The organism is Streptomyces sp. NPDC042346 (genome assembly GCF_055581845.1).
In genome coordinates, this window is record NZ_JBVJEH010000008.1 from 286,793 (window position 1) to 400,645 (window position 113,853).

The 113,853-nt window shown below is 72.7% G+C and carries 96 protein-coding genes, 1 pseudogene and 1 riboswitch (2 of these 98 only partly in view); of the genes and pseudogenes, 39 read left to right on the forward strand and 58 right to left on the reverse strand.

The genetic code is table 11. From position 1 onward, the window contains the following. On the forward strand, positions 1-979 hold the 3' portion of the coding sequence (locus ACZ6K0_RS29320; RefSeq protein ID WP_469232796.1) for a saccharopine dehydrogenase NADP-binding domain-containing protein. 59 nt of this gene lie to the left of the window's left edge; the window shows 979 of its 1,038 coding nt (coding positions 60-1,038); its start codon lies beyond the left edge, outside the window; it ends in the stop codon at positions 977-979. Positions 980-987: 8 nt separating this feature from the next. Here ACZ6K0_RS29320 and ACZ6K0_RS29325 read toward each other — a convergent pair whose 3' ends face one another. From ACZ6K0_RS29325 to ACZ6K0_RS29340, 4 genes are read right to left on the reverse strand one after another with little or no spacing between them, the layout of a single operon-like run. Next, positions 988-1,638 carry a thymidine kinase gene (locus tag ACZ6K0_RS29325; RefSeq protein ID WP_469232794.1) on the reverse strand — a complete coding sequence of 217 codons (651 nt, stop codon included), beginning with the start codon at positions 1,636-1,638 and terminating at the stop codon, positions 988-990. 52 nt (positions 1,639-1,690) lie between these two features. Continuing rightward, entirely contained in the window at positions 1,691-2,896 is a 1,206-nt protein-coding gene (locus ACZ6K0_RS29330; RefSeq protein ID WP_469232792.1) for an alkaline phosphatase family protein, read from the reverse strand. Next, positions 2,896-3,492: a DUF5998 family protein gene (locus ACZ6K0_RS29335; protein WP_024758334.1), complete on the reverse strand. Its 597-nt coding sequence runs from the start codon at positions 3,490-3,492 to the stop codon at positions 2,896-2,898. The genes ACZ6K0_RS29330 and ACZ6K0_RS29335 overlap by 1 nt, the downstream gene beginning before the upstream one ends. A gap of 38 nt (positions 3,493-3,530) precedes the next feature. After that, positions 3,531-6,596, reverse strand: coding sequence for a bifunctional acetate--CoA ligase family protein/GNAT family N-acetyltransferase (locus ACZ6K0_RS29340; RefSeq protein WP_469232791.1), 3,066 nt, complete (start codon positions 6,594-6,596; stop codon positions 3,531-3,533). A gap of 175 nt (positions 6,597-6,771) precedes the next feature. Between ACZ6K0_RS29340 and ACZ6K0_RS29345 the strand changes: the two genes are divergently transcribed. After that, complete coding sequence (locus ACZ6K0_RS29345) at positions 6,772-7,053, forward strand: HPr family phosphocarrier protein (RefSeq protein WP_376401154.1); 282 nt, start codon at positions 6,772-6,774, stop codon at positions 7,051-7,053. 185 nt (positions 7,054-7,238) lie between these two features. On the opposite strand, the gene ACZ6K0_RS29350 is transcribed toward ACZ6K0_RS29345, so the two are convergent. The 4 genes from ACZ6K0_RS29350 to ACZ6K0_RS29365 all read right to left on the reverse strand — a co-directional run bounded on the left by ACZ6K0_RS29350 (position 7,239) and on the right by ACZ6K0_RS29365 (position 12,017). After that, positions 7,239-7,922 carry a GntR family transcriptional regulator gene (locus ACZ6K0_RS29350; protein ID WP_376401157.1) on the reverse strand — a complete coding sequence of 228 codons (684 nt, stop codon included), beginning with the start codon at positions 7,920-7,922 and terminating at the stop codon, positions 7,239-7,241. 195 nt (positions 7,923-8,117) lie between these two features. Then, positions 8,118-8,900: a M23 family metallopeptidase gene (locus ACZ6K0_RS29355; protein ID WP_469232788.1), complete on the reverse strand. Its 783-nt coding sequence runs from the start codon at positions 8,898-8,900 to the stop codon at positions 8,118-8,120. Between the two features lie 13 nt (positions 8,901-8,913). Then, positions 8,914-9,076, reverse strand: a riboswitch (cyclic di-AMP (ydaO/yuaA leader). 200 nt (positions 9,077-9,276) lie between these two features. Continuing rightward, on the reverse strand, positions 9,277-10,644 hold the full coding sequence (locus ACZ6K0_RS29360; protein ID WP_469233025.1) for a M16 family metallopeptidase: 1,368 nt from the start codon (positions 10,642-10,644) through the stop codon (positions 9,277-9,279). Positions 10,645-10,670: 26 nt separating this feature from the next. Continuing rightward, on the reverse strand, positions 10,671-12,017 hold the full coding sequence (locus ACZ6K0_RS29365; protein ID WP_376401473.1) for a M16 family metallopeptidase: 1,347 nt from the start codon (positions 12,015-12,017) through the stop codon (positions 10,671-10,673). A 187-nt stretch (positions 12,018-12,204) separates the two neighbouring features. Here ACZ6K0_RS29365 and ACZ6K0_RS29370 point away from each other — a divergent pair, with 187 nt between their 5' ends. Further along, positions 12,205-14,664, forward strand: a complete 2,460-nt coding sequence (locus ACZ6K0_RS29370) for a DNA gyrase/topoisomerase IV subunit A (RefSeq protein ID WP_469232786.1) — start codon at positions 12,205-12,207, stop codon at positions 14,662-14,664. 97 nt (positions 14,665-14,761) lie between these two features. Here the strand turns inward: ACZ6K0_RS29370 and ACZ6K0_RS29375 are convergent, their stop codons facing one another. Further along, positions 14,762-15,814: a CobW family GTP-binding protein gene (locus ACZ6K0_RS29375; RefSeq protein WP_469232784.1), complete on the reverse strand. Its 1,053-nt coding sequence runs from the start codon at positions 15,812-15,814 to the stop codon at positions 14,762-14,764. A gap of 156 nt (positions 15,815-15,970) precedes the next feature. Here ACZ6K0_RS29375 and ACZ6K0_RS29380 point away from each other — a divergent pair, with 156 nt between their 5' ends. Then, the gene (locus ACZ6K0_RS29380; RefSeq protein ID WP_376401169.1) at positions 15,971-17,647 is read left to right on the forward strand and encodes a sensor histidine kinase; all 1,677 of its coding nucleotides are present in this window, start codon (positions 15,971-15,973) and stop codon (positions 17,645-17,647) included. Continuing rightward, positions 17,644-18,333, forward strand: coding sequence for a DUF7342 family protein (locus ACZ6K0_RS29385; protein ID WP_469232781.1), 690 nt, complete (start codon positions 17,644-17,646; stop codon positions 18,331-18,333). Before ACZ6K0_RS29380 ends, ACZ6K0_RS29385 begins: the two co-directional genes overlap by 4 nt. 84 nt (positions 18,334-18,417) lie before the next feature. Here the strand turns inward: ACZ6K0_RS29385 and ACZ6K0_RS29390 are convergent, their stop codons facing one another. From ACZ6K0_RS29390 to ACZ6K0_RS29400, 3 genes are all read right to left on the reverse strand, one after another. Then, complete coding sequence (locus ACZ6K0_RS29390) at positions 18,418-20,013, reverse strand: solute symporter family protein (protein WP_376401175.1); 1,596 nt, start codon at positions 20,011-20,013, stop codon at positions 18,418-18,420. Further along, complete coding sequence (locus tag ACZ6K0_RS29395) at positions 20,010-20,447, reverse strand: DUF485 domain-containing protein (protein ID WP_376401476.1); 438 nt, start codon at positions 20,445-20,447, stop codon at positions 20,010-20,012. Before ACZ6K0_RS29395 ends, ACZ6K0_RS29390 begins: the two co-directional genes overlap by 4 nt. Positions 20,448-20,573: 126 nt before the next feature. Beyond that, positions 20,574-22,691, reverse strand: coding sequence for a DNA gyrase/topoisomerase IV subunit B (locus tag ACZ6K0_RS29400; protein ID WP_376401178.1), 2,118 nt, complete (start codon positions 22,689-22,691; stop codon positions 20,574-20,576). A gap of 433 nt (positions 22,692-23,124) precedes the next feature. On the opposite strand from ACZ6K0_RS29400, the gene ACZ6K0_RS29405 reads away from it, so the two are divergent. Further along, positions 23,125-23,355: a DUF7455 domain-containing protein gene (locus ACZ6K0_RS29405; RefSeq protein WP_024754955.1), complete on the forward strand. Its 231-nt coding sequence runs from the start codon at positions 23,125-23,127 to the stop codon at positions 23,353-23,355. Positions 23,356-23,487: 132 nt separating this feature from the next. On the opposite strand, the gene ACZ6K0_RS29410 is transcribed toward ACZ6K0_RS29405, so the two are convergent. From ACZ6K0_RS29410 to ACZ6K0_RS29445, 8 genes are all read right to left on the reverse strand, one after another. Next, positions 23,488-24,306 carry a serine protease gene (locus ACZ6K0_RS29410; RefSeq protein ID WP_376401182.1) on the reverse strand — a complete coding sequence of 273 codons (819 nt, stop codon included), beginning with the start codon at positions 24,304-24,306 and terminating at the stop codon, positions 23,488-23,490. Between the two features lie 143 nt (positions 24,307-24,449). Further along, positions 24,450-25,997, reverse strand: a complete 1,548-nt coding sequence (locus ACZ6K0_RS29415; RefSeq protein WP_376401479.1) for an RNA polymerase sigma factor — start codon at positions 25,995-25,997, stop codon at positions 24,450-24,452. 377 nt (positions 25,998-26,374) lie between these two features. After that, on the reverse strand, positions 26,375-27,262 hold the full coding sequence (locus ACZ6K0_RS29420) for a FadR/GntR family transcriptional regulator (protein ID WP_376401185.1): 888 nt from the start codon (positions 27,260-27,262) through the stop codon (positions 26,375-26,377). A 160-nt stretch (positions 27,263-27,422) separates the two neighbouring features. Then, the gene (locus ACZ6K0_RS29425) at positions 27,423-29,303 is read right to left on the reverse strand and encodes an ATP-binding cassette domain-containing protein (protein WP_469232778.1); all 1,881 of its coding nucleotides are present in this window, start codon (positions 29,301-29,303) and stop codon (positions 27,423-27,425) included. Between the two features lie 122 nt (positions 29,304-29,425). Then, a complete protein-coding gene (locus ACZ6K0_RS29430; RefSeq protein WP_376401191.1) occupies positions 29,426-30,187 on the reverse strand; it encodes an NUDIX hydrolase in 762 nt (253 codons plus the stop codon). A 109-nt stretch (positions 30,188-30,296) separates the two neighbouring features. Further along, positions 30,297-32,372: a glycogen debranching N-terminal domain-containing protein gene (locus ACZ6K0_RS29435; RefSeq protein WP_469232776.1), complete on the reverse strand. Its 2,076-nt coding sequence runs from the start codon at positions 32,370-32,372 to the stop codon at positions 30,297-30,299. Positions 32,373-32,487: 115 nt separating this feature from the next. Then, positions 32,488-33,861 (reverse strand): DUF4192 domain-containing protein, encoded by a 1,374-nt coding sequence (locus ACZ6K0_RS29440; RefSeq protein WP_376401197.1) that lies wholly within the window; start codon positions 33,859-33,861, stop codon positions 32,488-32,490. 162 nt (positions 33,862-34,023) lie between these two features. Continuing rightward, the gene (locus ACZ6K0_RS29445; RefSeq protein WP_469232774.1) at positions 34,024-36,183 is read right to left on the reverse strand and encodes a RecQ family ATP-dependent DNA helicase; all 2,160 of its coding nucleotides are present in this window, start codon (positions 36,181-36,183) and stop codon (positions 34,024-34,026) included. 398 nt (positions 36,184-36,581) lie between these two features. Here ACZ6K0_RS29445 and ACZ6K0_RS29450 point away from each other — a divergent pair, with 398 nt between their 5' ends. After that, a complete protein-coding gene (locus ACZ6K0_RS29450) occupies positions 36,582-37,211 on the forward strand; it encodes a hypothetical protein (protein WP_376401203.1) in 630 nt (209 codons plus the stop codon). Between the two features lie 273 nt (positions 37,212-37,484). Here ACZ6K0_RS29450 and ACZ6K0_RS29455 read toward each other — a convergent pair whose 3' ends face one another. The 3 genes from ACZ6K0_RS29455 to ACZ6K0_RS29465 form a co-directional block, all read right to left on the reverse strand. Next, positions 37,485-38,117 (reverse strand): hypothetical protein, encoded by a 633-nt coding sequence (locus ACZ6K0_RS29455; RefSeq protein WP_469232771.1) that lies wholly within the window; start codon positions 38,115-38,117, stop codon positions 37,485-37,487. A gap of 106 nt (positions 38,118-38,223) precedes the next feature. Beyond that, positions 38,224-38,934, reverse strand: a complete 711-nt coding sequence (locus ACZ6K0_RS29460) for a ribonuclease HII (protein ID WP_469232770.1) — start codon at positions 38,932-38,934, stop codon at positions 38,224-38,226. A gap of 107 nt (positions 38,935-39,041) precedes the next feature. Then, positions 39,042-39,668, reverse strand: coding sequence for a TetR/AcrR family transcriptional regulator (locus ACZ6K0_RS29465; RefSeq protein ID WP_376401212.1), 627 nt, complete (start codon positions 39,666-39,668; stop codon positions 39,042-39,044). 168 nt (positions 39,669-39,836) lie between these two features. Here ACZ6K0_RS29465 and ACZ6K0_RS29470 point away from each other — a divergent pair, with 168 nt between their 5' ends. Next, positions 39,837-41,390, forward strand: coding sequence for an MFS transporter (locus ACZ6K0_RS29470; RefSeq protein WP_469232767.1), 1,554 nt, complete (start codon positions 39,837-39,839; stop codon positions 41,388-41,390). 133 nt (positions 41,391-41,523) lie between these two features. Here ACZ6K0_RS29470 and ACZ6K0_RS29475 read toward each other — a convergent pair whose 3' ends face one another. The 4 genes from ACZ6K0_RS29475 to ACZ6K0_RS29490 all read right to left on the reverse strand — a co-directional run bounded on the left by ACZ6K0_RS29475 (position 41,524) and on the right by ACZ6K0_RS29490 (position 44,574). Continuing rightward, complete coding sequence (locus tag ACZ6K0_RS29475) at positions 41,524-42,435, reverse strand: ADP-ribosylglycohydrolase family protein (RefSeq protein WP_376401218.1); 912 nt, start codon at positions 42,433-42,435, stop codon at positions 41,524-41,526. A 12-nt stretch (positions 42,436-42,447) separates the two neighbouring features. Further along, positions 42,448-43,107: a histidine phosphatase family protein gene (locus tag ACZ6K0_RS29480; RefSeq protein ID WP_329620810.1), complete on the reverse strand. Its 660-nt coding sequence runs from the start codon at positions 43,105-43,107 to the stop codon at positions 42,448-42,450. An 84-nt stretch (positions 43,108-43,191) separates the two neighbouring features. Next, the gene (locus tag ACZ6K0_RS29485; protein WP_376401222.1) at positions 43,192-43,797 is read right to left on the reverse strand and encodes a YdbC family protein; all 606 of its coding nucleotides are present in this window, start codon (positions 43,795-43,797) and stop codon (positions 43,192-43,194) included. Positions 43,798-43,839: 42 nt separating this feature from the next. Continuing rightward, the gene (locus tag ACZ6K0_RS29490; RefSeq protein ID WP_469232764.1) at positions 43,840-44,574 is read right to left on the reverse strand and encodes an arylamine N-acetyltransferase family protein; all 735 of its coding nucleotides are present in this window, start codon (positions 44,572-44,574) and stop codon (positions 43,840-43,842) included. Positions 44,575-44,818: 244 nt separating this feature from the next. Between ACZ6K0_RS29490 and ACZ6K0_RS29495 the strand changes: the two genes are divergently transcribed. After that, a complete protein-coding gene (locus ACZ6K0_RS29495; protein WP_376401228.1) occupies positions 44,819-45,349 on the forward strand; it encodes a TerD family protein in 531 nt (176 codons plus the stop codon). 139 nt (positions 45,350-45,488) lie between these two features. Here ACZ6K0_RS29495 and ACZ6K0_RS29500 read toward each other — a convergent pair whose 3' ends face one another. Together ACZ6K0_RS29500 and nrdR are read right to left on the reverse strand one after the other, a co-directional pair. Beyond that, complete coding sequence (locus ACZ6K0_RS29500) at positions 45,489-48,395, reverse strand: vitamin B12-dependent ribonucleotide reductase (RefSeq protein ID WP_469232763.1); 2,907 nt, start codon at positions 48,393-48,395, stop codon at positions 45,489-45,491. Between the two features lie 173 nt (positions 48,396-48,568). Further along, positions 48,569-49,078 (reverse strand): transcriptional regulator NrdR, encoded by a 510-nt coding sequence (gene nrdR / locus ACZ6K0_RS29505; RefSeq protein WP_055640973.1) that lies wholly within the window; start codon positions 49,076-49,078, stop codon positions 48,569-48,571. A 450-nt stretch (positions 49,079-49,528) separates the two neighbouring features. Here nrdR and lexA point away from each other — a divergent pair, with 450 nt between their 5' ends. Continuing rightward, positions 49,529-50,317, forward strand: a complete 789-nt coding sequence (lexA, locus tag ACZ6K0_RS29510; protein WP_376401234.1) for a transcriptional repressor LexA — start codon at positions 49,529-49,531, stop codon at positions 50,315-50,317. A gap of 86 nt (positions 50,318-50,403) precedes the next feature. On the opposite strand, the gene ACZ6K0_RS29515 is transcribed toward lexA, so the two are convergent. From ACZ6K0_RS29515 to ACZ6K0_RS29535, 5 genes are all read right to left on the reverse strand, one after another. Further along, positions 50,404-52,380 (reverse strand): ATP-dependent DNA helicase, encoded by a 1,977-nt coding sequence (locus ACZ6K0_RS29515; protein WP_469232760.1) that lies wholly within the window; start codon positions 52,378-52,380, stop codon positions 50,404-50,406. Positions 52,381-52,430: 50 nt separating this feature from the next. Continuing rightward, on the reverse strand, positions 52,431-54,260 hold the full coding sequence (locus ACZ6K0_RS29520) for an IucA/IucC family protein (RefSeq protein ID WP_469232758.1): 1,830 nt from the start codon (positions 54,258-54,260) through the stop codon (positions 52,431-52,433). 61 nt (positions 54,261-54,321) lie between these two features. Next, positions 54,322-55,020 (reverse strand): GNAT family N-acetyltransferase, encoded by a 699-nt coding sequence (locus ACZ6K0_RS29525; RefSeq protein ID WP_376401243.1) that lies wholly within the window; start codon positions 55,018-55,020, stop codon positions 54,322-54,324. 55 nt (positions 55,021-55,075) lie between these two features. After that, positions 55,076-56,926: an IucA/IucC family protein gene (locus ACZ6K0_RS29530; RefSeq protein WP_469232756.1), complete on the reverse strand. Its 1,851-nt coding sequence runs from the start codon at positions 56,924-56,926 to the stop codon at positions 55,076-55,078. A 38-nt stretch (positions 56,927-56,964) separates the two neighbouring features. Beyond that, on the reverse strand, positions 56,965-58,401 hold the full coding sequence (locus ACZ6K0_RS29535) for a diaminobutyrate--2-oxoglutarate transaminase family protein (RefSeq protein ID WP_469232754.1): 1,437 nt from the start codon (positions 58,399-58,401) through the stop codon (positions 56,965-56,967). A 322-nt stretch (positions 58,402-58,723) separates the two neighbouring features. Here ACZ6K0_RS29535 and ACZ6K0_RS29540 point away from each other — a divergent pair, with 322 nt between their 5' ends. Beyond that, complete coding sequence (locus tag ACZ6K0_RS29540) at positions 58,724-59,899, forward strand: trypsin-like serine peptidase (RefSeq protein ID WP_376401252.1); 1,176 nt, start codon at positions 58,724-58,726, stop codon at positions 59,897-59,899. Positions 59,900-60,041: 142 nt separating this feature from the next. Continuing rightward, positions 60,042-61,208 (forward strand): trypsin-like serine peptidase, encoded by a 1,167-nt coding sequence (locus ACZ6K0_RS29545; protein ID WP_469232752.1) that lies wholly within the window; start codon positions 60,042-60,044, stop codon positions 61,206-61,208. Between the two features lie 137 nt (positions 61,209-61,345). On the opposite strand, the gene hflX is transcribed toward ACZ6K0_RS29545, so the two are convergent. The 6 genes from hflX to miaA all read right to left on the reverse strand — a co-directional run bounded on the left by hflX (position 61,346) and on the right by miaA (position 69,519). Then, entirely contained in the window at positions 61,346-62,839 is a 1,494-nt protein-coding gene (gene hflX / locus ACZ6K0_RS29550; protein ID WP_469232750.1) for a GTPase HflX, read from the reverse strand. Positions 62,840-62,979: 140 nt separating this feature from the next. Continuing rightward, complete coding sequence (locus ACZ6K0_RS29555) at positions 62,980-64,470, reverse strand: M1 family metallopeptidase (RefSeq protein WP_376401260.1); 1,491 nt, start codon at positions 64,468-64,470, stop codon at positions 62,980-62,982. 95 nt (positions 64,471-64,565) lie between these two features. Then, positions 64,566-66,815 (reverse strand): RelA/SpoT family protein, encoded by a 2,250-nt coding sequence (locus ACZ6K0_RS29560; RefSeq protein ID WP_469232748.1) that lies wholly within the window; start codon positions 66,813-66,815, stop codon positions 64,566-64,568. Between the two features lie 232 nt (positions 66,816-67,047). Next, positions 67,048-67,929 carry a diaminopimelate epimerase gene (dapF, locus tag ACZ6K0_RS29565; RefSeq protein ID WP_469232746.1) on the reverse strand — a complete coding sequence of 294 codons (882 nt, stop codon included), beginning with the start codon at positions 67,927-67,929 and terminating at the stop codon, positions 67,048-67,050. A 66-nt stretch (positions 67,930-67,995) separates the two neighbouring features. After that, positions 67,996-68,472, reverse strand: a complete 477-nt coding sequence (locus tag ACZ6K0_RS29570; protein ID WP_469233023.1) for a hypothetical protein — start codon at positions 68,470-68,472, stop codon at positions 67,996-67,998. Positions 68,473-68,580: 108 nt separating this feature from the next. After that, the gene (gene miaA, locus ACZ6K0_RS29575) at positions 68,581-69,519 is read right to left on the reverse strand and encodes a tRNA (adenosine(37)-N6)-dimethylallyltransferase MiaA (RefSeq protein ID WP_024754921.1); all 939 of its coding nucleotides are present in this window, start codon (positions 69,517-69,519) and stop codon (positions 68,581-68,583) included. A gap of 139 nt (positions 69,520-69,658) precedes the next feature. Between miaA and ACZ6K0_RS29580 the strand changes: the two genes are divergently transcribed. Together ACZ6K0_RS29580 and ACZ6K0_RS29585 are read left to right on the forward strand one after the other, a co-directional pair. Further along, positions 69,659-70,009, forward strand: coding sequence for a hypothetical protein (locus ACZ6K0_RS29580; RefSeq protein ID WP_469232744.1), 351 nt, complete (start codon positions 69,659-69,661; stop codon positions 70,007-70,009). A 70-nt stretch (positions 70,010-70,079) separates the two neighbouring features. Continuing rightward, positions 70,080-70,337, forward strand: a complete 258-nt coding sequence (locus tag ACZ6K0_RS29585; protein ID WP_376401272.1) for an antitoxin — start codon at positions 70,080-70,082, stop codon at positions 70,335-70,337. A gap of 305 nt (positions 70,338-70,642) precedes the next feature. Here ACZ6K0_RS29585 and ACZ6K0_RS29590 read toward each other — a convergent pair whose 3' ends face one another. Together ACZ6K0_RS29590 and miaB are read right to left on the reverse strand one after the other, a co-directional pair. Continuing rightward, a complete protein-coding gene (locus tag ACZ6K0_RS29590; protein WP_469232741.1) occupies positions 70,643-71,350 on the reverse strand; it encodes a class III extradiol dioxygenase subunit B-like domain-containing protein in 708 nt (235 codons plus the stop codon). Positions 71,351-71,429: 79 nt separating this feature from the next. Next, a complete protein-coding gene (gene miaB / locus ACZ6K0_RS29595) occupies positions 71,430-72,959 on the reverse strand; it encodes a tRNA (N6-isopentenyl adenosine(37)-C2)-methylthiotransferase MiaB (RefSeq protein ID WP_376401278.1) in 1,530 nt (509 codons plus the stop codon). A gap of 125 nt (positions 72,960-73,084) precedes the next feature. On the opposite strand from miaB, the gene ACZ6K0_RS29600 reads away from it, so the two are divergent. The 6 genes and pseudogenes from ACZ6K0_RS29600 to ACZ6K0_RS29625 all read left to right on the forward strand — a co-directional run bounded on the left by ACZ6K0_RS29600 (position 73,085) and on the right by ACZ6K0_RS29625 (position 77,807). Then, on the forward strand, positions 73,085-73,870 hold the full coding sequence (locus ACZ6K0_RS29600; RefSeq protein ID WP_376401281.1) for a DeoR/GlpR family DNA-binding transcription regulator: 786 nt from the start codon (positions 73,085-73,087) through the stop codon (positions 73,868-73,870). 97 nt (positions 73,871-73,967) lie between these two features. Then, positions 73,968-74,312, forward strand: a pseudogene (locus tag ACZ6K0_RS29605) (DUF4406 domain-containing protein); the annotation flags it as partial. Positions 74,313-74,428: 116 nt separating this feature from the next. Beyond that, the gene (locus ACZ6K0_RS29610) at positions 74,429-75,106 is read left to right on the forward strand and encodes an NUDIX domain-containing protein (protein WP_469232738.1); all 678 of its coding nucleotides are present in this window, start codon (positions 74,429-74,431) and stop codon (positions 75,104-75,106) included. Positions 75,107-75,235: 129 nt separating this feature from the next. Then, positions 75,236-75,913: a DedA family protein gene (locus tag ACZ6K0_RS29615; protein ID WP_376401287.1), complete on the forward strand. Its 678-nt coding sequence runs from the start codon at positions 75,236-75,238 to the stop codon at positions 75,911-75,913. A 110-nt stretch (positions 75,914-76,023) separates the two neighbouring features. Continuing rightward, complete coding sequence (locus ACZ6K0_RS29620; protein WP_376401290.1) at positions 76,024-77,172, forward strand: sensor histidine kinase; 1,149 nt, start codon at positions 76,024-76,026, stop codon at positions 77,170-77,172. After that, positions 77,163-77,807, forward strand: a complete 645-nt coding sequence (locus tag ACZ6K0_RS29625) for a response regulator transcription factor (protein ID WP_376401293.1) — start codon at positions 77,163-77,165, stop codon at positions 77,805-77,807. The genes ACZ6K0_RS29620 and ACZ6K0_RS29625 overlap by 10 nt, the downstream gene beginning before the upstream one ends. A 104-nt stretch (positions 77,808-77,911) precedes the next feature. On the opposite strand, the gene ACZ6K0_RS29630 is transcribed toward ACZ6K0_RS29625, so the two are convergent. The 7 genes from ACZ6K0_RS29630 to ACZ6K0_RS29660 all read right to left on the reverse strand — a co-directional run bounded on the left by ACZ6K0_RS29630 (position 77,912) and on the right by ACZ6K0_RS29660 (position 84,528). Continuing rightward, positions 77,912-78,433 (reverse strand): LuxR C-terminal-related transcriptional regulator, encoded by a 522-nt coding sequence (locus ACZ6K0_RS29630; protein ID WP_376401296.1) that lies wholly within the window; start codon positions 78,431-78,433, stop codon positions 77,912-77,914. After that, positions 78,381-79,367, reverse strand: a complete 987-nt coding sequence (locus tag ACZ6K0_RS29635; protein ID WP_469232735.1) for a DMT family transporter — start codon at positions 79,365-79,367, stop codon at positions 78,381-78,383. The genes ACZ6K0_RS29630 and ACZ6K0_RS29635 overlap by 53 nt, the downstream gene beginning before the upstream one ends. Positions 79,368-79,535: 168 nt before the next feature. Next, positions 79,536-80,468 carry a LysR family transcriptional regulator gene (locus ACZ6K0_RS29640; protein ID WP_469232733.1) on the reverse strand — a complete coding sequence of 311 codons (933 nt, stop codon included), beginning with the start codon at positions 80,466-80,468 and terminating at the stop codon, positions 79,536-79,538. 37 nt (positions 80,469-80,505) lie between these two features. Continuing rightward, positions 80,506-81,423 carry a TIGR03619 family F420-dependent LLM class oxidoreductase gene (locus ACZ6K0_RS29645; protein ID WP_376401304.1) on the reverse strand — a complete coding sequence of 306 codons (918 nt, stop codon included), beginning with the start codon at positions 81,421-81,423 and terminating at the stop codon, positions 80,506-80,508. A gap of 165 nt (positions 81,424-81,588) precedes the next feature. Continuing rightward, positions 81,589-82,980 carry a hypothetical protein gene (locus ACZ6K0_RS29650; RefSeq protein WP_469232732.1) on the reverse strand — a complete coding sequence of 464 codons (1,392 nt, stop codon included), beginning with the start codon at positions 82,978-82,980 and terminating at the stop codon, positions 81,589-81,591. A 20-nt stretch (positions 82,981-83,000) separates the two neighbouring features. Beyond that, positions 83,001-83,969 (reverse strand): hypothetical protein, encoded by a 969-nt coding sequence (locus ACZ6K0_RS29655; RefSeq protein ID WP_376401310.1) that lies wholly within the window; start codon positions 83,967-83,969, stop codon positions 83,001-83,003. A gap of 49 nt (positions 83,970-84,018) precedes the next feature. Further along, positions 84,019-84,528: a hypothetical protein gene (locus ACZ6K0_RS29660; RefSeq protein ID WP_376401312.1), complete on the reverse strand. Its 510-nt coding sequence runs from the start codon at positions 84,526-84,528 to the stop codon at positions 84,019-84,021. A 670-nt stretch (positions 84,529-85,198) separates the two neighbouring features. Here ACZ6K0_RS29660 and ACZ6K0_RS29665 point away from each other — a divergent pair. From ACZ6K0_RS29665 to ACZ6K0_RS29680, 4 genes are all read left to right on the forward strand, one after another. After that, the gene (locus ACZ6K0_RS29665; protein WP_469232730.1) at positions 85,199-86,458 is read left to right on the forward strand and encodes an RCC1-like domain-containing protein; all 1,260 of its coding nucleotides are present in this window, start codon (positions 85,199-85,201) and stop codon (positions 86,456-86,458) included. Between the two features lie 15 nt (positions 86,459-86,473). Continuing rightward, positions 86,474-87,634: an RCC1 domain-containing protein gene (locus tag ACZ6K0_RS29670; RefSeq protein ID WP_469232728.1), complete on the forward strand. Its 1,161-nt coding sequence runs from the start codon at positions 86,474-86,476 to the stop codon at positions 87,632-87,634. Between the two features lie 14 nt (positions 87,635-87,648). Beyond that, positions 87,649-88,839: an RCC1 domain-containing protein gene (locus ACZ6K0_RS29675; protein WP_469232726.1), complete on the forward strand. Its 1,191-nt coding sequence runs from the start codon at positions 87,649-87,651 to the stop codon at positions 88,837-88,839. Between the two features lie 113 nt (positions 88,840-88,952). Then, positions 88,953-89,951 (forward strand): TAXI family TRAP transporter solute-binding subunit, encoded by a 999-nt coding sequence (locus ACZ6K0_RS29680; RefSeq protein ID WP_376401324.1) that lies wholly within the window; start codon positions 88,953-88,955, stop codon positions 89,949-89,951. Between the two features lie 18 nt (positions 89,952-89,969). Here the strand turns inward: ACZ6K0_RS29680 and ACZ6K0_RS29685 are convergent, their stop codons facing one another. After that, the gene (locus ACZ6K0_RS29685; RefSeq protein ID WP_376401327.1) at positions 89,970-91,409 is read right to left on the reverse strand and encodes a sensor histidine kinase; all 1,440 of its coding nucleotides are present in this window, start codon (positions 91,407-91,409) and stop codon (positions 89,970-89,972) included. A gap of 18 nt (positions 91,410-91,427) precedes the next feature. Further along, positions 91,428-92,144 (reverse strand): response regulator transcription factor, encoded by a 717-nt coding sequence (locus ACZ6K0_RS29690; protein ID WP_376401330.1) that lies wholly within the window; start codon positions 92,142-92,144, stop codon positions 91,428-91,430. A gap of 344 nt (positions 92,145-92,488) precedes the next feature. On the opposite strand from ACZ6K0_RS29690, the gene ACZ6K0_RS29695 reads away from it, so the two are divergent. The 8 genes from ACZ6K0_RS29695 to ACZ6K0_RS29730 all read left to right on the forward strand — a co-directional run bounded on the left by ACZ6K0_RS29695 (position 92,489) and on the right by ACZ6K0_RS29730 (position 98,984). Further along, entirely contained in the window at positions 92,489-93,274 is a 786-nt protein-coding gene (locus ACZ6K0_RS29695) for an amino acid ABC transporter ATP-binding protein (protein ID WP_376401333.1), read from the forward strand. Between the two features lie 53 nt (positions 93,275-93,327). Next, entirely contained in the window at positions 93,328-94,149 is an 822-nt protein-coding gene (locus tag ACZ6K0_RS29700) for a glutamate ABC transporter substrate-binding protein (RefSeq protein WP_376401336.1), read from the forward strand. A 120-nt stretch (positions 94,150-94,269) separates the two neighbouring features. Beyond that, positions 94,270-94,944: an amino acid ABC transporter permease gene (locus tag ACZ6K0_RS29705; protein ID WP_376401339.1), complete on the forward strand. Its 675-nt coding sequence runs from the start codon at positions 94,270-94,272 to the stop codon at positions 94,942-94,944. Then, positions 94,941-95,831: an amino acid ABC transporter permease gene (locus ACZ6K0_RS29710; protein WP_469232723.1), complete on the forward strand. Its 891-nt coding sequence runs from the start codon at positions 94,941-94,943 to the stop codon at positions 95,829-95,831. The genes ACZ6K0_RS29705 and ACZ6K0_RS29710 overlap by 4 nt, the downstream gene beginning before the upstream one ends. A gap of 192 nt (positions 95,832-96,023) precedes the next feature. After that, positions 96,024-97,760 carry an FAD-dependent monooxygenase gene (locus tag ACZ6K0_RS29715; RefSeq protein WP_469232721.1) on the forward strand — a complete coding sequence of 579 codons (1,737 nt, stop codon included), beginning with the start codon at positions 96,024-96,026 and terminating at the stop codon, positions 97,758-97,760. A gap of 48 nt (positions 97,761-97,808) precedes the next feature. Next, positions 97,809-97,880, forward strand: a complete 72-nt coding sequence (locus ACZ6K0_RS29720) for a putative leader peptide (RefSeq protein WP_312846745.1) — start codon at positions 97,809-97,811, stop codon at positions 97,878-97,880. 94 nt (positions 97,881-97,974) lie between these two features. Beyond that, the gene (locus ACZ6K0_RS29725) at positions 97,975-98,520 is read left to right on the forward strand and encodes a cupin domain-containing protein (RefSeq protein ID WP_376401348.1); all 546 of its coding nucleotides are present in this window, start codon (positions 97,975-97,977) and stop codon (positions 98,518-98,520) included. Positions 98,521-98,576: 56 nt separating this feature from the next. Continuing rightward, a complete protein-coding gene (locus ACZ6K0_RS29730; protein WP_376401488.1) occupies positions 98,577-98,984 on the forward strand; it encodes a rhodanese-like domain-containing protein in 408 nt (135 codons plus the stop codon). Positions 98,985-99,022: 38 nt separating this feature from the next. On the opposite strand, the gene recX is transcribed toward ACZ6K0_RS29730, so the two are convergent. The 4 genes from recX to ACZ6K0_RS29750 form a co-directional block, all read right to left on the reverse strand. Then, positions 99,023-99,589, reverse strand: a complete 567-nt coding sequence (gene recX / locus ACZ6K0_RS29735; protein WP_469232719.1) for a recombination regulator RecX — start codon at positions 99,587-99,589, stop codon at positions 99,023-99,025. Positions 99,590-99,593: 4 nt separating this feature from the next. Continuing rightward, the gene (recA, locus tag ACZ6K0_RS29740; protein ID WP_376401351.1) at positions 99,594-100,730 is read right to left on the reverse strand and encodes a recombinase RecA; all 1,137 of its coding nucleotides are present in this window, start codon (positions 100,728-100,730) and stop codon (positions 99,594-99,596) included. A 191-nt stretch (positions 100,731-100,921) separates the two neighbouring features. Beyond that, positions 100,922-101,731 carry a hypothetical protein gene (locus tag ACZ6K0_RS29745; RefSeq protein ID WP_469232717.1) on the reverse strand — a complete coding sequence of 270 codons (810 nt, stop codon included), beginning with the start codon at positions 101,729-101,731 and terminating at the stop codon, positions 100,922-100,924. A gap of 10 nt (positions 101,732-101,741) precedes the next feature. Beyond that, entirely contained in the window at positions 101,742-102,563 is an 822-nt protein-coding gene (locus ACZ6K0_RS29750) for an SGNH/GDSL hydrolase family protein (protein ID WP_469233021.1), read from the reverse strand. A 133-nt stretch (positions 102,564-102,696) separates the two neighbouring features. Between ACZ6K0_RS29750 and ACZ6K0_RS29755 the strand changes: the two genes are divergently transcribed. The 4 genes from ACZ6K0_RS29755 (at position 102,697) to ACZ6K0_RS29770 (ending at position 107,046) form a co-directional block, all read left to right on the forward strand. Next, positions 102,697-104,022: a sensor histidine kinase gene (locus tag ACZ6K0_RS29755; RefSeq protein ID WP_469232715.1), complete on the forward strand. Its 1,326-nt coding sequence runs from the start codon at positions 102,697-102,699 to the stop codon at positions 104,020-104,022. Continuing rightward, a complete protein-coding gene (locus ACZ6K0_RS29760; protein WP_376401360.1) occupies positions 104,019-104,696 on the forward strand; it encodes a response regulator in 678 nt (225 codons plus the stop codon). Before ACZ6K0_RS29755 ends, ACZ6K0_RS29760 begins: the two co-directional genes overlap by 4 nt. Positions 104,697-104,837: 141 nt before the next feature. Continuing rightward, positions 104,838-106,214 carry a cytochrome ubiquinol oxidase subunit I gene (locus ACZ6K0_RS29765; protein ID WP_469232713.1) on the forward strand — a complete coding sequence of 459 codons (1,377 nt, stop codon included), beginning with the start codon at positions 104,838-104,840 and terminating at the stop codon, positions 106,212-106,214. Between the two features lie 52 nt (positions 106,215-106,266). Continuing rightward, positions 106,267-107,046: a cytochrome d ubiquinol oxidase subunit II gene (locus ACZ6K0_RS29770; protein WP_469232711.1), complete on the forward strand. Its 780-nt coding sequence runs from the start codon at positions 106,267-106,269 to the stop codon at positions 107,044-107,046. Between the two features lie 25 nt (positions 107,047-107,071). Here the strand turns inward: ACZ6K0_RS29770 and ACZ6K0_RS29775 are convergent, their stop codons facing one another. Both ACZ6K0_RS29775 and ACZ6K0_RS29780 read right to left on the reverse strand, forming a co-directional pair. Further along, positions 107,072-108,202, reverse strand: coding sequence for an AI-2E family transporter (locus tag ACZ6K0_RS29775; protein ID WP_376401494.1), 1,131 nt, complete (start codon positions 108,200-108,202; stop codon positions 107,072-107,074). A gap of 240 nt (positions 108,203-108,442) precedes the next feature. After that, the gene (locus tag ACZ6K0_RS29780; RefSeq protein WP_055641015.1) at positions 108,443-108,637 is read right to left on the reverse strand and encodes a DUF3046 domain-containing protein; all 195 of its coding nucleotides are present in this window, start codon (positions 108,635-108,637) and stop codon (positions 108,443-108,445) included. A gap of 79 nt (positions 108,638-108,716) precedes the next feature. Between ACZ6K0_RS29780 and ACZ6K0_RS29785 the strand changes: the two genes are divergently transcribed. Continuing rightward, complete coding sequence (locus ACZ6K0_RS29785; protein WP_469232709.1) at positions 108,717-109,646, forward strand: hypothetical protein; 930 nt, start codon at positions 108,717-108,719, stop codon at positions 109,644-109,646. A gap of 100 nt (positions 109,647-109,746) precedes the next feature. Here the strand turns inward: ACZ6K0_RS29785 and ACZ6K0_RS29790 are convergent, their stop codons facing one another. Further along, on the reverse strand, positions 109,747-110,973 hold the full coding sequence (locus tag ACZ6K0_RS29790) for a PucR family transcriptional regulator (protein WP_469232707.1): 1,227 nt from the start codon (positions 110,971-110,973) through the stop codon (positions 109,747-109,749). A gap of 175 nt (positions 110,974-111,148) precedes the next feature. Here ACZ6K0_RS29790 and ACZ6K0_RS29795 point away from each other — a divergent pair, with 175 nt between their 5' ends. Both ACZ6K0_RS29795 and ACZ6K0_RS29800 read left to right on the forward strand, forming a co-directional pair. Further along, positions 111,149-112,513 carry an alkyl sulfatase dimerization domain-containing protein gene (locus ACZ6K0_RS29795; protein ID WP_469232705.1) on the forward strand — a complete coding sequence of 455 codons (1,365 nt, stop codon included), beginning with the start codon at positions 111,149-111,151 and terminating at the stop codon, positions 112,511-112,513. After that, a protein-coding gene (locus tag ACZ6K0_RS29800) for an MFS transporter (protein WP_469232703.1) crosses the window boundary here: on the forward strand, positions 112,510-113,853 show its 5' portion. 12 nt of this gene lie beyond the right edge of the window; only the first 1,344 of its 1,356 coding nucleotides appear in the window; its start codon is at positions 112,510-112,512; the stop codon falls past the right edge of the window. The genes ACZ6K0_RS29795 and ACZ6K0_RS29800 overlap by 4 nt, the downstream gene beginning before the upstream one ends.

A 113,853-nucleotide genomic window follows, 5' to 3' on the forward strand; every position in this document is an offset into this window, starting at 1 on the left:
GGTGGCGGAGTTGCTGAACCGGGGGTTCGCCCCGGTCCTGACCGGACGCGACGCGGACAAGCTGGCGGCGCTCGCCGCCTCCCACCCGGGCCTCGCCGTCCGGCCGGCCACGGTCGACGACCCGGCCTCGCTGGACCGCGCCCTGGCCGGCACGGACGCCGTGATCAACGTCGCCGGGCCCTTCGCCTCGACCGCGGCCCCGGTGATCGAGGCGGCGCTGCGCGCCGGGATCCCGTACGTGGACGTGGCCGCCGAGCTGGAGGCCAACGCCGACACGTTCGCCCAGTTCGCGGACCGCGCCGCCGAAGCCGGCACGGTCGTGATCCCGGCGATGGCCTTCTTCGGCGGCCTCGGCGACCTGCTGGTCACCGCGGCGATGGGCGACTGGACCTCGGCCGACGAGGCGCACGTCGCGTACGCGCTGAGCAGCTGGCACCCCACCGCCGGAACCCGCAGCGCGGGCACCGTCTCCCGGGAGCGCAGGGAGGGCCGGCGCGTCGTGTTCAGCGAAGGCCGGATGCAGTACCGCGACGACGCCCCGCCGACGCTGAAGTGGTCCTTCCCCGACCCGACGGGCGTCCGGTCCGTCATCGGCGAGTTCACCATGGCCGACGTCGTCACCGTCCCGAGCCACCTCGCCATCCCCGAGGTGCGCACGTACATGAACGTGGAGGCGGCCAAGGACGTGGTGGCTCCGGAGACGCCGGCACCCACCGCGGTCGACGCGAGCGGGCGCTCGGACCAGACCTTCGTCGTCGACGTCGTCGTGCGCTCCGGCGACGAGGAGCGGCGCGCCACGGCGAGCGGCCAGGACATCTACGCCTTCAGCGCGCCGCTCGCGGTGGAAGCGGTCCACCGCGTCCTCACGGGACGGATCAGGACGGTCGGCGTCGCCTCGGCCGGTGCGATCTTCGACGCGCCCGACTTCCTCCGCGCGCTGTCCGAGCAGACGTCGCTGTCCCTCGAACCGCGTGGGTGATGCGCCGGTCAGGCGTTGTTGACGGGGAGGACGTCCGGCGAGAGGGCGCCCGCGTGGGCCGTGGCCGAGGTCATGAGACGGCGGTGGTGGCGACGGCAGAGGACCTCGTAACCGACCTCCCCCGCCGGTCGGTTCACGTCCCCGACCACCACCTGGGCACCCTCGACGACCATCTGGCCGCCCACCGTACGGGCGTTGTGCGTCGCCCTGGCCCCGCACCAGCAGAGCGCCTCGACCTGGAGCTGCTCCAAGCGGTCCGCGAGCTCGATCAGGCGCTGGGAGCCGGGGAAGAGCTTGGTCCGGAAGTCGGTGGTGATGCCGAAGGCGAAGACGTCCAGGCCGAGGTCGTCGACGATACGGGCGAGCTGGTCGATCTGCTCGGGCGCGAGGAACTGCGCCTCGTCCACGATGACGTAGTCCGCCTTGCCGCCCTGGGACAGTTGGGCGACGAGGTACGCGTACAGGTCCATGCCCTGCGGAGCCTCGACCGCCTCCGTCACCAGGCCGAGCCGCGAGGACAGCTTGCCCTCGCCCGCCCGGTCGTCACGGGTGAAGATCACGCCCTGGAGCCCGCGCGCGTCCCGGTTGTGGGCGATCTGGAGGGCCAGGGTGCTCTTCCCGCAGTCCATGGTTCCGGAGAAGAAGACCAGCTCGGGCATGACAGGCCGGGGACCTTTCGGGTCGTGGGGGGAAAGTGGGGGCGTCGGGGGGTCAGGAACGGACTTCGAGCAGCGGGACGAGCTGCTCCGCGGGGGTCATGGACCCGTGCATGCCGACCATCGCCGACTCGTGGGGCTCGTTGACGGACGCGGTGATCGCGACGTCGTCGTGGGCCGCGGCGACCACGTCGCCGATCCTGCCGTACACCCGCTCGTCGATCTCGTCGCCGAACCAGCCGAGGGCGATGGCCTCGTCCCGGCTCGCCACCCAGAACTGCTCGCCGATCACCTCGCGCCAGCAGGTGAGGACGTCCGCCTCCGCGCCGGGCACGGCGTACACATGGCGGGCACGGCCCTCGCCGCCGAGCAGGGCCACGCCCGCGCGCAGCTCCCAGTCCTCGTCGAAGTCGATGCGGTGCTGCTCGTCGAAGGGGATGTCGACCATGCCGTGGTCGGCCGTGACGTACAGCGCGGAGCGGGGCGGCAGCTGCTCGGCGAGGCGCTGCACGAGCCGGTCGACGAACATGAGCTGTCCGCGCCAGGCGTCGGAGTCGATGCCGAAGCGGTGTCCCGCGCCGTCGAGTTCGCTGTAGTACGTGTAGACGAGCGAGCGGTCGCCGGCGGCGAGCTGCTCGGCCGCGAAGTCCATGCGCTCCTCGCCGGAGAGCCGCCCGTGAAACGTTCCGCCGCTGAGCGCGACCTGCGTGAGCGGGGTCTGCTCGAAGATCGGGGAGGACACCTGCGCGGTGTGGATCCCGGCCTCGTGCGCCAGCTGGAAGACGGTGGGGTACGGCTGCCAGACGCGCGGCTCGGTCCACGGCCGCCAGCGCAGCTGGTTCATCAGCTGGCCGGTGTCGGGGTTGCGCACGGTGTAGCCGGGCAGCCCGTGCGTGCCGGGGTAGCGGCCGGTGCCGACCGAGGCGAGCGAGGTCGCGGTGGTGGCGGGGAAGCCGGCGGTGACCGGGCGGCCCGTGCCGCCGCGCGAGGACCCGAGGAGCGAGGTCAGGTAGGGGGCCTCGTCCGGATGGGCCGCGATCTGCTCCCAGCCGAGTCCGTCGATCAGGAAGACGCAGTTCCGGTCGGCCGGGGCCAGCTCGGCGATCCTCGGGGCGAAGCCGGGGACGCCCTGCGCCGCGACGAGCGTCGGGAGCAGGTCGCCGAGGGAGCCGAAGGTGTACTCGGGCACCGGCGCGGTGTCCGGGGACAGCGGGACCGGATCGTCGGGCCAGCCGTGGGCGACGGCGGTGGGCTGGACCATCAGCGAGTGGTCGCGGCGGTGGCCGCGATGGCTTCGGAGAGCGCCTGGGCGAAGGCGAGGGTCTGCCGGACGGTGTCCGGGCCGTCGCCGGCGTCGCTCACCCGCAGACTGAGGTCGTCGGCGGTGGCGTTGCCCGTGTAGCCGTGGTCGGCGTCGCAGTTGGGGTCGCCGCAGGCGGCGGGCTCCAGGTCGATGCGGGAGACGGCGCCCCAGCCGATGGTGAGCACGACCTCGCGGGGCAGCGTGCCCGGGGTGTACGACTCGGGGTTGGCGACGACACGGCTGACGACGACCGAGGAGATCCGGTCGAGCTTCACGGACTCGGTGGACGTCGTGGCGTACGGCGTCGGGGAGCTGGTGTCGGCGGCCTGCTCGTCGGTGTGGCTCACGATGAAGCGGTGCGGCGTCAGGACGAGGACGGTGACGTGGCGCCGGACCTCGTTCGCGTCGAAGGTGGTCTCCTGGTGCACCACGTACGACGCCACGGCCTCGCCGCCGACGGCGGCCTCCACCGCCTCGGCCACGAGGGCCGGGTAGTAGCCGCTGCGCTCGATCGCCGCGCGCAGCCCCTGGGTCGTCGTACCGCTCTTCGCCATGGACTCCATCCTACGGGGCCCTGGGCCCCCTCAGATCCTCAGTAACTCGGCAGGCGGCGCGGGCCGAGGTCCGTCCGGGGCGGGGGCGGGGCCAGCCGGACGGTGGCCCCGAGGACGGAGAGTCCGCCCGGGGCCACGACGACCGGCTCCAGGGAGACCGCCACCACCTCCGGGTGGTCGTCGACGAGCCGGGAGACCCTGAGGAGGAGTTCCTCCAGGGCGGGGGTGTCGACGGGGGCGGATCCACGCCAGCCGAAGAGCAGCGGAGCGGTGCGGATCGAACGGACGAGCTCGGCGACGTCCCGGTCGGTGGCCGGGACCAGCCGGTGGGCCGTGTCGCCGAGGAGCTCGGAGGCCGCGCCGGAGAGCCCGAAGGAGAGGACGGCTCCGACGGCGGGGTCGATGGCGGAGCGGACCAGGGTGTCGACGCCCCGGGGCACCATCGCCTGGACGACGGGCTGGAGCTCCTCGGGCTTGCCGAGGACCTCGGTCACCTCGGCGTAGGCGGTACGGAGCTGCTCCTCGGTGGCCAGGTCCAGCCGGACGCCGCCGAGGTCGGGGCGGTGGCGCAGGTGGGGCGCGGTCGTCTTGAGCGCGACGGGGTAGCCGAGGCGGCGGGCGGCGGCGACGGCCTCGTCGGGGGTGGGTGCGGGGAGCGTGGGCAGGACGGTGATCCCGTACCGCGAGAGCAGCTCCCCCGCGTCCGCGGTGTCGAGGGTCACACCCCGCGCGTCCGCGTCGCCGCCGGCGCCGAGCACGCGCTCGATGAGCGCGGCGGCCCCGCCCTCGTCGATGTCCTCGTACTCGGGCACGCGCCCGGGCTCGGCGGCCTGCCGCCGCCACTGCCCGTACCGCACGGCCTCGGCCAACGCCCGCACGGCCCGCTCGGCGGCGGGATAGGCGGGAATGGTCGCCTGCGGGTCGGTGGCCGGGGGGACGGCGGAGCCGGGGGCGGTCGGGTCGGCGGAGCCGGGGGCGGCCCCCTCGGTGGCCTGTTGGACGGGCGCGGCATGCACCGGGGCCGGCGTGGCCCTGTCGGTTCCGGCATCGCCGGTCGCCGTGCCGGTCGCCGGGCCGGTCGTGCGGGCGTTGGGCGCGCCGTCCGCCGCTCCGGTCACCGCTCCGTCCGCCGCCGGACGGGCCGGAGTCGACACCGTACGGCTCCCCGTCGGCGCCGGCCGGGTGCTCGTCGGCGCCGGCCGGGTGCTCGTCGCGACCGCGAGGGCCTCCGCGAGGCCGCCCATCTCGACGTGGACGACGACGACGGGCTTCGCCGGGGCGGGGACGGACGCGACGGCCTCGCGCAGGGAGGCCGCGAGGACCTCCCCGTCGCCGGACTCGGTGGCACCGTTCTCCCCGACCCACGGGATCGCGGTCACCACGACCGCGTCGGACGTCTCGTCCGCGAGCGCCGCCGCCAGCGCGTCCCGGAAGTCCGTCGGGCCCGCCGCGGTCGTCAGGTCGAGCGGCCGCAGCGGACGCAGCCCCTCGGTCAGGCACGCGTCGTACGTGAGGAGGCCGAGCGACTCGGAGTTGCCGAGGATCGCGACCCTGGGCCCGGCCGGCAGCGGCTGGGCGGCGAGGAGCAGTCCGGCGTCCACGAGTTCGGTGACCGTGTCGACGCGGATCACCCCGGCCTGGCGCAGCAGCGCGGAGACCGTGGCGTGCGGGATGCGGGTGACGGGCACCCGGTGGCCGGGCGGCGCGCTGCCGCTGTGCCGGGCGCCCTTGACGACCACGACGGGTTTGACCGCGGCGGTGCGGCGGGCCAGCCGGGTGAACTTCCGGGGATTGCCGATCGACTCCAGATAGAGGAGGACGACGTCCGTCCCCGGGTCGTCGTACCAGTGCTGGAGGAAGTCGTTGCCGGAGACGTCGGCGCGGTTGCCGGCCGAGATGAAGGAGGAGAGCCCCGCGCCGTGCCGGTGGAGCCCGGCGAGGAGCGCGATCCCGATCGCGCCGGACTGGGTGAAGAGCCCGATCCGCCCGGCGGCCGGCATGTGGGGGGCGAGCGAGGCGTTGAGCCGGACGTCCTCGGAGGTGTTGATGATCCCGAAGGCGTTGGGCCCGATGATCCGCATCCCGTACGAGCGGGCCTGCCGTACGAGCTGGCGCTGCCGCTCCCGGCCGGCCGGGCCGCTCTCCGCGTACCCGGCGGAGAGGACGACGAGGCCCCGCACCCCGTGCTCGCCGCAGTCGGCGACGACCTCCGGCACCCGCTCGGCGGGGACCGCGACGATCGCCAGGTCCACCGGTTCGCCGATGGCGCCGACGGAGGGGTGGGCGGGAATGCCGTCGAGCTCGGCGGGCCCGTCGGTGAGCGCGGCGTTCACCGCGTGGACGCGGCCGGTGAAACCGGCGCCGAGGAGGTTGCGGAGGACGGTCCGGCCGACGCCGCCGGGTGCGCGCCCGGCGCCGACGACGACGACGGACCGGGGGGTGAGGAGCCGCTGGACTGATCGCGCCTCCGCCCGCTGCTCCCGCGCGCGCTGGACGGCGAGGGAGCGGACGGTCGGTTCGAGGTCGAGGTGGAGCCGTACGGAGCCGTCCTCGAAGCTCCGCTTCTGGGTGTAGCCCGCGTCGGTGAAGACCTTGATCATCTTGTTGTTGGCGGGGAGCACCTCCGCGGCGAAGCGCCGGATGTCCCGCTCGCGCGCGACCGCCGCGATGTGTTCGAGGAGGGCGGAGGCGACTCCGCGCCCCTGGTGCGCGTCCTGGACGAGGAAGGCGACCTCGGCCTCGTCGGCCGGTCCCGAGGCGGGCATGCCCCGGTCGTCGATGCGGTCGTAGCGGACGGTGGCGATGAACTCCCCGCCCACGGTCGCGGCGAGGCCCACCCGGTCGACGAAGTCGTGATGGGTGAACCGGTGGACGTCCTTGGCGGAGAGCCGGGGGTAGGGCGCGAAGAAGCGGTAGTACTTCGACTCGTCCGACACCTGCTCGTAGAAGCTGACCAGCCGGTCGGCGTCATCGGCGGTGATGGGCCTGATGCGCGCGGTGCCGCCGTCCCGGAGCACCACGTCGGCCTCCCAGTGATCGGGATAGGCGTGCTCCGGTGATGCCGGTCGATCCGCCGCTTCCGACTGCTCCGACGCGCTCTGCATGGGGCCAGCCTACGGCCGGTGTACGACACCGGCACCGGTCGCGCGGCAGGGGCGTGCCGTGCAAGGTGGGGAGGACCGAAAGGCGGTCCGATCCGGGCCGAAGGTCGGCACGAGCACCGCGCGTCCCGTGAGAGACTGGTCTAGACAACCCGCTTGAGACTTGAAGGGCAACACCATGGCTGAGCGCCGCGTCAACGTCGGCTGGGCCGAGGGCCTCCACGCCCGCCCCGCGTCCATCTTCGTCCGTGCCGCCACGGCTTCCGGCGTTCCGGTGACGATCGCCAAGTCCGACGGCAACCCCGTGAACGCCGCCTCGATGCTCGCGGTGCTCGGCCTGGGCGCGCAGGGCGGCGAGGAGATCACCCTCGCTTCGGACGCCGACGGCGCCGAGGCCGCGCTGGACCGTCTCGCGAAGCTGGTCGCCGAGGGGCTCGACGAGCTCCCCGAGACCGTCTGACCCCGCCTTTCCCGTACGACGAGACCGCGGCCGCCGGAATTCCGGCAGCCGCGGTTTTCGCTTTTCCGAAACTTACGGAAACTCACGGAACCTTCCGGAATCCTCTGGAGCCTTCCGATGCCGATGTTTTCAGGCAGCACAATTCGGCTCCAGCGAATTTCTCTTCTTTGTATACGGTGCGCATGTTAATTCCGGCCGCTCGCCGTGTTGACGACATGTTGCGAAACCCTCACGCGCCCGCGCTCCGGCTTTTTGAGCCGGTGCAGCCCCAGCGAGCGCTCCGCGTGCAGCGCGGTCAGCGCCCTGGCCCGCTCGGCGTCGCCCCGCGCGACCGCGTCCACGATGGCGCCGTGCTCGGACCAGGCCTCCACGGCGTGGGCGGGCTGGTCGACCGCGTACATCCAGGCGATCTTGTGCCGCAGCTGGGTGAGCAGCGCCGTCAGGGCCGGACTGCCCGAGGCCTGCGCGAGCGTCTCGTGGAACCAGCCGCCGAGTGAGCGCAGGTCCTCGCCCTGGCCGCGCCTGGCCCGCTCCTGACCCAGTCTGACCAGGCCGCGCAACACCTTCAGGTGCGCCTCGGTGCGGCGCTGCGCGGCGCGGGCGGCGCCCAGGGGTTCGAGCAGGGCCCGCATGTCGAGCAGATCGGCCGCCTCCTGCTCCGTGGGCTCGGCGACATGGGCGCCGGCGTGGCGGCGGGTGACGACGAAGCCCTCGGACTCCAGGGTGCGCAGGGCCTCGCGGACCGGGACGCGGGAGACCCCGTAGCGTCGCGCGAGCTGCTCCTCGGTCAGCCGCGCGCCCCGCTCGAAGACACCGGAGACGATGTCGTCCCGGATCGCCGTGCATACCGATTGCGCGGGAACGCGCATGTCCGACCTCCGCCTTGATCCGCGAGAGACAATTCGAGCGACGCCTGTTCTGCGTCTGTTCCGCAAGTGTCCTGCGACTCTATTGCAGCAGGCCGGAATTTCCGATGGCCCCATGGAATCCGGCGATATGTTTCGGGCAGCGAAAAGCCCCGGCTCAGTACGAGCCGGGGCTTTTGCGACGCGATCCGCCGGGTGTCAGAGGCTGACGCCGCGGGCGCGGAGGTACGAGATGGGGTTCAGGTCGGAGCCGTACTCGGAGCTCGTCCGCGCCTCGAAGTGGAGGTGCGGGCCGGTCGAGTTGCCGGACGAGCCCGAGACGCCTATCTGCTGGCCCGGCTCGACGGTCTGGCCGACGTAGACCCCGATGGACGAGAGGTGACCGTACTGGGTGTACGTGCCGTCGTTCATCTGGATGACGATGTTGTTGCCGTACGCGCCGCCCCAGCCGGCCTCGACGACGGTGCCGGAGCCGACGGAGACGACCGAGCTGCCGTAGGAGGCGTGGAAGTCGATGCCGGAGTGGCTGCCGGAGGACCAGAGCGAGCCGCCGGTCTTGTACCCGGTGGTCACGTACGAGCCGGCCACGGGGAGCTGGAAGGAGTTGAGGCGGCGGCGCTCGGCCTCGCGGGCGGCGCGCTCGCGGTCCTCGCGGACCTCCTTGGCGCGGGCCTCGGCCTTGCGCTTCGCCTCGGCACGAGCCTCGGCCTGGGCCTTCGCCTTGGCGATGGCCTCGAAGGCCTCCTGCTCCTGGGCGGCGGCCTGGGCGTCGATCCGGTCCGCGAGCGAGTCCTCGGTGATCACCTGCGTGAGGCCGGTGTCCTCGACGGAGCGGTTGTCCGTGTCGGCGGCGAGCGCCGGGGAGGCGAAGGTTCCGATGACGCCGGTGGTGGCGAGCGTCGCTACGCCGGCGATGCCCACGCTGCGGCGTGCCATCCGGCTCGGACCACGATGCTTCCCGGTGGCACGGGTGAACGCCATGTAGGGGCTGATCCTTTCCTTCCTTCTCGCCTACCGGGTTAGCTGACGGGTTCGGAGCAGGAAGGTCTCCTACGAGCCCCTCCGCACATGGCGAAGGCGCCCGATTCACCCCAGGGACTGTGTGGGTCCCCGGCTCCCCAGGCTCGCGCCTGACGGGGACTCGGCGATGACTGTCCGCTGCCGCGACTGCGGCACGTGCACTGACGAACAGCCGGACCGACGCTATGCGGATCATCTTTCAATCACCAAACAGACACGCCTGTTTGTAAGACATGCCACAGGGCAGACGGTCACCCTTGCTCCCAATCCGGACAAAGCGGAAGGCCTCGACGAAAGCGGGACGTCGAGGCCTTCCGCCGGTGATCGGCGCGGGCGATCAGCCGGTCACGACGGTGACTTCACCGATGCCGAGCGCACGCACCGGCTCCGCGATCTCCGTCGCGTCGCCCACGAGCACGGTGACGAGCCGGTCCACCGGGAAGGCGTTGACCACGGCGGCGGTCGCCTCGACCGTGCCCGTCTCGGCGAGCCGCGCGTACAACTGGGCCTGGTAGCCGTCCGGGAGGTGCTGCTCGACCTGGTCGGCGAGCGTCGCGGCGACCGAGGCGGCCGTCTCGTACTTGAGCGGCGCCACGCCCACCAGGTTCTGCACGGCCGTCTCGCGCTCGGCGTCGGTGAGGCCCTCCGCCGCGAGGGTCCGGAGCACCTTCCACAGGTCGTCAAGTGCCGGGCCGGTGTTGGGGGTGTCCACCGAGCCGCTGATGGCGAGCATCGAGGCGCCGTTCCCCTCGGCGTCCGAGCGGAGCACCTGGCCGAAGGCCCGCACGCCGTACGTGTAGCCCTTCTCCTCGCGCAGGACCCGGTCGAGCCGCGAGGTCAGCGTGCCGCCGAGGCAGTACGTGCCGAGGACCTGGGCCGCCCAGACGCTGTCGTGGCGGTCCGGACCGATCCGGCCGATCAGCAACTGGGTCTGGACCGCGCCCGGACGGTCGACGATGACGACCCGTCCGGTGTCGTCGGCGGTGATCGGCGGCATCGGCAGCGCCTCGGCCGGCTCGCCCGTCCAGGCGCCCAGCGTCTCGGCGAGGACCTTCTCCAGGTCGACGCCCGTCAGGTCGCCCACCACCACGGCGGTGGCCGTGCCGGGGCGGACGTACGCCTCGTAGAAGGCGCGGACCGCGGCGGCGTCGATCGCGGCGACCGTCTCCTCCGTGCCCTGACGCGGCCGGGACATCCGGGCCGCGGCCGGGAAGAGCTCCTTGGAGAGCTGCTTGGCGGCGCGGCGGCTCGGGTTGGCCGTCTCGTGCGGGATCTCGTCGAGGCGGTTGCGCACGAGGCGCTCGATCTCGGTGTCCAGGAAGGCCGGGGCGATCAGCGCCTCGGAGAGCAGCCCGAGCGCCTTGGGCAGCCGGGAGACCGGCACCTCCAGGGAGACCCGTACGCCCGGGTGGTCCGCGTGCGCGTCGAGCGTGGCGCCGCAGCGCTCCAGCTCGGCCGCGAACTCCTCGGCGCCACGCTGGTCCGTGCCCTCGGAGAGCGCGCGGGCCATGATCGTGGCGACGCCGTCGAGACCGGCCGGCTCGGCGTCCAGCGGGGCCGGCAGGAAGATCTCCACGGCCACGACCTGCTGGCCGGGGCGGTGGCTGGTCAGCACCGTCAGACCGTTGGCCAGGGAGCCGCGGTCCGGGGCCGGGAAGGCCCAGGGCCGGGCGACGCCCGGCTCGGGCTGCGGGTGGAAGTCCATGCTCGTCAAAGACACGGCAGCGTCGGTCACTGGTCCGCTCCCTCTTCCTCGTCGCTGTCGCTCTCGCTCTGTTCGGTGGCCACCGGCTCGTAGACGAGCACCGCGCGGTTGTCGGGGCGCAGCCGGGCCTTGGCGGCCGCCTGCACCTCCTCCGCGGTGATGTCGAGGACCCGGTCGACGGCGGTGAGGGCGAGCTGCGGGTCGCCGAACAGCACGGCGAACCGGCACAGTTCGTCGGCGCGGCCCGCGACGGTGCCGAGCCGGTCGAGCCACTCGCGCTCCAACTGGGCCTGCGCGCGCTCCATCTCCTCGGCCGTGGGGCCCTCGGCGGCGAACCGGGCGAGCTCCTCGTCGACGGCCGCCTCGATCTGCGGGACCTCGACGCCGCCGGAGGTCTTGACGTCCAGCCAGCCCAGCGAGGGGGCCCCGGCGAGCCGCAGCAGGCCGAAGCCGGCGGCGACGGCCGTCCGGTCCCGGCGGACCAGGCGGTTGTGCAGGCGGGAGGACTCGCCGCCGCCGAGGACCGTCAGGGCCAGGTCGGCGGCGTCGCACTCGCGCGTGCCGTCGTGCGGCAGCCGGTAGGCGGCCATGAGCGCGCGGGCCGGGACCTCCTCGACGAGGACCACGCGCTGCTCCCCGCCCATGACGTCGGGCAGCGAGCCGTCACGCGGGGGCAGCTTGCCGTCGTGGGAGGGGATCGAGCCGAAGTACTTCTCGACCCAGGCGAGGGTCTGCTCCGGGTCGATGTCGCCGACGACCGAAAGCACCGCGTTGTTCGGCGCGTAGTACGTGCGGAAGAAGGCCCGCGCGTCCTCCAGCGTCGCCGCGTCCAGGTCGGCCATGGAGCCGATCGGCGTGTGGTGGTACGGGTGGCCCTCCGGGTAGGCCAGCGCGGTCAGCTTCTCGAAGGCCGTGCCGTACGGCACGTTGTCGTACCGCTGGCGGCGCTCGTTCTTGACGACGTCCCGCTGGTTCTCCATGGACTCGTCGTCCAGGGCGGCGAGCAGCGAGCCCATGCGGTCGGCCTCCAGCCAGAGCGCGAGCTCCAGCTGGTGGGTGGGCATGGTCTCGAAGTAGTTGGTGCGCTCGAAGCTCGTCGTGCCGTTGAGCGAGCCGCCCGCGCCCTGCACCAGCTCGAAGTGCCCGTTCCCCTGGACCTGCTTCGAGCCCTGGAACATCAGGTGCTCGAAGAGGTGGGCGAGGCCCGTGCGGCCCTCGACCTCGTGGCGCGAACCGACGTCGTACCAGAGGCAGACCGCGGCGACCGGGGTCAGGTGGTCCTCCGAGAGCACCACGCGCAGGCCGTTCGCCAACCGGTGCTCGGTCGCTGTCAGGCCGCCGGAGCCGGCCTCGGCCGTGGCCGTGTGACCCATGGGCATGTACGTCCCTTCGATCGCGATGTGAAAAAGTCCTGCCACTGTATGCAAGCGCGCCGACACCTGGCGAAGTTCCCGCCCCTTCCAGATGTCCCTCTTCCGGGTCGCGGTCGGCGTTGTCGGTGGCACGGTCCACAATGGTCCGCGTCAGATCAACCTTGTTGGTGAAGGAGCCGCAGCCGCGATGGCCCGCCGCAGCACGAAGACACCGCCGCCGGACGACGCGTACGAGGAGAGGATCCTCGACATCGACGTCGTCGACGAGATGCAGGGCTCCTTCCTCGAGTACGCGTACTCGGTGATCTACTCGCGCGCTCTCCCCGACGCCCGCGACGGCATGAAGCCCGTCCAGCGCCGCATCGTCTACCAGATGGGCGAGATGGGGCTCCGGCCCGACCGCGGGTTCGTGAAGTGCGCCCGCGTCGTCGGCGAGGTGATGGGCAAGCTCCACCCGCACGGCGACGCGTCCATCTACGACGCCATGGTCCGCATGGCGCAGCCCTTCTCCATGCGGCTGCCCCTCGTCGACGGCCACGGCAACTTCGGCTCCCTCGGCAACGACGACCCGCCCGCCGCCATGCGGTACACGGAGTCGCGGATGGCTCCGGCCGCGCTGATGATGACCGAGTCCATCGACGAGGACACGGTCGACTTCACGCCGAACTACGACGGCCAGGAGCAGGAGCCGGTGGCACTGCCCGCCGCCTATCCGAACCTGCTGGTCAACGGCGCGTCCGGGATCGCGGTCGGCATGGCGACGAACATGCCGCCGCACAACCTCGGCGAGGTGATCGCGGCGGCCCGCCATCTGATCCGCCACCCGGGCGCCGACCTCGAGACGCTGATGCGCTTCGTGCCCGGCCCCGACCTGCCGACCGGCGGCCGGATCGTCGGCCTGTCCGGCATCAAGGACGCGTACGAGAACGGCCGCGGCACGTTCAAGATCCGCGCCACGGCCACCGTGGACAACGTGACGGCGCGCCGCAAGGGCATCGTCGTGACCGAGCTGCCCTTCACGGTCGGCCCCGAGAAGGTCATCTCCAAGATCAAGGACCTCGTCGGCTCCAAGAAGCTCCAGGGCATCGCCGACGTCAAGGACCTCACGGACCGCAACCACGGCCTGCGTCTCGTCATCGAGATCAAGAACGGCTTCGTGCCGGAGGCGGTCCTGGAGCAGCTCTACAAGCTGACGCCGATGGAGGAGTCCTTCGGCATCAACAACGTGGCGCTGGTGGACGGTCAGCCGCTCACGCTCGGCCTCAAGGAGCTCCTGGAGGTCTACCTCGACCACCGCTTCGAGGTCGTCCGGCGCCGCTCCGAGTTCCGCCGGACCAAGAAGCGCGACCGGCTGCACCTGGTGGAGGGCCTGCTCGTCGCGCTCCTCGACATCGACGAGGTCATCCGGCTCATCCGGGAGAGCGACAACTCCGCCCAGGCCAAGGAGCGCCTGAAGGAGCGCTTCTCCCTGAGCGAGATCCAGACGCAGTACATCCTGGACACCCCGCTGCGCCGCCTCACCAAGTTCGACCGCATCGAGCTGGAGACCGAGCGCGACCGGCTCAACGGCGAGATCGACGAGCTGACCGGCATCCTGGACTCCGACGCGGAGCTGCGGAAGCTGGTCTCGGCGGAACTGGCCGCGGTCGGCAAGAAGTTCGCCACCGACCGGCGGACCGTCCTGCTCGAATCGGCGGGCGCGCCCGTCGCGTCCGTCCCCCTGGAGGTCGCGGACGACCCGTGCCGGGTGCTGCTCTCCTCGACGGGTCTGCTGGCCCGTACGGCGACGGCGGAGCTGCCGCCGGCCGACCCGGACGCGCCGCGCACCAAGCACGACCTGATCGTGTCGGCGGTGGCCGCCACCCAGCGCGGTGACGTCGGCGCGGTGACCTCGTCCGGCCGGCTGCTGCGGGTCGCGGTGATCGACCTGCCGCAGCTCCCGGACACCGCGGCCGCCCCCAGCCTCGCGGGCGGCGCCCAGCTCTCGGAGTTCCTGTCCCTGGAGGCGGACGAGTCGGTGGTCTGCCTGACCACGCTCGACGAGTCCTCGCCGGGTCTCGCGCTCGGCACGCTGCAGGGCGTGGTGAAGCGCGTGGTGCCGGACTACCCGGCGAACAAGGACGAGCTGGAGGTCATCACCCTCAAGGACGGCGACCGGATCGTCGGCGGGACCGAGCTGCGGACGGGCGAGGAGGACCTGGTCTTCATCACCTCCGACGCCCAGCTGCTGCGCTACCCGGCCGCGCAGGTACGGCCCCAGGGCCGGCCGGCCGGCGGCATGGCGGGCGTCAAGCTGACCCAGGGCGCCGAGGTGCTCTCGTTCACGGCCGTGGACCCGGCGGTGGACGCCGTGGTCTTCACCGTCGCGGGCTCCACCGGCACGCTGGACGCCTCGGCGGGTACGTCGGCGAAGCTGACCCCCTTCGACCAGTACCCGCGCAAGGGCCGCGCGACGGGCGGTGTGCGCTGCCAGCGGTTCCTGAAGGGCGAGGACGTCCTGATCCTGGCCTGGGCGGGCGCCACTCCGGCGCGGGCCGCGCAGAAGAACGGGACCCCGGTGCCGCTGCCGGAGGTGGACCCGCGCCGTGACGGCTCGGGCGTCCCGCTGCCCCAGCCGGTCGAGGTGCTGGCGGGCCCGGCGAGCTAGCGCTCCGTCGGACGGAAAGCCGGACGGAAAGCCGGACGGGAAGCCGGACGGGAAGCCGGACGAGGAAGCCGAGGAGGAACCGGACGGGAGCGGGAGCCTAGCTCTCGTCCGGTTCCTCGTCCGCCTGTCGTACGTACCGCAGGACGCCCCACATGCTGTGCTCGTCGGGGGCGTCCTGCGGGCCGTTCTGCTCGCATCCGGCGAGCTCCTTGCGCAGGCCGGCGGCGTCGATGCCGGAGCCGATCAGGACGAGCTGGGTGAGCCGCTCCTCCCCCGCGGGCCACGGCTCGGGGTAGAAGCGCAGGAAACGGCCGACGGCGTGCACCGTGTAGCGGTTGACGGGGTCGGCGGCGCCGAGGTCGACGAAGCCCTTGATCCGGTACAGGCCTTCGGGCCGCCCGTCCAGGAAGGCCATGAGCCGGCGCGGGTGGAGCGGGGTCGGCGCGGTCAGGGAGACCGTCTCGTACGCCGCGTGCGGGTGGGCGTGGGCCTCGTCCTCGGGGCCGTACAGGATGTCCTCGATGGACATCTGGCCCTCGATCTCGTCCTCGGGCACGACCCGGTCGAAGAGCAGCTCCGGATCGACCCGTCCGTGCGAGGCGTCGACCACGACGGCCTTCCCGGCGAGCTCGCCCACCGTCTCGCGGACGGCGGACAGCTCGTCCGCGGAGACCCGGTCCGCCTTGTTCACGACGACGAGGTCGGCGATCGTGAGGTGCCGGTCGGTCTCGGGGTGCCGCTGCCGGGTGGCCCGGAACTCGGCCGCGTCGACGACCTGGACGAGCCCGCCGTAGACGATCCGCTCGTTCTCGCTGGCGAGGACCATACGGACCAGTTCCTGCGGCTCGGCGAGCCCGCTGGCCTCGATGACGATCACGTCGAGCCGGGACTCGGGCCGGGTCAGGACCTCCAGGTACTCGTCGAGCTCGCTCGCGTCGACCGCGCAGCACAGGCAGCCGTTGCCGAGGGAGACGGTGGAGCCCACCTGCCCCGCGACGGTCATCGCGTCGATGCCGATGTCCCCGAAGTCGTTGACCATGACCCCGATCCGGGTGCCCCGGGCGCTGCGCAGCAGATGGTTGAGGAGCGTGGTCTTCCCGGCCCCGAGAAACCCGGCGAGGACGACGACGGGGATCTGCTGCGTGGTCAAGGGTCGTGCCTCCGGTCGCGGGTTCCTTCCCACGGCCGTGGGAAAGCCCCAGGATAGGCGGGATCGTCCGGCGCCGGCCCGGAGGTGGCGGTGCCCCGGGCCCCCGTGCGGCCCCGTATTTCCGGTCCCGGGTCCCGGCCGCTTACCTTTTCTGGCATGAGCCCCGCACAGACCAGCCCCGCGCGGCCCCTCGCGCGCCGTCGGCGGTTCGGGTGGCCCCGGCGGGTGTTCGCGCAGGTCCTGCTGATGCAGCTGGCCATCGCGACCGGTGTGACCGTCCTCGCCACCGGTCTCTTCCTCGCCCCGCTGAGCGCCCAGCTCGACGACCAGGCCATGCGGCGGGCCCTGGCCATCGCCGAGACCACCGCCTCCCCCGGGCTCGCCGCCGACCTCACCGGCACCCCGCCCTCCGCGCGGGGCCCGGTGCAGACGGAGGCCGAGCGGATCCGGGTGTCCACGGGCGCCGAGTACGTGGTGGTCATGGACACCCGAGGGGTGCGCTGGTCGCACACCGACCCCGCCCAGATCGGCCGGCGCGTCTCCACCGACCCGAGCGCCGTCCTCGCCGGGCGCGAGGTGATGGAGATCGACAGCGGGACGCTCGGCCGCTCGGCGCGCGGCAAGGCGCCGCTGCGCGACGCGGACGGCCGGATCGTCGGCGCGGTCTCCGTCGGCATCGAGTACGACAGCGTCCGCGACCGGCTCCTCGCCGCGATCCCGGGCCTCCTCGCGTACGCGGGCGGGGCGCTCGCGGCCGGGGCCCTCGCCGCGTACCTGATCTCCCGCCGGCTCCAGCGGCAGACTCACGACCTGGCCTTCTCCGACATCTCCGCGCTGCTCGCCGAGCGCGAGGCCATGCTGCACGGCATCCGGGAGGGTGTCGTGGCCATCGACCGCACCGGCTCCGTACGGCTCGTCAACGACGAGGCGCAGCGGCTCCTCGGGCTCGGCCCCGAGGCGGCGGGCCGGCCCGTGGACGAGGTCCTCGGGAAGGGCCGTACCGCCGACGTCCTCACGGGCCGGGTCACGGGCGAGGACCTCGTCACCGTCCAGGGCCACCGGGTGCTGATCGCCAACCGGATGCCCACGGACGACGGCGGCGCCGTCGCGACCCTGCGCGACCGCACCGAGCTGGAGCGGCTCGGACGCGAGCTGGACTCGACGCGGGGCCTGATCGACGCCCTCCGCGCCCAGGACCACGAGCACGCCAACCGGCTGCACACCCTGCTCGGTCTCCTGGAGCTGGACATGCACGAGGAGGCGGTCGAGTTCGTCACCGAGGTCGTCGGAGTGCACCGGGCCACCGCCGAGCAGGTCACGGAGAAGGTCCACGACCCGCTGCTCGCCGCGCTCCTGGTCGGCAAGGCGACCGTCGCCGCCGAGCGCGGTGTGTCGCTGCGGATCTCCCCGGAGTCCCTGCTGCCCGACCGGCTCGTCGACCCCCGCGAGCTGGTCACGGTCGTCGGCAATCTGGTCGACAACGCCCTGGACGCCGTCGCGGGCACGCCCGGCGCCGGGATCGAGGTCGCGTTCCGCACGGAGGGCCGTACGGTCGTGCTGCGGGTCACGGACAGCGGCCCCGGCGTCCCCGAGGAGCGCCGTGAGCTGATCTTCACCGAGGGCTGGTCGACGAAGGAGCCGCCGTCCCACGGCAGGCGCGGGCTCGGGCTCGCGTTCGTCCGCCGGCTGGCCGAGCGCAGGGGCGGCACGGCCCGCGTGGCCGGGGGCCCGGGCGGGGGCGCGGAGTTCACCGTCGTCCTCCCGGACGCCCTGACGGAGCCGGAGCCCGGCGGAACCGCCCTCTCCCCCGAGCCCGCAGGGGAGGCGCGATGATCGACGTGCTCGTGGTGGACGACGACGTGCTGGTGGCGCGGATCAACGCCGCGTACGTCGCCAAGGTCCCCGGCTTCCGCGTCTCGGCCATAGCCCACTCGACCGCCGAGGCACTGACGGCCCTGGCCGAGCATCCGGTGGACCTGATCCTCCTGGACCACTACCTGCCGGACGAGAACGGTCTGGCCGCCGTACGAGAGCTCCGCGCGCGCGGCCACCAGTGCGACGTGATCATGGTGACGGCCGCCCGGGACGTGGCCACCGTGCAGGCGGCGATGCGCCACGGCGCCCTCCAGTACCTGGTCAAGCCGTTCAACTTCGCCGGGCTGCGGACCAAGCTGGAGGCGTACGCGGCGCTGCGGCGCGCCCTGGGCGGCGGGGGCGAGGCGGAACAGTCCGAGGTGGACCGGATCTTCGGCGTCCTGGCGGCGGGCACGGTCGCCCCCGACCTGCCGAAGGGGCACTCCCCCACCACGGCCGAGCTGGTCCGGCAGGTCCTGCTCGCCGCCGGCGGACCGCTCTCCGCGCAGGAGATCGCCGAGCGGGCCGGCGTGAGCCGCCAGACCGCGCAGCGCTACCTCAAGCTCCTCGAACGCACCGGCCGGGTGAGCCTCTCCCTCCGGTACGGCGAGACGGGCCGCCCCGAGCACCGGTACGCCTGGGCGTCCTCACCGCCCGCCGCCTGAGGCCCCCGTAGGGGGCTCGCCAGGAAAGGGGCCCGACAGGGGGCACGGAGGGGCCCGCAGGGCGCCTGAAGGGGCCCTTGCGCCTCAGACCGCCCCGGCCCCGGTCAGCGCCCGGACCTCGGTCTCGGCGTGCCGCGCCGCGTCGGACGGCTCGGCCGAGGTGACCGTACCGATCCAGCCCGCGAGGAATCCGAGCGGGATGGAGACCACGCCGGGGTTCTGCAGCGGGAAGACGTGGAAGTCGACACCGGGGAACAGCGCCTCCGGGCTGCCCGAGACGACCGGCGACAGCAGGACGAGCAGCACGGCGGGGACCAGCCCGCCGTACACCGACCAGACCGCGCCCCGGGTGGTGAACCTCCGCCAGAACAGCGAGTAGAGCAGCACGGGCAGGTTGGCGGAGGCGGCGACCGCGAAGGCGAGGCCGACGAGGAAGGCCACGTTGAGGTCGCGGGCGAGCAGCCCGAGGCCGATCGCGGCGGCGCCGATCCCGGCGGCCGCGAACCGCGCCACGGTCACCTCGCTGTACTGCCGCTTCGCGTGCCGGCGCCGCAGCGAGCTGTACAGGTCGTGGGCGACGGAGGCCGAGGAGGCGAGCGTGATCCCGGCGACGACGGCGAGGATGGTCGCGAAGGCGACGGCGGCGACGACGGCGAAGAGCACGGTGCCGCCGGTGGAGCCCGCGCCGCCGCCGAGGTCGAGCGCGAGCAGCGGGATGGCGGTGTTCCCCGACGCGCTGGAGGCGCGGACCTCGGCGGGCCCGATCAGGGCGGCCGCGCCGAAGCCGAGCACGATGGTCATCAGGTAGAAGCTGCCGATGAGGCCGATGGACCAGACGACGGAACGGCGGGCGGCCCGGGCAGTGGGCACGGTGTAGAAGCGCGACAGGATGTGCGGCAGGCCGGCGGTGCCCAGGACCAGGGCGATGCCGAGGCTGATGAAGTCGAGGCGCGCGGTCCAGTCCCCGCCGTAACGCAGGCCGGGGGCGAGGAAGCCCCGCCCGTGGCCGCTGCGGTCGGCCGCGGTCGAGAGCAGGCTGTTCACGTCGCCGTGGAAGCGGAGCAGGACGAGGACGGTGAGCGCGATCGTGCCCGCCATGAGCAGGACCGCCTTGACGATCTGGATCCAGGTGGTGGCCCGCATGCCGCCGAGCGACACGTAGATCACCATCAGCGCCCCCACGCCGATCACGGTCCAGGAGCGGGCCGCCTCGCTGGTGCCGCCGAGCAGCAGCGCGACCAGGCTTCCGGCGCCGACCATCTGCGCCACCAGATAGAGCACGGAGACGGCCACGGAGGACGTTCCGGCGGCGATCCGCACCGGCCGCTCGGACATCCGCGCGGCGACGACGTCCGCGAGCGTGAACCGCCCGCAGTTGCGGACGAGTTCCGCGACCAGCAGGAGGACGACGAGCCAGGCGACGAGGAAGCCGACGGAGTACAGCATGCCGTCGTAGCCGTAGAGCGCGATCAGCCCGGAGATGCCGAGGAAGGAGGCCGCGGACATGTAGTCGCCGGCGATGGCGAAACCGTTCTCCAGAGGCGAGAACAGCCTGCCTCCGGCGTAGAACTCCTCCGCCGATCCGTGCCGGTTGCGGCTCACCCAGGTGGTGATCCCCAACGTGACGGCGATGAAGACGCTGAAGAGCACGAGCGCCAGGGTCTGGTGGTTGCCGCTCACCGCTGCGCCGCCCCTCGGGTCATCTCCTGCGTGTCCCAGCGCAGTTCCAGGGCCGCCCGGTCCCGGCGCAGCCGCGCGTGGCGCGCGTACGCCCAGGTCAGCAGGAAGGTGGTGAGGAACTGTCCGAGCCCCGCGATCATCGCCACGTTCACCGCGCCGGCGACCGGCCGGGCCATGAGCCCGGGGGCCGCGGTCGCCGCGACGACGTACGCGAGGTACCAGAGCAGGAACGCGAGGGCGGCCGGGAAGACGAACCGGCGGTAGCGGCGGCGCACTTCCTGGAACGCGGGGCTCCGCTGGACCTCCAGGTAGATCTCCGCCGCGCTGGGATCGCGCTGTCGCGGCACTGCCGTGTCGTACTGCTCCACCGGCCAACTCTCCTTGTCAGCGAACCGTTTCGGTCGCGTGCCCAAGGATGGACAGAGCGGGAAGATCCCGGACTCTTCTCCTCCCTCACTTCACCCCATCAGGTGACAGTTCTCCCCTGTGGCCTGACCGGGCCGTGCTGATATGCGTACCGCACGGCCCGGTCTGTCGGCGGCCCTTGCCCTTGGCGCCGGTCAGGCGTCGATGCGCGAGCGGTCGAGGGTCGCCGCCGAGCTGGTGATGAACTCCTTGCGGGGCGCCACGTCGTTGCCCATGAGGAGGTCGAAGACCTGCTCCGCCGAGTCCAGGTCCCCGATGTTGATCCGGCGCAGGGTGCGGTGGCGCGGGTCCATCGTGGTCTCCGCGAGCTGGTCGGCGTCCATCTCGCCCAGACCCTTGTAGCGCTGGATGGAGTCCTTGTAGCGGACCCCCTTCCGCTGGAACTCCAGCAGGGTCTGGCGCAGCTCGTTGTCCGAGTACGTGTAGACGTACTTGTCCTGGCCCTTCTTGGGCTGGACGAGCTCGATCCGGTGCAGCGGGGGCACGGCGGCGAAGACGCGTCCGGCCTCGACCATCGGCCGCATGTAGCGCTGGAAGAGCGTCAGCAGCAGGCAGCGGATGTGCGCGCCGTCGACATCGGCGTCGACCAGCAGGACGATCTTTCCGTAGCGGGCGGCGTCGATGTCGAAGGTGCGGCCCGAGCCCGCTCCTATCACCTGGATGATCGCCCCGCACTCGGCGTTCTTGAGCATGTCCGAGACCGAGGACTTCTGGACGTTGAGGATCTTGCCCCGGATCGGCAGCAGGGCCTGGAACTCGCTGTTGCGCGCGAGCTTGGCCGTGCCGAGGGCCGAGTCGCCCTCGACGATGAAGAGCTCGCTGCGCTCCACGTCGTCGCTGCGGCAGTCGGCGAGCTTGGCCGGCAGCGAGGAGGACTCGAGCGCGGTCTTCCTGCGCTGCGCGTCCTTGTGCTGGCGGGCGGCGATCCGGGTCCTGGCGGCGGCGACGGCCTTGTCCAGGACGGCGCGGGCCTGCGCCTTGGCGTCGCGCTTGGTCGAGGTCAGGAACTCCTTGAGCTCCTTGGCGACCACGTTCGCCACGATCCGGCGGGCGGCGGAGGTCCCCAGGACCTCCTTCGTCTGGCCCTCGAACTGCGGCTCGGCGAGGCGGACCGTCACGACGGCCGTGAGCCCCTCCAGGGCGTCGTCCTTGACGATGTCGTCCTCGGCGACGCGCAGCATCTTGGCCGAGCGGAGCACTTCGTTCACCGTCTTGGTGATGGCCTGCTCGAAGCCGGAGACGTGGGTGCCGCCCTTGGGGGTGGCGATGATGTTGACGAAGGACTTGACCGTGCTGTCGTAGCCGGTGCCCCAGCGCAGGGCGACGTCGACGGCGAGCTCACGGGTGACCTCGGTCGGGGTCATGTGCCCGCGCTCGTCGAGGACCGGGACGGTCTCCTTGAAGGTGCCCGTGCCGGTGAGGCGCTGGATGTCGCAGACGGCCTTGTCCTGCGCGAGGTACTCGCAGAACTCGCTGATGCCTCCGTCGAAGCGGAAGGTCTCCTCGCTCTTGCCGATCCCGGCCAGGTCCCGCTCGTCGCGGACGACGATCGTGAGGCCGGGCACCAGGAAGGCGGTCTGCCGGGCGCGCTGGTGCAGCGTCTCCAGCGAGAGCTTGGCGTCCTTGAGGAAGATCTGCCGGTCCGCCCAGTAGCGGACGCGCGTGCCCGTGCGGGTCTTGGGGACGCGCTTGCCCTTCCGCAGGCCGTTGCCCGGGTCGAAGGGGCTGTCGGGGCCCTGCTCCGTGAAGATGCCGGGGACACCGCGGCGGAAGCTGATCGTGTGCGTGGAGCTGTTCCGGTCGACCTCGACGTCGAGACGGGCCGACAGGGCGTTGACCACGGACGCGCCGACGCCGTGCAGACCGCCGGAGGCGGCGTACGAGCCACCGCCGAACTTTCCGCCGGCGTGCAGCTTGGTCATGACGACCTCGACGCCGGAGAGCCCGGTCTTCGGCTCGACGTCGACCGGGATGCCGCGGCCGTTGTCGCGGACCTCGACGGAGCCGTCGTCGTGGAGGATGACGTCGATGTGGTCGCAGTAGCCGCCGAGGGCCTCGTCGACCGAGTTGTCGATGATCTCCCAGATGCAGTGCATCAGGCCGCGGCTGTCGGTGGACCCGATGTACATACCGGGGCGCTTGCGGACCGCTTCGAGCCCTTCGAGTACGAGCAGGTGCCGCGCGGTGTAGTTGGAACCGTCACGGTCTGCTGTCAGCAGCGCACTGGAAGGCACGGACGTTTCGGCGGTCACGCGGTTCGCTCCTCGCTGAATTTGAAAACTGGCCCGGTGGGGTAAGGCCCGGCGTCGTTCACCGGTCAGAGGGTACCGATGCCTGGTAGAGCCGTTGTCACGCCACCCTCCCCGGTTCCTCATGCTAGTCCAGAGTCGTATGGATGTTCGATCCCTCGAAGGGGTGACGCGAACATCACGTTCCCTTCCAGGCATGAACCATTTAGGCTCCGGGCACGTCCTCATCAACAACCGGCAACCACGCCGGGAGGATGCACCGAGACAAGCAACGCGAAATCCGTAGAGCGAAGCAATACGGCTCATTCGCCGCCAACCGGCAGCAGACAGCCACCTTGGGAAAAAGTTTCGAGGAAAAGCCACGAGCGGGAACGTTTCCGGCCTGGTTGGATGTTGACCCTGGTACGACAGCTCGTCGAGCTAGAGAAGAGGCGACGTGACTACTGTTCTGACCCCCGCGAGCCCCCTGACGGCCGCTGACCGTTGCGACCGCTGCGGCGCCCAGGCATACCTGCGTGTCGTCCTGACCAGCGGAGGTGACTTGCTCTTCTGCGCCCACCACGGCCGCAAGTTCGAGCCGGAACTCAAGAAGATCGCCGCTGAGATACAGGATGAGACGGACCGGCTCACGGACGTGCCGGCCCGCACGACGGGCGACGAGCACTGACGCCTCGCACACCCGACGAGCCCAGAGCCGGTAGCTGTCGCTGACCGGACGACGGGCGGCCACCCCGCAGTCAAGGGGGGTGGCCGCCCGTTCTCGTACCCGTCGTACCGGCGCGCGCCCCGCCGGGGCGCGTCAGATCCGCGCCGGCAGCACCGCCGAGACCCTCGTGTAGACACCCGGGTTCTCCGCCTGCCCACAGCCGCTCCCCCACGACACCAGGCCGACGAGAAGCCCCTTGGCCACCAGCGGTCCCCCGCTGTCGCCCTGGCACGCGTCCGTGCCGCCCTGCGGGTCGCCCGCGCACAGCATCGTCTCGCTGCGGTACGCGACGCCCAAACCGCCCGGGTAAGCCCGCCGGCACGAGGCGTCAGGCAGCACCTGGACGCGAGCCGTCCGCAGCGTGGAGGCGTAGGTCCCGTTGCCGGTCGTGTCACCCCAGCCGTAGACGTCCGCCTCCGTACCGGCCGTGTACGCCGCGTCGCCCGCGCGGGCGACGCCGATCACGTACGACTGCGGCAGCGCGCTCGCCAGCGTCAGCACGGCGAGATCGCCCGAGTTCGTCGTCGGGTCGTAGTCGGGATTGATCCAGGTCTCCGAGATCGCGACCTCCTGCCCGCCCTGCCCGCGCAGCGCGGCACGGCCGGCGATGACCACGAAGTCGCGCACCTCCCACGGCTCGCCGCCGAGGACCTCTCGGCCCAGGCAGTGGGCCGCCGTGAGCACCTTGGTCGGCGCGACGACCACGCCCCCGCAGAACTGCCCCGCCCGGGTACCCCCGAACCGGTCACGACTGGACAGCGCCACGACCCAGGGCGCGTCCGCGATCAGGGCCTGCCGGCCGCCCACGACGACGCTGTCGGCGGCTGCGGGGGCGGCGGTGGCGAGCTGCCCCACCGCCGCCGTGATCAGGCCCAGGGCACCCGTCAAGGCGCGGGTGAAGGGACCACGCATGGAGCCTCCTGACTCTCCGGTGATGTCGGTTCACCCAGCGTCCAGCACGCGTCCGTCCCCTGCACCCGCGCACACGCGAAGGGCCCGGTTCCGCCCTTTCGGGGAACCGGGCCCTTCGCGTGTCGCTCTGTGCCTCGGAAGGATCAGTCGAGGTAGTCGCGCAGGACCTGCGAACGCGACGGGTGACGCAGCTTCGACATCGTCTTCGACTCGATCTGACGGATCCGCTCGCGCGTCACGCCGTAGACCTTGCCGATCTCGTCCAGCGTCTTCGGCTGGCCGTCGGTGAGGCCGAAGCGCATCGAGACGACGCCCGCCTCACGCTCGGAGAGGGTGTCGAGCACGGAGTGCAGCTGCTCCTGGAGGAGCGTGAAGCTCACCGCGTCGGCCGGCACGACCGCCTCGGAGTCCTCGATGAGGTCACCGAACTCGCTGTCACCGTCCTCACCCAGCGGGGTGTGGAGGGAGATCGGCTCGCGGCCGTACTTCTGGACCTCGATGACCTTCTCCGGGGTCATGTCGAGTTCCTTGGCCAGCTCCTCCGGGGTGGGCTCACGGCCCAGGTCCTGGAGCATCTGGCGCTGCACACGCGCGAGCTTGTTGATGACCTCGACCATGTGCACCGGGATACGGATGGTGCGGGCCTGGTCGGCCATGGCGCGGGTGATCGCCTGACGGATCCACCAGGTGGCGTACGTGGAGAACTTGTAGCCCTTGGTGTAGTCGAACTTCTCGACCGCGCGGATCAGACCCAGGTTGCCCTCCTGGATCAGGTCCAGGAAGAGCATGCCGCGGCCGGTGTAGCGCTTGGCCAGGGAGACCACCAGACGGAGGTTGGCCTCCAGGAGGTGGTTCTTGGCCCGGCGGCCGTCCTCGGCGATGATCTCCAGCTCGCGCTTGAGCTTCGGAGCGAGCTTGTCCGAGTTCGCCAGCTTGTCCTCGGCGAACAGACCGGCCTCGATGCGCTTGGCGAGCTCGACCTCCTGCTCGGCGTTGAGCAGCGGGACCTTGCCGATCTGCTTGAGGTAGTCCTTGACCGGGTCGGCCGTGGCACCGGCGACGGCGACCTGCTGCGCCGGAGCGTCGTCCTCGTCCTCGTCGGACAGGACGAAGCCCTTGCTCTCGCCCTCGGTCTCTTCCTCTTCGCCCTTGCCGGGCGCGGCGTCCTCAAGGAGCTCCTCGCCCTCGGCGAGCTCGTCGCCGTCCTTCTTGGACGTGGACTTCTTGGCCGCCGTCTTCTTGGCGACGGTCTTCTTGGCCACCGCCTTCTTGGCGACGGTCTTCTTCGCGGCCGCCTTCTTGGCAGGCGATCCGGCCTCGTCGACCAGATCGTCACCGTCCGCCGCGGAAGCCGTGGCGGACGAGACCGTGGTCTTCGTCACGGTCGTCCTGGCGGTGACGGTCTTGGTGGCGGTGCGCTTGGCCGGGCTCTTCGCAGCGACGCTCTTGCGGGCGCGCTTCGGCGACTCCGCTGCACTGACCATCAGCGTCACACCCTCTTCCTCGAGGATCTGATTGAGGCTGCGCAGAACATTCTTCCACTGGGTTGGCGGAATCTGGTCGGCTTCGAAGGCCCGACGCACGTCATCGCCGGCGATCTGCCCATCAGCCTTTCCCCGCTCGATGAGCGCCATCACAGACTCGGACTCGGCGATCTCCGGCGGGAGCGTACGGGATGTGCTGGCCGACACGAACAACCTCTCGGAACGATGGAAACGGCTTCCGGCCCCGCCCTGGATAGGGCCGGAGCCGACGACCGTCGGCGGGAAATGTGCCGACGGCGCGGGTTGGGCCGGGGAACTGCACAGCGCCTGCAACGGCTGCTGTATTCCTTCCTCGGCTGTCACCTCTTAGGTCATCGCACGGCTCGGAGGAGTGTTACGCCCAATCTTCGTGGCCCGAGTCACACCTCATTCGCGGCGAAACGGCCGAAGCGGTAGATCATGGCACATTCGCGCCGCCGGAACCCTGGCGCCATCCGGGGAATCCCTGACGGGCTCCCCGGACCGCGCTCGGACCCGGCGGCACGTGATGCGTGCGCGTCCGCGCTCCCGGCCACGGCCCGCGGTCAGTGTTCGCGGGGGGCGGGAACGACGCGCTCCACCTCGGGGTGAACGGTCAGCAGCTGACGCATGGCGGCCTCGGCGGCCTGCGCGTCGCCCGCGGCCAGCGCGTCGACGATCCGGGCGTGGTGGCCGAGGCACGCCTCGCTCGGCCGGTCACAGCCCGTGGCGGGACCGCCGGAGACCTGGAGCGCGGAGCCGACGATGCCGGAGAGGTGCTCCAGCATGCGGTTCCCGGCGAGCTGGATGAGCAGGGAGTGGAACTCGGTGTCCGCGCGGGAGAACGTGATCGCGTCACCCTGCGCGTACGCGTGCCCCATGATCTCGACCATGTCGGCGAGGCGCTGCTGGACGTCCTCGCGGCCGTGTCCGGCGGCGAGGCGGGCGGCCAGGGGCTCGATGGTCCAGCGCAGCTCGTTCAGCTCGCGGCGCTGGTCGTCGCGCTGTGGGCCGAAGGCGCGCCACTCGATGATGTCGGGGTCGAGGAGGTTCCAGTCGCTGACGGGCCGCACGCGGGTGCCGACGTTGGGACGGGCGCTGACGAGGCCCTTGGCCTCCAGCACGCGCAGCGACTCGCGCACGACGGTGCGTGAGACCTCGAACCGCTGGCCGATCTCCTCGGGGACGAGGGGGCGATCGGCTCCGAGGTCGCCGGAGACGATCATCTGACCGAGCTGCTGGACGAGCTGGCCGTGGAGCCCCCGGCCCCGGTTGCCGGCACTGCGGCGGCCGACACGGCCCAGGTCGGTGTCCACGCCCTCCCAGGAGGGCGGGCCCACGCGGCCGGCGCCGGGCGCCTCCGCGTAGGGGTAGCGGTCGAGATCGCCCGGGGCGCCGAGGCCTGACTCGACGGAACGGGCGGCGGTCATCATGGTGTGCGCAAGGGTACTCACGCATCCTTTGTCGGCGTTGCCTCCGTGACCCTTGAGGTCTTTGGTGAAAAGCACACGAAAGGGTGATCGGCACCCGCTACACAATTGACGATTATTCGGACATAGGGGGCAATTTTTAAGAGAGTTGTCCGAAAAGCGGAACCATTCGATCTGCAAGTGATCACCAACTGGCCCTCCTCCGAAGCCCGGTGAACACATAGGCGCAGAGCAGGCCGGTCAACACGAGCGAGAGGGCCACCCCCGCGGGCTGTCCGACCACTCTCAGCGCCCCCGTCAACCACCGGTCCACGGCCGGGGACCACTGGGGGCCGGCGATCTCGCGCAACCGCGCCGGCAGCCCGGCGGCCGAACGCACCGACGGGCCGGTGAGCACCTGCTGCAGCAGCGGAACGAAGGCGACGGGTACGGCGAGGACCGCGGCCACACCGGCGGCGGCGGCCCGGAACACTCCGGCGCCGAGCACCCCCGCCCAGGCGCATCCGACGAGCAGCCCCAGCCAACTCGCGCAGAGGGACGGCCAGTTGTCCGGTACGGGAATCAACTCGACGCCGTAGACGAGTCGCAGGGCCCCCAGATTCGCCGCCACGACGAGCGCCCCGAGACCGAGGGCCACGGCCGCCGCCACGACGAGCTTGGCGAGCAGCAGGCCGAGCCGCCGGGGCACGGCGCCGCGGCCGGCGGTGAGCGCGGGGTAGCGGTACTCCTCGCCGAAGGAGAAGGCGCCGACGAGACCGGCCCCGAGGGCGGCGGGCGGCAGGGGGGAGATCGCGGGCCACCCGGCGAGGACGACGGGCAACGCGGTCGAACCCCCGCGCCCGAGGAGCAGGGCGAGCGTCACGGAGACGAGCAGGACCACCGCCACGACGAGCGGGGTGCTCGGCACGCCGACGAGCCGGCGGAGCTCGTACCGCAGCGGGCGCGAAGGCGAGCGGGCCGGCCTCCGGGCGGAGGTCCGCCCCTCGGCCGAGTCGCCGCGCCCGGTGCCGCCGGACGCGGTGACGGCGGACGCGGTGACGGCGGACGCGGTGACGGCGGACGCGGTGCCGCCGGGCGTGGTGCCGCCGGGCGCCCGGTCGGCGTCCCGTGAGGGCGGGAGGCGGCGCCGGGGGGAGTCCGGCCCGGGCGCGTCACGCCCGGGATCGGCGCCCTCCGGTGCGCGGGGCGCGGATGCCGTGTCGCCGGTCTCGTCGGCGAGCCGGTGGATCACCACGCCGTGCCGGAACGCGGTGTCGCCGACGGCGGCGCAGTCACTCCCGTAGACCGACAGCCGGTTGCCGTCCTCCGCGACCACCTCGACCGGCCGACGGGCGGCCCTGGCCTCCTGGGTCACGGCGGCGGCCAGTCGCGCGACGTGGGGGGTGCGGACGGCGACACGGGGACGCAGGCGGGTGCGCGCGAACTCGGTGGCGTCCTGGTCGGCGACGACGCGGCCGCCGTCGAGCGTGACGACCCGGTCGGCGTTGCGGGCCGCGTCCTTGGGGTCCGCCGTGGTGTAGAGCACCGTCCCCCCGCCGGCCGCGTGCGCGCGCAGGAGTTCGTACACCCACACGCTGTCGGCGCCGGAGAGACCGGCCCCCGGCTCGTCGAGCAGCAGGGCGTGCGGGGCTCCCAACAGGGCGCACGCCAGACCGAGTCGGCGTTCGGCACCGAGCGGCAGGGTGCCGATCCGCCGCCCTTCGAGGCCCGCGAGGCCGACGGAGCGCAGCACGTCCCCGGCCCGCGCGACGGGAGTTCCGGAAGCGGCGCAGAGCATCCGCAGCTGCCCGCGGAGCGTGCGGGCGGGGTGCCCGGGGACGTCGCCGAGGAACACGCCGACCTCGCGCGGCGGGTGGGCGACGCCGTGCAGCGGCCGGCCGCGGAAGTAGGTGACCCCTCGGCCGGGATCGAGGTCGAGCATGAGGCGGAGCGTGGCGGTCTTGCCGGAGCCCGGGGGGCCGAGGAGCGCGGTCACGGCACCCGGCCGCGCGTCGAAGGTCAGATCGTCCACGGCGGGCGGGCGATCGTGGCGGGGGGTGCTGGTCAGTCCGATTGCCTGGAGCATCGCTTCTCTCGCGGTAGGTGACACCGCTCCGCGGCAGGGCGGCGCTACCGCAGCAAGATAACGCTACATTTCGGACTTTCGGCGCAGGGTTGGCGCCCTGGGGCGCCGGACGGCCGGGTCGGTCAGACCTCGGGGCGAAGCATCGGCGGGTTGAGGAGAGTGGCTCCACCTGCCCTGAAGAGCTGGGCGGGGCGGCCTCCCTGACGGGTCGTGGTGCCGCCGGCGGGGACCAGGAAGCCGGGCGTGCCGGTCACCTTGCGGTGGAAGTTGCGCGGGTCGAGGGCGACGCCCCAGACGGCCTCGTAGACGCGCCGCAGCTCTCCGACCGTGAATTCGGGCGGACAGAAGGCCGTGGCCAGGGAGGAGTACTCGATCTTGGAGCGGGCTCGCTCCACCCCGTCGGCGAGGATCTGGGCGTGGTCGAAGGCGAGCGGCTCCGCTCCCGCTCCGGCGGGCCCGTCCTCGCCGAGCAGTTCCTCGACCGGGGCCCAGCGGGCGCTGTTCGCGTCTCCGCCCGCCCGGGGCGCGGGAAGGTCCGGGGCCAGAGCCAAGTGCGCGACGCTGACCACCCGCATCCGCGGGTCGCGGTCGGGAGCCCCGTACGTGGCCAGCTGCTCCAGGTGTGCGCCGTTGCCCGGCACGGGCGGCGGGTCGCCCGGGTCGTGGGCGCGGAGTCCGGTCTCCTCGACCAGCTCACGCGCGGCCGCGGCGCCGAGGTCCTCGCCCTCGCGGACGAATCCGCCGGGGAGCGCCCAGCGCCCCTGGAACGGCGGTTCCCCTCTCCTCACGATCAGAGTGCAGAGCGCATGGCTCCGCACGGTGAGCACGACCAGATCGACGGTGACAGCGAAAGGCGGAAAGGCCGACGGGTCGTAGGGAGACATGCCGCGATCATAGTCGTCTCCCTGACGATAAACACGCCTCGCGGAAGGATCGGCGACGACTTCTTCGCCGCGCCGTGAAGCTTCCGTCGTGTCTGCGCCCGGCATCCCGTCACACCCCCAGTTGAAGGCCCTCTGCGGCCTCCTCGACCATACCGAGACCGAGCCTGCCGACCCGTACGGCGAACGGCTCGCCCGCCACCACGAGTCCCGAGAGCCGGATCGCGCCCAGCGGGGCCGAGGGCATCGGGTGCACCGACACGGAGCGCCCCGGCGCGTCGGGGCGGATCCCGGCGAGGGCGACGAGCGCCTGGACCGCTCCTGCGGCCGCGACGGCCGCCGGCCTGCACGCGGCCGGGTGCGGCACCGGACGCCCTCCCGCCGTCCGCTGCTCCCCCGCGTACATCTCGGGCAGCCGGTGGGCGAAGGCCTCGGCGGCGTCGAGCAGCCCGCGGAGCAGGGCGGCGGCCTCCTTCTCGTGCCCTGCGGCGGCGAGGCCGGCCACGGCGACGGCCGTCTCGTGCACCCGGACCGCGCCGGCCCGGTGGCCGAAGGGGTTGTGGCCGGGCTCCTTCGTTCCCAGCCCCCGCAGGCCCCAGCCGGAGTCCAGGGCCGGCGTGGCGAGCAGTCTGGCCACCTGCTCGGTCTCCGCCCTGTCGAGCAGTCCCTGCGCGTACCGGCCACCGCCCAGGAGTCCGGTGTCGAGCAGGTGCGCGGCCCAGCCGCCCAGCTGGGACCAGGTCCGGCCGTCCGGTGCGCGGGCGACGGCGGGCCGGCCCCCTGCCCGGTCGTCGAGCCAGAAGTCGCGCCGGAACCGCTCGCGCAGTGCTCGTGCCCCGTCGCGCAGGGCGTCTCCCCCGGGCCGCCCGCAGGCGTCGAGCAGGTCGGCGCCCAGCAGCGCGGCACGGTGCGCGTGGGCCTGGGTCTCCGCCCGCCAGGGCCCGGCGGGCCCCGGGTCGGGTACGAAGCCGGTGTCGCCGACCGTGCGGCGCAGCCAGCCGAGGCATCGCTCCGCCACGGGAAGCAGCTCCTCCAGGTCCGCGGCGGGCAGCCCCCAGCGACGGGCCTCCGCGAGCACGACGGGAAAGGCGAGGGTGGCCTCGATGCCCGTGCAGCGGGGCGGGAGGTGCGGGCCCGCGTCTCTGAGGGGTCCGGGGACCCGTCCGGACTCGGGCCCGGTTCCCTGGAGTTGGGCGCGGCCCAGGGCACGGAGCGTGGTCGCGGCCAGCCGGGTCCCGAGGGGCAGGACCATGCGGGCCGCCCAGAGGGCCTCGGCGGTGACCGGTCCGCAGCGCCAGGGGACCCCGGCCGCGAGATGGACGTCGGCGGGGTGGTTGGGGTCCCGCTGGAGCAGGGCGCGCAGGTCCTCGACGGAGCCGCGGAGCAGCTCCCCCGGCCGCGGGTCGTCGCCCTCGGCCCGCGCCTCGGCGATGAGGTGCCCGCCGGGTCGCCCTCCGCCGCCTCCCGAGGAAGGGGCGGCCCCGGCCGCCCGGTCGCCGCGTACCCGCAGCCGGATCGTGAACGGCGCTCCGGGCGCCAGCTCGGCCTCCCAGCGCAGGACGCCGGCCGCCGCCAGGGAGTCCATGGGCGGCGGGTCCGCGGTGACGGCGACGGATCGTCCGTCTCCGGCGGTCCAGCGCAGTCCGGTGCCGTGGACGCTCGGGGCGAGCTCGGGTCCCGTCCTGCCGGACGCCACCGCGCCCAGGTCCGCGAGATCGGTGCCCAGAGCGATTTCCACGGGGAGGCGGAGGGAGCGGGCGGTCGCGTTGCGCAGGGTGATGCGCTCGGTTCCGTCGGCGCCTCGCGAGCGCTCGACGGAGAGCCCGGGATCGGGTCCCACGTCCCCGGGGACGCGCAGGACACCGAGGAAGACGGCCCGGTCGGCGGCCGCCATCCGGCCTTGGAGCGCGACGGGTTCGCGCCCCGCCACCCGCAGGACGCAGCGGGACAGGAGCCGTCGTCCCGCCGCGTACACGCCCTCGAGTCCGTCTCCCGTGAGCTGGCCGTGCTCGGCGCAGACGGCGAAGGCGGGCAGGGCGACGCAGAGGAGCGCGCCGTGCACCGAGGGCAGTTCACCCGGCCGCGCCGCCCGTGGGGGCGCGGTTCCCACGCCGGACGGGTGTCCGTGTGCGGGTCCCTTCGGGTGTCCTGCGGGGCGTCCGGGGGCCGGTACGGGGCTGAGGGCCATGGCGGGTATGGGGTGCTCTCTGTGCGGTCCGGGCGGCCGGCGGGGCGTGGGCGGTACGGTGCGTCCGACTCCGCCGGAGTGGTGAACGCGCGCGCGGGCGGCCGGGTCACGGTCCTCATCGACCGCTCCTGCTGCCGCGCTGCCCGCCCTGGCGCGGGGCTCCGCTCCGCGGCCTGCCCGTGGCCGGGCCGCTCGGCCGGACCCCGGCGGGTGCCCCTCGGTCCCCGCCGGTCTGCCGTCCGGGCTTCCTGAGGCTCTGCCGGGCGCCCTGGGGACGGGCGGCGGTCCGGGTCCTGACCCGCCGGGAGGGCGTGGGTGCGGCCTGTTCCGCCGCGGCCCGGGAGTCCCGCTCGCTCCTCAGGCAGGAGCGCAGTGACTCGGGGTCCAACCCCTCGTTGCAGGCCTGGTGCAGGAGGCGGGCGAAGACGTATTCGGGGTCGGCGTCGAGGGCGAGTCCCAGGGCGACCCGGGCGGTCGGTTCGTCGCCGGTGGACCAGGCCGTCCAGCCCACGAGGGCGAGCGGCGCGGCGGCGTGCTCCTGGTAGGGGATGACGCAGCGGCGGGCCAGGACGCGCCAGAGCCGCAGGGCGGCGGTGCCCTCCCAGCCCTCCATCCATTCGGCGACGCGGTCCCGGGTGTCCCGGTCCTGGAGGCCCAGGATGAGCGCGGCCGCCTCCTCCGTCCCGATCAGGGCGTCGTCGGCCGCGTCGGCCGCCGCGACCCCGCCGGAGGCCTGCGTGCGGGCCGCCGGGTCGGCGAACCGCCGGAGGATCTCGCGGGCGGTGCGCAGCGTCGCCTCGCGCACTTCCCCCCGCCCCTGGCCAGGTGGCCCTTCGAGGATCCGGGGCACGATCGAGGCGGCGGCCGCGTCGAGGGCGGCGCGCTGCGTCTCGTCGCCGGGCGTGCCGTACGGCTTGAGCCGGGCCTCCATGTCCCGCAGCGTGCCGCGTACCCGCACTCCGGCGTAGGCGGCGGTCGCCGCCGTCACCGAGGTGCCGGTGAGGCCCATGGGTGTGCCGCCGGGCGGGCAGCACCGTTCGTTGGGACAGCAGTAGGAGAAGTAGAGCCCGTCGGAGATGCAGAGGGCTTCGTAGACGGGGATGTCGAGGGCGCCGCAGGCGGTGCGGAGTCGCTGCGCGAAGGGGCGCAGCCGCTCCATGACCCTGCTGCCGGTCTCGCCGGGCTCCGGGTCCTGGCACAGGAAGACGACGATCCCGTCCGGCCGGTCGCCGTTCCGGTCGCCGCTCTCGACGAGGCATTCGGCGAGGTGGTCGGCGGTGGACGCCCATTCTCGGGGTGAGCGCGGGATGCCGAGCCTGACCCGGCCGCCGAAGCGGCCGCGCTCGCCGTGGAGGGCGACCAGGACGACGGAGTCGGTGGGGTGGAAGCCCAGCATGAAGGGCAGGGCGTCGGCCAGCTCCGCCGGGCTGCGCAGGGTGATCCGCTGGGTACGGGAGGGTCCGCTGGATTCGTGGTGATTCGCGTTCATGGTCACGACGGTCTCGTGATCTCCCGAATCACGAAACCCCTGTGGATAACTACCGGAACGCGACACTCGCGGCCCCGTGGAGTTGTCCACAGGGCCGACGTCACGACGGCTCCGAAACCCCTATGCTCGTGACCGTTTGACGGCGCGTGAGGGGTCCTGCGGTCAGCCCGCGGCGGCGAGGACCAGCGGGAGCACCTGTTCGGCACCGGCCTGGCGGAGCAGGCGGGCGGCGACCGCGAGGGTCCAGCCGGAGTCGGTGCAGTCGTCCACGAGCAGGACGGGGCCGGGGGTTCCCGCCAGCGCGCCCGCCAGGTCCTCCGGGACCGCGAAGGCACCGGAGAGCGCCCTGAGGCGCTGGGCGGAGTTGCTGCGGCGTGCCGCGTGCGCGCCGTCCGGCCCGGCGTACGTCAGGGTGCCGAGGAAGGGGAGGCGGCCGATGGTCGCGATCCCCTGGGCGAGGGAGCCGACGAGCTGCGGGCGGGTCAGGGACGGTACGGCGACGACGCCCACCGGCCGGGCGGAGGCGTCCGGGACGTTCGGCGCCCAGCCGCCCGGCGAGCGCGCCCAGTCGGCGAGGACGGCCACCGCGGCCTTCAGGACGTCGTCGGGGACCGGCCCGTCGGGTGCGTTCTCGGCCAGCAGCGGGCGCAGCCGGTTGCCCCAGCCGATGTCCGAGAGCCGCCCCAGGGCGCGGCCGGTGGCGCACTGCTCTCCGGCGGGGATGCGCCCCTTGAGGTTGACGCCCAGTGCGGGCATGCCCGTCGGCCACATCCGGCGCGGCTCGACCTCCACGCCCGGGCGGTCCAGTTCCTTCGCCGCTCCGGTCAGCGTCTCCGCGGAGACGGAGGAATCCGCCCAGGGCCCCGCGCAGTTGTCGCAGCGGCCGCACGGCACGGCCCCTTCGTCGTCCAGCTGCCGGCGCAGGAACTCCATCCGGCACCCCGTGGTGCTCACGTAGTCGCGCATGGCCTGCTGCTCGGCCGCCCGCTGCCGGGCGACCCACGCGTACCGCTCGGAGTCGTAGGTCCACTGCTGACCGGTGGAGCTCCACCCGCCCTTCACCCGCTTGACGGCCCCGTCCACGTCGAGGACCTTCAGCATGGTCTCCAGCCGGGTCCGGCGAAGGTCCACCGCCGCCTCCAGAGCCGGTACGGACAGCGGCCGTCCCGCGTCGGCGAGGGCCGAGAGGGTCTGCCGGACCAGGGCCTCGGGCGGGAAGGCGGTGTCGGCGAAGTAGCGCCAGATGGCCTCGTCCTCCTTGCCCGGCAGCAGGAGGACGTCGGCGTGCTCGACGCCGCGCCCCGCACGGCCGACCTGCTGGTAGTAGGCGATGGGGGACGACGGCGACCCCAGGTGCACCACGAAGCCCAGGTCGGGCTTGTCGAAGCCCATGCCGAGCGCCGAGGTCGCGACCAGCGCCTTGACCCGGTTCTCCTGCAGGTCGACCTCGGCCTGCAGCCGGTCGGCGTTCTCCGTACGCCCCGTGTAGGAGGCGACGGTGAAGCCGCGCTGGCGCAGGAAGGCGGTCGCCTCCTCGGCGGCGGCCACGGTGAGGGCGTAGATGATCCCCGAACCCTGCAGCTCGTCCAGGTGCTCGGCGAGCCAGGCCAGCCGGTGCGCGGCGTCCGGGAGCCGGACGACGCCCAGGCGCAGGCTCTCCCGCTCCAGCGTGCCGCGCAGCACGAGGGCCTCGCCGGCCCCGGTGCCCAGCTGCTCGGCCACGTCCGCGGTCACGCGCGCGTTGGCGGTCGCTGTGGTGGCCAGGACCGGCACTCCGGGGGCGAGCTCGGCGAGCATCGCCCGCAGCCGGCGGTAGTCGGGCCGGAAGTCGTGGCCCCAGTCCGAGATGCAGTGCGCCTCGTCGACCACGAGGAGACCCGTCGTGGCCGCCAGCTTGGGCAGCACCTGCTCCCGGAAGTCCACGGAGTTGAGGCGCTCCGGGCTGACGAGGAGGACGTCGGTCTCGCCGCGCTCGACCTCGTCGTAGATGGTGTCCCACTCCTCGGGGTTGGCCGAGTTGATCGTGCGGGCCTGGATGCCGGCCCGCGCCGCCGACTCGACCTGGTTGCGCATCAGGGCCAGCAGCGGCGAGATGATCACCGTGGGGCCCGAGCCGCGCCGCCGCAGCAGAGCGGTGGCGACGAAGTACACCGCCGACTTGCCCCAGCCGGTCCGCTGCACCACCAGGGCCCGCCGGCGCTCCTCCACCAGGGCCGCCACGGCCTGCCACTGGTCTTCCCGCAGCCGCGCCGGACCCCCGGGGGCACCGACGAGCTCAGCGAGGATGGCATCGGCTTCGGCGCGGAGCTCCTGGTTGTCCATGCCCCCATGCAACCCGATGGCACGGACAATCGCCCAACTCACCCAGAGCGACACTTCACTCACACACGGTTCACTCGCCGCAGGTCGCCCCCTCGTCCGCCGCACGAGCGACCGAGGGCGGCCGTAGGCGGAACGAGTGTTTCCGCTGAGGCTCCCGCCCCAGAGGTGAAACAGGAGGGGAAACGGGGAGTGAACAATGGGCAACTGGGCAGGGATATGAAAGGCATACCGTCGCATACCCGTCAGTGACCTCAATTGCTCATTGCCGCTCACGCACGGGCCAAGCAAGAATTGGGAAACCGCCCCGCACGGCCCGTCAGCGGCCCTGAAGGACCGTGCCGTGGTGCGCCCTCACCCGACTTTGCCCGCAGCGCGGGCGCGTATCCGAAGGGAGGACCGTGACCCTCGGATTCGCTCCGTCCACAGCCACCTCGACCATGTCGTCGTCCGAGTCCGCCAGCCGCCTCTCACGGATACTCGAACCGGCCGAGTGGGCCGCGGCGGGAATCCCCCTGCTCGGCAATCCGCGCGAGGTCGTCAGCGGGCTGCACTCGCGCCACACCCCCACGCCCTCGACGGCGGTCGTGGCGGTCCTGGACCACGAGGAACGGCTCACCGCCAGCGCCTCGTTCGTCCGCCGCCCCCTGCCGGCAGACGGCTGGGAGTTCCGCAACGCGCTCCTCGCGCACCTGCGGCGCGTCCTTCCGCACGACCTCCGGCGCCGTGCCCCGGTGCGGACCGCGGTCCTGCTGTACTGCCGCGAGGGCGACGAGCGCTGGACCGAGGAGGACGGAGCCTGGATGTGGGGGCTCCGGGACGCCTGCACGCTGCACGGACTCCGCTGCGGCGCGTACATCACGCTGACCCGAGGGGGCTGGCAGGTGCTCGGTGAGGGCCGGGGAGGCCGTCGGCCGAGCTCCGACTCGCACCCGGTCCCTCTCGGGAGCGAGGCGGCCGAACTGGGCCACCTCACACCGAGAACGGCAAGCGGCGCGGCCGAACCCCTCCGCCGGGTCGCCGCCCGCTGACGCCCGCCCGGACGACGACCGACCGCTGACGCCCGCCCGGACGACGACCGACCGCTGACGCCCGCCCGGACGACAACCGCCCGCTGACGCCCGCCCAGACGACGACCGCCCGCTGACGACCGCCCAGACGACGCCGGAGCGAACGCCTTCCCGCCGGCCCGGCTTGCGGTCCGACGGGAGAGACGGGCGGAACGGGAGAGGCAGGCGGGACGGCCGGTCAGCGCCGGAGACGATCGGCCGGCGAGCGGTCCGCTCGACGGCCGGGACGTCCGGTCAGACGCCGGCGCCGACGAGCGCCGCGACGCGCTCGGGATCGCCGCAGACGATCAGCAGCGCGCCCGCGCGGGCCATCGCCAGGGGCAGGGCACGGGCAGCGGTCTCGTCGCTGCCGCCGTTGACGGCGACGATCACCACGGGCCGGACGGCGGCCCGCTCGACGGCGGCCGCGTCCGCGAAGAACACGTCGTCGCCGGTGTCCTGCTGCGCCCAGTAGGCGGTGTCGCCGAAGGACAGCTCGTGCGCCGCCCACGGGTGCTGGTCACCGGTGGTCAGCACCAGGACGTCGCCGGGCGCGCGGCCGCTCTCCAGGAGCAGGTCCAGGGCCTCTTCGGCGGCGTCCAGGGCACCGTCGGCCGAGGCCGGGATCACCTGGAGCTGCGGAGTGGACCGCTGGTCGGAACGATTCTCCGGGCCGGTGGCCGGGGACTGCGCGGCACCGGGGTGCGGACGCGGGGCCGGCGGCGCGGGCCTGGCCGGGCCGGGACCCGGATGTCCGGGACGCGGGGAGGCCGCGGAACGCGGGCCGGGTACGGGACGGGGGGTCGACGCGGGACGGCCGGCGGCCGCGGTGGCGCGGGGACCCTGGGCGCTCTCGTGAATCTGAGGCTCCTCGGGGGTGAGAGGCATGGGTGGATGTCTATCAAACGCCGCTGCGCGGGGCATCGGCGGGTGGGCACACAGGTGCGCCCCGGCTGCTCGGGAGGCCCTGGAGAAGGGCTCGGCAGCCGGAAGTTCAGAAGTCGAAGCCGAGTTGGCCCCCGCTTTCCAGCGCGGCCGCCTCCGCGGAGAGGCGGACCTTTTTGAGGTGGCGCCACTGGGGCAACGCGTCCAGGTACGACCAGGAGAGACGGTGGTACGGGGTGGGCCCCAGCTCCTCCAGCGCGGCCTTGTGGACCGGCGAAGGGTAGCCCGCGTTCGCCGCGAACCCGAAGGCCGCACACCCCTCGGCCTCGGTCCCGAGCTCCGCCATGACGCCGTCCCGGCGGACCTTGGCGATGACGGAGGCGGCGGCCACGGCGACGCAGGACTGGTCGCCCTTGATCACCGTACGGACCTGCCAGGGGCTGCCGAGGTAGTCGTGCTTGCCGTCGAGGATCACCGCGTCCGGCCGGACGGGAAGCCCTTCGAGGGCCCGGACCGCCGCGAGCCGGAGCGCCGCGGTCATGCCGAGTTCGTCGATCTCCTGCGGGGAGGCGTCACCGAGCGCGTACGCCGTGACCCACTGCTCCAGCTCCGCGGCCAGCGCGGTACGGCGCTTGGGGGTGAGCAGCTTGGAGTCGGTGAGTCCGGTGGGCGGCCGGCGCAGTCCGGTGACGGCTGCGCACACCGTGACGGGACCGGCCCACGCCCCGCGCCCGACCTCGTCGACTCCGGCGACGATCCTGGCGCCGGTGGTCGCTCGGAGCGATCGCTCGACAGTGTGGGTGGGAGGTTCGTACGGCATGGCGCCAGCCAGGTTACGCCGCCCGGCGCCGCCCGCGATACCCGGATCCCCCTCGGACCGCCATCAAGCCGACGTCGGCCCGACTCCGGCCCGACTCCGGCCCGGCCTCAGACCGCCCCGACCCGGAGCAGCGGCACCATCACCCGGTCGATCATGTCGGCGATCTCGCGGTCGGTCCATTCGCTCCCGCACACCTTGGAGCGGTACATCATCATCGCGGGAACCACGTCGAGCACCAGGTCGTCGATCGCGTCGGCCCGCACGTCACCGCGCTCGATTCCCCGCCGCAGCACGTCCTTGAAGAGCCGCGTCGAGGGTTCGGTCACCCCCGCGACGATCAGATCATGGAACCTCCCCGCGGATTCCGCGTCGCATTCGTGAAGGACCGCACGAAGGGCGTGGCCGGGCTTGGAGAACATCACGTCCCGCACCCGGAGGCACAGCGCGTACAGGTCCTCACGGACACTCCCCCGGTCCGGAGCCTCGTCGAGCGTCGGCAGTCCGGCCTGGAGGGCGTCCGCGACGAGATCTTCCTTCGACGGCCAGCGCCGGTACACCGCAGCTTTGCCCGTCTGCGCGCCGACCGCGACACCCTCCATCGTCAGACCGTTCCAGCCGACGCTGCCCAGCTGTTCGAGCGTGGCCTCCAGAATGGCCCGTTCCAGTACGGGGCCGCGGCGTCGCGGGGATGCCCCCTCCGGCCGGGCGGCGGCCGTGGAGCGCGAAGTAACCATCAGGATCTCTCCGTTGAGCAAGTCGATCGGGGCGGGGCCAGGGGTGGGGCGGGGACGAATCGAGGCGGCGGCAGTGCTCAGTGAACGGTTGCGTTCACTGAGGGGGACTCACTACCGTGGGGAACAGTGAACGGGTGCGTTCACTAATTCTTCCGTGGGGGATCCATAGTGACAACTTCTCCGGTGGACACACAGACCAAGAACGGACCTGCACGCGCCGGAGGCCGGCGGGGCATCGCCCTGGCCGTCATCGCCGCCTGCCAGCTCATGGTCGTCCTCGACGCCACCATCGTGAACATCGCGCTGCCGCACATCCAGGACGCGCTGTCCTTCTCGACCACCGACCTCTCGTGGGTGCTCAGCGCCTACACGCTCACCTTCGGCGGGCTGCTGCTCCTCGGCGGACGCGCGGGAGACATACTGGGGCGCCGCCGGGTCTTCATGGCCGGCATCCTCGTCTTCACCCTCGCCTCCCTGCTCGGCGGCTTCGCCCAGGAGCCGTGGCAGCTGCTCGCGGCGCGCGCCCTCCAGGGCGTCGGCGGCGCCATCGCCTCGCCGACCTCGCTCGCGCTGATCACCACGACGTTCCCCGAAGGGCCCGAGCGCAACCGCGCGTTCGGCGTGTTCGCCGCCGTGTCCGCCGGCGGTGGCGCGATCGGGCTGCTCGCGGGAGGCATGCTCACCGAATGGCTCGACTGGCGCTGGGTCCTCTTCGTCAACGTGCCGATCGGTCTGCTGATCGCCTTCCTCGCCCCGCGCTACATCGAGGAGTCCGAGCGTCACCCGGGCCGGTTCGACATCGCCGGCGCCATGACCTCGACGCTCGGCATGGCGGCGCTGGTCTACGGGTTCATCCGCGCGTCCGAGAAGGGCTGGAAGGACTCGCTGACCGTCGGTTCCTTCGTCGCGGCGGTGGTCCTGCTCGTGGCCTTCGGCCTCGTGGAGTCGCGCGCCAAGGAGCCGATCACCCCGCTCAGGATGTTCGCCGAGCGCAACCGCTCGGGCACGTACGTCATCATGCTCAGCCTGTCGGCCGCCATGTTCGGCATGTTCTTCTTCATCGTCCTGTGGGTCCAGAACGTCCTCGGGTACAGCCCGATCCAGTCCGGCCTCGCCTTCCTGCCGGTGACGGTCGCCATCGGCACCGGCGCGGGGCTCGCACAGCGACTGCTGCCGGTCCTCGGCCCCAAGCCGTTCATGGTGGCCGGTTCGGCGTTCACCGGGATCGGCCTGTTCTGGCTGACGTTCATCAGCTCGGACAGCACCTACTTCGGCTCCGTCCTCGGCCCCATGGTCCTGTTCGGTTTCGGCATGGGGCTCAACTTCGTGACGCTCACGCTCACGGCCGTCTCCGGGGTGGCCCAGCACGAGGCGGGAGCCGCGTCGGGCCTGCTCAACGCCACTCAGCAGGTCGGCGGTTCGCTCGGCCTGTCCATCCTGGTCACGGTCTTCGGCACGGCGAGCCGCGAGGAGGGCGAGAAGCAGGCGCCGGACTTCCTCGCGAACGCGACGCCCGAACAGCAGGCGGAGTTCGCGAAGACGCACGAGCTGCCCGCCCCCTGGGGCCATGAGGTGCTGACCTCGGGCATCGCCTCGGCCTTCACCGCCGCCGTCGGGATGGTGCTGATCGCGCTGGTCACGGCGGTCCTGGTGATCCGGGTCCGCAAGAGCGACCTGGAAGCGCTCAGCGGCCGGGCGGAGGCGGCCGGCCCGGCGGCCTGAGCCCACGCCGCTGCCCACCACCTGCCGCCCACCACCTGCCGCCCGCCGCCTGCTGTCTGAACAGGCACGTACGCCCCTGAAGTACGCCGATGTCCCCCGGGCCGCTCCACAGGCCCGGGGGACATCACACGCTTCAGGCAGCCGTCCCGTCCGGGACCCAGCCCGGAAGGTCCTCGGTCTGCCGCAGCCACTCGGCAGGCGGAGCCCCGTGCACCGCGGAGGCCACGACGCCGCCGGCGATGGCGCAGGTCGTGTCGACGTCGCCGCCGACCTGGGCGGTCGTCCAGAACATCCGCTCGAAGTCGCCCAGCGCCCGCGCCGCCGACCAGAGGGCGAAGGGCACCGTGTCGTGCGCGCTGGTCCGCCGGCCGCTGCCGAGCACCGCGGCGACCGTGCCCGCGTCCCCGTAGTCGAGCATGTCGCGCGCCCGGCGCAGGCCCGCCCCCACCGCGCTGCGCGGCACCAGGGCGACGACCCCGTCGAGCAGCGCCTCGGGCGTGGGCGGTCCGGCCGGATCGGCGGCGAGGGCGGCGGCGGCCGCCACGGCCATCGCGCCCACCACGGCCTCACGGTGCTGGTGCGTCGTGTACGCGGAGATCTCGGCCTGGTGCGTCGCCTGCTCCGGATCGTCCGCGTACCAGGCACCGAGCGGGGCGATCCGCATCGCGGCGCCGTTGCCCCAGGACCCCTGCCCGTTGAAGAGCGCGGCGGACAGCTCCCGCCAGTCCGCGCCCTCCCTGACGAGCCGGAGCATCCGGTTGACCGCCGGGCCGTAGCCCCGGTCGAAGTCATGGTGGTGCGCGAAGGACAGGGCGAGGGCGTCCTGGTCGATGCGGTCGTGGCCGACGAGGACGGCGAGGACGGAGCAGGCCATCTCGGTGTCGTCGGTCCACTGCCAGGGGCCGGGCGGCAGCTCGCGCCGCTTCAGCAGGGGGTAGTGGGCGGGTACGAAGAACTGGGAGCCCAGGGCGTCTCCCACGGACAGCCCGCGCAGGCTGGCCAGGGCGCGGTCGAAGCGCCGGTCGAGTGAGGAGTCAGCGGTCATCGCTCAGCCACTCTATCCGGTGTGCCCGTACGGTTCCGGGGTGCGCCAGCGTGCGAACGGCCTGTCCAGCCGGTACCTCCCGTCCTCGCCCAGCAGGAGCGTGCGGGTCTCGGCGTTCCCGGGGTTCGACAGCGACTCGAAGTCCGCGACCGTCCAGTGGAACCAGCGCATGCAGAACAGCCGCATGGTCAGTCCATGGGTGACGAGAAGGACGTTCGGCGGATGGTCGGGGGCCTCGAAGCTGCGGTAGAGGCTCTCCAGGAAGGCCCCGACCCGGTCGTAGACGTCCGCCCCGGACTCGCCCTGGGCGAAGCGGTAGAAGAAGTGCCCGTACGCGTCCCGGTACGCCTTCTGCAGGCGCACGTCCTCCCGCTCCTGCCAGTTGCCCCAGTCCTGCTCCCGCAGCCGCGGCTCCTCCCGCACCCTCATCTGCTCCCGGGGCAGCCTGAAGGCCCGGAGGGTCTCATGGGTGCGGCGGTACGGCGACACGTAGACGCTGACCTGTTCGTCCCCGAACAGCTCCCGCAGCCCCTCCCCCGTCTCCTCCGCCTGCCGCCACCCGGTCTCGGTGAGCCGGAGCGCGTGATCGGGCTCGCGTTCGTACACCGTGTCATCGGCATTGCCCTCGGACTCTCCGTGCCGTACGAGAACGATGCGCCGCGGTCGTGCCATACCCCGACCCTAGATCGACTCCCCCGGACAGGCTCGGCCGAGGGGGCACTCGGAGCCCATCCGGGGTAGAAGGCCCTCGGACGGTCAGACCGTCCAGGCCGCTTCGAGCTGCACGACGTCGCCGCTCAGCGCCGCCACGTCGGCATCGGTCTTCGCGCGCAGACCGAGCCGCTCGACGCGCTCCACCCGGTACTTGCCGTGCTCCGCGGCGGACCGCCACATCGACAGCACCATGAACTCGTTGCCCGGCGCCTCGCCGAACAGGCCCCGCAGCATGCCGGGGGACCCGGCCATCGCCGGGTTCCACACCTTCTCCTGCATGAGCGCGAAGTGCTCGGCACGGTCCTCGTGGACACGGCAGTGCGCCACCCGCGCCACGTCGGCGTCGCCGAACTTCGGCTCGAACCCCGTCTTCACATCGAAGCGGTGGTCGAACAGCTTGACCTGGATGTCCTTGTACGAGCCCACCTGCGAGGCCGCCAGACGGTCGTGCGACCGCGCCATGAACGAGTCGTAGAACGCCCGGCTCTCCCAGAACGCGAAGACATGGGCGACGTCCGGCCGAGCCCGGCTCCACCCGCCGCCCTGGCCCCGGAATCCCGGCTCACCGAGCAGCCCCGCCCATTTCCGCTGTCCCCGCTCGAACCCACGACGGTCCACGACGGTGCAGCGAATCCACTTGACCAGCACCGCGCCATCGTACGGGCCCGAGGAGCGCCCCGGCAGTGCGCGTCAGACACCCACCGGGTGCAACCGCTCCAGACCCGCGCGCTCCTCGTCGTCGACCTCGATCCCGAAGTCGTCCGCCAGCGTCGCCGCCAACTCGCCGACGGCCAAGATCCGTTCCTCGGCGACGCCGTCCGTCCGCACGGTCGTCAGCGTCTCGCGGACCAGCGCCCTGCGCACCTCGGCCCCGGGCCGCTGCGCCACGACCTGGCCGAGGAAACGCGACTCCGGATGGCTGGAGCTGAAGTGGTTCATGACGGTGAAGTCGCCCGGGTACAGGGTCTGCGGAGCGAACGCGTACAGATCGGTCCAACCCTGCGGGCACAGGGAGCGCAGTACGTGGATGCCCTCGTCCTCGGCCCCGATCCCGAAGATCCAGCCGCCCTGCTCCACGCGCGCGCCGTCCCGCAGGGGAACGGGCTCCAGGGGCCCCTGCCATCCGAACCCCGCGTCGGCGAGCCACTGTTCGCCCTCCGCCTCGACGACCAGCAGGGCGTGGGTGACGGGCAGCAGCGCCGCACCCCGCGTGCGGTTGCGGGCGCCGCGCCCGGCCACCCGGAAGCCGATCCGCTCCAGGGCCGCCGCGAGGAGCGAGTTCTGTTCGTAGCAGTAGCCGCCCCGGCGGCGGCGGACGAGCTTGGCCTGGAGGCTCTCCAGGTCCAGGGGGACCTGCCGGCCGAGGGCCACGTCGAGGTTCTCGAACGGAATGGACCGGACGTGCGCCCGGTGTACAGCGGTCAACGTCCGGAGATCCGTGGAGAGTTCCCCGTCCCGGCCGATGTCGTAGCCGATTCGAGCCAGATATGCGTCGAGATCCAGCTCGTCACCACTCCACAAACCGCTCTCCCCCTCAACCGTCGGGTCCACTGTCGTAGCCCCATGACACCATGAGCAATCACCCCGCAACCACGGGCTTTTGACGCGGAGGCGGGACGACGGTCGAGGCGAGACGTACGCGGGGGCGTGCGGGGAGAGGGGAAGCACCGTGAGCGGACTCAGCAAGGGCGTGGCGAGGGTCGAGGTGACGCTCAAGTGGGACCCGGCCCCGAGCGGCGCGCCGGCCCACGACCTGGATCTCGTCGCCGGCGTCTTCACGGCCGACGAGCCGCACGGTGCCCCGGCCTACCTGGTGCACTTCGGCAGCCGCTCCCCCGACGGCACGATCACGCTCCACCGTGACAGCCGTACGGGCCAGGGCTTCGGCTACGACGAGGCGATGACGCTGGAGCTCGACCGGCTCGCGCCCCGGTACGCGCGCGTGGTGGTGGGCGTGACCGTGCAGCAGGGCGGCGGCAGGCTCACCTTCGGCGACATAGAGAACACCGGCATACGGGTCCGCGAGGGGTACACCGACCTTCTGGCGCACGACTTCGCGGACGTGCCGGGCGCCCTGTCGGCGACGGTCGTGGAGTTCACCCGGGACGGCGCGGACGGCTGGTCGTACCGCTCCCTCAGCCGCGGCTTCGACGCCGACCCCCGAGCCTTCGCCACCGTCCTCGGTTCCACGCCGGTCTGAGGTCCGACGGGCGCGCGAAAGTGGTCCGGTGGGCGCGCGAAAGAGGGTGCCGACCGATGGTCGACACCCTCTCTCACGTGCGGCTCAGCGCCCCGGGCGGCAGCTGCTCACCGCCGCGCCGGACGCGCTTGCGCTCGTGTCAGCTGCAGCCGCTGGTGGAGCCGCAGCCCTCGCAGATGTAGCAGGAGCCGGCGCGCTGCATCTTCGTACCGCAGGAGAAGCAGAGCGGGGCGTCGGCGCTGATGCCGAGCTGCATCTCGACGAGCTCCGCCGAGGTGTGCGCCTGCTTCGGCGCCGGGACCTCGGCCTGCGGGGCCGGGACCGGGGCCGTGACGGCCTTCAGTTCCTGGGCGCGGGGCGCGGACTGGGCCAGCGCCTCGACGTCGACCTCGTCCTCCTCGGCCTGCTCGTACGAGCCGGTGTCGAGGTGGCGCTGACGCTCCTCGGCGGAGTGGATGCCGAGGGCGGAGCGGGTCTCGAAGGGCAGGAAGTCGAGCGCCAGGCGGCGGAAGATGTAGTCGACGATCGACTGCGCCATCCGCACGTCCGGGTCGTCCGTCATGCCGGCCGGCTCGAAGCGCATGTTGGTGAACTTCGAGACGTAGGTCTCCAGCGGAACGCCGTACTGCAGACCGACGGAGACGGCGATGGAGAAGGCGTCCATCATGCCGGCGAGGGTCGAACCCTGCTTGGACATCTTCAGGAAGACCTCGCCGAGACCGTCGTCCGGGTAGGAGTTGGCGGTCATGTAACCCTCGGCGCCACCCACGGTGAAGGAGGTGGTGATCCCCGGGCGGCCCTTGGGCAGACGCTTGCGGACCGGGCGGTACTCGACGACCTTCTCGACGGCCTCGCGGATCGTCGCCTCGGACTTCGCGGTGACCTCGACCTTCTCCTCCTCCTTCTCCTTCTTCTTGGCGGAGAGGGGCTGGCCGACCTTGCAGTTGTCGCGGTAGATCGCGAGCGCCTTGACGCCCATCTTCCAGGCCTCGAAGTAGACCTCCTCGACGTCCTCGACCGTCGCCGTCTCCGGCAGGTTCACGGTCTTGGAGAGGGCGCCCGAGATCCACGGCTGGATGGCGGCCATCATGCGGACGTGGCCCATCGCGGAGATGGAACGCTCGCCCATGGCGCAGTCGAAGACCTCGTAGTGCTCGGTCTTCAGGCCGGGGGCGTCGATCACATTGCCGTGCTCGGCGATGTGGGCGACGATCGCCTCGATCTGCTCCTCCTGGTAGCCCAGGCGGCGCAGGGCCTGCGGGACGGTGCCGTTGACGATCTGCATCGAGCCGCCGCCGACGAGCTTCTTGAACTTGACCAGGGCGAGGTCGGGCTCGAGGCCGGTGGTGTCGCAGGACATCGCGAGACCGATGGTGCCGGTCGGGGCGATGACCGAGGCCTGCGCGTTGCGGAAGCCGTTCTTGGCACCGAGGCGGACGACGTCCTGCCAGGCCTCCGTCGCGGCGGCCCAGATCGGCGAGTCGAGGTCGTCGAAGCGGACGGCCTTGGTGTTCTCGTCGGCGTGCTGCTGCATGACGCGCTGGTGCGGCTCGGCGTTGCGGGCGTAGCCGTCGTACGCGCCGACGACCGCGGCGAGCTCGGCGGAGCGCTTGTACGAGGTGCCGGTCATCAGGGAGGAGATGGCACCGGCGAGGGCGCGGCCGCCGTCGGAGTCGTACGCGTGGCCGGTCGCCATCAGCAGGGCGCCGAGGTTGGCGTAGCCGATGCCGAGCTGGCGGAAGGCGCGGGTGTTCTCGCCGATCTTCTCCGTGGGGAAGTCGGCGAAGCAGATGGAGATGTCCATCGCGGTGATGACGAGCTCGACGACCTTGGCGAAGCGCTCGACGTCGAAGGACTGGTGGCCCTTGCCGTCGTCCTTGAGGAACTTCATGAGGTTCAGCGAGGCGAGGTTGCAGGACGTGTTGTCCAGGTGCATGTACTCGCTGCACGGGTTCGAGCCGTTGATGCGGCCGGACTCGGGGCAGGTGTGCCAGTGGTTGATCGTGTCGTCGTACTGGATGCCCGGGTCGGCGCAGGCCCAGGCGGCCTCGGCCATCTTGCGGAAGAGCGACTTGGCGTCGACCTCCTCGATGACCTCACCCGTCATGCGGGAGGTGAGACCGAACTTGCCACCGGACTCGACGGCCTTCATGAACGTGTCGTTCACGCGGACGGAGTTGTTGGCGTTCTGGTACTGGACGGACGTGATGTCGTCGCCGCCCAGGTCCATGTCGAAGCCCGCGTCACGGAGGGCGCGGATCTTCTCCTCCTCCTTGACCTTGGTCTCGATGAAGTTCTCGATGTCCGGGTGGTCGACGTCGAGGATGACCATCTTGGCCGCGCGACGGGTCGCACCGCCCGACTTGATCGTTCCCGCGGAGGCGTCGGCGCCGCGCATGAAGGAGACCGGGCCGGAGGCGTTGCCGCCGGAGGAGAGCAGCTCCTTGGAGGAGCGGATGCGGGAGAGGTTCAGGCCGGCGCCGGAGCCGCCCTTGAAGATCATGCCCTCTTCCTTGTACCAGTCGAGGATGGACTCCATGGAGTCGTCGACGGACAGGATGAAGCAGGCGGAGACCTGCTGGGGCTGCGGGGTGCCGACGTTGAACCAGACCGGCGAGTTGAAGCTGAAGATCTGGTGCAGGAGGGCGTAGGCCAGCTCGTGCTCGAAGATCTCGGCGTCGGCCGGCGAAACGAAGTAGCCGTAGTCCTCGCCGGCCTTCGTGTACGTCTTCACGATCCGGTCGATGAGCTGCTTGAGACCGGTCTCGCGCTGCGGGGTGCCGACGGCCCCCCGGAAGTACTTGCTGGTGACGATGTTGACCGCGTTCACCGACCAGAAGTCGGGGAACTCGACGCCACGCTGCTCGAAGTTGATCGAGCCGTCGCGCCAGTTGGTCATGACGACGTCACGACGCTCCCAGGTCACCTCGTCGTACGGATGCACGCCAGGGGTGGTGTGGATGCGCTCGATACGCAGGCCCTTGCTCGCCGACTTGGCTCCCTTAGCGCGGGAACCACGTGCCGGGCCGCTCGCCGTCTCTGTCATGCCGCCTCCCATATACGGGCAAAACACACTTTGGCACCCAGAAAGTCCCAGGGCACCGTCTTCTGTACGTCTTTCGGTACTGCTGCCACGAGGACCAGAACAGGTCACCCGGGGCACGTCTGTCGGGCCGCTCGGCGGCCGATCGCCGGGCCGTGGTCGGCCCGGACCGCCGATCAGTCGGCGGCGGTGGCGGGAACGGGGACCTCGGGGGTCGCGCCGGTCCCACAGTTCTCAGCGGGAGACCGCTCGCGGAGTTCCACGATGGCGGTCTCGAAGTCTTCGAGGCTGTCGAAGGCCTTGTACACGGACGCGAAGCGCAGGTACGCGACGAGGTCGAGCTCCTGCAACGGGCCGAGGATGGCCAGACCCACGTCATGGGTGGTCAGCTCGGCGCTCCCGGTGGCGCGCACCGCCTCCTCGACCCGCTGGCCGAGCTTGGCGAGGGCGTCCTCGGTGACCGGTCGTCCCTGACACGCCTTGCGCACGCCGGAGATGACCTTGGTGCGACTGAAGGGTTCGGTGACACCGGACCGCTTCACGACCATGAGCGAGCACGTCTCCACCGTGGTGAAGCGGCGGGAGCAGTCGGGGCACTGGCGACGGCGTCGGATCGACGTCCCGTCGTCGGTGGTGCGACTGTCGACGACACGGCTGTCGGGGTGCCTGCAGAAGGGGCAGTGCATGGCTTCCGACCCTCCCTCACGGCACGACTGATGAGCTTCGCCAGGCCCGTCAAGGCCCTGCGAAGCGACCTCCAGCATAGGTGATGCGAGCGGCCCCGGCAGACCGGGGACCACTACCCCTGGGTGGCCGATGCCATACAACCACTAGATCTTGGGTTAGGGGCGATTCGACCGCCTCCGCGTGTCGCGGACCGCGGGCTCCCGCGGTTCCGCGTTCCCGGGTGCGACACTGGGCAGGCACACCGGATGTCCGCGACCCAGCGGCGAAGGCTACCGTAATGACCGAATTGGGTTCGGGGGGTGCTGCGGAGTGACGGTACTCATACACCCCCACACGTACACGCGTAAGGCAATCTGCGAATTTTCACTCGAACGTGTGTTTGGCGCAACCTTTCGAAAGCCACTACCGTTGTGCCAGCCAGGGAGACAAATTCGAGAGGGGCCGACGACGTGACCACCACCGCAGACAGTGCCACCATCACCGCCCAGGACCGCTCCCAGGGCCGACTCGAGCCGGTGCATGCCATGAATGACTCAGCCATGAACGGCGAGGAGCCCGGGCGACCCGCCCGCGCCCTTCCCGGGCGACCTCCAGGCATCAGGGCCGACAGCTCGGGCCTCACCGACCGGCAGCGCCGTGTCATCGAGGTCATCCGCGACTCGGTCCAGCGGCGCGGCTACCCGCCGTCGATGCGCGAGATCGGCCAGGCCGTGGGACTGTCCAGCACGTCGTCGGTGGCTCACCAGCTCATGGCGCTGGAGCGCAAGGGCTTCCTCCGCCGTGACCCGCACCGCCCCCGGGCGTACGAGGTGCGCGGCTCGGACCAGCCGAGCACGCAGCCGACGGACACCACGGGCAAGCCCGCCGCGTCGTACGTCCCTCTGGTCGGCCGGATCGCGGCCGGTGGCCCCATCCTGGCCGAGGAGTCCGTCGAGGACGTCTTCCCGCTCCCCCGGCAGTTGGTCGGCGACGGCGAGCTGTTCGTCCTGAAGGTCGTCGGCGACTCGATGATCGAGGCCGCCATCTGTGACGGCGACTGGGTCACCGTCCGCCGCCAGCCCGTCGCGGAGAACGGCGACATCGTCGCCGCCATGCTCGACGGCGAGGCCACGGTCAAGCGCTTCAAGCGCGAGGACGGCCACGTCTGGCTCCTCCCGCACAACGCGGCGTACCAGCCCATCCCCGGCGACGAGGCCACCATCCTCGGCAAGGTCGTGGCGGTGCTCCGGCGGGTCTGACACACCTCGCCGGCTCTGACCGGGCCCCGGGACCCACTGCGCCGGTCCCGGGGCCCTGCCGTGTGCCGAGACACGCGGCAGGGCGATCAGTCGCTCGCGGCCGCCTTCGACGCCGCGTCGATCGACGCCAGGGACTTCCGTACCTGATTGCGGTCCGTGGTGTACCAGAAGTCGGGCAGCGAGGCCTTGAGATAGCTGCCGTACCGCGCCGTGGCCAGCCGGGGGTCGAGCACCGCGACGACACCCCGGTCGCCCGTCGCCCGCACGAGCCGGCCGGCGCCCTGAGCCATCAGCAGGGCCGCGTGCGTGGCCGCGACGGCCATGAAGCCGTTGCCACCGGCCTCTTCGACCGCCTTCTGGCGCGCGCTCATCAGCGGGTCGTCCGGCCGTGGGAACGGGATCTTGTCCATGACCACCAGCTGGCAGCTGGCGCCCGGAACGTCCACGCCCTGCCAGAGCGAGAGCGTGCCGAAGAGGCAGGTCTTCGGATCCGCGGCGAAGTTCTTGATCAGCTCACCGAGGGTGTCCTCGCCCTGGAGCAGGATCGGCAGCTCCGGGTTCCGGCTCCGCAGCTCCTCCGCCGCCTGCTGAGCCGCCCGCATCGAGGAGAAGAGGCCCAGCGTGCGGCCGCCGGCCGCCTCCATCAGCTCGGCGAGCTCGTCGAGCATGTCGCCCCGCTCGCCGTCCCGCGCGGGGCGGGACAGGTGCTTGGCGACGTACAGGATCCCCTGCTTCGGGTAGTCGAACGGGGAGCCGACGTCGAGGCCCTTCCAGACCGGCAGGTCGTCCCCCGTGGTGCCCTCGGGCGCGAGGCCGAGCGAGGCCCCGACCCCGTTGAAGTCGCCGCCGAGCTTGAGCGTGGCCGAGGCCAGCACCACGGACCGCTCCGTGAAGAGCTTCTCCCGCAGCAGGCCCGAGACGCTCAGCGGCGCGACCCGCAGCGAGGCACCGAAGCGGTCGTGCCGCTCGTACCAGACGACGTCCCACTCCGAGCCCTGAGTGATCCGCTCCGCGACACCATGGACGGTCTCCACCGAAGCCATGGCCTGCTTGCGGACGGCGTCCTCGTCCTGCACGGAACGGTCCCGGGTGGAGCCCAGGGCCGTGATCACGGCGCGGGCCGCGTCGCGCAGCGCCATCAGCGCGTACGCCAGGTCCTCGGGGACCGTCTCCAGGCGGCCCGGCAGGGCGAGCTCCATGACCCGCTCGAAGCCCTCGGCGGCGGTCTGCAGCTGGTCGGCGACCTTCTCGTCGACCAGCTTCGCAGACCGGCGCACGGCGCGGTTGACCTGGCCGGGCGTGAGCTCGCCGGTGGCGACGCCCGTGACCCGGTTGACCAGCTCGTGGGCCTCGTCGACGATCAGCACCTCGTGCTGCGGGAGCACGGGGGCGCCCTCGATCGCGTCGATGGCGAGCAGCGCGTGGTTGGTGACGACGACGTCGGCGAGCTTGGCGCGCTCGCGGGCCGCCTCGGCGAAGCACTCCGCCCCGTACGCGCACTTGCTCGCGCCCAGGCACTCCCGGGAGGAGACCGAGACCTGGGCCCAGGCCTTGTCGGAGACGCCGGGGGTCAGGTCGTCCCGGTCGCCGGTCTCCGTCTCGTCGGACCAGTCGCGCAGCCGCAGCAGGTCCTGGCCCAGCTTGCTGGAGGGCGCGGCCGCCTCGAAGGGGTCGAAGAGGCCGTCCTCCTCGTCCTGCGGGACGCCCTCGTGGAGCCGGTGCAGGCAGAGGTAGTTCGACCGGCCCTTGAGCATGGCGAACTGCGGGCGGCGGCGCAGCTGCGGATGCAGCGCGTCGACCGTCCGGGGGAGGTCGCGCTCGACGAGCTGGCGCTGGAGCGCCAGGGTGGCGGTGGCGACCACGACCCGCTCCCCCTGGGCCAGCGCCGGCACGAGATAGCCGAGCGACTTGCCCGTGCCGGTTCCGGCCTGGACGAGGAGGTGGGAATTGTCGTCGATGGCCTCGGCCACGGCCTCGGCCATGGCGACCTGGCCGGGGCGCTCCGTGCCGCCGACGGCGGAGACGGCGGCGTGGAGGAGATCGGGGAGGGATGGCTTCGTCATAGCGCTTCCAGCCTACGGGGCGGCACTGACAGCCAGGGCACGCGCGCGCCTCACGCGAGCGGGTTGGGGACGGTCCCGTGGACGGCCGCGTGCGGGCGCTCGGGCCGGTCGCGGTAGCCGTCCAGGTGCAGACGGTTGCGGTTGAGGCAGAGCCGCTCGATCCGGGGCGTGAGGAGGTCGAACTGCTCGAACCGTTCCTTCAGCTCGGGGAAGCGTGCCTGGTGGCGCAGGATCTCCGCGCGGACGAGGGACCAGAATTCCGTCTCGGGGACGGCGAGTTGTTCCTCGCAGAGCGGCGCCAGATAGCGGAAGACACCGACGAAGAGCCCCGAATGGATGAACTGGGTGAGGAAGTCGGGTTCCTCGGTGAGGAGCACCGCGCGGACGTCGTCCGGCATCGTGTCGTGCTCGGGGAGCGGCTGGGCGCTGATGTTCACGTCGTCGACGAAGTCCTTGATCGCCAGACGTACGGGGACGTCCTGGCCGTCGCAGACGACGATCGCGTTCTCGCCGTGGGGTGAGAAGACGGTGCCGTACCGGTAGAGGAAGTGCAGCAGCGGGGGCAGGAGGGCGCCGAAGAGGTGCCGGAGCCAGACGTCGGGAGCGAGTCCGGACCGCTCGACGAGCTCCGCGACGAAGGCCCGGCCGTTCGGGTCGGTGTGGAGCAGCGAGGCGAGGGTCCGGGCGCGCTCGCCGGGGGGCAGCCGGAGCGGCTCTCGCCAGATCGCGCCGAGGAGTTCCTTGTACTGGTAGGGCACTTCGGGCAGCCGGTCGTAGAGGGGGTGCTCCACGGTGACCGACGCGACCTCGCCGAGGAGGATCACTCCGCACTCGTCGCGCAGGAACGGATCGGCGTCGCGCAGCCCGTGGACCCAGGCGGTCACCGCGGGGGCGGCGAGGGTCCGTTCGGTGGGGAGTCCGCGCCAGACGAGGGTGTTGAGCACCGACAGCGGGAGTTTGACGGTGTGCCGGTCGGGGCGGCTGGTGTTGAGGAAGGTGCGGACGGACTGCTGCGGCAGGCGGAGGTCGCCGTCGGCGGAGAGCGGGACGACGGTGCCGGCGGCGACGGCGGGGGCGTAGAGCGGGAGCAGGACCTCGTCCCACTGCCAGGGGTGGACGGGCAGGAGGAGGTAGCCGTCGGGTTCGTGACCGCGGGCGGTGAGTTCGGCGCGGAAGGCGGCGTGGACCTCGGGGTCCAGTTCCTGGGTGTAGAGGCGGTCGGGGGTTTCGAGTCCGGCGATGCCGCGGTAGGCGGCGATGCGGTTGCTGACGGCGATCCACGGCAGTCGGGTGGCGCGGCGGGCCTCGGGGGCCCAGCGGGCGGCGTCCGAGGCGGCGAAGCCGATGCGGCCCTTGTTGAGGACGAGCCAGGGGTGGCCGGTCTGGTGGCCTTCGAGTTCGGCGTAGGAGAGCTCGGCGAGCCGGTCGGCGGTGAGGGCCGTGTGGTCGAGGCGGGCGTCGGCGGCGAGGGTGGCGGAGAGCTCGCGGATGAGGTGGCCGAGGGTGGCGCCGTCGAGGCGGAGGAGGTTCCGGGCGCGGACCAGGAAGTCGAAGGGGTCGGTCATGGGCCGGCCCTCGTGGGTGATGGAGTCGGCGGCGACCCGCCAGCCGCCGTAGGCGCCTCGCCGGGCGCGGAAGGTGAGCGTGGTGCCGTCGTCGAGCCGGAGCGCGTGGCGGTCGGGCTCGCCGCCGTCGGCCGGGACGGGTTCGACGATCTCCTCGTAGGCGAACTCGGCGAGGGCCTTGGCGAGGAGGCGGGAGGAGACGCGGGTCCAGGCGGCGGGAGTCAGCTCGGGGGGTGCGAGCAGCTCGGGTGCCGTCGCGGTCGCGAGGGGCGTAACGGGCTGTGCGGAGTCGTGGGGTGCAGGGGACGTCGACACGAGGACTCCTCGGGGTGGGAACCGCTGTGGGTCGAGCGGTGTATGTACGTCAGAGGGGTGTTCACAGAGCGTGACGCAGGGCGCGGTCACGGATCATGAGCGCGGCTCGTTTGTCGGGGAGGTCGACTTCCGCCGCGTAGCGGAAGCCGGCGCCGAGGAAGGCCGAGACGGAGGGGGTGTTGCGGATGTCGGGTTCGGCGACGACCCGGGTGCATCGGGGACGGTGGTCGAGGACGAGTTCGGCGACGGCGTGCAGGAGGGCGGTGCCGACGCCGCGGCCACGATCGCTCACGCCTCCGACGAGGAGATGGATGCCGGTGTCGTGGGGGCGGGCCGGGTAGTGCCGGGCGAGCGGGTCGAGGTCGGCCCGGTAGATCTCGAAGTAGCTCATGGGCACGTCGTCGAGCACGCCGAGGCAGGGGACGCTCCGGCCGTCGCCCTGGAACTGGGCGCGGAGGTGCTCGGCGGTCACGGTCTCGGGCCCCGCGAGCTCCCAGAAGGCGGCGACCGCGGGGTCGTTCATCCACCGGGTGAGGAGCGGCAGGTCACGGTCGAGGCGTACGGGTACGAGCTGGAAGGCGCCGAAGCGGGTGGGGGTCGCGTCCCAGTCGGCGACGGAGTCGAGCAGGTCTCCGCCGGAGGGGTCGCCGCCCGGGGCGGGTGACGGGTCTCCGGCGGCGAGGAGGGCGACGAGGTCGTCGACCCTCAGGTCGAGGGTGTCGTCCCCGGGTGGGTCCACCGGGGGTCGGGTGGGTGGCACGGTGTCGCTCTCCTCTCGGCGGTGCGCTCGGGCGTGGGGTGCTCCGGCGGCGGGTTCAGGTGCGGAGGGGGTTGGTGACGGTGACGTAGACGGACTGGGTGTCGACCGGCCCGACGAGCTCGTCGAGGCCGTGCAGGCGGGTGAGGAGGTTGGCCTTGCTGCGCAGGGTCGCGGCCTCCAGGAGCCGGTGCGGAAGGGGGGAGCCCAGGCTCGTGGCGGAGGTGAGGAAGCTGCGGAAGGCGGCGAGCAGGACGCGCTCGTCGGCGAGGTGCTGGGCGCCGAAGGCGCCGATCAGGCCGAGGACGTTGTTGATGCCGAGGTAGTAGGCGAAGCGTTCGTCGGTGACCTGGTCGGAGACGAAGGTGTCGCTGTGGGCGCCGATGCCGGGGAGTCGGGCCTCCAGTTCGGCGCGGTGGGACTCGCGGAAGTAGTAGCCCTGGTTGTCGCGGTAGCGGCCGCCGACGGGCCAGCCGTCCGGGTCCAGGAGCACCAGGGTGTTCTGCTGGTGGGCCTCCAGGGCGATGCCGGCGTGTCCGTCGAGCCACAGGACCGGGCGGACGACCTGGTCGAGGTAGCGGAGGAACCACTCGGCGGCGACGGCCGTGGTGGTGCGGCCGGTGCGGGTGGAGAGCCGGCCGATGACATCGGCGAGCCGGGAGCGCATGGTGGCGGCTCCGGGCCAGGGGCGGGGGGTGGTGAGGGAGGCGATGCAGACGGCGTCGTCGCCCGACCCGAAGGGGTTGTGGCGGATCATGACGTCGAGTCCGGGGACGGGGGTGCCGTCCGGGGTGTCCACGGCGAGCCAGGCGGGGTCGCGGACGATGTCGAAGCCGGGGTGGGCCGCCTGCCACTCGTCGACGAGGCCGGTGCGCAGGAGGCGGTGGACCTCGACGCCGCGGTGGAGTTCCTTGCGGAGGTTCTCGCGCCGGGAGTTGGTGATGCGCAGGCCGAGGGAGAGCTTGAGCATCGCCCGGGCGCCGGGGCGGTGGACGGTGCGGACGGAGGAGGTGGGGTGCCAGGGGCTGCCGTGCGGGCCGAGGTCGTGGAGGAGGCCGGCGTCGAGGAGCTCGCGGACGTCGGAGCGGTGCAGGAGCTCGCGGGCCTGCCAGGGGTGCAGGGGCAGCGGGGCGGTGCCGGCGGGGGCGCTGAGTCCTTCGGCGAGGCCGGCGGCGAGCTGTTCCGCCGTGACGTGGCGGCCTTGTTCGGTCCAGGCGGAGTCGGAGGCCAGGAGGGTGGGGTCGACGGCGATCCAGTGGAGGGGGAAGGAGCCGTGGAGTTCGGGTGAGTAGAGCCGTGCCTCGGCCTCGGAGAGTCCTTCGCGGCTCTTGGGGGTGGGGTGGAGGGGGTGGCCGAGCAGCAGGGCCTGTTCGGCGGCGAGGAAGAGGTCGGCGTCCGGGTGGGGGTGGGGGCTGTGGCGCCGCTCGGTGAGGAAGTCGGCGGTGCGCCGGGCCGAGTCGGCGACCCGGCCGACGAGTTCGGTGCCCTCGGGGCGGCCGGTCTCGCGGCTGAGCAGGGCGGCGACGGTGACGGCGTCGGCGGTCGGCGCGGAGGCCGGGAGGCCTTCGAGGGAGGGGGCGCCGAAGCGGTGCCAGCCGGTGGCCGACCAGTAGCGGACGGGGACGAGGAGGGCGGTGCCGCTGGCGTCGAGGGGGACGCGCAGGGTGGCGGAGTCGGGGGCGGGCAGGTTCTTCTCCCGGATCCAGCAGCGGAGCAGGTTCTCGATGGTCGCCACGTCGGCGGCGCGCTGCGGGTCGGGGTCGTCCAGCGGGTCGGGCGCGCCGGCCCCGGGGGCGGGGCGGGTCGGCCGTGGGTCGTACGGTCCGGCGTGCTGGCGCGGGACGGTGGGTTCCTCGACGGCGGGGGGCGCTGCGGTCTCGGTCGCCGGGGAGGTGGGGGTGGCGTTCACGGGGGCTTCCTTGGGGTGGGGCCGGGGGCGGTCCGGGGTCAGTGGGACGGTCCGGGGGTGGTCCGGGGGGCACCCGTCGTGGGGGTGTGGGCCCGCTCGGCCGCGGCCAGGGCGTCGGCGAAGCGGTCGAGGACCGCGGTGGCCTGCTCGTCGGTGAGGGTGAGCGGGGGCAGGAGCCGGACCACCGCGGAGTGGCGGCCGCCGAGTTCGACGATGAGTCCGCGGGCGAGGCACTCCTGCTGGACGGCGAGGGCCAGGGCGGGGGCGGCGGGCGGGACGGGGTCGGCCGGGCCGGCCGCGTCGGGGTCGACGAGTTCGACGCCGATCATCAGGCCCCGGCCGCGGACGTCGCCGACGCAGGGGTGGGCGGCGGCGAGGCCCTGGAGTCGGCCGAGGATACGGGCGCCGAGGATGCCGGCCCGTTCGGCGAGCCTGTTCTCGCGGACGTACGCGAGGGTGGCCGTTCCGGCGGCCATGGCGAGCTGGTTGCCGCGGAACGTGCCCGCGTGGGCGCCGGGTTCCCAGGCGTCGAGCTCGGACCTGTAGACGATGACGGCGAGCGGGAGGGAGCCGCCGATGGCCTTGGAGAGGACCATCACGTCGGGCACGACACCGCTGTGCTCGACGGCCCAGAAGGCGCCGGTGCGGCCGACGCCGGTCTGGACCTCGTCGACGACGAGCGGGACGGAGCGGTCGGCGGTGATCCGGCGCATCCGGCGCATCCAGTCGTCGGGGGCGGGAATGACCCCGCCTTCGCCCTGGACGGCCTCGACGATCATTCCGGCGGGGGTGGGGACACCGCTCTTGGGGTCGTCGAGGAGGGTCTCGGTCCAGCGGGCGGAGAGTTCGGCGCCGCGGTCGCCGCCGACGCCGAAGGGGCAGCGGTAGTGCTGCGGGTAGGGCAGCCGGGTCACGCGGACGTCGGTCGCCCCGCCGGAGGCGGAGAGGGCTCCGGCGGTCATGCCGTGGTACGCGCCGGTGAAGGCGAGGAGTCCGTCGCGGCCGGTGGCGGTGCGGACGAGTTTGAGGGCCGCTTCGACGGCGTCCGTGCCGGCCGGTCCGCAGAACTGGATCCGTGCGTTGTCCGCGAGTCCGCCCGGCAGGGTGGCGAACAGCTCGGAGGTGAAGGCGTCCTTGAGGGGGGTGGCGAGGTCGAGGACGTGGAGCGGTGCGCCCGAGTCGAGGACCTTCCGGATCGCTTCCAGGACGACGGGGTGGTTGTGGCCGAGGGCCAGCGTCCCGGCGCCGGAGAGGCAGTCCAGGTAGCGGCGGCCGTCGGCGCCCTCGATGGTCAGCCCGCGGGCCCGCACGGGGACGATCGGCAGGGAGCGGGCGTAGGTGCGGGCGGCGGACTCGCGCTGCGACTGGCGGCGCAGGATCCCCTCGTACGCGCCCCTGTGGTCCGGCGCGTCGTCCGCCGGGTTCCGCACCCGCGCGGCCGGTGCGCCGGCAGGAGCTGATTCGGTCACGGCCACGGCTCGGTGTCCTCCCGCTGTAACGGTTGCGTTGCACATGTGGGCGGAGCGGAGCCGCCGCAAGGGCCGTCCTGAGCGCCGCCGTTGTGTCCCCCGTACGTACCAACGACGGGAACTGCCGGGGATCACGGGCCGGGTGACAAGAAGTTGGCGTGTCCCGGATCACGGCACGGCAACGGCTGAACGGCATCCGGAACCGGCGGCGGGCCGGGTACCGTCCCCTCCGGCACCGGCATAGTTGGGGGCCGTCGGTCGCCGTCCGCGAGGACGCGGCCGCCGTTCGCCCATGCACACGTTGATGTAGTTCCAGGGGGATCACGAGATGCGATCGATTCGTCCGCTGCTGATGGCGGCTTCCGCCGTCGCGGCGCTGACGCTCACCGCGACGGCTTGCGGGCCGAGCGAGGAGAACGCGGGAGACAAGCCCAGCGCGCCCGCGAGCCTGAACCCGGCCGACAAGATCAAGATTCCGGAGGACCTGAAGGAGCGTCTGAAGGAACACGGGATCGACCTCGACAAGTGGCGCGACGGCGAGTGGAAGAACTGGGACCGCGACAAGTGGCTCCGTGAGGCCAAGGACTTCGTCAACCCGATCATCGAGGACCTGTGGGACCCGGACCGGATGCGGGAGGCCGAGCGCCCCGACAAGCCGGTCGAGGAGGAGGACATCTCGGGTGACGAGGGTGTCACCGACCCGACCCCGGCCGCGGTGAAGGCGAAGGCCGTCGCCCCGAAGTACCACGGCAACGCGGCCGAGGCGGGGAAGGTCTTCTTCGACGGTCCCGAGGGCTCGATGGTCTGCTCGGCCACCGTCGTGAAGGACCCGGCCCACCCGGGCAAGTCCAACCTGGTCTGGACGGCCGGGCACTGCGTGCACAAGGGCAACCAGGGCGGCTGGTACCGCAACATCGCCTTCGTGCCCTCGTACAACGACAGCGCGCTGCCGACCTCCGACCTGGAGAAGGCGACGCGGGAGCAGATCGCGCCGTACGGCGTGTGGTGGGCGGACTGGGTCAAGACCTCCGACCAGTGGATCGCCGAGGGCGCGTCCACGGGCGGCGCCGGTGCCCCCTACGACTTCGCGGTCATCCAGGTGACCCCGGAGAAGGGCGCCTCGGGCAAGTCGCTCGAGGAGACCGTCGGTTCGGCGCTTCCGGTGGAGTTCAACGCGCCGGCCGTGCCGAAGATCGCGAGCCTGACGGCGACCGGTTACCCGGCTGCGCCGCCGTTCGACGGCCAGAAGATGTTCCAGTGCCAGGACAAGCCGGGCCGGCTGTCGCTGAAGGCGGAGCAGCCGACGATGTACCGGATCGGCTGCACGATGACCGGTGGTTCGTCCGGCGGTGGCTGGGTGGCCCAGGGCAGTGACGGCAAGCCGGCGCTGGTGTCGAACACCTCGATCGGCCCGTCGACGGCCGGCTGGCTCGCGGGTCCGCGCTTCGGACCGGAGGCCAAGGCCATCTTCGACGAGGTCAGCAAGAAGTACGCCGGGCAGTAGGCGCGGCACGGAGGCGGGGCCCCTGGGGTCCCGCCTCCACCCATGCCCGGCCGACGGCTCATGTCCGGCATACCACCTGTGTCCGACATGCAGCCCACGGCCGGTCCCGGACACGCACCACACCACAGGGGGAATTCACGTCATGCGTTCTGTACGACACATACCCGCCGTCCTCGGTCTGGCGGCGGCGCTCGCGCTGACCGCCACGGCCTGCGGCCCCACCGAGACCCCGGCCGCCGACAAGCCGGCCGCGGGGGCGAGCAGCTCCGCTCCCGCCGGCGACGACGCCGGTGGCGACCTCGCCGAGGACCTCGCCGACAAGCTCAAGAAGCACGGCGTGGACCTGGACAAGTGGAAGGACGGCGAGTGGAAGAACTGGGATCGGGCGACCTGGCTCCGTGAGGCCGAGGACTTCGTCAACCCGGTGATCGACGGCCTCTGGGACCCGACGCGCATGCAGTCGGCGAAGAGCCCGGAGCAGACGATCACCGCGCAGGCCGGCACGGGCGGCACCGATCCGACGCCCCGGCCCGTCAAGGCGCAGCGCGAGAAGACGCCGTACCACCGCAACGCGGCCCCGGTCGGGAAGATCTTCTTCGACGCGCCCGAGGGCCACATGGTCTGCTCCGGCACCATCGTGAAGGACCCGCGGCGGCCCGGGAAGTCCAACATGGTCTGGACGGCCGGGCACTGCGTCCACGCGGGCAAGCAGGGCGGCTGGTACCGCAACATCACCTTCGTGCCGGCCTACAACGATCTCGGCAAGTCGGCCTCCGCGTTGAACAACGCTCAGCCGCACGAGATCGCGCCCTACGGGCAGTACTGGGCCGACTGGGCCGTGACCTCGGGTGACTGGATCCAGCGCGGCGGCACGAACCAGGCCTGGCCGTACGACTACGCCGTGCTGCACGTGCAGCCCGAGCGGGGCGGCAAGTCGCTGGAGGAGACCGTCGGCGCCGCGCTGCCGGTCGACTTCTCCGCGCCGACGGCCGCGCAGGCGGGGACGATGGGCGCCTGGGGCTACCCGCAGGCTCCGCCGTACAACGGGCTGATCATGCACAAGTGCCTCGACCGCCCGACGCGGCTCACCACGGCCCCGGCCACGCCGACGATGTACCGGATCGGCTGCACGATGACGGCCGGTTCCTCGGGCGGCGGCTGGTTCCGTGTACTGCCGAACGGGAAGACGGCGCTGGTGTCGAACACCTCGATCGGCCCGGCCGGCAGCAACGGCTGGCTCGCCGGACCGCAGCTGGGCAAGGGCGCCAAGGCGGCCCACGAGATGGTCAGCAAGAAGTTCGCCCGCTGACCTGAGCGAGCGCGCGGCGCCGCAGGGCACCACACGGCGCTGCGGCACCACCCGGGACCGCGCCCACCGCAGCACGACCGAGGGCGCTGCCCCCTCCCGTACGGGGAAGGGGCAGCGCCCTCAGCGGTTGCCGTGGCTCAGTGCGCGGCGGGAACGTACGGCGCGAGCATCGCCGCCAGCTCCTCGTGCACCCGGGCCTTGAGCAGGGTGCCCTCCGGGGTGTGCTCCTCGGACTCCACCTCGCCCTCGGCGTGCACCCGCGAGACGAGACCGCCCTGCGTGTACGGCACGAGGGCCTCCAGCTCGACCTCGGGGCGCGGCAGTTCGGCGTCGATGAGCGCGAGCAGCTGCTCGATGCCCTGGCCCGAGCGGGCCGAGACGGCGATGGAGTGCTTCTCCATCCGCAGCAGACGCTGGAGGACCACGGGGTCCGCCGCGTCCGCCTTGTTGACGACGACGATCTCCTTGACGTTCACCGCGCCGACGTCCCGGAAGACCTCGCGCACGGCGGCCAGCTGCTCCTCCGGCGCCGGGTGGGAACCGTCCACCACGTGCAGGATGAGGTCGGAGTCCCCGACCTCCTCCATGGTGGAGCGGAACGCCTCGACCAGGTGGTGCGGCAGGTGCCGGACGAATCCGACGGTGTCGGCCAGGGTGTAGACCCGGCCGGTGGGCGTCTCGGCCCGGCGCACGGTCGGGTCGAGGGTGGCGAACAGGGCGTTCTCCACGAGTACGCCCGCGCCGGTGAGGCGGTTGAGCAGGGAGGACTTGCCCGCGTTGGTGTATCCGGCGATGGCGACCGACGGGACCTTGTTGCGACGGCGCTCCTGGCGCTTGATGTCGCGGCCGGTCTTCATCTCCGCGATCTCCCGGCGCATCTTCGCCATCTTCTCGCGGATGCGGCGCCGGTCGGTCTCGATCTTGGTCTCACCGGGACCGCGGGTGGCCATGCCGCCACCGCCGCCGCCGCCCATCTGACGGGACAGCGACTGACCCCAGCCTCGCAGTCGCGGCAGCATGTACTGCATCTGCGCGAGCGCGACCTGCGCCTTGCCCTCTCGGGACTTGGCGTGCTGGGCGAAGATGTCGAGGATCAGGGCGGTCCGGTCGACCACCTTCACCTTGACGACGTCTTCGAGGGCGATGAGCTGGCCGGGGCTGAGCTCGCCGTCGCAGACGACGGTGTCGGCGCCGGTCTCGACCACGATGTCGCGCAGTTCGCGCGCCTTGCCGGAGCCGATGAAGGTCGCCGGGTCCGGCTTGTCACGGCGCTGGATCACGCCGTCGAGCACCAAGGCGCCCGCCGTCTCGGCGAGGGCCGCGAGCTCCGCCAGGGAGTTCTCCGCGTCCTGCACGGTCCCCGAGGTCCATACGCCGACCAGCACGACGCGCTCCAGGCGCAGCTGGCGGTACTCGACCTCGGTGACGTCCTCGAGTTCGGTGGAGAGGCCGGCGACGCGGCGCAGGGCCGCGCGCTCGGAGCGGTCGAACTGCTCGCCGTCCCGCTCTCCGTCGATCTCGTGGCTCCAGGCGACGTCCTCTTCCATCAGGGCATCGGCCCGAAGGCTCTCGGTACGGCTCGTCTCCGCGAAGCGCTGCTCGTCCTGGGAAGGGGAAGAAGAGGAGGTCATTGGGTCCTAACGTCGAATGACGTCGCCTGACAGCGACGCAACTGAGTCTGTATTCGTCGCAACGCGTGACGGCACCGGAAGATTCCCGGTTCCGGCCGCGTCGCCGACCTGACGATGGTGGCACGGCCCGGCCGGGCCCGTCACCCCGGTTTCGGCGCGGTCCTGCCGGTCCCGACGGGTTGCGAGCGCCAGTCGGGGTGGCCGGGCATGGGCGGGGTCTTCGCCGCGTACAGCCAGTCGCGGAAGAAGGCGGTGAGGTCCCGTCCCGCGATCTCGCCGGCCAGGGCCGTGAAGTCGGCGGTGGTGGCGGTGGAGTCCCGGTGGTCGGCGACCCAGCGGCGCTCCAGGCGCCGGAAGGCCTCGGTGCCGATCTCCTGGCGGAGCGCGTAGAGGACGAGGGCGCTGCCGTCGTAGACGACGGGCCGGAAGAGGCTGATCTTGTGGTCGGGCGAGGGCGGCTCGGGCGCGGCGGGCGGGCCGCCGTCCGCCCGCCACGCGTCGGAGGCCGCGTAGGCCGCCTTCATCCGACGCTCCAGCGGCTTGCCGGCCTTCTCCTCCGCGTACAGCGCCTCGTACCAGCTCGCGTGTCCTTCGTTGAGCCAGAGGTCGGACCAGGTGCGGGGCGAGACGCTGTCGCCGAACCACTGGTGGGCCAGCTCGTGCACCATGATCGAGTCGACGTACCACTCCGGGTAGCCGGGCTCCGTGAAGATTCCGCGCTCGAAGAGGGAGAGGGTCTGCGTCTCCAGCTCGAACCCCGTGTCGGCGTCGGCGATGAGCACACCGTACGTCTCGAAGGGGTACGGGCCGACCTGCCGCTCCATCCACTCCAGGTGGCCGGGGGTCTTGCGCAGCCAGGGTTCCATCAGCTTCCGGTCGGCGGTCCGCACCACGTCCCGTACGGGCAGGTCTCGGGGGCCGGTGCGGTGCACGACGGTGGAGCTGCCGATGGAGACCTGGGCGAGCTCGGTGGCCATGGGGTGGCGGGTGCGGTACGTCCAGGTGGTGGTGGCGCCGTGGTCGTCGCGGCCGGTGGGCAGGCCGTTGGCGACGACGGTGAGGGCGCTGGGGGCGGTGATCCGGAAGGTGAAGAAGGCCTTGTCGGCGGGGTGGTCGTTGGACGGGAAGACGCGGTGGGCGGCGTCCGCCTGGTTGGCCATGGCGAGGCCGTCGCCGGTCCGGACCCAGCCGCCGGTGTCGGCGGGGCCGGTGGGGTCGCTGGTGTGGGTGACGGTGATCTCGATCGGCTCGCCGGCGTCGATCGGCACGGCGGGGGTGACGATCAGGTCCTCGCCGCTGCTCGTGTACGAGGCCGGCAGGTCGTCGACGGTGACGGCGGAGACGGTCCCGTGGGTGAAGTCGAGGTTGAGCCGCTCCAGGTCCTCGGTGGCGAGGGCGTCGATCCGGGTCACGGCGGCGAGCGGCTTCGTGTTGACCCCCGGATAGGTGAGGTCGAGGTCGTACGCGAGGACGTCGTAGCCGGGGTTGCCGAGGTGCGGGAAGAGCGGGTCGCCGATGCCGAGCGGCGCCGGGGCGGGCAGCGCGGCGGCGACGAGCCCGGTCGAGGCGGCGACGAGGACGGCTGCGCGCAGCCACCGGGCGCGCGGCAGGGGGTTTCGGACGAGCGGCATGGGCCAGGCCTTTCCGGAGGACTGGCCCTACGGCTACCAGGGGTTTCCCCGCTCCTCCGGGCGGCGCGCTCGCCCGCCACCCGAAGGAGGTCACGTCACGCCTCGCGCGGCTCCGCCGTGCTCCGGCGGCGGGCGCGGTGCACGTCGTACACCCCCGGGACGTCCCGCATGGCCCGCATCAGGGCGGGGAGTCCGGCCGCGTCGGGGAGGTGGAGGGTGTACGTGTGGCGGACCCGTTGTTCGCTGGGCGGCTCGACGGTCGCGGAGACGACGGCGGCCCCGGCGGTGGCGATGGCCTCGGTGAGGTCGGCGAGGAGGCGCGGCCGGCCGAAGGATTCGGCGACGAGGGTGACCCTGCACTGGGCGGTGTCGCCCCAGCGGACGGTGACGGGCGCGCGGCCCACTCCGCGCATGGTCTCGACGGCCGCGCAGCCGGTCCGGTGGACGGTGACGGAGCCGCCGCGGACGCGGAATCCGGTGATCTCGTCGGGCGGTACGGGTGTGCAGCAGCCGGCGGGGCGGACGGCGGCGGGCGGCTCGCCGTCCAGGTCGGCGTGGAGCTCGGCGCCGGAGTGCCGGTCGGCGGTGACGTTGATCTGGGGCCGGGGGCCCGCGTCGGCGGGGGCCGCGGCCGCCTCGGGGTGGGCCCGGAGCCAGGCGGTGATCGCGATCCGGGCGGCGGCGGTACGGGCGTGGTCGAGCCACTCGGGAGAGGGACCGGACCCGGCGGCTCCGGGGCCGGCCCCGGCTCCGGCTCCGGGCCCGGTCACGGTGTCCTGGGCGAGCAGCAGCTGGACGGTGTCCCCGTCGCCGAGGACGGTGCTCAGGGGGGCGAGGCGGCCGTTGACCCGCGCGCCCAGACAGCCGTGGGCGGCCTCGCCGTGCTGCGCGTAGGCGGCGTCGACGCAGCTGGCTCCGGCGGGCAGGCTGATCGTGCCGGGGGTGCCGCCGTCGGCGCGGAAGACGGTGATCTCGTCGTCCTCGGCGAGGTGGGCGCGGAGCGAGCTCCAGAAGGTGTCGGGGTCGGGGGCCGACTGCTGCCAGTCGAGGAGCCGGGAGAGCCATCCGGGGCGGGTGGGGTCGACGCGCTCGCCGTCCTCGGGCTGCGGGTCGGAGGTGGGCGCGGGGGCGGACGGTCCCGTGGGCGCTGTCCGGCCGGCGTACGGCTCCTGGCCCGCGTACGGATTGCCGAGGGCGACGACTCCGGCCTCGGCGACCGTGTGCATCCGGTGGGTCCTGATGAGGATCTCGGCCACGGCCCCGTCGGGGGCGGCGATCGCGGTGTGCAGGGACTGGTACAGGTTGAACTTGGGGGCCGCGATGAAGTCCTTGAACTCGGAGATCACCGGGGTGAAGCAGGTGTGGAGCTCGCCGAGGACCCCGTAGCAGTCGGCGTCCTCGGCGACGAGGACGAGGAGCCGTCCGAAGTCGCAGCCGCGCAGCTCGCCGCGCTTGAGGCGGACGCGGTGCACGGAGACGAAGTGCCGGGGCCGGACGAGGACCTCGGCGCCGATGCCGGCCTCGCGGAGGACGGCGCCGACCTGCTCGGCCACGGCGTCCAGGGCGTCCCCCGCGTGGGAGTTGTCGGCGATGAGCGCGCGGGTGTTCTCGTACTCCTCGGGGTGGAGGATCGCGAAGACGAGGTCCTCCAGCTCGGTCTTGAGGGCCTGGACCCCGAGCCGTTCGGCGAGCGGGATGAGGAAGTCCCGGGTGACCTTCGCGATCCTGGCCTGTTTCTCGGGCCGCATCACGCCGAGGGTGCGCATGTTGTGGAGGCGGTCGGCGAGTTTGATCGACATGACCCGGACGTCGTCGCCGGTGGCGACGAGCATCTTGCGGAAGGTCTCGGGCTCGGCGGCGGCGCCGTAGTCGATCTTCTCCACCTTGGTGACGCCGTCGACGAGGTAGGCGACCTCGGCCCCGAACTCCCTCCGCACCTGGTCGAGCGTCACCTCGGTGTCCTCGACGGTGTCGTGGAGGAGCGAGGCGGTCAGGGTGGTGGTCTCCGCGCCCAGTTCGGCGAGGATGAGCGTGACCGCGAGCGGGTGCGTGATGTACGGCTCGCCGCTCTTGCGGAACTGGCCGCGGTGCGAGGACTCGGCGAGGACGTAGGCCCGGCGCAGGACCGCGAGGTCGGCCTCGGGGTGGTGGGCCCGGTGCGCCTCGGCGACGTGGCTGATGGCGTCGGGCAGCCGGTCACGGGGCGCCGGTCCGGCGGTGGCGCCGAGCAGGGCGGCGCGGCCGAGGCGGCGCAGGTCGATCCGGGCGCGTCCGCGTCTGCGGGCGGTCGTGTCGGTGACGGCGGCGTCCGCCGCGCTCACAGGGTTGGTGGCCTCTGCGCTCATGGGGCACCTCCGGCAACGTCGACCGGCGGTGGGCGGGCCAGGCGTGCCCGGGGGGCCGGTGCTTGATGCTACCGACCCCACCACGTGGCGCAGTCACGCTCTCGCTCAGCGTGAATCGGATCACCCATTCGAGCGACAAATCAGTCGTTGACTGTTTCGATTCCCAGGGTTCCGGTGGGAACGGAGCGGACCCGCCGAAGACCTGAGCTCCGGAAATCTGCGCGCCGGAAAGCTATGCGCCGGGGACCGACAGCCATGCCGGGTCGATGGTGCCCTCGGCGACGATGACGGCGGGGCCGGTCATCTCGATCTCGCCGTCGGGGTGCTCGGTGATGACGAGGGTCCCGCCGAGGACGTCGACGGTGTACGTGACGGGGGCTCCGCTCGCGGCGGGGTCGGCGCCGTCGCGGCGGGCCGTGGCGACGGCGACGGCGCACGCGCCCGTGCCGCAGGAGCGGGTCTCGGCGGCGCCGCGCTCGTGGACCCGCATGGCGACGTGCCGGGGGCCGCGGTCGGCGACGAACTCGATGTTCACCCCGTCCGGGTAGACCGCGGCGGGCTCGTAGGGCGGCTCGGTGAAGAGGTTGCCCGCGTGGCCGAGGTCCTCGACGAAGGCGACCGCGTGCGGATTGCCCATGTTCACGTTCCGCGCGGGCCAGCTGCGGCCGTCGACGGTGACGGTGACCCCGGCGTCGGCCAGGACCGCGCGGCCCATGGAGACGGTGACGGAACCGTCCTTGTCGAGGTGGACGCGCTTGACCCCGCCTCGGGTGGCGACGGCCACCTCGCCCGCGGTGACGTGCCCGGCGTGCTCCAGGTAGCGGGCGAAGACCCGGACCCCGTTGCCGCACATCTCGGCGACCGAGCCGTCGGCGTTCCGGTAGTCCATGAACCACTCGGCCTCGTCGGCCAGGTGCCGGGCCTCGGGGTGGGCGGCGCTGCGCACGACGTGCAGCAGTCCGTCCCCGCCGATGCCGGCGCGCCGGTCGCAGAGCCGGGCGACGGCGTCCGGGCTCAGCTCGACGGCGTTGTCCGCGTCGGGGACGATCACGAAGTCGTTCTCGGTGCCGTGGCCCTTGAGGAAGGGGAGCGGCGAGGTCTGCGTGCTGGTCACGAGATCAACTGTACGGGGCGGGTCCGACAGGCGGCGCGGCCGTCCGCCGCGGGACGTCCGGAGGGCTCAGCGGAGGCGGGCGACGCGCCAGACGGCCAGGGCGACCAGGACGCCGATCGTCGCCACGTACAGGCCGAGGACGCGCCAGTCGGGGCGCTCGCCCGAGCCGCGCTGCGGAAGCCCGGGCCAGGTGTAGCCGACCTTGCGGGCGGCCATCATGCCCCAGCCCGCCGCACAGGAGCTGATCAGCAGTCCGAGCATGGCGAGGACGGCGCCGCCGTCACCGGAGCCGAAGGCGAGCGGGAAGGCGAACATCAGGGAGCCGACGGCGGCGAGGCCGACGATCGGGGCGAGCTGCCAGATCCGCAGGCGGCGCTGCGGTCTGAGCTCGACCTCGACCTCGTCGGCGTGCACCTCGACAGCGGTGCCTTCCGCGTCGTCAGGACCGTCCGGTGTCAGGCCCGGGGCCCCGACCGGGGCTTCGCCCGTCGGGTCGCCAAGGACCGCTTCCTGGTGTTCTCTGTCGCGAGGGCCGGCCTCCATCGCCACGCGCCCTCCCCACTCGGACTCCACTTGGTCGATCGATTCTCGATGATGGCACGCTCCTGACCGCCGAACTGACGGGCAGGGCGTCCCGATGCCATCACGTGATCAGGCTGTAACCGCTCGTTCGACCAACGACAGCGCCTCCCGCGGGAGTTCCCCGCGGTGATCGGCGGCTCCGCTGAGCCAGTGGACGCGCGGGTCGCGGCGGAACCAGGAGTCCTGGCGGCGGGCGAAGCGCTTGGTGGCGCGCACGGTTTCCGCGCGCGCCTCGTCCTCGGTGCACTCCCCCGCGAGCGCGGCGAGCACCTGCTGGTAGCCGAGGGCGCGGGCGGCGGTGCGGCCCTCGCGCAGGCCCTGGGCCTCCAGGGTGCGCACCTCGTCGACGAGGCCTGCCTCCCACATCCGGTCCACGCGCGCGGCGATCCGCTCGTCCAGTTCGGGGCGGGCCACGTCGACGCCGATCTGGACGGTGTCGTAGACGGAGTCGGGGCCGGGCAGGTTGGCGGTGAAGGGCTTGCCCGTGATCTCGATGACTTCGAGGGCGCGGACGATGCGGCGTCCGTTGCTGGGCAGGATCGCGCGGGCGGCCTCGGGGTCGGCCTCGGCGAGCCGGGCGTGCAGGACGCCGGAGCCGCGCTCTTCCAGTTCGGCTTCCAGCCGGGCCCGGACGGCGGGGTCGGTGCCGGGGAACTCCAGGGCGTCGACGGCCCCCCGTACGTACAGGCCGGAACCGCCGACGAGGACCGGGGTGCGGCCCGCGGCGAGCAGTCGGTCGATCTCGGCGCGGGCGAGGCGCTGGTACTCGGCGACGCTGGCGGCCTCGGTCACGTCCCAGATGTCGAGGAGGTGGTGCGGGACGCCGTCCCGTTCCTCCATCGTCAGTTTGGCGGTCCCGATGTCCATCCCCCGGTAGAGCTGCATCGAGTCGGCGTTGACGACCTCGCCGCCGAGCTGCTGGGCCAGAAAGACACCCAAATCGGACTTTCCGGCCGCGGTGGGGCCGACGACGGCGATGACCCGCGGGGCGGGAGCTGCGCTTCTCACCGCACCAGTCTCGCAAACCTCACGGCCCCTCCCCGAACGAGCTACGTGACGAGCCCCATCCGGCTTCGTTGCCTGTTGCGAGGTTCCGGCCGTCGATCACCGCCGAGCCCCTCCCATCCGAGTACGCTATGGAGTGAATATGGGCGTTTTTGCAGTGTTTCGCCGTAAGAAGAAGGATGTGGTCGAGGCCTCGTCGGAGGAGACCGGGACCGTCGGGACGTCGGTGGACGGCGTGACAGAGGCCGAGGCGGCGGAGACCCGCGCCGAGGCCGAGGTCGCGGTGGAGACGGACGCCGGGGTCGAGGCCGGGTCCGCTGCCGCCGACGTCGTGGAGGTCACGGCCGGAACCGAGCCGGCGGACGACGCGCACGGCGTCGACACGGACGAGCCGGCGGCCGGAGCGGTCGCCTCCGAGGTCGTGGAGATCCCGAAGCAGCAGTCGGCCGAGGCCGCCGCGGACAACGAGGCAGGCGAAGGCGCCCGCAAGTAGGCCCCCGGGGTCCTGGGGGCAGGACACGGAGAACGGACCCCGCGCGGGTCCGCGGAGGGAAGGTGCCCCGATGGGTCTCCTGGATTCGCTGAAGGCCAAGCTCGCCCCGGCCAAGGACAAGGTGGCCGACCTCGCGCAGCAGCACGGGGGGAAGATCGACGACGGCCTCGACAAGGCCGCGAAGCTGGTCGACGAGAAGACCAAGGGCAAGTACAGCGACAAGATCCAGTCCGGTACGGGCAAGGCCAAGGACGCCCTGGACCGGATCGGCCACAAGGACGACGGCACGCCCGGGAGCGGCGGCGCGACCCCGCCGCCGGCCGCCTGACGACCGGCGTCACCCGCACACGACAGTCCCTCCGCACGGCGGACGGGGCGGCCGCGTGGAGGAGGCGGCCGTCGAGCCCGGCACCCGCGGCCGCGCCCGCCCGGACCCGCCAGGGCGCGCGGCCCGGCGCCCGCCCCACCTAACCCCGCACCCCCCCCCCCCCCCCCCCCCCCCCCGCCCCCCCCCCCCCCCGCCCCACCCCCCCCCCCCCCCCCCCCCCCCCCGGGGGCCGCCCCCGCCCCCCCCCCCCCCCCCCCCCGTCCGCCGTTCTCGTGTCGTGCTGCCGCCGGTCCGCCGCGACTTCGTCAGGACCAGGCGGCGACGACGTACTCCACGCCGTACGGGGCGTCCTCGTGGAGGAGGCGGCCTTCGAGCCCGGCACCCTCGGCCGCGCCCGCCAGGACCTGCCAGGGCGCGCGGCCGGCCGCCTTCAGCTCGTACGCGAGCTCCTCGTCCAGCGCGAGCAGCGCGGCCACGTCGGCCGCGCCCAGGGCACGGGCGGCCTCGGCGTCGAAACCGGCCGCCCGCTCGTCCAGGTAGCCGGGCGCCTTGACGGTCCGGCAGGCGCTGCCGTCGCCCATCACGAGGAGCGCGACCCGCCCGGCGGAGGCGGCGAGCTCACGGCCGACGGCGGCGCAGGTCCCGGCCGCTTCCCGTTCGTCCACGCCCCGGCCCTCGACGGGCGCGTCGGCCCAGTCGGCGCGGCCGAGCAGCCAGGCGCCGACGGCGAGGCTCGCGGGCAGGGGGCGGTCGGCCGCGGGCCCGTCACCGAGCCGTACGGAGAGGTCGACCCCGAAGCCGGCGAAGGAACCCGTCGAACCGGCCGGGAAGACGCCGGCGGCGGCCGCGTCGGCGGGACCGACGACATACAGCCGGTCGGGGCGCGCGGCGGCGAGCAGTCCGACGGCGTCGGCGCAGGCGGTGCGCGCGGCGTCCAGCTCGGGGGCGGCGCCGGTCGCGACCTCGGGCAGGAGGAGCGGCGGGCAGGGGCAGACGGCTGCGGCGACAAGCATGATCCGCACCCTACTGCGCGGCCGTGCCCGCGCCCTCGTCACCGCCCCGGGCCCGCGCCCGGGTCACCGCCCCCGGGTGTCAGTGGCTCCCGCAGGCCGGCGCGTCCGCTGCCGGGAGGGGCTCCGGGACGCCGATCTTCGGGAGGCCGAGCAGCACGCCCGCCGGCTTGGCGGCGGCCGCCGTGGTGCGCTTCTCCCAGGCGTCGCCCGCGCGGGTGCGGCGTACCGACGTCGTCGGACCCTCGGCGAGCAGGTGGTGCGGGGCGGCGTAGGTGATCTCGACGATCACGACGTCGCCGGGCCGGACGTCCTGCTCCGGCTTGGTGAAGTGGACGAGCCGGTTGTCGGGCGCGCGGCCGGAGAGGCGGTGCGTGGCGCCGTCCTTGCGGCCCTCGCCCTCGGCGACCATGACCTCCAGGGTGCGGCCGACCTGCTTCTTGTTCTCCTCCCAGGAGATCTCCTCCTGGAGCGCGACGAGGCGCATGTAGCGCTCCTGCACGACGTCCTTGGGGATCTGGCCGTCCATCTCGGCGGCCGGGGTGCCGGGGCGCTTGGAGTACTGGAAGGTGAAGGCGTTCGCGAAGCGGGCCTCCCGGACCGCGTGCATCGTCTGCTCGAAGTCCTCCTCGGTCTCGCCGGGGAAGCCCACGATGATGTCGGTGGAGATGGCGGCGTGCGGGATGGCCGCGCGGACCTTCTCGATGATCCCGAGGAAACGCTCCTGCCGGTACGAGCGGCGCATCGCCTTGAGGATCGCGTCCGAGCCGGACTGCATCGGCATGTGCAGCTGGGGCATCACGTTCGGGGTCTCGGCCATGGCCGCGATCACGTCGTCGGTGAAGTCGCGGGGGTGCGGGGAGGTGAAGCGGACCCGCTCCAGGCCCTCGATCTGCCCGCAGGCCCGCAGCAGCTTGGAGAAGGCCTCGCGGTCGCCCAGGTCCGATCCGTACGCGTTGACGTTCTGGCCGAGCAGGGTGATCTCGGAGACGCCCTCGGCGACCAGGGCCTCGATCTCGGCGAGGATGTCGCCGGGACGGCGGTCCTCCTCCTTGCCGCGCAGCGCCGGGACGATGCAGAAGGTGCAGGTGTTGTTGCAGCCGACGGAGATCGACACCCAGGCCGCGTAGGCGGACTCGCGCCGGGTCGGCAGCGTGGAGGGGAAGGCCTCGAGGGATTCGGCGATCTCGATCTGCGCCTCCTCCTGGATGCGGGCGCGCTCCAGGAGCACCGGCAGCTTGCCGATGTTGTGCGTGCCGAAGACCACGTCGACCCAGGGGGCCTTCTTGACGATGGTCTCGCGGTCCTTCTGGGCGAGGCAGCCGCCGACGGCGATCTGCATGCCGGGGCGCGTGGTCTTCATCGGGGCGAGCCGGCCGAGGTTGCCGTACAGCTTGTTGTCGGCGTTCTCGCGCACCGCGCAGGTGTTGAAGACCACGACGTCGGCATCGCCGTCGGATCCGCCGGGGGCCTTGACGTAGCCCGCCTCTTCCAGCAGACCGGAGAGCCGCTCGGAGTCGTGCACGTTCATCTGGCACCCGTAGGTACGAATCTCGTAGGTCTTGGATCCTTCAACGCTCACTGCGGGACTCCGGTCGCTGCTACTGGTCATTGGGACAAGGGTAGGCGGTCCGGGGAGTGCCCCCCGCTGGTTCCCGCCTGGTTCTCGCCTGGTCCTCACCGAGCCGTTCACACAGAGACGTGTTCGTTCGCACATCATCGTGGTAGAACTGAGTCATGGGTGTCGCCAATCGTCTGGACCTGACCCTGCGATTGGTGCAGGGCTCCGACCGGGTTTCCGTGTCGGAGCTCTCCCATCGACTGGGCGTATCCGAAATGACCGTCCGCCGGGACCTCGACGCGCTGGAGCGTCAGGGCCTCGTGCGCCGCGTGCACGGCGGCGCCGTCGCCACCCGCGTACGCGAGGAACAGGCCGGCTTCTCGGCGCGGGAGCCGTGGCAGGCCGCCACCAAGGACCGCCTGGGCGCGGCCGCGGCGGCGCTGGTGGAGCCGGGCTCGCGGGTCCTCCTGGACGCGGGGACGACGACCGTGCACGTCGCCGGGCACCTGGCGGAGCGAGGCCCGCTGACGGTCGCCGTGCTGAGCATCCAGGCGGCCGTGGTCCTGGCCGACAGGCCCGGGATCGACCTCCTGGTCGTCGGCGGCCGCTCCCGTCCCGGCGAGCGTTCCCTCGTCGGCCCGCTCGCCCTGCGGACCCTGGAGTCGCTGGCTTTCGACTGCTTCGTGATGTCCATCGGCGGGGTGCACGCCGAGCACGGCTGGTCGGAGTTCTCCCTGGACGACGCGGCCGTGAAGCAGACCGGGCTCGCCCGGGCCACGCGCACGGTCGCGGTGGCGGACGCCACCAAGCTCGGCGTACGGGCCTTCAGCCGGGTCGCCCCGCTCGGCGCGGCGCACCACTTCGTCACCGACCGGGCCGCCGAGGACGCGACCACGCACCCCGGTGGCCCCCAGACGCTGGACGCGCTGCGGGACGCGGGCGTCGACGTCCGTCTGGCCTGACACCGCGCAGCACACCCGTCCCGTACCCGTCCCGTACCGGTGCCGGTACGTGCAGTGAGGAGTGATTCCGCTCGTGACCACCGTTTCCCGCCCGCTGATGATCCTGGTCGCCGGCCCCTACCGCTCGGGCACCGGTGACGACCCGCGCAAGCTCGAAGCCCACGTCCGGGCGATGAACGAGGCCGCGCTCGTCCTCTTCCGCGCCGGGCACCTGCCCGTCACCGGCGAGGCCCTCGCCCTCCCGCTCCTGGAGGCCGCCGGCGGCGCCCGCCCCGGCGACGCGCTCTTCCAGGAGGTCTTCCACCCGGTCGCCGAACGGCTGCTCACCCGCTGCGACGCGGTCCTGCGGATCGGCGGCCCCTCGGAGGGAGCGGACATGATGGTCGACCGGGCCCGCGCGCAGGGCAAGGACGTCTACGGCTCCCTCGCCGCCGTCCCGGCCGTCGTCCCGACCTCCGTAAAGCCCGCCGTCCCGGACTCCGTACCGCCCGCCGTCCCGGACTCCGTAAAGCCCGCCGCCCCGGACTCCGTACCGCCCGCCGTCCCGGACTCCGCCCGATGACCGCCGGCATCGACACCCCCGACCGCCGGGGCCGCACCGGCCTCGACCGGCAGGGCCGTGACCTCACCGGCAATCCGCGCGTGCGGATCCTGGACGTGGAGGTGCTCTCCTGCGACTGGTACGTGCTGCGCAAGACCACCTTCGACTACCGGCACAGCGACGGGCACTGGAGCCGCGAGCAGCGCGAGACCCACGACCGCGGCGACGGCGCGACCGTCCTGCTCCACAACACCCAGCGCCGTACGGTGCTGCTGACCCGTCAGTTCCGCCTGCCCGCCTACGTCAACGGGCACCCCGACGGCATGCTCCTCGAAACCGCCGCGGGACTGCTGGACGGCGAGCGGCCGGAGGAGGCGATCCGGCGGGAGGCCGCCGAGGAGACCGGGCACGCCATCGGGGCCGCCGAGCACGTCTTCGACGTCTACATGAGTCCCGGCTCGGTCACCGAGCGGCTGCACTTCTTCGCCGCCCCCTACGACACGGCGGACTTCTCCGGCGGAGGTGGCGGAATCGCCGCCGAGGGCGAGGACATCACGACCGTGGAGCTCCCCTTCGCGGAGGCGCTCGCCATGGTCCGCGACGGCCGGATCGCCGACGCCAAGACCATCATGCTGCTCCAGTGGGCGGCGCTCGACGGGCCGTTCCGGCCGACGGACCCGCCGCTCCCGGGCTGACCCCACCCTGCGGTTTTCCGCAGGAAGCCGGGCGGGAACCCTCATACCGGCGCTGAGCTGGGATTTCTAGGTTGGAGTTGTGCCGGGGAGCTCGCCCCGGCGCCTCCCCCGCGACTTGGAGACCCCGACATGCCGCTCACCCACCAGCTGCTTCTGGCCCAGGCCGCCCAGGAACCCGCCGGCGGTGTCGCCGGGTGGGCCGCCGGGCTCGTCGACACGATGGGCGGGCCCGGAGCGGGGCTCGCCATCGCGCTGGAGAACCTGTTCCCGCCGCTGCCCAGCGAGGTGATCCTGCCGCTGACCGGCTTCGCAGCCGGGCAGGGGGTGATCAGTCTGCCCTCCGCGCTGTTCTGGACGACCCTGGGCTCGGTGGTCGGGGCCCTGGCCCTCTACTGGATCGGTTCGCTGTTCGGTCGGCAGCGCATGCACGCGCTCTGGGCGCGGCTGCCCCTGGTGAAGGTCTCCGATCTGGAGCGCACCGAGGAGTGGTTCGCGCGGCACGGCACCAAGGCGGTGCTCCTGGGACGGATGGTGCCGATCTTCCGCAGTCTGATCTCCGTGCCGGCCGGCGTCGAGCGGATGCCGCTGCCCGTCTTCCTCCTCCTCACGACGGTCGGCAGCCTCGTCTGGAACAGCGTGCTCGTGATGGCCGGTTACTGGCTCGGGGACCGCTGGGACCTGGTCGAGGGATACGTGGGCGTGCTGTCCAAGGTCGTCCTGGCGCTGGCGCTCGTGGCCATGGCCGCGTACCTGGCCGTACGGCTCCGGGGCCGCGGGCGCACCGCCCAGCACCGCCGCACCTCGTGACGGGCGAGCGGGCGCCCGCACCCTCCGGGCGATCTTGTACGGCCCCGGGGCCGGGACTAGCCTCGGAGACCGTGCGAGGTGACGAGCGAGGAGACGAGCGAGGAGACCCGGTGTCCGGACCGGCCCGCCGTCTCGCCGGCTCCCTCCTCGGCTGTCCGACCGCCCTGCTCGGCGTCCTGTTCTTCCTGGTCTCCGGGGTCGTCCTCGGGCCATTCCTGCTGTGGCCCCGCACCCGGCCCCGCGCCCGTGAGGTCCTGACGGCCGGCGCGCGGCGGCTCGCGGCGCTGGAGCGGAGCCGTCGTTCCGCCTTTTTCGGGGACCGTTTCCCCGGCCCGTACACCGTCTCCGACCGGCGGCTCCTGCGCTATCTCGCGGTCCGCTCCTGGACGGGGGTTGTGTTCGGGGTCGTCGTCGGGCTCCTCGGCTTCGGCGCCGTCCTGGCGGGGCTGCTCGTCGGGGGCGTCGTGCGCGGCACGCTCGGCTGGGGCGAGCTGCTCGCACAGCTGCTCCTCGGCGGCGTCCTGCTCTTCCTCGACGTCCAGGGCCTGTACGCGCTGACCGCCCTGGACGCCCGGCTCGCCCGCGAGTGCTTCGGGCCCTCCGAGAGCGAGCTGCTGCGGCGCCGGATCGACGAACTGGCCGTCAGCCGGGCGGCCGTCGTGCAGGCCGTGGACGCCGAGCGCCGCCGCATCGAGCGCGATCTCCACGACGGCGTGCAGCAGCGGCTCGTGGCGCTCGCCATGCTGCTCGGCCGGGCGCGCCGGAGCCGGGACCGCGATCCCGAGCAGGCGGAGGCGCTGCTCCTCCAGGCGCACGGCGAGGCCGGGGACGTGCTGGCCGAACTGCGGGACGTGGCCTGGCGGGTGTACCCCTCCGCGCTGGACAGCCTGGGCCTCGAAGAGGCGCTGGGCGGGGTGGCGCAGCGGTGCTCCGTCCCGCTGCGCATCCGGTTCGACGTCGCCGGGCCGCTGCCCCGGCCCGTGGAGACGGCCGCCTATTTCGTGGTCTCCGAGGCCGTCACGAACGCCGCCAAGCACGCCTCGGCCTCCGCCGTCTCCGTCGACGTCTCGCTCGGCGGCCCGCCCGAAGGACCGCTGCTCACGCTGCGGATCGAGGACGACGGGCGGGGCGGCGCCGATCCGGCCGGCAGCGGGCTGACCGGCCTGCGGAGCCGGGTCGCCGCGCTCGACGGCGACCTGCGTGTCGACAGCCCCCTCGGGGGACCCACCACTCTTGTCGCGGAGCTGCCGTGCGCGTGATCCTGGCCGAGGACTCGACCCTGCTGCGAGAGGGGCTCGTCCGCCTGCTCACCGAGGAGGGCCACGAGGTCGTGGCCGCGCTCGGCGACGCCGTGACCCTGGTCGCGGAGGTCGGGGCGCTGCGCCCGGACGTCGCGGTCGTCGACATCCGGATGCCTCCGACGCACACCGACGAGGGGCTGCGGGCCGCCGTGGAGATCCGTGAGCGGTGGCCGGAGACGGGTGTCCTCGTCCTCTCGCAGCACGTGGAGCGGAGCTACGCCGCCCGGCTGCTGGCCGCCGGGGCGGAGCGGGTCGGCTATCTGCTGAAGGACCGGGTGGCGCAGGTCGAGGAGTTCCTCGACGCGCTGGAGCGGGTCCACGAGGGCGGGGCGGCGATCGACCCGGAGGTCGTACGGCAGCTGGTCGTCCGCAGCACCCGCGGCGATCCGCTGGCCCGGCTGACCCCGCGCGAGCGCGAGGTCCTCGACGTGCTGGCGCAGGGGTACACGAACGCCGCCATCGCGCGGCAGCTGCACCTCTCCCTCAGCGCGGTGGAGAAGTACCTGAACGCCGTCTTCGACAAGCTGGAGCTGCGCAGGGCCGACGGCTACAGCCGCCGGATCCTGGCCGTGCTGCGGTACTTGGAGTCCTGATCCGGCAGGGCGGCCCCTCCCGTCCGCCCCGGTCGCCGCCGTCCGCCCCTCCGCCCGCGCCCCAGACCGTCCCCGCCCGCGCCTCAGACCGTCCCGGCCGCGCCTCAGGCCGGGGAGGACGCGAACCGGTCGATGGCGGACGCCAGTTGGGGGCGCCGGCGGATGCCGAGCTTGCGGTAGATGCGGGTGATGTGCAGCTCCACGGCCCGGGTCGACACCGTGAAGTACGCGGCGATCTGTTTGTTGGTGAGACCGTCGAGCATCATCGTGACGATGCGCCGCTCGTGGGCGGTCAGCGCCGGGACGGGCGCCGGAGCGGCGCGCTCGGGGCCGGCGAGCGCCGCGTGCCCCAGCACCGCGTTCCACTCCCGTATCCGCAGCTCCCGGACGACCTGGGCCCGCGCGTACGGGTCGGCGTGGAGGATCCGTAAGAGCGTCCGGCGGTCGCGGGCCTCGCAGACGAGGAGCTCCCCGGTGCCGTCCTGCCACGGGCCGCCCGCGAGGAGAACGCCGCGGGCGGCCATTCTCCTCCAGTACGCCCGGTGCGCCTCTCCGGAACTCGACCGGTCCGTCTCACTTCCACGGAAAACGAGTTCGACCACGAAAGGCACGCGTAACTCCCCCATACATTCCGGGCGTTTCCGATTTCGACGCTACCACCGGGCCACCGCCCGTTGAATGAACGGCATGTTGCGGGCGGCGGCGGAGCAGACCGGTGGCGGCGAGCACCGCGACCGCCCCGAGCCACACCGTCCAGCCGAGGGGTTCGCGCAGCACGACGGCGCCCAGGACGACGGCCACGGCGGTCATGAGGTACGTGACGGTGGAGGCGACCGCCGGCCCGTCCTTGATGATCAGTTCGAAGTTGAGCAGCGCGGCGAAGCCGGTGCAGACCACGCCGAGGACGAGCACGGAGATCACCGAGTCGGTGCGCCACGTGACGGCCCGGAGGCCCAGGAAGGGGAAGGCCGCGAGCAGCAGGACGGTGGCCGCGCCGAGCTGTCCGCCCGCCAGCACGAGCGGTGGAATGCCTTTGCCCACAAGGAACTTGCCCATGTACGCGAAGCCGGCGCCGAAGCTGATCGAGCCGAGGGCGAAGCAGAGGAGGCTCCAACCGGTCCCGGTGGAGGCCGCGTTCCACGGTGACGCGATGAGTGCCGTGCCGCCGAGGCCGAGGAGCACGCCGCCCGCCCTGACGCCGGAGACCCGCTTCTCCTGACCGAGCAGCAGGGCCGCCGCCAGGGTCCAGATCGGCGCGCTGCCGTTGACCACGGCGGCGACGCTGCTGGAGCCGGCGATCTCCCCCTGGGCGTACAGGGTCCACGGCACGGCGTTGCCGAGCAGCGCGGCGACGGTCAAGTGCCCCCAGACGGCTGGCGACTTGGGCAGCCTGAGGCCCTTCGCGTACCCGAGGGCGAGGATCACGGCGGCGCCGAGCGCGAGCCGGATCAGCACCATCTGGACGGGGGAGAATCCGTATCCCGCGATCTTGATCCACAGGAAGACGGAGCCCCAGACGAGACTCAGCGCGGCCAGCCGCGCGCAGGTGGCTCTGGACATGGGTGTTCCCGCTCTGGAGAAGGGGCGCACGGAGCTCTCCGGAAGGGATGCGCGGAGCTCTCCGCCGTACGGGAACGAGCCTCGCGCCGGCGTCCGGGCGGGTCCAGCAACGGCTGGTGGACGGTACCGTCCACGAACCGTGGCGCATCGGGGAGCGGGGGACGCGGTTCAGTCGGCGACGGCCGCCCTGGCCACCGTGCGCAGCGCGTCCAGGACGGCGGCGATCTCGGGCGAGGTCTGGCTGCCCTCCCGTACGGCCGCGAAGACCGTACGGGACGGCGCCCCCTCGCTGAACGCGCGCACCGTCACCTCGGGCCGCGGCGCCGGCCGCGCCGTCCGGGGAACCAGCGCGACCCCCAGGCCGAGCCGGACCGCCGCGAGCGTGGCGTCCCAGTCGCCGATGGCGTGCGAGGCCCGCGGGGTGAACCCGGCCGCCGTGCAGGCGGCGACGCCGATGTCGTGGCACATCCCCGTCGTGGCGAAGATCCACGTCTCCTGGGCGAGGTCGGCGAGGACGAGGCGGGGGGTGCCGAGGAGCCGGTGCCCCTCGGGCAGGGCGATGTCGAAGGGGTCCTCGCAGAGTGCGACCCGGTGGAAGCGCGCGTCGAAGCGGCCGTCCTCGCCCGCCGTGCCGGGGTGCAGCGCGGTGTCGGCGGAGATGACGACGTCGGTCTCCCCGCGGTGCAGGAGGGAGAAGCTCTCCGGCGGGTCGACCTCGGCCAGGGAGGTGCGCAGCAGCGGCCGGGTCTCCCGCAGCCTGGCCACGGCGGGCAGGATCAGCGCCGAGAGGGTGGTGGAGAAGCCGGCCACCGCCACGTCGCCGCGCTCGCCGCCGCGGTGCGCGGCGAGCTCCGCGCGCATCCGCTCGACCTGGGTGAAGACGGCGTCGGCGTGCCGGAGGACGATCCGTGCCTCCCCGGTGAGCCGCAGTCTGCGCCCGGACGGTTCGGTGAGGGGGACGCCCAACTCCCGTCCGAGGGCGCTGATCTGCTGCGAGACGGCCTGCGGGGTGAGGTGGAGTGCCCGGGCGGCCGCGCTGACCGTGCCGCGTTCGCTGAGTTCCCTCAGCACCCGCAGCTTCCGCAGATCCGGATCGGCCACGTCCCGTGCCCCCTCCCGTGCCCCTCCCGCTTCGCGGTCATCGTACGCAGCCGGCCTCCACGTCGATGACCTCCTTCACCAGCGTCTCCAGCACGTCGAGGTCGCGCGCGGTGCGGCCGGGCTCCCGCCGGTCGCCCGGGTAGGTGGGGTCGAGGACGACGGCCCGCGCGCCCAGGTCCTGGAGGAGCCCGAGGTCGTCGGCGATCTGGTCCCGCGTGCCCTCTCCGAGGAGGCGGCCGGGGCCCAACGGCCGGTCCGTGACGCGGAGTTTGATCCGGGGGCAGAGGTCGGGGACCGGCAGCTCCTGCTCCTCGGCGACCTGGCGGAGCGCGGGCAGGCCGACCCCGAGGAGCCAGTCGCCGGAGACGGAGGTCGGGTGCCAGGCGTCGCCGAGGCGGACGGCCCGGCGGAGCGCGCCGCGGCTGTGCCCGCCGACCCAGACGGGCGGGCCGGGGCGCTGGACGGGCAGGGGTCCGGTGTGGACCTCGCGGAAGGAGACGTGGGCGCCCTCGAAGGAGGCGACCTCGTCGGCCCAGCAGGCCTTGATGGCCGCGAGGTACTCGTCGCTGATGGCGCCGCGCTCGCGGTAGGGGACGTCGAGGACGGCGAACTCCCGGGCTGCCCAGCCCGCCGCCGCCCCGAAGACCAGGCGGCCGTTGCTGAACCGGTCGATGTTGGCGGCGACGCGGGCGGTGTGGACGGGGTGCCGGTACGGGAGGATCGTCACCGTCGTGCCGAGTCCGACGGTCCTGGTGACCCCGGCGAGCCAGGCGAGGGTCGCGAAGGGGTCGTAGAACGGGGCGGGGAAGAGGTGCTGCACGTCCGGGGTGAGCGCCACGTGGTCGGAGACCATGGCGTAGTGGAAGCCCAGCGCCTCGACCCGCAGCGCCCAGTCGGCGAGGGCGTCGGGGGTGGCCTCGGGCCCGTAGTTGGGCAGATTGACGCCGAATTCCACGGGGTGTCCCTCCCGGCCGTCCGGTGCTGGTCCGTGGCGTACGGAGCAGTCCTGGGGACCCTACGGCCGGAATGTCCCCGTCTCGGCGCTCACCGACGCGGAGGGTTCGGGGTTCCGTAGCACCGGGCACGGCGATGCCACGGAACCCGTCACGGGGTTGCCGCATCACCGCAGCGGCATGCTCCGGATCGCCGACCGCGCCCCGGGGGCCGTCGGCGCCGAGGTCCTGAGGAGGCCCTTGTCGCTGGTGCTCGCGGGCGCGTCCGCGCCCACCGGCGTGGTGGTCATGGGCCGGGCGGCGGCACAACGCTGCTTCTCCGCCTCGGACATGGGCCCGGTGCGCTGGAGCAGCCGGTCGGGGACGGCGCGGGAGGGGGCGTCGATCACGGCGTGCAGCCGGTAGTCGTCCTTCTTGCTGAGGAACCAGCCCTCGACCCGCTCGCGGCTCGGCTGGAGTTCGACCCAGCTGACCTCGCCGGGCTGGATCCTCTCCACGACGGTCCGCTCGTCGCTGCTGAACCACTGCCACGGCCGCTGCCAGGTCTTCTCGTAGGCGAGGGCGAACTGGGTGGCCATGGGCCGCTCCTTGGCGCGCTTCTCGTCCACCTCCCGCACGCCCGAAGTGGGCAGTTTCGCCACGTCGTTGAGCGGCAGGCCGGCGGCGGCGTAGGTCTGGGCGATGCTGTCGTGCCCGCGCTCCGAGAAGGAGAGGACGCGGGAGTGCTCCAGCGTGTTGCGGGTGCAGTTGACGAAGGCCTCGCCGACGACCCGCGCCCGGTCGTAGTACCGGAAGGAAGTGCGGGTGTCCGGCCGGAAGGTGCAGGCGTTCTCCCCGTTGCAGGCGGCGGCCGCGTTGTGGAGGGTGCTCTCCCGTTCGTTGCCCTTGTACGCCTCGGAGGTGCCGAGCGCCGTCTTGTCGACGGTCTTGTCGACGGCGGTCGGGACCTCGACCGCCCGGATGCGGGCGATCATCGGTGAACAGGTCACGTGCGTACGGGAGTCGGTGACCCGGCTCGTGAAGGTGAGCAGCGGCTCGTTCTCCCCGGCGGTGAACTCGTAGCTGCGGCCGGTCCATCGGCCGGTGCCGGGTGTGCCCTTCACGCGGTCGGGGTCCCCCGCAGTGGTGACCTCGCGGACCGGGCCGCCGGAGGCCGTGACCGCGTACGGCTGGCCGTTGACGACCTGTTCGCCGGTGCACTCCTTGGAGACGGCGGGGCTGTCCTCGTAGGTGACGGTGACCTTGGACCCCGCACGGACCCCGCGCAGCCGCTGCTGGAGGGAGTTGCCGTCCTTCTGGAGGGCGACGCCGTGGGAGCCGTCGGTGCGGCCGGAAGCGGTGGGCGAGTAGCGCTGGTTGAGGCCGGTCCAGAAGGCGATGCCGACGGTGGTCGGACCGTCGCCGCTCATGCCGGGATCGGCGAAGTCGCCGTTGAGGACGGGGACGGCCTGCGCGGCGGGGGCGGACCGCTCGGCGGGGGCGGCGAGGGAGGGAGGAGCGACGGGGAGCAGCAGACCGGCGGCGCCGAGGACGGAGAGTGCGGCGTGTGAGCGCTTCATGGCGGGGGACTCCTCCGGGTTCAGGAACCGTGGAACGGCAGGACGACTTCGCGCTTCGGGTCGGCGCCCCGGGGGATCGCCCGCGTGGCCGGCACCTCGCGAGCGGCGTGCCGGAGCCCGCCGCCCGTTCCGGAGTCCGCGTTGTCGGTGTCGGAGGCGGTGTCACCGGCGGGGCGCTTGCGGCCGCAGAGGTTGTCGGGGACGGCGTACGTCTGCGCGACGAAGGTGCTGCTGTTGACCATGGAGGGGCTGTCCACGCTCACGTTGAGGATCTTCTTCCCCGTGTCGGTGACGAGGTCGCCGACCACGCGCCGCATGGAGGCGCTGGCACCGAAGACGAGCATGTCGTACGGCTTGACGGTGGTCTTGTAGACCGTCGCCTCGGTGTTCTCGATCGTCCAGGACTTGGAGTAGGTGGCCTTGAAGGCGGCCTCGAAGGCGAGTTTGGCGCTCAGCGAGCCGGCCAGCTTGCCGCCGCCCGCGACGGTCGTCTTGGTGCCGTTCGTCGAGGTCGGACCGTCCTTGAGATTGGGTGTCTTGTTCTCGCTGGTGATGTCGTTGGAGAGGTTGGTGGTGACCTCGCCGGAGGCGGTGACCGTGCCCTCGGCGGTGATCTTCCCGGAGATCTCTCCGCCGATGTTGTCGGTGCTGCTGGTCCGCAGGGTCACGGTCCGGTCGACGCCCATGTCGCTCTTGGTGCAGTTGACGACGGCGTTGCCGAGGGACTTGACGGCGGAGGCGTACTCGCGGTCGCGCTTGGGGTCGATCGTGAACGAGCAGGCCGTGCGCTTCGTCCCGCAGTACTCCAGGACGTCGGCGATCCTCGCCGGGCGGCCGTCGGCGGTGACGGCGCGGGCGACGGGGGCGGCGGGGATCTCGCCGGGGGTCTCCCCGGCGGCGGCGGGCGGGGCGAGGAGCGCGAGGGGAGCGGTGAGTCCGAGCCCGAGGGCGAGGGCGGACAGGCGGGCGCGGGGACGGCGCGGAGACATGACGAGGAACCCCTTTCGAGGGCACTTCGGGGGGGGAGGCGGGGAGGAATCAGGAGCCGAGCAGCGAGCAGAGCTGAGAGGCCGGGAAGGGGGACTGTCCCGGGTCGCTCGACCCCTGCGGGAGGGAGGCGGGGAAGGCGGTGCAGGTGGACTCGACGGCCTGGGCCGCGTTGTCGGCGGGCTCCGGCTTGTTCGTGGTGATGGTGGTGTTCATGTCCTTGAAGCCGTCCTCCTCGCGGCCCCCCTTGCCGGCCAGCTTCTCCATGCAGGAGCTGGAACCGGGCGGGCACTTCTCCAGGTCGCCGCCGATCTTCTTGATGTCCTTGTCGGCCTGGCCGGCCGCCTCCTGGGTCTTCTTCTGCTGCTCGTCGATCTCCTTCGCCTCCGCGGCGTTGGCCTCCTGGTCCTTGCAGGCCTGGTCCTCCGGCTCGCACTCCGCGCCGTACGCGACCGAGGCCAGGGCGGGGACCAGGGCAGGCGCCAGGGAGAGGGCGAGGGTGGCGGCGAGAAGGGCGGCACTCAACGTCGCACGACGCGGCGATGCCTTCATGCTGGACATGGGAACTCCCTTGGGACAGGGGTGAGTTGATGCGCTCGGAAGGGGACGCCAGGGGCGGACAGGGGACTGTCCTCAAGATCACCGAGCGCCTTCCGACGCTAACCGGCGGGGCCCCGGCGCCACGGCAGGACACACGGCGCGGCGTGCTCCTCCGGGCCCGCTCACCGCTTCGGCGGAGCGCACGGGGAGCCCCTCGGACGGGGTGACGGCGGGGAGCTCACGGGCCGCCGCCCGGGGCCGCCGGTCCACCCGTTCGTAGGGAATCCGGGGCGTACGCGAGAGGGCGGGCGGCCGTACGCGGCCGGGCCCCTCACTCCCCCGGCCGCCGCCGTTCGGCGGCCCGCCAGGGGCACCCGCCGGCACGCCTCCGGCGGCACGCGCCGGGGGCGAGTGCGCCCCCGGAACGCCACCCCGAACGGGCGTCCGTCAGACGGGTGTTTCAGCGGTTCCGGCTCGCTGTGGTGATCATTCTCGGACAGTCTGCTCATGTGCCCGACGGCCCGTCCCGGCCGTCGCAGCGGCCCTGGGCGTCCCATGTCCAAGGGCCCGGCACCCCGTGTTCGCATGACCCGCGCCCGGCCCCCGTACGCCTCCGCCCACCCCTGCGGACGCGCACGGCACCCGCCGGACGCCGCGCTCCCGTATGTCCCCGTCGAAGGAGAGCAGAGCCATGTCCCGTTCACGACGCACCACCTCGCGCACACGTCTGCGCGGCCCGCTGTCCGTCCCCGCCGCACTGCGCGGCCGGCCGCTCGCCGCGGCCGTCCTCACAGCCGCCGCCGCCCTCACCGCCGTACCGGCCCCGGCCCCGGCCGCGACCGCCAACGAGGGGAATCCGACGGTACTGAGCTGGGGCGCGGGCCGCACCGGCCAGCTCGGCAACGGCACCCTGAGCGACAGCCTCAGCCCGTCCTCCGTCACCAGCCTCTTCCGCGGCGACGTCGACCAGGTCTCGGCGGGCGGCACCTCCTCGTCCGACTCGTTCGTCCTGGCCCGTACGGACAGGACGGTCAAGTCCTGGGGCCACAACTCCTCGGGCCAGCTCGGCAACGGAGGCAACGCCAACCAGACCGTGCCCACCACCGTCCCCCGCCTCGACAACATCAAGGACATCGCGGCCGGCGGGAAGCACGCCCTCGCCCTCGACTCCTCCGGCCAGGTCTACTCCTGGGGCGACAACGCCTACGGCCAGCTCGGCAACAACCGCACCGGAGACAGCCGCACCGTCCCCGACCGCGTCCAGGGCATGCCCAAGGTCAAGCAGATCTCGGCCGGCTGCGACTTCAGCCTCGCCCTCCTGGAGAACGGCAAGGTGTACGCCTGGGGCCGCGGCATCCACGGCCAGCTCGGCACCGGCAACCGCGCCACCAGCTCCGTACCCCGGCAGGTGCTGGGTCTGGAGAACATCGTGGAGGTCGACGCCGGCTGCCACCACGCCCTCGCGCTGACCGCCGACGACACGGTCAAGTCCTGGGGTTACAACCTCTACGGCCAGCTCGGCAACTCCTCCACCAAGTCCTCCACCCTCCCCGTCGACGTCGACTGGATCGAGGGCGTATCCGACATCGAGGCGGGCGCCCACCACAACTACGTGAAGACGAGCGACAGCCACGTCTGGGGCTGGGGCAACAACCAGTACGGCCAGCTCCTGGAGTCCGACGAGGCCTTCGACGCCAACGTCTCCCGCACCAACCGCACGGCCCCCGTCGAGATCCCGCGCCTGGAAGGGGTCCAGCACCTCGCGGCCGGCGCCCGGCACGGCGTCGCGGTCACCGCGGACGACGTCTTCACCTGGGGCCACAACGGCGAGGGCCAGCTCGGCAACGGCACGACGGTCTCGCGGTACGAGTCGGTGAAGATCCTCAACCAGGGCTCGGCGATCAAGGCGGTGGCCGTCTCCCTGGGCGGCAACACGACGTACGCGTACTGAGCGGGGCGTGCTCCGATGACGTACGCGTACGTACGCGGTGTCACCGCCGCCACCCTCGCGCTCCTCGCCCTCGCCGTCTCCCCCGCCCACGCCGAGCCCCGGGATCCATGGGTGCGGGCCTGGGGCGCGAACGCGGGCGGACAGCTCGGCAACGGCACCACGGCCGACCAGCAGACCCCGGCAGCCGTCCAGGGACTCGCCCGCGCCTCCGTGCGCGAACTGTCCGGCGGGGGGAACAACACCGCCAACGCCTTCGCCGTGGCACTCCTCACCGACGGCACGGTCCAGTCCTGGGGCGGGAACCTCGCGGGCCAGCTCGGCGACGGCACCACCGTGAGCCGGCCGTTCCCCGCCGCCGTGGCCGGACTCTCCGGAGCCACCGAGGTCGCCGCCGGCTTCCAGACCGGCTACGCCGTCCGCGGCGGGCGGGTCCTCGCCTGGGGCGACAACACCTACGGCCAGCTCGGCGACGGCGGCACGACCTCGGCCACCCGACCCGTGCGGGTCCAGAGCCTGAACAAGGTGACGGACGTCGCCGCCGGCTGCCAGCACGCCGTCGCCCTCCGGGAGGACGGCACCGTCTGGACCTGGGGCCGTGCCCACAGCGGGCAGCTCGGCCTCGGCGACACCACCGACCGGAACACCCCGAAACGAGTCCCCGGCCTCACGGACGTCGTCGAGATCGCGACCGGCTGCAACCACGTGCTCGCCCGGCTCGCCGACGGCACCGTACGGGCCTGGGGCTACAACATCAACGGCCAACTGGGCAACGACAGCCAAGAGGCCGCGCCCTCACCGGTCGAGGTGCACCATCTCGACGGCGTGGCCCGGATCTACGGCTGCGGCTTCCACAGCTTCGCCGTGCTCGACGACGGCTCGGTCCGTGCCTGGGGCTGGAACGGCCGCGGCCAGCTCGGCGACGGCTCCACCACCTCCCGCACCACCCCGGTCCCCGTACCCGGTCTGGACGAGGTCACCGACATGGCCGGCGGCTGGGGGCACACCGTCGCCGCCCGCTCCGACGGCTCCGTCCTCGCCTGGGGCGAGAACGCGGCCGGCCAGCTCGGCGACGCCACCACCACCGACTCCCCCACCCCGGTCACCGCACTGCCCGCAGGCAGCGGCGCGACCCGCGTCTCGACTCCCCCCACCGGCAAGTCGAGCTACGCCTACTGACCCGAAAGGTCCCCATGCACCACAGCAAGCGCCTCACCCTGCTCGCCGCCGTCACAGCGGCCACCGCCCTCGCCGCCCCCTGCCTCTCCGCCCACGCCGCCGCCGGCACCGACCCCTGGGTGCGCGGCTGGGGCGAGAACGCCCAGGGCCAGCTCGGCAACGGCAGCGTCCTCGCCCAGCAGACCCCCGCCGCCGTCACCGGCATCACCCGCGACGACGTCCGCGAGCTCTCCGGGGGCGGTGGCGGCGCCGCCGCGGCCGCCAACGGCTTCGCCGTCGCCCTCCTCAAGGACGGCACCGTGAAGAGCTGGGGCAACAACGCCACCGGCCAGCTCGGCAACGGCACCCTCGTCGCCCAGTCCTTCCCCGCGACCGTCGCCGGGCTCTCCGGCGTGAGCGAGGTCTCGGCGGGCCTCAACCACGCCCTCGCCGTCAAGGGCGGCCGGGTCCTCGCCTGGGGCAGCAACGCCTCGAAGCAGCTGGGCACCGGCCAGGACACCACCAACCCGTACAAGACGCCGATCCCCGTGCAGAGCCTCGACAAGGTCAAGGACGTCGGCGCGGGCTGCGACTTCAGCGTCGCGCTGCGTCAGGACGGCACGGTCTGGACCTGGGGCGCCTTCGCCAACGGGCGGCTCGGCACCGGCAGCACCGCCAACCGCGAGACCCCGCAGAAGGTCCCGGACGTCGAGAACGTCGAAGCCATCGCGGTGGGCTGCGACCACGTCCTCGCGCTGACCGCCGACAACACGATCAAGGCCTGGGGCAAGAACGCCGAGGGCCAGCTCGGCAACGACGCCGTCGCCGACGCGCCCAAGCCCGTCGACGTCGCCTACCTGGACGCGGTGGCCCGGATCTTCGCCACCTCGGCGTCCTCCTTCGCCGTCCTCGACGACGGCAGCGTCGCCGGCTGGGGCAAGAACACCGACCGGCAGCTCGGCGACGGCACGAACGCCAACCGCACCACCCCGGTCGTCCTGGACAGCCTCAAGGGCGTGCAGGACATCGCGGGCGGCGCCGACTTCACCCTGGCCGCGCTGGACGACGGCTCGGTGATCGGCTGGGGCGCCAACGCGGCCGCCCAGCTGGGCGACGGCTCCACCACCGCGACCACGGGCACGGGCACCACCGTCGCCCTCCCGCCGGGCAGCGGCATCACCCACGTCACGACGACGAAGACCGGCAAGTCGGGCTTCGCCTACTGACACCGGCCGGAGGCCGATCCGGCTTCGCGCGGGGGCCCTCGCCGGCCCCGCGCGAATGCCTCACACCGGCCGTCCCTGGTCAGCGACGACGGTGAGCTGGCAGGATCGCCCCCATGTTCGCCTCGCTCTCCCGTGCCGCCCGCCGCCGCCTGGCGGCGCTCTCGGCCGCGCTGCTCGTGGTGTGCGGGGTGCTCGTGTGGTGGCTGGTTCCCTTCGGCTCACCCGTCCCGAGCGGCTCGGTCACGTTCAGTACGGGCGTCCCCACCGGCGTCTACCAGCGGTACGGAATGCTCCTCAAGCAGGCCCTCGCCGAGGACCTGCCCGAGGTGTCGATACGGCTCACGGACAGCGAGGGCTCCCAGCAGAACCTGGCCCGCGTGGCCTCGGGCGAGGCGGACTTCACCGTCGCGACGGCCGACGCGGTCGCCCAGTACCAGCGCGAGCGCAAGCCGGGCTTCGAGCGGCTGCGCGGCTGCGCCCGGCTGTACGACGACTACGTCCAGCTGGTGGTGCGCAAGGGCTCGACGATCCGGACCGTGCGGGACCTGCGCGGGCTGCGGGTCGGGGTCGGCCAGGACGGGTCCGGTGTGCGGCTGATCGCCGACCGGGTCCTCGCGGCGGCCGGCCTCACGCCCGTACGCGACGTCGAGGCGGTCTCGGCGGGCATCAACACCATGCCGGGGCACCTGGAGGACGGCGACCTCGACGCCTTCTTCTGGTCGGGCGGGCTGCCCACCGAGGCCGTGCAGAAGCTGTCCGAGCGCTTCGAGGTCCGGCTGATCCCGCTGGACGCCACCCTCGTCGACCGGCTGCACGATGTCGGCGACTCGACCCGGCACTACCGGTCGGCGGTGATCCCGGCCGACGCGTACACGTCGGCGCAGAACGGCCAGCCGGTCGAGACGCTGGCCGTGGCGAACCTCCTGGTCACGACCGCCGAGGCCGATCCCGACCTGGTCGAGGGCTTCACCCGTACGGTGATCAGGAGCCGTGACGAGATCGGCGGCCAGGTCCACCCGGCCCAGCTGGTGGACCTGCGGACGGCCGTCTACACGGAGCCGCTGCCCCTCCACGAGGGCGCCCGCCGCTACTACCGCTCGGTGAAGCCCTGACCCTCGGCCCGGGAACGGCTACCGCTGCTCCGGTGAGAGCGCCGGGCCCCGCCCGTACCGCTGCGCCGGAGCGTGCCGGGGGACGGTGACGGTGACCCGCAGGCCGTGCGGCTCGTTCGGGGCGAACGCGATGCCGCCGCCGCCCGCCGTCAGCAGGACGCGGGTGATGGAGAGGCCGAGGCCCGATCCCTTGATGTTCTGGTGCCGGCCGGAGCGCCAGAAGCGGTCACCGACCCGGCCGAGCTCGTCCTCGGTGAGGCCGGGCCCCTGGTCGGCCACGACGACGTCGACGCCCGCCCCGCCCGGGGGCACCGAGACGGAGACCATGACCTCCTCCCCCGCCGGGGTGAACTTCAACGCGTTGTCGATCACCGCGTCGAGGGCACTGGAGAGGGCCACCGGGTCCGCCCATCCCGTGACCGCCCCGCACTCCCCGGTCAGCAGGACGCCCTTGTCGTCGGCGACCGGCCGCCAGGACGCGACCCGCTCCGCCGCCAGCGCGCCCACGTCGGTGAGCCGCAGCTCGGCCGCCATGTGCTCGGCGAGCGCCAGGTCGAGGAGGTCGTCGAGGACCTGCGAGAGGCGCTTGCCCTCGGTCCGGACGGAGGCGATCTCCTCGTTCCCCTCGGGGAGCTCCATCGCGAGCAGCTCGATCCGCAGCAGCAGCGCGGCCAGGGGGTTGCGCAACTGGTGGGAGGCGTCGGCGACGAAGGCCCGCTGCTGTTCGAGCGCGTCCTCGACGTTGTCGGCCATCTCGTTGAACGAGAGCGCCAGGCGCCGCAGTTCGGGCGGACCGCCGGTCGCGGCGACCCGGGAGTTCATCCGTCCGGTGGCGATGTCGTGGGTGACGGAGTCGAGGACGCGGACCGGCCGAAGGACCCAGCCGGTGAGCCGGAAGGCGGCGCCGATGGCGACCAGCATCGCCGCCGCCTCACCCGCGAAGATCAGCAGCCAGCCGCGCAGGATGCGGGAGCGGAGCTGCCCGGTGGGCGAGTCGGTGACGACGACGGCGACGACGTCCCCGTCCCGGACGACCGGGGAGGCGATGGTGAGCCGTGCGTCGCCCTGCCAGGGCCAGACCTGGGGCGGGTTGTGGCTGCGGCGCCCGAGCAGCGCCTCCTGGAAGGCGCGGCGGCCCTCGCCGTCGTACGGGACGACCCAGTCCTCGGGGGCGGCGGCCATGGCACGGTTGTCGCGGTAGAAGATGCCGGCCCGGATGTCGTACACGTCGTGGTAGCTGGCGAGTTCGCCGTTGAGGGTGGTGCGCCGCTCGTCGGTGCCGGGGTTGATCTCGCTGACGAACTGGGCGAGGGCGGCGAAGCGCGCGGCGTCGTCGAGCCGGTCGACGACGACCCGCTGCTGTTCGGACGCGGCGAGGCTGGCGGCGAGCGGGAAGCCGAGGGCGAGCAGGACGCCGGCCATCAGGATGATGAGCAGCGGGAGGAGTCGGGTGCGCACGGGTGGGCCGGCCGGGGGTTACGCGGCGGGGGCGACCAGGCGGTAGCCGACGCCCCGCACGGTCTCGATCAGGGCGGGCATCCGCAGCTTGGAGCGCAGGGACGCGACGTGCACCTCCAGCGTGCGGCCGGTCCCCTCCCAACTGGTGCGCCAGACCTCGCTGATGATCTGCTCGCGGCGGAAGACGACCCCGGGGCGCTGGGCGAGGAGCGCGAGCAGGTCGAACTCCTTGCGGGTCAGGGCGACGGCCTCGCCCTCGACGCTGACCCGTCGCGTGGGCAGCTCGATGGTGACGGAGCCGAGCCGCAGCAGGGTGCCGTCGGCGGCTCCGGTGGCGCCGGGCGTCGTCTCCTCGGTTCCGGCGTTGCGCCGGCTGACGGCGTGGATGCGGGCGAGGAGTTCGCCGGTGTCGTAGGGCTTGACGACGTAGTCGTCGGCGCCGAGATTGAGGCCGTGGATCCGGGAGCGTACGTCGCCGCGGGCCGTCACCATGATCACCGGGGTGGCGGTGAGCTTCCGGATGCGGCCGCAGACCTGGTAGCCGTCCTGGTCGGGGAGGCCGAGGTCGAGCAGGATCACCCCGTACGAGGGCCGCTCGCCCTGCGCGGTGGGCAGGACGGCCTGGAGCGCCTCCTCGCCGTTGCGGGCGTGGGTGACGGCGAAGCCGTGCCGGGCCAGGATGGCGGAGAGGGCGGCGGCGACGTGGTCGTCGTCCTCCACGAGCAGCAGTCGCATGCGTACCTCCTCCGTGATCTTCGTTCGCGCCGGTGCCCGTTCGCGACGATCTTCGTGCGCGCCGGTCCTCGTTCGCGACGATCTTTCGTTCGCGTCTCGGCGGCGGCTCTCTGTGTACCAGGTGGTACCAGGGCATGAACGCCGATCATCGGCATCACAGTCAAGTCTCCCCCTGTTACGCCGACGTTTCTGTTATCCACCCGGTACGCCCGGGGCGTCGGCTTCACGCACTGTGTCCGTTTGCGACCGGATCGTTATCCTCAATTTCCGCTCAGATGTGATGACGGTCGTCACATCGGGTCTCTAGTGTCCTCCCCAACCGAGCAGGACGGAGCAAGAGGCCCATGAGCGGAGTGTCAGTGTCCAAGGGTCCCGAGGACGCCCCGCGCAGCGCGGACGAGCTGGTCGTCCTGTCCGAGGTCAACAAGCACTTCGGCGCGCTGCACGTTCTCCAGGACATCGACCTGACGATCACCCGCGGCGAAGTCGTGGTCGTCATCGGGCCTTCGGGGTCCGGCAAGTCGACGCTGTGCCGAACGATCAACCGGCTGGAGAGCATCGACTCCGGCACCATCACCATCGACGGCAAGCCGCTGCCCGCGGAGGGCAAGGAGCTCGCCCGGCTGCGTTCCGATGTCGGCATGGTCTTCCAGTCGTTCAACCTCTTCGCGCACAAGACGGTGCTCGAGAACGTGATGCTGGGCCAGATCAAGGTCCGGAAGACGGAGAAGAAGGACGCCGAGGCCAAGGCCCGTACCCTGCTCGACCGGGTCGGGGTGGGCACCCAGGCGGACAAGTACCCCGCACAGCTCTCCGGTGGCCAGCAGCAGCGCGTGGCGATCGCCCGCGCGCTCGCGATGGGCCCGAAGGTCATGCTGTTCGACGAGCCGACCTCCGCTCTCGACCCCGAGATGATCAACGAGGTCCTCGAGGTCATGCAGCAACTGGCCCAGGAGGGAATGACGATGGTCGTCGTCACCCACGAGATGGGCTTCGCCCGTTCCGCGGCCAACCGGGTCGTCTTCATGGCGGACGGACGCATCGTCGAGCAGGCGTCGCCCGAGGAGTTCTTCAGCAACCCGCGCAGCGACCGGGCCAAGGACTTCCTCTCCAAGATCCTTCACCACTGAGCGAGTTCGGATCTATTCTTCCCAACTCACGCCTACTCAAGGGACGTTCCACCATGAAGCTTCGCACCGCCTCCGCCGCCGCCGCGGCCGCCGTCGTCCTCGCGCTGACCGCCACCGCCTGTGGGTCCGGCTCCGACTCCGGCAGCAACGGCGACAAGATCAACGTCGGCATCAAGTTCGACCAGCCGGGCCTCGGCCTGAAGACCCCGGACGGCAAGTACGCCGGCTTCGACGTCGACGTCGCCCGCTACGTCGCCAAGGAGCTCGGCTACGCCGAGGACAAGATCAACTTCAAGCAGGCGCCGAGCGCCGAGCGCGAGAACCTGATCAAGAACGGTGACGTCAAGTTCGTCGTCGCCAGCTACTCGATCAACGACAAGCGCAAGAAGGAGGTCGACTTCGCCGGTCCGTACTTCCTGGCCCACCAGGACCTGCTCGTGCGCGCCGACGACAGCTCGATCACCAAGGTCGAGGACCTCAACGCCAAGAAGCTCTGCTCGGTCACCGGCTCGACCTCCGCGCAGAACGTCAAGGACAAGCTCGCCCCGAAGGCCGACCTCCAGCAGCTCGGCGGCTACTCCGAGTGCCTGACCGGCCTGGAGAACAAGGCCGTTGACGCCCTGACCACCGACGACTCCATCCTCGCGGGCTACGCCTCGCAGAAGGAGCACGCGGGCAAGTTCAAGCTCGCCGGCCTCCGGATGAGCGACGAGAAGTACGGCATCGGCGTCAAGAAGGGCGACGACGAGCTGCGCGGCAAGATCAACAAGGCGCTCGAGAAGATGGTCTCCGACGGCACCTGGGAGAAGCTCGTCAAGGAGCACTTCGGCCCGTCCGGCTACAAGTACGAGCCCGCGCCCAAGGTCGAGAACTGACCTGACCCGCACCGGCCGTGACGGCCGCCCCCGCACCGGGGTGGCCGTCGCACCGGCACCGGCCGCTGCCCACGCACCGGCCTTCACACCGACCGACCACCAGGGGAGAGCGCGGGCATCGTGTTCGACTTTCTTGATTCCGGGCAGTACGACCTGCTCGGCGCCTTCTGGGTGACGGCGAAGCTCGCCCTCTACTCGGCGATCGGCTCACTGCTCTGGGGCACCGCCCTGGTCGGCATGCGGGTCAGCCCGGTCCCCATCATGCGCGCCTTCGCCACCGCGTACGTCAACCTCGTCCGCAACACCCCGCTGACCGTGGTCCTCGTGGCGTGCTCGTTCGTCCTCAACCAGACGCTCGGCGTCACGCTCGGCGGCGGGCGCTCCGAGGACATCGGCTTCCGCCTCGCGGTGCTCGGACTCGTCGCGTACACCGGCACCTTCGTCTGCGAGGCGCTGCGCTCGGGCATCAACACCGTCCCGCCGGGCCAGGCGGAAGCCGCCCGCGCCCTGGGCCTGAGCTTCACCCAGGTCCTCACCCTGGTGGTGTTCCCGCAGGCCTTCCGTGCGGTGGTGACCCCGCTCGCGAACGTCCTCATCGCCCTCACCAAGAACACCACGGTGGCCTCGGCCATCAGCGCCGCCGAGGCGGCCCTCCTGATGAAGGAGATGGTCGAGAACGAGGCCGACGCGCTCTTCGCCGTCTTCGCGGTCTTCGCTTTCGGCTTCATCCTCCTCACCCTCCCCACCGGCCTGCTCCTGGGCTGGGCGGCCAAGCGTCTGGCGGTGAAGCGATGAGTTCCGTCCTGTACGACACTCCCGGGCCCCGCGCCAAGCGGCGGAACGTCGTCTACACGATCGTCTTCCTCGCCGTCCTCGCCCTGGTGGCCTGGTGGGTCCTGTCCGCCATGGCCGACAAGAACCAGCTGGCGGCCGAGAAGTGGACGCCGTTCGTCACCGACTCCCGGGTCTGGACGACGTATCTGCTGCCCGGTCTGGTGGAGACGCTGAAGGCCGCCGCGCTCTCGATCGTGATCGCGCTGCCGCTCGGCGCCCTCCTCGGCATCGGCCGGCTCTCCGACCACCGCTGGGTGCGCGTGCCCGCCGGCACGGTCGTGGAGTTCTTCCGCGCCATCCCGGTACTGCTCCTGATGATGTTCGCGGCCGCCCTGTACCGCGAGTTCACGACCATCAGCTCCGACTTCCGCCCGCTGTACGCGGTCGTCACCGGCCTGGTGCTCTACAACGCCTCGGTGATCGCCGAGGTCGTCCGGGCCGGCGTCCTCTCGCTGCCCCGGGGCCAGGGCGACGCGGCCGAGGCGCTCGGCATGCGCAAGAGCCAGACCATGCTGTACGTCCTGCTGCCGCAGGCGGTCACCGTCATGCTCCCCGCGCTCGTCAGCCAGCTCGTCGTCATCGTCAAGGACACCGCCCTCGGCGGCGCCATGCTCGGCTTCGCCGAGCTGCTCAGCCAGAACCGGCAGATCACGGCCAACTACGGCGCCAACACGATCGCCACCTTCACGGTCATCGCGCTGATCTACATCGTCATCAACGCGCTCCTCACCCACCTCGCCGGCCGCTTGGAGAGGCGCATGCGGCGGGGCAAGAAGTCCACCTCGGTGGCCCTTCCGGCCCAGGCGGGAGCCGCCGAGGTGAAGACGGACGCCGTCAGCGGCGCCTGACCCCGACAGGATCCGCAGGACAACAGGGGTGGGCCGGAGCGGCACTGACTTCAGGTCAGGCGCACCGCGCCCACCCCGTCGCTTGACGCAAGCACCCTCAGTGGGTTGCATACGGTCTGTGATCAACCACCGGGCTCGTGCCACACTCAGCTGTGCTGCCCTCATGACCGTCCGGCCTTCAGGAGCCGCGCCGTGGACCCGGTGATCATCGTGGGCGCTGGGCCGGTAGGCCTCGCGCTCTCCCTCGCGCTCGCCGCGCAGGGTGTGCCCAGCGTCGTCCTCGACGAGGGCACCGGCACGGAGGAACCACGCCCCGCGCGGAGCGCCGTCCTGCGCGCCGACACCGCCGCCATGGTCGAACGCCTCGGCTGCACCACCCTCCGTGACGAGGGCGTCCGCTGGGTCGGCTGGCGCAGCATGCGCCGCCGCCAGCTGGTCCGCCACACCACGCTCGACCTGGGACTCAGCGGTACGGAGGAGTGGTCGGAGGACCCCGACGCCCCCTCCGCTCCGGCCGCCCCGCTGCACATCCCGCAGCACGCCCTGGCGCGCGGGCTGCGCGACGCGATCGCCCGTCAGAAGCTCGTCCGGCTCGTCACCGAGGCCCGGCTCGACACGATCGAGCAGGACCGGGACGGGGTCGTCGCCCACACCCGGGGCCCGGAGGGCACGTGGTGGCGCGGCAGCCACCTCGTCGGCTGCGACGGGGCCCGGTCCACCGTGCGCAAGCTGCTCGGCATCCGCTTCCCCGGCCGTACGGCGGTGGAGCGGCACGCGGTCGCCGCCCTGCGCACCGAACTCCCCTGGCCCGGCGAGGCCCTGCTGCACCGTCAGCCCCCGTGGCGGGGCGTCGGCGAGGAGATCACCGCCCGCCCGCTGCCCGACGGGGTGTGGCGGATCGACTGGCTGCTCCCGCCGCGCGGCGAGCTGGTCACCCCGGACGCGCTGGTCACCCGCATCCGCGAGACCCTGGCCGGCTGGTGCGACGGGGTGACGCCGCCGTACGAGCTCATCGACACCGGCGTCCACACCCTGCACCACCGGCTCGCCCGGCGCTGGCGGGTCGACCGGGTGCTGCTCGCCGGGGACGCGGCCCATCTGCTCGGCGCGGTCGGCACCCAGGGCCTCGACGAGGGGCTCCGGGACGTGGACAACCTCGCCTGGAAACTCGCCCACACCTGGCACCACGGCGCCTCGGAGCGGCTGCTCGACAGCTACCAGAGCGAGCGGCGGACGGCCATCGCCTCCCGGCTCCGCGCGGCGGACCAGTCGCTGCCGGCGCTGCGCGGCGGCGGTGGCCTGCGGACGTACCTCCTCGGGGCCGCGCGCAGCCACGACGCCCTGCTGACCGACGGCCACCTGGGGCGCGGCCCGCTCGGCGCGCCCCCCGCGTATCCGCACTCCCCCCTCGCGCATCAGAGCGCCGAGGGGCAGACCCCGGTGGGCACGCCGACGGGCGCCCCGGTCGAGGACGTCCGGGTGACCGCTCCGGACGGCACGACCGTACGGCTCCGGGACCGGCTCGGTCAGGGCCGGCTCCTGGTCCTCCTCGTCGCCCCCGGGACCGGCGTCTGGGACCGCCGCCACTGGCGGAGCGCCGGCGTGATGCCCCGCCTCGAAGAGGCCGTGCGGGCCCTCCCCGCCAAGGCCGAGGTGCTGGTGACCGAGGCGTATCCGGGTGCTCCGGCCCACGCCGTCCTGCTCGTCCGGCCCGACGGGCACCTCGTCGCCTCCTTCTCCGGGGTCCGCCCCGAGGAGCTGTACGCGGCGGCCGACGCGGCCCGCGGCGGGTCCGCCACCGACGACGCGCCGGCCGCCCCACCGTCCGGCGCGGCCGCCGTGGTCCCCGCCGCCGTGTCCACCGGCCTGTCCCCCGATGTGCCCACCGATGTGTCCACCGACAGCGACCACACGGTGGACATGCATTGATTCCGCGCGGGCGCGCATGGTGTACTCCGGAGCGTGACCGACACCGATGTGCGCCTGTGGCGGAGGGTCCATCTGGACCTCGTCCGCTACGCGGGCTGCATGTGTCGTCCGTCCTGCTGACTTCGCCCCCTTCCCCGCGCGCGCCCCGCCACTGACGTCCGTCCGTGTGCCCGGTGCCGTCGCGCGCTCCTCGCGAACCTCAGGACGGTCACCCGTGCCCCAGCGCGTCCCCACACCCTCCCCCGTCGTCTCCACACCGCCCTCCACCGCCCCGACGGCGGCCGAACTCCTCGACTTCGTCCGCCGCACGGCCGCCGACCGCGAACTGGTCGACTCCCTGCCCCTCGACCCCGAGGGGCGTACGTGGGTACGGCTCGACGGCCCCGGCGGCAGCGAGGCCTGGCTCATCGGCTGGCCGCCCGGCACGGGCACCGGCTGGCACGACCACGCCGAGTCGCTGGGCGCCTTCGCCACCGCGCGGGGGTCGCTGACCGAGAACGCCCTCGCGGTCCGGCTGCCGGCGAGCGGCTGGAAGACCCTGGAGCTGGCCGACGGCCTCGACCGCTCCCGCCGACTGTCCGAGGGCGACGGCCGGGCCTTCGGCCGCCACCATGTGCACGAGGTGCTCAACGAGTCGCCGGACACCCACGCGGTGTCGGTGCACGCGTACTACCCGCCGCTCCCCCTGATCCGGCGGTTCAGCCGGGCGGGCGCGGTACTCCGCCTGGAGCAGGTCGAGCGTCCGGAGGACTGGCAGTGAGCGAGGAACGCGTGGGCATCGAGCACCTGGCCCCGGAGCGCGTGGGCGAGGAGCGCGTGGCCGAGGAGCGCGTGGGCATCGACGAACTGCTCGAACGGGTCCGGGCGGGCATCGACCGGATCGATCCCCGCGCCGCCCACGAGGCGTACGAGGCGGGTGACGCGCTGCTGGTGGACACCCGCTACGCGGCCCTGCGGCAACGGGACGGGCTGATCCCGGGTGCGCTGGTCGTGGAGCGCAACGAGCTGGAGTGGCGGCTCGACCCGCTGGGCAGCCACCGCGCGCCGGAGGCGGACAGCCACGACCTGCGGGTGGTCGTGCTCTGCAACGAGGGCTACGCCTCCTCCCTCGCGGTCGAGTCGCTCCGCCGCCTGGGCCTGCACCGCGCGACCGACCTCATCGGCGGCTTCCAGGCCTGGAAGGCAGCGGGCCTCCCGGTCCTGCTCCCGACGCCTGCCGGCTGACCGGGACGGACGAGTCCTTCTCTCTCCCCCCCCCGGGGTCAGAAGGACTCGTCCAGCCCGTCCGTGTCCTCGCCCTCGGCCTCCAGCGCCTGGCGGACGACGCGGAGGGCCATGCCCTCGGGGTACCCCTTGCGGGCGAGCATCCCGGCGAGGCGCCGCAGGCGCCGGTCTCTCTCAAGGCCGCGGGTGGCGCTCAGTTTGCGGTCGACGAGCTCGCGCGCCCTGACCTCCTCCTGCTCGGAGTCGAGCTGCTCCACCGCTTCCTGGATGAGAGTCGGCTCGACGCCCTTGGTGCGCAGCTCGCGGGCGAGGGCCCGGCGGGCGAGGCCCCTGCCGTGGTGGCGGGACTCGACCCAGGCCCCCGCGAAGGCGGCGTCGTCGATGAGCCCGACGTCCTCGAAGCGGGAGAGGACCTCTTCCGCCACGTCGTCGGGGATCTCCCGCTTGCGCAGGACGTCGGCCAGCTGCTTGCGCGTGCGGGGGGTCCCGGTGAGCAGGCGCAGGCAGATCGCGCGCGCCCGCTCAGCCGGATCCTGGGGTGACGGCTCCTTCTCGGCCCTCGACGAGTCGGGGCCGTCACCCGGCCATTCGGTGCGACCGGTCACCGGTTCAGCTCTTGGCCGCGGTGGCCTTGGTCGCCTTCGCGGTCTTGGTCGCGGGTGCCGGGACGGTCTTGGCGGCGTCGTCCGCGCCGGCCGCGTCGGCGCTGCTCGCCGCGTCCGCACCGGGCTCGGCCGTCGGAGCCTCGGGCTTGACGCCGACGCCCAGCTTCTCCTTGATCTTCTTCTCGATCTCGTCGGCGAGGTCGGGGTTGTCCTTCAGGAAGTTACGGGCGTTCTCCTTGCCCTGGCCGAGCTGGTCGCCCTCGTACGTGTACCAAGCACCGGCCTTGCGCACGAAGCCGTGCTCCACGCCCATGTCGATCAGGCCGCCCTCGCGGCTGATGCCCTGGCCGTAGAGGATGTCGAACTCGGCCTGCTTGAAGGGGGGCGCGACCTTGTTCTTGACGACCTTGACGCGGGTGCGGTTGCCGACCGCGTCCGTGCCGTCCTTGAGGGTCTCGATGCGACGGATGTCGAGGCGCACCGAGGCGTAGAACTTCAGGGCGCGGCCACCGGTCGTGGTCTCCGGCGAGCCGAACATCACACCGATCTTCTCGCGGAGCTGGTTGATGAAGATCGCGGTGGTCTTGGACTGGTTGAGCGCGCCGGTGATCTTCCGGAGCGCCTGGCTCATCAGACGGGCCTGCAGACCGACGTGCGAGTCGCCCATCTCGCCCTCGATCTCCGCACGCGGGACGAGCGCGGCGACGGAGTCGATGACGATCAGGTCGAGCGCGCCGGAGCGGACCAGCATGTCGACGATCTCAAGGGCCTGCTCACCGCTGTCCGGCTGGGACAGGATGAGGTTGTCGATGTCGACGCCGAGCTTCTTGGCGTACTCGGGGTCGAGGGCGTGCTCGGCGTCCACGAACGCGACCTGGCCGCCGGCCTTCTGGGCGTTGGCCACGGCGTGCAGGGTGAGGGTCGTCTTACCGGAGGACTCCGGTCCGTAGACCTCCACGACACGGCCGCGAGGAAGGCCGCCGACACCGAGCGCGATGTCGAGCGCGGTCGATCCGGTGGAGATCACCTCGATCGGCTCCTGGACGCGGTCACCCATGCGCATCACGGCGCCCTTGCCGAATTGGCGTTCAATCTGTGCGAGTGCGGCGTCGAGCGCCTTCTCGCGGTCGGTTCCTGCCATGGGTTCCACCCGGTTTGCTTGAGTCGATCGCTTCATGTGAAAGACGCTAACCCCTGCCACTGACAATGGGCCCCGACGTCCGCTCCGACCTGTGGACAACTCGCCGACAAGCCCACGATTCCCCAGGCCGGACCTCCATCAGAATGGATGTTCGATTTCAGTGTCAAGCGTGCCACGCGCGGCGGGCGGGATCACGGCCACCGGGGACCGAGGCGCCCTCGCAGCTCGGTCACGGTGGCTTCGTCCGCGCCGCCGTCCGGCCCGGACGCGAGGGTGAGAGCCGCGGTGAGCAGCTCGGGCGAGGCGCGGCGGTCCGCGCGGACCGCCGCGAGGAGCGCCGGCACGGCCATCGGCGTCAGCCGGTACTTCCAGGCCAGGTGGCCGTGGGCAGCGGCGTACCGCGCCGTGAGGATTTCCGCGGGGGCGAGCGGGACCCGCATGCGTTCCAGGAACCACGCGAGGCCCGCCGCGGCCACCAGGTCACAGATCCGGCCGTCGCCGACACGGTTGCCGCGCGCGTTGTCGTGGGCCTCGTAGACCACCGCGTAGACCAGCGCCCGCTCCCGGTCGGTGGCGGGGCCCGGGAACGGCACGTCGTACCAGAGCCGCTCCACGGCCTCCGGGGTGATCCCCGGCCGGACACCGGGCGCACCCCCCATGGCCAGGCGTACGGCGCCGAGGGCGACGGTCCCCTCCGAGAGCAGGCGCCGACAGCGCGGCCCCTCCCCGTCCCCTTCCGGTCCGAGCTCCCGCAGCACCTGCTCGACCGTCGGCCCGTCGGTCCACACCAGCGTCCACATGTCACCGACGTCGCCGTCGGCGCCGTCGGCGCCGCGCTCGGCGCTGTGCTCGGCGCTGTGCTCGGCGCTGTGATCCGCCCCGCGCTCGGCCGTGCACGGCCCGTGCCGGTACCCGTCGGCGTCGAGCCCGAACCGCTCGGTGACCGCCCGGGCGAGCTCGCGCGGGCGAGCCCCTCGGTCGTCAGTAGGTTCGTCCCTCACCGGCCCGAACCTACTGACGGCCACCCTCCACCGGCAACGACCGGTCTCGGACCACGGTCACCGGCGACAGCTCGGGACGCTTGGCCCGGCGGCCGTCGCCCGACGAGCGGCCGCGGAGGCGACGGCCCAGCCAGGGCCCGAGGAAGGCCCCGGCCCAGCGCAGTTCGGCGCCCACCGCACGCAGGCCCGTGCGCGCGGGGAGCGGCGGCGCGGACAGCGGGCGGGTCCAGGAGTCGTCGCTGCCGGGCAGGTCGAGGGCCTGGGCGACCGCGGCGGCGATCCGCGCGTGGCCGAGCGGACCGGCGTGCAGCCGGTCGGCGCTCCACAGCCGGGGGTCGGTGACGACCGGGTGGTGCGAGGTCTCGACGACCGTGACGCCGTGCCGGTGCGCAGCCTCCCGGATGCGCTCGTTGAGGTCCCGCACCCGGGATCCGACCGGGCGGGCCGCCGGGATCAGCCGGCCGACGTCGGGGAACGTGAGGGTCGCGACCCGGGCACCCTGGCCGGTGAGTTCGGCGAACATCGCCTCCAGGTGCCCGGCCGTCGCGTCCGCGTCGAAGCGGGGCCGCAGCAGGTCGTTGACCCCGGCGACGACCGTGGCCAGGTCCGGCCGCAGCGCGAGCGCCGGAGCCAGCTGCTCGGCGCGCACCTGGCCGGCGAGGCGGCCGCGTACGGCGAGGTTGGCGTACCGCACGTCCGGGGCGTCGCGGGCGAGCAGCTCGGCGAGCCGGTCCGCCCAGCCGCGCAGGCCGACGGTGTCGTCGCCGTCGCCGACCCCTTCGGTCTGGCTGTCACCCAGGGCGACGTACCGCAGAAACGTGCCGTCCGACATGAAGCCTCCGCCTTCCCCCACCACGTTACTCACTTTTTTGACTATACAACTCAGCACTCACCCACGTGGGTCGGAGCCGGCGAGGAGGGGCGATCACAGGCCCCACGACCGCCCGCCGCCTATCCTTCGACGCATGCCCCTGCCCCTCCGCGACCGCCCAGGAGGCCGTCTGCCGCCGCGGACCGTCGACGCCCTCGTCGCCTGTGCCGTCCTGGCCGTCGTGGTGCTCTGGACGCTCGTCTCCGCGCGGTACGCGAGCGAACCGGCGCTCCGCACGGTGCTCGGCTGGGCGCTCGTCCTGATCGGCTGCGGGGCCCTCTTCTTCCGGCGGCGGCAACCGGTCGCCGTCGCCGTCGTCACGCTGCTCGCCTGCGCCGTCTACTACCCGCTGTCCGCCCAGGACGGCCCCCTCATGATCGCCTTCGCGCTCGCGCTCTACACGACCGCCGCCGAGGGCCGGTTCGCCGCCGCCGTCGCGCTCGCCGCCGTCACCCTGCTCGCGGTCGGCCTCGGCGAGATCCGGCAGCAGCCCGGCCACCGGCAGATCGACGACACGTCGCTCGCCATGCTGGCCGGCTGGCTGATCAGCCTCGTCGCCGTGGGCCGCGCCCAGCGCACCCGGCTCGCCTATCTGCACGAGGTCGAGCAGCGCGCGCTCGCCGCCGAGCGGGAACAGGAGGCCCGGGCCCGGCAGAGCGCCACCGAGGAGCGGCTGCGGATCGCCCGGGAACTGCACGACATCCTCGGCCACAGCGTCTCGCTGATCAACGTCCAGTCCGGCGCCGCACTGCACCGGCTGAGCAAGAACCCGGCCCCCGAGGCCGGACTCGCCACGGCCGCCGAGGCCCTGGAGGCGGTGAAGTCCACCAGCAAGGACGCGCTGCGCGAGCTGCGGGCCACGCTCGGCGTGCTGCGCCGGGCCGACGAGGCCACGCCGACCTCCCCGGCCTCCGGCCTCGCCCTCCTCGGGGACCTCGCCGAACGGGCCCGGAGCGCGGGACTCGACGTCCGTACGAGCGTCACGGGCACGCCCGTACCGCTGCCGCCGCCGGTCGACCTCGCCGCGTACCGGATCGTGCAGGAGTCGCTGACGAACGTCACCCGGCACGCGGGGGCGCACACCGTACGGATCGCCCTGGACTGGGACGCCACCGCAGACGCGAGCACCGGCACCGGCACCGGCACCGGCACGCGTACGCACGCGGGCACGCGCGTGCTGCGGCTGCGGATCGCGGACGACGGCGGGGGCAAGCCCGAGGGAGGGCGCCCGGGCAGCGGCATCCGGGGCATGGCGGAACGGGCCCGCGCGCTCGGCGGCGACCTCACCGCCGGGAACGCCGACGGCGGCTTCCTCGTCGACGCCAGGCTCCCGCTCGCCCCGCCGACAGCACACGCCGAGTCCCCCACACCTACAGAACCCACAGCACCCTCGCCCTCGCCCGAAGGGGACCCCCGATGATCCGTGTCGTGCTCGCCGACGACCAGACCCTGGTCCGGGCAGGTTTCCGGTCGATCCTGTCCGACGAGGACGACATCGAGGTCGTCGGCGAGGCCGGGGACGGTGAGCAGGCCATCGCCCTCGCCCGTGAACTCCGCCCGGACGTCGTCCTGATGGACATCCGCATGCCGGTTCTCGACGGCCTTGAGGCCACCCGGCGCATCACCTCCGACGAGCGGCTCGAAGGCATCCGCGTGGTCGTCCTGACCACGTTCGACGCCGACGACCACGTGTACGGGGCGCTGCGCGGCGGCGCGTCGGGTTTCCTGGTCAAGGACACCGAGCCGATGGAACTCCTGCACGCCGTACGGGTGGTCGCGCGCGGCGACGCCCTGATCGCCCCCGCCGTGACCCGCCGTCTCATCGCCGAGTTCGCCGACCGCGCCGGCGGCGCCGGGCGGCAGCCGGACCCGAGCCCCCGGCTCAACGCCCTCACCGAACGGGAGCGCGAGGTGCTCGGCCTGGTGGGCGCGGGCCTCTCCAACGACGAGATCGCCGGCCGGCTCGTCCTCTCCCCCGCCACCGCCAAGACCCACGTCAGCCGGATCATGACCAAGCTGGCCGTACGCGACCGGGCGCAGCTGGTCATCCTGGCGTACGAGTCGGGAATGATCACCCCCGGCTGGCTGGCCTGACCCTTAGGGGACGGGTCCGGGAGCCACAACTCCCGGGGTACGCGCGCGTGGGCCGGCACAACCGGTGGGGTACGTCAGGTGCCCCCAGGTGTCCTCCCCGGGCCGACGCGAAGCCTTTGACCGTACGCCGACACTGACGGGGTGAATCAGGACGTACTCGATCTCGCGCGGCTGCAGTTCGCCCTCACCGCCGGCGGCCACTTCCTCTTCGTCGCCCTCACCCTGGGGCTCGTCACCGTCGTGGCCGCGCTCCAGACCCGGGCCACGATCAGCGGCAAGCCGCAGGACGCCCGGATGGTGCGCTTCTGGGGCCAGCTGTACGTGATCAACTACGCGGTCGGGATCGTCACCGGTCTGGTGATGGAGTTCCAGTTCGGCATGGCCTGGAGCGGGCTCACGCACGAGGCGGGCAACATCCTCGGTGCCTCGCTCGCGGTGGAGACCATCGTGGCCTTCTTCGTCGAGTCGACCTTCCTCGGCCTGTGGATATTCGGCTGGCACCGGCTCAACCGCTGGGCCCACCTGGCCGCCATCTGGATCGTCGCCCTCACCGCCTACCTGTCGGCGTACTGGATCCTCGTCTCCAACGGCTTCCTGAACCACCCCGTGGGGTACTCCTCCGAGGGCGGCGAGCTCGTCCTGGACGACCCGGTCGCGGTCCTGACGAACCCCTCGGCGCTCCTCGCCTTCGGGCACGTCCTCGCCGGGGCGCTGCTCACCGCCGGGTTCTTCATGGCCGGGGTGAGCGCGTACCACCTCTTCCGGCGCAGCCCCGAGTGGGAGTTCTTCGGGCGCAGTCTGCGGATCGGGGTGTTCGTGTCCGCGCCCGCGCTGATGGCCGCCGCGGTCTTCGGCGGGATCCAGTTCGCCACCCTCACCACCTTCCAGCCGATGAAGTCGGCCGTCTTCAGCGGAAAGGCGGCGGAGATCGCGCGGCTCCAGGCGGAGCTGTCGGCCCGGTTCGGGCCCGGCGACTACGTGCCTTCGGAGGCGTGGACCCGGGGCGGCGGTCTGGTGATGCTGATCAGCTTCGGCCTGATGATGTACCTGTGCTTCGCCGGGGTGATCCTGGCCTGCTTCAAGAAGGTCGTCTTCCGGTTCCGGTTGTGGCATCTCGTCCTGATGGCCGCCGTGCCGTTGCCGTATCTCGCGATGATCGGCGGCTGGGTCTTCCGGGAGTCCGGTCGGCAGCCCTGGGTCGTCTACGGGCTGCTGAAGACGGAGGACGCCGTCTCGGATCTCTCCCCCGGCACCATGCGGCTCTCCCTCACCGTCTTCGCCACGGTCTTCGTCCTGCTCGTCGTCCTCAACGCCTGGCTCCTCGCCCGGCACGCCCGCCGCGGTCCCGTGGAGTCCGGACTCGGCCACGACGAGCGGCCGGGACGGGACGGCCCGGACGCGGACGGCCCGGACCCGGACGGCCCGGACCCGGACGACCCGGACCCGGACGGCCCTCAGGAGGGGCACGGCCCACCTCCGTCCGACCCCGCGGACGCGCTGCCCGCCCCCCGCTACTGAGCCCCCGCCGCCCCCACCGTCCCGCCCCCTGCCGCCGACCCGAGGAGCCCCCGTGGAGACCCTGGCCATCGTCCTGCTCGCCTTCTTCGCCGCGGGCTGGTTCGTGCTCGCCGGAGCGGACGTCGGCTCCGGCATGCTCATGCCCTGGCTCGGCCGCGGGGACCGCGAGCGGCGCCTCGTCCTCGCCTCCTTCGCGCCCTTCTTCCTCGGCAACGAGGTCTGGCTGGTCGCCACCGCGGGCGTCCTCGTCGGCTGCTTCCCCGCACTCGAAGGGGAGCTCCTGAGCGGCCAGGCCCCGGTGCTCGTCGCCCTCCTGACCGGCTGGATCGTCCGGGACCTGGGGCTCTGGTCGCGCGGCCGGGGCCCGGGGCCGCGCTGGCGCGCCGGCTGCGACACCGCCGTGACGTGCGGCAGCTGGACGGTCGCCCTCTCCTGGGGCTGGCTGCTCGTGGCCCTGCTCACCGGACGGCCCTACGCGCCGGCCACCGGCGGGACGGCCGTGCTCACCGCCCTGGCGGTGGCCGCCCTGTTCGCCGCGCACGGGCTGGGATTCGCCACGCTCCGGCTCACGGGACTCCCGTACGAGCGGGCCCGCAGGCTCGTCGGTCGCGCGGGGCGCCCGTGGCAGTCCTTCGCCCTCACCGGCGTCCTCCTCGGCGGGCTGCCGCTCTGGGCGGGAACGGCCCTGCCGCTGACCGAGAAGGCGGCTTCCCCCACCACGCTGGCCCTGCTCGTCCCCGCCCTCCTCGTCGTCACCCCGCTGCTCGTGGCCGTCCAGGCCTGGACCTGGCACGCCTTCCGGCACCGGGTCACCCGCCCGTCGTACCTCTGAGCCGGCGGCGCGCCTCGTCCATGGGTCAGGACTCCTCCGAAGAGGCTTCCTTCTTGTGGGTCAGGGCCTTCTGCAGCCGCGCCACCACCGCCTCGCCGTATCTCCGGTGGCCGTGGACGCGCGGGTCGTCCGTCACGTCGTACCGCTTCACGTAGGCGCCGAGGAAGGCCTGCAGCGTGGCCACGGCCGGAATCGCGATCAGCGCGCCGACGGCGCCGAGCAGCGCCGTGCCCGCGATCACCGAGCCGAAGGCCACGGCCGGATGGATGTCCACCGTCTTCGAAGTGAGCTTCGGCTGGAGCACGTAGTTCTCGAACTGCTGGTAGATCACGACGAAGCCGAGCACCCACAGCGCGTACCAGGGGTTGACGGTGAAGGCGATCAGCATCGGCAGGGCGCCGGCCAGATACGTGCCGATGGTCGGGATGAACTGCGACACCAGGCCGACCCAGACAGCGAGCGCCGGCGCGTACGGCACGCCCAGGATCTCGAAGAGGACGAAGTGGGCGACGCCGGAGACGAGGGCCATCAGGCCGCGCGAGTAGAGGTAGCCGCCGGTCTTGTCGACCGCGATCTCCCAGGCCCGCAGCACCTCGGTCTGCCGGGCGGGCGGCAGGACGGAGCAGAGCGCGCGCCGCAGCCGGGGCCCGTCGGCCGCGAAGTAGAACGAGAACAGGAAGATCGTCAGGAGCCGGAACAGGCCGCCGAGGACGGTGGCGGAGATGTCGAGCACGCCGGACGCACTGTTCTGCACGTACTTCTGCAGCCAGTCGGAGCTCAGGACGCTGTCCTGGACCTCGACTCTGGACAGGTCCGTGTGGAAGCTCTGATTGATCCAGTTGATCAGCGAGTCGAGGTACTTGGGGAAGTTCTCGACCATGTCCACGATCTGCCCGGCGAGCATCGAGCCGAGGAGCACGACGAAGCCGACGCTGAAGATCAGGACACCGAGGAAGACGAGGAAGGTGGCGAGACCTCGCCGCATCCCGCGCGCCGCCATGCGCCCGACCGCCGGCTCGATGGCGAGGGCGAGGAAGAACGCGAGCAGGATGTTGACGAGAAGTCCGACGAGCTGGTGGAAGGCCCAGCTGCCCAGCAGGAAACAGGCGTAGAGCGCCAGGGCGAGGACGAGCGCGCGAGGCAGCCAGCGGGGCATGCGCACGGCCTGCTGCGGAGCCACCGGTGGAGCGGTCGGCTCGGCCCGGTCGGCCGGCTCGGCCCGTTCGGTCAGCTCGACCCGGGTCGGCTCGGTCGACTCGGTCGGGGGTGTCGGCTCGGTCTGGGCTGTCTTTTCGGTGTCGTCAGTCGGGGCCACCCCGCCAGTCTCGCGCACCGCACGGACATTCCACCCAGGACCCCGCACATCCCTGCCGCCACCCCGCCGTCTACCGGCCACTCACCGCTTGTCGGCCGGTACGTCGACGGCCGCGCAGACCGCCCGCCACACGTCCTTGGCCTCCCAGCCGGCGTCCAGGGCGTCCCGCACCGTCCGCCCGCCGAGCTCCGTCATCACATGGTCACGTGCGAAGGAATCCGCGTAGGACGCACCGAAGTGGTCCGCCATCCGCTCCCAGAAAATCGTCAACCGCATGACGCCAGTATCCCGCTCCCAAGAGTGCAGCCCGCTCCGGAAGCCTTGTCACCGCGACTTTCCGCCCTACGGTCGGAGCATGGCCGAAAAACCCCTCTCCTCGCCGCCCTCCAGTCCCCTGGCCCGTGCCGAGCGCTTCGTCTGGCTGACGGCCCGCGTCCTCGAACAGCACCGGTTCGCCTACCACTTCCTGCGCGGTGGCGCGGACCAGGTCGAGACGGCCCTCTCGTCGTACCTGAACGCGGACGGCGGCTACGGTCACGCACTCGAACCCGATCTGCGCGGACCGGTCAGCCAGCCCCTCCACACCGCGCAGGCGCTCCGGGTCCTCGACTCGATCGGCCGCTGCGGCGGGATGCGCGTGGAGCGGATCTGCCGCTACCTCACCGACATCTCGACGCACGAGGGGGCGCTCCCGGCGATCCACCCGTCCCAGCGGGGCTACCCCTCGGCGCCCTTCGTCCCGGTCGTCGACGCCCCGCCGAGCGCGCTGCTCACGACCGGCCCGGTGGTCGGGCTGCTCCACCGCAACCAGGTGTGGCACGCGTGGCTGTTCCGGGCCACCGAGTACTGCTGGGCCGCCGTGGAGTCGCTGGAGAAGTCCCATCCATACGAGATCCAGGCCGCCGTCGCCTTCCTGGACGGGGCCCCGGACCGGCCGCGCGCGGAGGCGGCGGCCGACCGGCTGGGGAGGCTGGTGCGCGAGCAGCGGCTCGCCGTCCTGGAACCGGACCGGCAGGAGGAGTACCCGGTCCCGGACGGGTACGCGCCCGGCGAGCACCACTTCCCGCACGACTACGCGCGCGTGCCGCACTCGCTGGCGGCCGGCTGGTTCACGGACGAGGAGATGGCCCGGTCACTGGACCGGCTCGCGGCCGACCAGGAGGAGGACGGCGGCTGGCCGATCCGCTGGCGGGCCTGGGCCCCCGGATCGGCCCTGGAGTGGCGCCCGATCGTCACGGTGGAGGCGCTGCGCACCCTCCGCGCGCACGGCCGCACCGTCGACTGACGAGGCCCTCCCCGGGCGGGGGGGGCTGTCCCTCCAGCACCTGTCCCTCCAGCGTCCGTCCCTCGGACGTCCATCCCTCAGCCGTACGCCCCTCCGGCACCTATCCCTCCGGCACCTCGCGCAGCAGCAGGGCCGCGAGGGCCGTCGCCGTGCCCCTCGGCGTCGCCAGGTCGATGCCGGTCCGCTCGGCGATCCGGGCGAGCCGGTTGTCGACGGTGTTGGGGTGCGTCCCGAGCGCGGTGGCCGTGGCGCGCCGGTCCTGCCCGTGGGCCAGGTGCGCGCGGAGGGTGTCGAGGAGCTCCGGCCGGTCGGCGACGGGGTCGAGGAGCGCCGCGATCCGCCGGCCGCTCTCCCCGGGCCGGGACAGGTGGTACTCCAGGAGCACGTCGTCGAGCCGGTGCAGCCCGGGCGGCAGTCCGCACCCGGCGGCGACCCGCAGGACCTCCCCGGCGGTACGGGCGGCCTCCGGCACCTCCCCGGGGCCCTCGGCGGGCACGACGGCGACCCTCAGCGTGGTTCCCGCGGCCCGGGAGAGCCGCCCTGCCAGGTCCTCCGGCGGTTCGGGGGCACCGGGGACGATCGCCCGTCCCGGCTCCGTACCGATGTCGAGGAGGGCGGGCACCTCCACGCCGAAGCAGTGGTCCAGGGCGGTCTGGACGCGACGCAGCCGTCTGCGGGCCGCCACGTCCCCCTCCCCGGGACCGGCCGCGGGGGCGGGGGCGGGGGCGGGGACGCCCGCGCCGTCGACGCCGACGGCGAGGACGAGGCACGGTCCGTCGATCCCGAAGGGCGCCTGTGCGAGCAGCGCCGGGGGCAGCGTGCCGTCGAGGAGGCCGCGGAGCAGCGAGCGGCGCTGGGCCCGCCGCTCGGTCTCCAGGGCGGAGCGCTCGTCGAGGTAGGTCTCGGCGACGGCGCCGACGATGCCCTGCTGGGACTCCAGGAGCAGGTCGGCGAGCTCGACGAGGGCGGCCTCGTCGCCGGGCCGGGCGACCTCGCGCAGCGCCTGCCACAGCACGTACATGCCGAGCGCGTGACTGCGGAGCAGGAGGTGGAGCGGCATGCCCTCCTCGGCGCGCTGCGCGGCCCGCTCGCGGAACAGCCGCATGGCGCCGCGCTCCCCGGCCTCCGGCGTGAGGGCGCGGCGGAGGAAGAGGCGTACGCCGTGGCGGACGGTCGCCGCGATCTCGACGTCCTTCATCTCGTCGGGGAGGCGGTCGTAGCCGGGCAGCCGCGCGAAGGAGTCCCTGGTCATCCTGCGGGCCAGTTCGTTGACCCGGGCCTCGCAGCGCAGGGCCAGCGCGCGGGCCCCCTCGGAGATCTCCGGCACGACCAATCCTCCTCGCTCCCGGCGGGCCGACTCGCTCATGACAGGCAGGCCGACTGTGACGGGTCACAGTACACAGCGGGGAAAGCTGTGACGCCGCAGGATGTCGCGGCGCTCATGACAGGCCGAAACTCGGTGCCCAGGCGTTCCGCCGTACCGCACCGAAGGAGCCGCTGGTATGACCGAGCACAACTCTCGTACGTATATCGACTACGCCGATCGCGTCTGGCGGGGCGAGGAGAGCCTGCTGCCCCACCTCACGGGCGCGTTCACGTCGGAGGAGCTGATCCCGGTCCGCGACCGGATCGGTTTCTTTCCGGCCTTCGCCAACGTGGCCGTCTTCGACTCGGGCGCGGGCCTCGTCCTGGTCGACTCCGGCGACCTCCGCACCGCCGGGCTGCTGCACACGGCGGTGCGCACCTTCAGCCCGGACCCGGTCCGGGCCGTCGTCTACACGCACGGCCATGTCGACCACGTCTTCGGGGTCGCGCCCTTCGACGCCGAGCCCGTACGGCCCGAGGTGATCGCCCACGAGGCGGTCGCCGCCCGCTTCGACCGGTACGTGGAGACCTCGGGCTACAACTCCTGGATCAACCGGCGCCAGTTCGGCGTGCCGGGCCTCGACTGGCCGACGGAGTACCGCTACCCGGACACGACGTACCGGGACCGGTTGACCGTCCGTCACGGCGAGTTGACGTTCGAGCTGATCCACGCGCGCGGGGAGACGGACGACCACACCTATGTGTGGGTGCCGGAGCTCAAAACCCTCTGCACGGGTGATCTCTTCATCTGGAACTCCCCCAACGCCGGCAACCCCCAGAAGGTGCAGCGCTACCCGGAGGAGTGGGCGCGGGCGCTGCGCGCCATGGGCGAGCTGGGCGCCGAGGTGCTGCTGCCCGGCCACGGCATCCCGATCGTCGGCGCGGACCGGGTGGCCCAGGCTCTGGACGACACGGCGACCCTCCTCGAATCGCTCTGCTCGCAGACCCGTGACCTGATGAACGCGGGGCTGCGGCTCGACGCGGTCATCCACGGCGTGAAGGTCCCCGAGGAGCTCCTCGCGAAGCCGTACCTCCACCCCGCCTACGACGAGCCGGAGTTCGTCGTGCGGAACCTGTGGCGGCTGTGGGGCGGCTGGTACGACCAGAACCCGGCGCACCTCAAGCCGGCCCCGGAGGCGGCGGTAGCCGCCGAGCTGGCCGACGCGGCGGGCGGGGCGCTCGCCCTCGCCGAGCGCGCGGTCCGGCTCCTGGACGAGGGCGACCTGCGGCTGGCCTCGCACTTGGCGGAGACGGCGGCGCTCGCGGCCCCCGAGGACGTCGAGGTGGCCCGGATCCGGGCCCGTGTGTACGGGACGCGGGCCGGCCGCGAGACGTCGACGATGGCGCGCGGGGTGTTCCATTGGGCGGCGGCGGAGTCGGCGGCGGTGGCCGAGGGCACGGACGTGACGACGGAGCTGACCCGTTCGGCCGCCGGGCGCGAGCGGGCCACCGGCGCGATCAGCGTGGGTGTGGTCGCGGACGAGGACCTGTGCTGCGGATGAGCGGGACCGCGCGAACGGCCGGGTCGGCGAAGGGCGGGACGGCACGGGCCGGGGCCGCGCAGGGCAGCCCCTGGGGGACGACCTGGCTGCTGCTCGGATTCATGCTGGTCAACTTCGCCGACAAGGCCGTCCTCGGGCTCGCCGGGCCGGACATCATGCGCGAGTTCGGCATCTCCCGGCAGGAGTTCGGGGCGGCGCAGGCGGCGTTCTTCGCGCTCTTCTCGGTCTCGGCGCTCGCCGTGTCGGTCCTGACGAAGAAGGTGCGGACCTCGGTCCTGCTGTTCGGGATGGCCCTGCTGTGGTCGGCGGCCCAGCTGCCGATGGTGTGGGCCGCCGCCGGGTTCGGGACGCTGGTCCTCACGCGCGTGCTGCTCGGCGCGGCGGAGGGCCCGGCGGCCCCGGTCGCGGTCCACCATCTGCACGGCTGGTTCGGGCAGCGGGACCGGAACCTCCCGACGGCCGTCCTGATGGTGGGCGCGGCCGCCGGGGTCGCGGTCGCCGCGCCCGTCCTGTCCGCGGTGATCTCGGGGTGGGGCTGGCGCTGGGCCTTCGGCACGGTCGGTGTGATCGGCCTGGTCTGGGCGGTCGTGTGGCGCCGGTACGGCTCCGAGGGGCCGCTCGCGCCGCCGGTCGGCCCGGCCGCGCGGCGCGCCGACGGGGCGGGGGCCCCGGCGGCGGAGGTGCCGCTCCGCAGGATCCTGCTGAGCGGCACGTTCCTGACCGCGAGCGTGGGGTCGTTCGCCGCGTACTGGCTGATGAGCTCGAAGCTGACGTGGCTGCCGGACTACCTGGAGACGGTCCTCGGCTGGGACGCGCACCGTGCCGGTCTGATGGTGGGCGCGGGAGCCGTCGCCAACGGGGTCGTCCTGCTGGTCCACGGTCTGGTCGCGCAGCGCGCGGCCCGTCGCGGCCGGCCCGGCCGCCTCCCCGCGGGCGCGGGCGCGGGCGTGCTGCTCCTGCTCTCCGCCGCCGCGGTGACGGTCTTCGCGACGGCGGGGGCGGACTGGCTGCGGGTGCCGATGATGTTCGGCCCGATGGCCCTCGCGCTGCCGATGATGACCGTGAGCCAGACGGCGGTCGCCCGGATCACCCCGCCCGCGCAGCGCGGGGTCGTGCTCGGCGCCGTGGTGTGCGTCTTCGCCCTGGGCGGGGTCCTGGCGCCGCTGGTCCTCGGCGGCATCGTCGACGCGGGAGCGACGGCGGCCCAGGGGTACGAGAACGGCTGGCTGTTCACGGCCGGTCTGCTCGCGGTGGCGGGCGCCCTGACGGCCCTGTTCCTCCGCCCGGAGCGGGACGCGGACCGGCTGGGCGTCCCCGAGACCCCGTCGCTGGGGGTCCCG

Coding starts and splice junctions, on each gene's coding strand:
- ACZ6K0_RS29325 (WP_469232794.1), bottom strand. CDS start 1,638: ATGCCCGAGCTGGTCTTCTTCTCCGGAACCATGGACTGCGGGAAGAGC.
- ACZ6K0_RS29330 (WP_469232792.1), bottom strand. CDS start 2,896: ATGGTCCAGCCCACCGCCGTCGCCCACGGCTGGCCCGACGATCCGGTC.
- ACZ6K0_RS29335 (WP_024758334.1), bottom strand. CDS start 3,492: ATGGCGAAGAGCGGTACGACGACCCAGGGGCTGCGCGCGGCGATCGAG.
- ACZ6K0_RS29340 (WP_469232791.1), bottom strand. CDS start 6,596: ATGCAGAGCGCGTCGGAGCAGTCGGAAGCGGCGGATCGACCGGCATCA.
- ACZ6K0_RS29345 (WP_376401154.1), top strand. CDS start 6,772: ATGGCTGAGCGCCGCGTCAACGTCGGCTGGGCCGAGGGCCTCCACGCC.
- ACZ6K0_RS29350 (WP_376401157.1), bottom strand. CDS start 7,922: ATGCGCGTTCCCGCGCAATCGGTATGCACGGCGATCCGGGACGACATC.
- ACZ6K0_RS29355 (WP_469232788.1), bottom strand. CDS start 8,900: ATGGCGTTCACCCGTGCCACCGGGAAGCATCGTGGTCCGAGCCGGATG.
- ACZ6K0_RS29360 (WP_469233025.1), bottom strand. CDS start 10,644: ATGGACTTCCACCCGCAGCCCGAGCCGGGCGTCGCCCGGCCCTGGGCC.
- ACZ6K0_RS29365 (WP_376401473.1), bottom strand. CDS start 12,017: ATGGGTCACACGGCCACGGCCGAGGCCGGCTCCGGCGGCCTGACAGCG.
- ACZ6K0_RS29370 (WP_469232786.1), top strand. CDS start 12,205: ATGGCCCGCCGCAGCACGAAGACACCGCCGCCGGACGACGCGTACGAG.
- ACZ6K0_RS29380 (WP_376401169.1), top strand. CDS start 15,971: ATGAGCCCCGCACAGACCAGCCCCGCGCGGCCCCTCGCGCGCCGTCGG.
- ACZ6K0_RS29385 (WP_469232781.1), top strand. CDS start 17,644: ATGATCGACGTGCTCGTGGTGGACGACGACGTGCTGGTGGCGCGGATC.
- ACZ6K0_RS29410 (WP_376401182.1), bottom strand. CDS start 24,306: ATGCGTGGTCCCTTCACCCGCGCCTTGACGGGTGCCCTGGGCCTGATC.
- ACZ6K0_RS29425 (WP_469232778.1), bottom strand. CDS start 29,303: ATGCTCCAGGCAATCGGACTGACCAGCACCCCCCGCCACGATCGCCCG.
- ACZ6K0_RS29430 (WP_376401191.1), bottom strand. CDS start 30,187: ATGTCTCCCTACGACCCGTCGGCCTTTCCGCCTTTCGCTGTCACCGTC.
- ACZ6K0_RS29435 (WP_469232776.1), bottom strand. CDS start 32,372: ATGGCCCTCAGCCCCGTACCGGCCCCCGGACGCCCCGCAGGACACCCG.
- ACZ6K0_RS29440 (WP_376401197.1), bottom strand. CDS start 33,861: ATGAACGCGAATCACCACGAATCCAGCGGACCCTCCCGTACCCAGCGG.
- ACZ6K0_RS29445 (WP_469232774.1), bottom strand. CDS start 36,183: ATGGACAACCAGGAGCTCCGCGCCGAAGCCGATGCCATCCTCGCTGAG.
- ACZ6K0_RS29455 (WP_469232771.1), bottom strand. CDS start 38,117: ATGCCTCTCACCCCCGAGGAGCCTCAGATTCACGAGAGCGCCCAGGGT.
- ACZ6K0_RS29460 (WP_469232770.1), bottom strand. CDS start 38,934: ATGCCGTACGAACCTCCCACCCACACTGTCGAGCGATCGCTCCGAGCG.
- ACZ6K0_RS29465 (WP_376401212.1), bottom strand. CDS start 39,668: ATGGTTACTTCGCGCTCCACGGCCGCCGCCCGGCCGGAGGGGGCATCC.
- ACZ6K0_RS29475 (WP_376401218.1), bottom strand. CDS start 42,435: ATGACCGCTGACTCCTCACTCGACCGGCGCTTCGACCGCGCCCTGGCC.
- ACZ6K0_RS29480 (WP_329620810.1), bottom strand. CDS start 43,107: ATGGCACGACCGCGGCGCATCGTTCTCGTACGGCACGGAGAGTCCGAG.
- ACZ6K0_RS29500 (WP_469232763.1), bottom strand. CDS start 48,395: ATGACAGAGACGGCGAGCGGCCCGGCACGTGGTTCCCGCGCTAAGGGA.
- nrdR (WP_055640973.1), bottom strand. CDS start 49,078: ATGCACTGCCCCTTCTGCAGGCACCCCGACAGCCGTGTCGTCGACAGT.
- ACZ6K0_RS29515 (WP_469232760.1), bottom strand. CDS start 52,380: ATGACGAAGCCATCCCTCCCCGATCTCCTCCACGCCGCCGTCTCCGCC.
- ACZ6K0_RS29540 (WP_376401252.1), top strand. CDS start 58,724: ATGCGATCGATTCGTCCGCTGCTGATGGCGGCTTCCGCCGTCGCGGCG.
- ACZ6K0_RS29545 (WP_469232752.1), top strand. CDS start 60,042: ATGCGTTCTGTACGACACATACCCGCCGTCCTCGGTCTGGCGGCGGCG.
- hflX (WP_469232750.1), bottom strand. CDS start 62,839: ATGACCTCCTCTTCTTCCCCTTCCCAGGACGAGCAGCGCTTCGCGGAG.
- ACZ6K0_RS29555 (WP_376401260.1), bottom strand. CDS start 64,470: ATGCCGCTCGTCCGAAACCCCCTGCCGCGCGCCCGGTGGCTGCGCGCA.
- ACZ6K0_RS29560 (WP_469232748.1), bottom strand. CDS start 66,815: ATGAGCGCAGAGGCCACCAACCCTGTGAGCGCGGCGGACGCCGCCGTC.
- ACZ6K0_RS29570 (WP_469233023.1), bottom strand. CDS start 68,472: ATGGAGGCCGGCCCTCGCGACAGAGAACACCAGGAAGCGGTCCTTGGC.
- ACZ6K0_RS29580 (WP_469232744.1), top strand. CDS start 69,659: ATGGGCGTTTTTGCAGTGTTTCGCCGTAAGAAGAAGGATGTGGTCGAG.
- ACZ6K0_RS29585 (WP_376401272.1), top strand. CDS start 70,080: ATGGGTCTCCTGGATTCGCTGAAGGCCAAGCTCGCCCCGGCCAAGGAC.
- ACZ6K0_RS29590 (WP_469232741.1), bottom strand. CDS start 71,350: ATGCTTGTCGCCGCAGCCGTCTGCCCCTGCCCGCCGCTCCTCCTGCCC.
- miaB (WP_376401278.1), bottom strand. CDS start 72,959: ATGACCAGTAGCAGCGACCGGAGTCCCGCAGTGAGCGTTGAAGGATCC.
- ACZ6K0_RS29600 (WP_376401281.1), top strand. CDS start 73,085: ATGGGTGTCGCCAATCGTCTGGACCTGACCCTGCGATTGGTGCAGGGC.
- ACZ6K0_RS29610 (WP_469232738.1), top strand. CDS start 74,429: ATGACCGCCGGCATCGACACCCCCGACCGCCGGGGCCGCACCGGCCTC.
- ACZ6K0_RS29615 (WP_376401287.1), top strand. CDS start 75,236: ATGCCGCTCACCCACCAGCTGCTTCTGGCCCAGGCCGCCCAGGAACCC.
- ACZ6K0_RS29630 (WP_376401296.1), bottom strand. CDS start 78,433: ATGGGGGAGTTACGCGTGCCTTTCGTGGTCGAACTCGTTTTCCGTGGA.
- ACZ6K0_RS29635 (WP_469232735.1), bottom strand. CDS start 79,367: ATGTCCAGAGCCACCTGCGCGCGGCTGGCCGCGCTGAGTCTCGTCTGG.
- ACZ6K0_RS29650 (WP_469232732.1), bottom strand. CDS start 82,980: ATGAAGCGCTCACACGCCGCACTCTCCGTCCTCGGCGCCGCCGGTCTG.
- ACZ6K0_RS29655 (WP_376401310.1), bottom strand. CDS start 83,969: ATGTCTCCGCGCCGTCCCCGCGCCCGCCTGTCCGCCCTCGCCCTCGGG.
- ACZ6K0_RS29660 (WP_376401312.1), bottom strand. CDS start 84,528: ATGTCCAGCATGAAGGCATCGCCGCGTCGTGCGACGTTGAGTGCCGCC.
- ACZ6K0_RS29665 (WP_469232730.1), top strand. CDS start 85,199: ATGTCCCGTTCACGACGCACCACCTCGCGCACACGTCTGCGCGGCCCG.
- ACZ6K0_RS29670 (WP_469232728.1), top strand. CDS start 86,474: ATGACGTACGCGTACGTACGCGGTGTCACCGCCGCCACCCTCGCGCTC.
- ACZ6K0_RS29675 (WP_469232726.1), top strand. CDS start 87,649: ATGCACCACAGCAAGCGCCTCACCCTGCTCGCCGCCGTCACAGCGGCC.
- ACZ6K0_RS29680 (WP_376401324.1), top strand. CDS start 88,953: ATGTTCGCCTCGCTCTCCCGTGCCGCCCGCCGCCGCCTGGCGGCGCTC.
- ACZ6K0_RS29690 (WP_376401330.1), bottom strand. CDS start 92,144: ATGCGACTGCTGCTCGTGGAGGACGACGACCACGTCGCCGCCGCCCTC.
- ACZ6K0_RS29695 (WP_376401333.1), top strand. CDS start 92,489: ATGAGCGGAGTGTCAGTGTCCAAGGGTCCCGAGGACGCCCCGCGCAGC.
- ACZ6K0_RS29700 (WP_376401336.1), top strand. CDS start 93,328: ATGAAGCTTCGCACCGCCTCCGCCGCCGCCGCGGCCGCCGTCGTCCTC.
- ACZ6K0_RS29710 (WP_469232723.1), top strand. CDS start 94,941: ATGAGTTCCGTCCTGTACGACACTCCCGGGCCCCGCGCCAAGCGGCGG.
- recA (WP_376401351.1), bottom strand. CDS start 100,730: ATGGCAGGAACCGACCGCGAGAAGGCGCTCGACGCCGCACTCGCACAG.
- ACZ6K0_RS29750 (WP_469233021.1), bottom strand. CDS start 102,563: ATGTCGGACGGCACGTTTCTGCGGTACGTCGCCCTGGGTGACAGCCAG.
- ACZ6K0_RS29755 (WP_469232715.1), top strand. CDS start 102,697: ATGCCCCTGCCCCTCCGCGACCGCCCAGGAGGCCGTCTGCCGCCGCGG.
- ACZ6K0_RS29760 (WP_376401360.1), top strand. CDS start 104,019: ATGATCCGTGTCGTGCTCGCCGACGACCAGACCCTGGTCCGGGCAGGT.
- ACZ6K0_RS29775 (WP_376401494.1), bottom strand. CDS start 108,202: ATGCCCCGCTGGCTGCCTCGCGCGCTCGTCCTCGCCCTGGCGCTCTAC.
- ACZ6K0_RS29780 (WP_055641015.1), bottom strand. CDS start 108,637: ATGCGGTTGACGATTTTCTGGGAGCGGATGGCGGACCACTTCGGTGCG.
- ACZ6K0_RS29785 (WP_469232709.1), top strand. CDS start 108,717: ATGGCCGAAAAACCCCTCTCCTCGCCGCCCTCCAGTCCCCTGGCCCGT.
- ACZ6K0_RS29795 (WP_469232705.1), top strand. CDS start 111,149: ATGACCGAGCACAACTCTCGTACGTATATCGACTACGCCGATCGCGTC.